A 115343-nucleotide genomic window follows, 5' to 3' on the forward strand; every position below is an offset into this window, starting at 1 on the left:
ATTACTTGCTGTTCAAATAATTTTTGAACAGTGTGTTCTGGTCTGTTTGATAATTTAAGATTAGTATTCATTATATCACTCCTTGAATATTATATTTAACAGTACTCATAGCGGTCCCAACAACAAAGCGCGAATTTCATACGCTCAGGAATTATAAAGATTATAGCCTTAGCGTACAAAATCTATGAAATGTTGGTGCTACCCCATAAGGAAAACGTAAACAATCTCATTAGGCATATTAACTTTTAGGGGCAATGCCTTAATAAGTCAATTATATAACAAGTATTAACATTTGAAGATTTAAATTTTAAAAATTTAGTCAATTAAGAAAACAGAATGATTCATTGTATTTGCATCCCTAAAAAAATCCCATCTGTTCATTTTGTACAAAAAACTTTAAATCAACATTGATATTATAATGAATTAGTTAAATTATAAATATAAGTAAATAGCGAAGAATATTGCATTCTTACTGAAAGATATATATATTTATCTAAAAATAATATATGCATTAAATATATACATATAGTTATACGCATCTATTAATAAATCCATCATCATCTTTTCTTTTTAAAGTGTTCCAAATATAAATTAATGTATAATTTATATATAACAAAGAAAAAAGTACCTACTCTTATAGGTACTTTTTTCTATTTTGATTAATTGTGCATCTAGTTACAATTGCGACTTCATTTATATTTGAACAAAGGTTAACTAAAATGAGTGGGTCTATAAAAGATTACTATTTAAATAATATAAAAATAGATTGTTCAAATTAAGAATTCTAAAGATCCTAGATTATGCCTAAACAGATAAGTAGCTAACCATCTCTACACTCGATACCACAGAAAGACTGCCAGTAATGGTGGTCTTTTTAAATTGGTGAGATTGTACTAGGTTGAGCAAAAAAATGGAACCGAAAAAGTTATTTCTAATGAGGATAGCCTTCTTATGATGAAGTTTAATTCAGTGGATCTGCAAGCAAACATAAAAGAAGGAAAAAATTACAATTTTACTTTACGTGGATATAGAGTACCTATACTTTCATGGTTTCCAAATTTAGATGGTGCCGAACCACAAAATTAGCACTATTCTTTAATAAAAAATCCTACTCATTTTTTACTGAGTAGGATTTTTTATTAAAGAGCTATTTCGTATTAATTTGTGCCATCATTTAATATGCTATTTTTAAATGATTTCCAAATTTAATAACTAATTATCTAAATTTCTAAATTCTATACAGCACTATCAATTAAAAAATTATTAAATATATCTTCTATCTAAAACATCGTATTATCATTAGCTGCTTCACTTGGAATCTCTTGAATTACATCCCAGTGTTCGACAATCTTTCCATCCTTGATACGAAATATATCCACTATAGCAACTCCCTTATCTTGAGAATTAGTACGAGAATGTACATGAAGAGCAACCGTATCCCCTTCAGCTACTACACGTTTAATCTCTGCAGAGGAATTAGGATTTTTAACAAAATCCTCCTTAAAGAAATCCATGAAGGCTTTTCGTCCATCAGCAACAAAAGGATTATGTTGCTTATACTCTTCACCTACATATTTAGGGATAATATCGATATTATGTTTGTTAAAAACTTCATTATAGAAATCAACTACCATCTTTTTATTCTTTTCATTTTCTTTTACTTCTTTTGATACAGAAGCAACATTTTCGCTCTTAATTGAGTTCCCTTTGTTATTACCGGTGGAAGCTTGATATACCAAAGTCGAAACTACTCCTAAAATAAATACAGAAATAATTGTTATGATTAAACTTTTCTCTAATTTCATATATACCTACCTCTTCTACTTAAATAAGTTTTCTTCTATAAAAAGTTTGAAGAAGGAGAAACCTTCCCAAAAATGTAATGTCAGGGGTAATGTTAGGAATTTCATTTATCCTCCCCCTATACAAGGCATATTAGAAACGATTAACTCTAACTTAATACCTCATTAACAGTTGCACTGTCCACAATTTGTATAAACTTCTTAACCTTATCGTTCTCATCAAACTTATAAAGATGACAAAAATCTGCTACAAATGACTTCCCTGTAGCTTTATATGTTCCACTATATTTTCCATACACAATAACAGTATTGTTATTAAAAGCATAAATTTCATCTTTTGCACTATAGTTATCCCATTCCGTACCAAGACGTTCATGTACGTTCTTCACTACTTCATCTGGACCAATATAAGTACCCGCATATGGAAACCCAGCAGCTTCTGTCCAAGATACATTTTCACTTAAATACGTTTTGAACGCATCCAATTTCCCTTCGCCAGTTAACACATACGTTTCATGTAATAGCTTTTGATATTTATTCATATCATTAACCCCAAGGCATTTCTTTTGTTACAACTTTTGCACTTAATTCTAATACACCTTTATTTGCATAGCCTGGATATGCTGCATCAAGTCTTGCTACAAAATCTTTTGAAGTTTTACTTTCCTCAGAAGCTTGAATCGCAGTTCTTAGATAATCCATTGTCGCAGTAAGTGCTTGATTATTTAAGGATTTTTCAATTGATCCATGGCTAGGTACAATGATGTCAGCATGTAATGCTTGTAACACTTTCAAGTTTTCAATCCAAGCCTCCATTGCCGCTTTTGAGCTAGTATCAGCTAAGAATACATGGATTTCGTTAAATACATCAATACCACCAATTAATACTTTCAGCTCTTTATTAAATAAGCTAGTTCTGTAATGATCTAAGCCTACTAGTTCAAATGTTAACCCCTGAAAATCAATTGTTTTTTCTTTAAACACTTGAGGTAATACCACGTTATTCGGTGCATTTTCTCCAAGGGCGTCTTTCCAAACTTTTAATTTCCCTAAGACAGAATGAACGATATGTTCAACAGTAGACTCTGTTGCATACGCTATAGCTTCTGGGTAAACGGCTTTAATGCTCTCTAATCCAAAGTAGTAGTCTGGATCCCCATGAATAATAAAGATTTTATCTAGAGATAAGTTGTTTTTTTTCAGATACTCAACAATTTCTTTCGAATCAGATTGAGTAAATTTTGAGTTTATTAAAAATGCATGTCCTGCTTTCTCAACTAATGTTGCCGTGACCATAAAGCTTTTTTCGTCCGAACTAAACACCGTTAATTTCACATCTTTTTGATTTGTATCGATTGTTTTAAACATAGTATGTTATTCTCCTTTTATTAAAGTTATTAACTAATCATCATATTTTTATCTTGTTCCGATAAAGTGAAACTTTAATCAGTGGGGGTTTTGTTCATCCCCCACTGATTATTAGTTGAACCAATCGGACTTTTACGGACAGTTGATCCCCCACCTAACTTCTTTGCTTCCACTGAATTTTGAGGTGGGGGTCTTACTGCCCGTTAAAGCGGGATAAAATCTCCCACTCCCATTTATCTGAAAGTGTAATAGTACTGGCGAATATTCCGGAGATGAATGTCAGGTGGCCTAAGATAACATGTTTGCTACTATATCCTAAATTTTCTTAATATAAATTTTTAAAACGCGCTTCAATTTTACCTGGCGTCATTACGCCACCACCAATAGGAATAATTTGATTATCCTTTTGTAAAAGTAATGAAGGATAGCTATTAACACCAAGCTGTCGAACTTTATTGAAATCATTTTGGACATCTAATATTGTTTCTTGAGCGTTTAAACGTTCTAATACTTGTTCAGGGTCCAAACCATGCTCGATTGCAATTTTGCGATATGTTTCAGGATCACTCAGACTTTGGCCCTCATAATAAAACGCTTTTTGCATAGCCGAAGTGAATTCTAATAAACGGTCTGGCGCTAATGAGCGTAAAGCTGAAAAACCAATTGCAGCATCTTTCGAATTCATTTTAAAAGTCCCTTCCTCCACCAATTTTTGATAGGAAGGACCAAATTCAGCACCTGTAAGTTGATTAATTCTTTTATTTCCCTCTTCTATATATGAGAAGTTTTTCATTGGTAAATTATCTAAAAATAACCCTCCACATAAAACTGTTAATAGCACTTCAGTGTGGTTTTTGTAAAATCCTTTAATACTTTCTGAAAAACCATAGCACCATCCACAATATGCATCCCATACGTAAATAAGGTTATCTTGTTTCGTCTCCATTTAAATCTCCTACCTTTTTTTTATTATCCAGCTCAACTAAATTTTTGGTTTATATAAGTACATCTTTTTATACCTTGTTCTTTTTTAGATACCTTACTATATTTCCCCAAAACTAATATTTCCAAAGAAAGATCCACCAAGGTTTTTAACAAAAGATAACGTTGCACCTTATTGCCCCGTAACAGAAAATACTAAAGCTTGGAATATGCATTGATTTGAATGTGTTAGTAACTTTCTACACCGGGTGGCAACGTATGGACCACCATCCTTAATTAAATATATAAATCATATTTTTAGCAGATATTAGTTGTAACTAAATTGATTACACCTTTATGTAACTATTTTAGTTACAACTAATATAGAAGTCAATTCTTTTTTTCGAAAACATTAAATTTCTACATTAAGTTACAACCAATCCCACTCTTTACAAAAATATATCAACGTTTATTCAATTATATCAATCGTAACTCCGAATATATCAACGTTTCGACACAACATATCGATTTACCGACAAATTTCGAGCGCGCTATCTCCTAAACTAACAACCAATCCCACACCACGTCCACCTACAAAGAAAAAAGCACCAGGTCCCCCCTAGTGCTCTCCCTCTAAAACAAATGACAAGCCACCTCATGCCCCTTCTCAATCTCCACCATCTTCGGTACTTCCTGTGCACATTTTTCAGTGGCGAATTTGCAGCGCGTTCTGAATTTGCAGCCGGATGGTGAGTTTAGTGGGCTTGGTACTTCTCCCTCTAGGATGATCCGTTCTTTGCCTGTGTTTGTTGGATCTGGTTCTGGCATAGATGAAAGTAGTGCTTGTGTGTATGGATGTGCCGGTTTTGTGTATAGGTCTTCACTATCGGCAATTTCTACTATGTTTCCTAAGTACATGACTCCGATTCTGTCTGATATGTGCCTTACCATAGATAGGTCATGTGCGATGAATAAGTATGTGACGCCTGTTTCTTCTTGAATGTCTTGCAGCATGTTTACGACTTGTGCTTGGACTGAGACATCGAGTGCTGAGATTGGTTCGTCACATAAGATAAAGTCTGGTTTTACAGATAGTGCCCGCGCGATGCTAATGCGCTGGCGCTGGCCTCCGCTAAATTCGTGCGGATAGCGATATAAATGTTCTTCTTTTAAACCTACCTTTTTCAGAAGGTCTAAAATGATTTCTTTTTGTTCTTCTTTTTCGTAGGAACCGTGAATGTTCATCGGTTCGCTAATAATTTGGAATACGTTCATTGCCGGGTTTAATGATGCGTATGGATCTTGGAAAATGATTTGCATTCTTTTTCGATATTCTTTTAGTTCACTTTCCTTTAAACTTGCGATATCTTTTCCGTCAAACAAAACGTTACCTGAAGTGACATCATGTAAGCGAATGATACTTCTTCCTGTCGTTGATTTTCCACAGCCAGATTCCCCTACTAACCCGAATGTTTCACCCTTTTTAATAGTGAAGCTTAAGTCATCGACTGCTTTTAATTGCTCTGTTTTTCTGCCGAATAGTCCTTTTTTAATAGGAAAATACTTTTTTAAGTCCCGAACTTCAATTAAGTTTTCTTCATGCATGTGAATCACCTACTGTCTTATCGTTTAACCAGCACATGGAACGTCTTTCGTTTCCGATTTCAAAATATGGCGGACGTTCTTTTTCACAAATGTCCATCGCATGCGGGCAACGCTCTGCGAATGGGCAACCTTGTGGCGGGTTTAATAAGTTTGGCGTTACACCTTGAATAGGAGCGAGTCTTTCTTTTACGCCGTTCGCTATTTTTGGCAAAGAGTTTAATAGCCCTTTCGTATATGGATGATTCGGCGATTGGAAAATATCAAGTACAGGTCCTTCTTCCATAATAAGCCCGCCGTACATAACGATAACGCGCGTACAGTTTTGCGCGACGATTCCTAAGTCATGCGTAATAAGAAGTAACGCCATATTCGTTTCGTTCTTTAAGTTTTTCATTAAATCTAGTATTTGCGCCTGTATCGTTACATCAAGTGCAGTCGTCGGTTCGTCAGCAATAAGAAGGTCCGGATTACAAGACATCGCCATTGCGATCATAACCCGCTGCTTCATACCACCGCTTAGTTCATGCGGATATTGTTTTACCCTTTCTTCTGGTGACGAAAGGCCGACTTGTTTTAACAAGTTGATCGCAATCTGCTCTGCTTCTTTCTTTTTCACTTTTTGATGACGTATAATTACTTCCGTCATTTGTTTCCCAATTTTCACGACTGGATTTAGCGCTGACATTGGGTCTTGAGAGATAAGTGAAATTTGATTTCCTCTAATAGAACGTAATTCTTTTTCAGATTTAGAAAGTATGTTTTCATTATGAAAAAGGATTTCCCCTTCTTTCACTTTTCCTGGTGACGTAACGAGAGACATAACAGACTTCGCCATTACACTCTTTCCGCTTCCAGATTCCCCAACGATACCGACTACTTCTCCTTTATTTAAGCGAAATGTAACGCCGCGAACCGCTTCAACTTCGCCACTTTCTATGAAAAAAGAAGTCTTTAAATTTTTTACTTCTAGTAGTTTTTCAGACACGCTTCTCACTCCTTTCACTTAACACTTTAGTTTTCATGTCCGGCTCCTTTTGGTGCGAAAGCTTTCTTCAATGCTTCACCAATTACGTTAAAACTAAGTACCGTTAAAAGGATAAGGAATCCTGGGAAGAGTGTTAAATACCAAGCTTCACCAATATATCCTTGCGCATTGTTTAGCATGCTGCCCCAAGAAGAATCTGGTTCTCTAATACCTAAACCTAAGAAACTAAGTGATGATTCCATTAAAATCGATGTCGCAATCGTTAATGTCGCGGCGATAATAATGGTTGATAAAATGTTAGGAATGATATGTCTTACAATAATCATAAGTGATTTTTGTCCTGATACTTTTGCGTATAAAACGTACTCACGCTCTTTTACAGATAACGTTTCTGCCCTTACAATACGGGCGGTGTCCATCCATGTTAGTAATCCGATAATAAGAACTAGCGTCGTAATTCCTGGTTTTAAATACGCATTTAATAGTAGCATTAAAAAGAATGATGGAATTGACATCAGTACTTCAACAACTCGCATTAAAAAGTTGTCTAACTTTCCGCCAAAATATCCGCTAATTGTTCCAACTGCAGTACCGATTGTAATAGAAACAACCATCGCAAGAAAACCGACTGCAAGTGAAACTCGTCCGCCATATAACGCTCTCGTTAAGTAATCCCTTCCGTAATCATCCGTTCCGAAAGGATGACTCATACTTGGTTCTTGTAAGCGATCTGGAATCGACATTTTGCTAGGATCGTACGGCGATACGAATGCGAAAATTGATGCGACCGTTAAAATCGCAAGTATAATAACTCCCATTGCAACAAACTTATTTTTCGTAAAGCTATGTTTTATCGTTTGAAATCTCCTATTATTCATTCCAAATCACCCCCTCATTCGAATGCGCGGATCTACTACGCCATATAAAATATCAGCAATTAAGTTACCGAGAATTAACATGAATGATGATAGTAATGTAATTGCCATGATAATCGGATAATCAAATCTAAAAATAGCATTTACCCCAAGTGAACCAAGTCCTGGCCATGAGAATACTGTTTCCGTAATAAATGCTCCGCCTACTAAACTTGGAATCGATAATCCGAAAATTGTAATGATTGGTATTAATACATTTCGAAGTACGTGATTAAATAACACTGTTTTCTTCGAAGCGCCGTATGCATATTGAATTTGTACATATTCTTCTTCTAATTGCTGAATCGTACTTGAACGAATATATCTCATATAAACAGATACGTTTTGGAACGCAAGCACCATGCAAGGTAAAATGCCGTGTTGCACAATATCCCAGACAGAGTCTTTACCAACGGTGCGCATCCCCATACTCGGAAGTAGGTTCAATTTTAAAGAGAATAAGTAGACTAATAGTAGTGCAAACCAGAAAACCGGCATAGAAATACCAACGTATGAAATAAAGTTTACAATGCGGTCAAAGAATGAATTCTTTTTCACACCTGTAAATAGTCCAAGTGGTATTGCAATTACGAATGAGACGAGTAAAGATGATCCCATTAATCCAATTGTTGCAGGTAATCTTTCTGTGATAAGTTCCAAAACAGGACGATGATTTTGAAGTGAGTAACCAAAGTTTCCTGTTAAAATGTTTTTTAACCATAAAAAATACTGCACGTAAATTGGTTGATCTAATCCTAAACTTTTACGAATACGCTCAACATCAATTGGACTCATGTTTGGCGTTACAAAGTTTCGAACCGGATCCCCCGGTGCTAGTTTTATTAATAGAAAAGAAATAATAGAAATAACAAATAAAAGCGGAATTGCATTTAAAAGCCTCTTCGCAATTACTTTATACACAAACTTCCCCCCTCAAGCTAAAGAAGCTGATTTCCACCAGCTTCTTTATTGTTTCTTATTTCACTTCATAAATCTTAGATAGATCTTCAAACATTGTGACAGGAATTGCTTTCGCTTCTTTTAATCCATCAAACTTTTTATCTACTGCAATAACTGCTTTCGGATACGCGATTGGTAGATAAGGTACGTCTTCTCTAGCTGTCTCTTGAATTTTATGGTATAGCTCTGCGCGTTTTGTTTTATCTGTCTCAACTGCAGCTTCTTCCCATAACTTATCGAAATCAGCGTTTTTATATCGTGCATAATTGTATTCAGCATTGCTTAAGAATAAGCTCTTATATGAATCTGGCTCAGGTCCCATTATGTAACCACCAAATGTAATGTCATATTCTTTATTCTCTTTATCTAAGCCTTTTTCACTTGCCGCACTAGCATCTAATGCATTTAGTTCAACTTCTAAGCCAACTTCTTTTAATTTTTGTTGTGTATATAACGCTAAGCTTTCCATAATTTTATTATTCGTTACATACATCACACGTACTTTTTCCTTATCTTTCACGCCAGCTTTTGCTAATAAATCTTTCGCTTCTTTTTTATCATACTTATAGTCTTTAATATCTTTCGCATAATACATAGCGTCTGGCGTTAAGATTGAATTTGCTGGTTCTGCAAATTCACCTGAAACGAATGCTGAGTTAATCATTTCTTTCTTATCTAACGCATGTGCAATTGCTTGGCGCACTTCTTTTTTCTTCATAAGATCAGTATTCATGTTATAAGATAAGTAGAATAATCTACCTTCAGGGAATGTCACCATTGAGAAGTTCCCAGTGCTATCTAGTTTCTTAAAGTCTTGCGGCTCAATCATCTTCATGTTGATTTGACCATTTTGCAGTGAAACATTTGCTGTATTACGGTCTTTTACAACGCGGTATACGATAGAGTCTAATTTAGCTTTCCCACCTACATAATCATCAAATCGATCTAATGCAACGTACTCATCTGATTTATACTCTTTAAATTTAAACGGCCCTGATCCTACAGGCTGTAAGTTTTTCTTACTCTTCGCTAAATCTGCTTCCCCTTCAAATACATGTTTCGGAATTGGGAAGAAATCATTCATCACACCTTCAAAAGATGCACTTACTTGTGGTAAAACGAATTGAGTTGTTAACTCATCTACCTTTTTCACCTCAAGCGGCTTTCCTTTAAAAATAAAGTTTTCACGACTTGAGCTATTTTGCTTCTCATCCAAAATAGATTGGAATGTAAATGCTATATCGTCTGATGTAATTTTCTTACCATCATGCCATTTCAAATTATCTTTTAATTTCAGTGTCCACGTTAATTGATCTTCTGAAGGCGTAAAGCTCTCAGCAAGAACAAACTTTTTCTTACCGTCTTCCATATGATATAGCGGCGCATATAAAGCCTGCTGCACAGTTAATGACACACGATCATTCGCATAAAGCGGATTCATCGTATCTGGATTATCGCTAACACCAATCGTTAACGCCCCTCCGTCTTTCGGAGTCCCTGATTTACTAGTGCCCGCTTGCTTCGAAGAATCTTTTTCCCCAGAACAAGCCGCTAATGCAATAAGTAGTATTAGAACAAATGGTAATGCAAATAACTTCTGTTTCATCTTTCGGCCCCCCTCGAACTGTTTATACCCATAAGAAAACTCGGAATTAATCCCGAGTTTTCTTATAAGTTTTAAATTACCACTACCTGTATGTAAAGTCAAACTTTTTTGTAAATGTGGAAAGTTTGCAATCTACTAATACATTCTTGCCATAAAATATATTTATAAGGATGATAAAATAAAAAGACCACCAAAAGGCAGTCTCAAAACTCAATCTTACTCCCTACTCCTTGCTCCACCGCTCTCTCATACAAATACTTCGCAACGATAATATCCACTACTGCCAAACCAACTGATTTGAAAATAGTAATCTCTTCATCGCTTTCGCGGCCTGCTTTTTCCTCGCTTATAATTTGACCAAGTTCAGCGTGAATGGCGTTCGCTTTGAATAGACCTTCTTTTATCGGAACTTGAAGGTCTCCTGTTTCGTCTAGTGCTGCTTCTTTTGATTCGACTACTACTTTGTTTGCGCTTGTGATGGCGTGTGAGGGTAGTTCTTGCATGCTCGGTCTGAATGAGCCGACGGCGTTTACGTGGACGCCTTTTTGTAGTGTTTCTGAGAAGACTGGTGTGGTTGCGTTCGTAGTTGTGACGATGATGTCTGCTTCACGTATTGCTTCATTTGGATCCCTGTAAACGTAAGCAGGTTTACCAAATTTCTCTTGTATATATTGCGCAAATGCATATGCTTTTTCTTCTGTTCGATTGTATAAAATGACTTTTTCGATATCTCTAACTGCAAATATTGCTTCGGCAATTCCTTTCGCTTGTTCGCCCGTGCCGATAATGCATAAAGTTTTTGCGTTATGACGAGCTAAATATTTTGTCGCTACTCCTGATAAGGCGCCCGTTCGGATCATCGTTAAGTACGATCCTTCTAGAAGTGCGAGCGGTTCTCCCGTTTGAAAGTCTGATAGCATCACAATCCCATTGATTGTTTTCTTTCCTATCTGTTTATTTTGCGGGACTACCGTTACTATTTTTACTCCAAGTGCCTCAAGCCCTTCCGCTACTGAAGGCATAATTAATGCCGTATTTTGCTCATTCGCAAATGGTAATGAGCCTCTTATTGGTGTAATCGTTCTTTCTGCGGAAAATTCTTTTAAAGCAAGCGCCGCGTATTCAATAACTTCATTCATATTTACTAAGTTTCTTTGTTCGTTCGCGCTTATAACTAGCATATCTTTCCACCCCCTTCTTCTATCCCGTATTAACGGGCAGTAAGACTCCCATCTAAAAATTCAGTTGGACAAAGAAGTTACACGGGAGATCAACTGCCCGTAAAAACCCGATTGGTTCAACTAATAATCAGTGGGGAACCCCTCCACTGATTAAAGTTTCACTTTATCCTAACAAAAATCCCCGTTTCAAATCATCTCTCGGATCTACAACGAACTGATGAAACCCTGTAATAAATGCATGCCCCGTTACTTTCGGAACGACAGCTTCATATGTACCTACCGCTGTTACGGATAATACTTCTCCCTGGAATTTCCCATCAGTAATGCATTCATGGACGAAGATTTCTCCTTTTTGTAAGGCATCTTTTTCAAAAAGAGTTGCGATTCTCGCTGAAGTTCCTGTACCGCAAGGAGAACGGTCTACTTGCCCATCAGCAAAAATCGTTACATTTCGTAGCGTAGCACCTTTGTCTTTCGGTTCATCTGAAAAGATAACGCCGTATATTCCTTTCAATCCTTCTTCAAGTGGATGTTTCACTTCTATTTTGCTCTCTATATAATGTTTAATTTTACCGCCCCACGTTTGAATAGCGGGCAAGTCTTTAAAATCAACTTTCAAACCAAATTCTTTACAGTCTACAACAGCGTAAAATGCTCCTCCAAACGCGATATCTACTTGAAATTCATAGTTATCTATTTTAATAGGAACGTCTTTTTTGTATACAAATGAAGGAACATTTTCAAATGATACAGATTCTACTTCACTCCCGTTATATTTTGCATACGCAATAACTTCTCCGGCTGGGCTATCAATAATGAAATTTTGTTTTTCACCCTTTACTTCAAACATGCCTGTTTCAATTCCAACTGTAATGACAGCAATAATGCCATGACCACACATCGTACTCCATCCTTCATTGTGCATAAATAAAACACCAAAATCAGCGTGGGCACTTGCTGGTGGTGTAATGATACAACCGTACATTCCGTGATGTCCTCTCGGTTCATACATCAGAATTTCACGAAGGTAATCCAAATGTTCCATACAGTATGCGCGTCTTTCCAGCTGCGTTTCCCCTTTTATTTCTGGCACTCCGCCCGTAATAATTCGAAGCGGCTCCCCAGCTACGTGTGCATCAATCGTTGTATATATTTTACTAACCTTCATTTCTATCTCTCCCCTATACGTTGATACTATTTCCAACGCAAGTATCATGCCAAATCGTATAGCATTACTTTTTTCAAATCCCCTCAGTAATGTGTATTCTTTTTTCAACAAATTCATATACAACTGTCTACTTTTTTATACACGGCTTGGACGTTACGTTATAAAACACCTCGATAACTTTGCGATTCCTCTCGTACACACATGCAAAATTCCTTTTACCATTATTATTTTCAATGTAAAGTTACTTCTCCCCCCAACATATACTGTTCAAAAGCAAAAGGAAGTGATCTCATGCATTACGGAACAAAAGGCTGGTACGTAGCTGAACTAAAAAAATTAGGTGTGCGCTATCATGAAGGACGAAAACTAGAAAGTTACCGCGGACACATATTACGCAATTTATTAATCGCACAACAAGAAAAATTAAAAGAACAGTAATAGACTCCTATCACAATATCAACTTATCTCCACCTGCAAACTGCCAATCAATCACACATCAAACTACACTAAAAAGGTCACCCAAACGGGTGACCTTCCTTTCTTATTCACAAACAAGAATTTGTCTAGTAAATGATCCTTTTCTTGTAATACAGCGATCTGTAATTTCAAATCCTGCTTCATGGATCATGTCATCCATTGTTTCCATCGTGACAACGACTACCTTTTTAGCAATGCGGCGCGCACTTGAAAGAATGGAGAGCTGGTCTTCTGGTGTGGCATGCGTAAATAAGTCGTATGGCATATCGATAATGGCAACGTCATAGTTCTCAGTAATTTCCTCAATTGGACCTTTTGTTACTGTTCCTTCAAATCCAAAATGTGCGATGTTTTTTCTCGTTCCAAGAACTACAAGTGGATTTATATCTCTACCAACGATATTAATCCCCATAGAAAGTGCTTCTACTACTACTGTTCCAATACCGCAGCACGGGTCAATTGCTCGTACTCCCTCTGGATTTGGTACAGCGATATTTGCAACTGATCTCGCAACACGTGTGCTAAGTGATGTCGAATAGCTATGCGGTTTTTTTATGTGATGATACCAAACTGGTTCGCTTTCTACATAGTGCCCGAAGTACCAGCGTCCTCCAAGAGGAACAATCCCGAATACACGCTCTGGATTACGAACATCCGCTTCTCCTTCGATATGCATGCCAAGGTCTCGTTCAATAAGACGTCTTTCTCCATATTCAATTTTATTCTCCCCAACGAGGTCATTGATTTTAACGAAAATAACTTTAAATGTCGCTCCCGCCAAATCAATTTGTTCCACTTGTTTTAAAATGCTTTCTAAGTCGTCCCCTTCATACATAACCTCAACGCGCTCTTTCATAAACGCACTTCTACTCGGGTCAATTTTTACATCACTTTTTAAAATATTAACGTGCGACTCCATTCCAAAGAACGAGCGCATTTCCAAGTAACATAAAGCACGCTCCTCCTCACGAAATGCATACGTATATATACAGGCAGGTTTTTTACTATGATTATTCAATCTATTATCATCCTCTATCGTTTAAAATTGTTATGATTACAATTACTCAATACTTTTCTTTTGTATATAAAATTAAATGATATCATATGCCGGAAATAAAGAGAAACGTTAATAAATAAAAGAGACTGCCAATGGCAATCTCTTATTATTTATTAACGGAAAGAAGACACGTTGTTACCCATTTCTTCATAGTAATCTAAAATACCTTGATAAATAGCTTCCGCTGCATTTTGTCTTTGCGCTGGTGTAGCTATTTTATCTGCATCACTTTTATTATCTACAAATGCTAATTCTGCTAATACAGCTGGCATTGTATTTTCTCTAATTACGTATAAATCGCCTTTTTTCACACCACGATCTTTTGTTCCCAGTGCATCTACAAGACGCTCTTGAATTTTTTCTGCTAGTAAACGACTTTCTGATACGTTAGGATTTGTTCCTCTTGCTGTCGCTGATTCATAGTAGAACGTTTCTGTACCTTGTCCATTTTTCTCTTCCGTGCCATTACCATGAATGCTTACAAAAATATCCCCATTATTTTTTTGAGCAAATTCTACACGTTTCTTTAAAGAATCAGAAGCACTTGTTCCTGGACGTGTATCATCTGTACGAGTGAATAACACAGTAAATGGTGTCTTTTTCTCAAATATCTTCTGTAATCGCAATGATACATCTAATACAGTTTCACTTTCTTTCTCATAATAACCTGGATTACCTGAATCAACTCCGCCATGACCTGGGTCAATGATAATCGCTTTTCCTTCTAAGAAGTTACCCTGCTTCACTGGATTTAATTGATTTTTATTAACCCATTGGAAACCAGCGCCCATGCGGATACGAATCCAGCTGCCGTTCTCTTCAATAACAGTTACTTGTTGTGCGCTATGTGTTCCCATTACTTTTGAAGAAGAAGAAGCTTCTGCATAAGTAGTGAATCCTTCATTAATAACTTCTGTTTTCTCTACTAAAGGTGTCCATTTATCACCTTTACTTGTTGCAATTTTGATCCATCCATCTCGTTCTTCTTTAATTTCAACCATTTGTGGATTATGCTGATTTGCACTAATCCCAGAACTTAATGATGGTGCGTGATATGTAATGAATTTTCTATCTATGTACATTTTCTTTGTTTCTACTGGACGATCACTATTCTTGCTAAATTTATCTGTTTGCGCAGTAAGCTGAGCTGCTTGTTCACGCGTAATAGAATCATTCGGTTTCCAGCCATTCTCTGTACCTAAAGAAAGTTTTAATTCTACTAAAATATTAACTTCTTCTTTACCCCAATGATTCTCTAAATCAGCGAATTTTGTAGGAACTGGTCCTGTTACTTTGCTCTTCAGATTATATGCTCTTACAAGCATAGCTGCCATTTCAGCACGAGTTACTTTTCCTTCAGGATCAAATACTCCTGGTTCTCGCCCTTTAATAATATTCTCTTTTTCCATGGCTGCAATAAATGAAGCTGCCCAACTATTTTTTGCATCATTATAAGACGGCTTTGCATTTGGATCTACTTTAGCACCAATTGCTGTTGCGATAATCTTTGCTGCCTGGGCACGTGTTAAATTTCCGTATGGCATAAAGTTACCATCTGGCATACCGTTAATTACATTTCTCTCTACTAAATAATAAATTGCGTCTTTCGACCACGCACTATCTGAAACATCAGGAAATTTCTTCGTTTCTGCTAAACTACTAATTGGATGTGCTAGTAAATTTGCTGCTAATAAACCTGCGGCTATTGCTTTGTACTTCATGAAAAATAAATCTCCTCTCAAAACTTCATATTCATACAATTTTTTCAATCAAGCTAACTAAAACATATTAACTATTAATTAATTCCTTTCATAGTGTATAACATTATATATCTATAGTAAATACGTTTTCCCGCCGTATAATAAAAATCGCATATATATAACTTATAATGAATGTATATAAAATAAAACTTTAATCAGCCCACAAATAGCGGGCTAAAAAAGCGATTAGAACATGTCTCCTAATCGCTTCGCCAAATAAAAAGCTGATTAAAAATAATATTTTTAATCAGCTCTCTATTATCTATGAAATTATTCTTCAATTAAATTAGACATTACATATGCATACACTAATGATTCTGTATGCGCAATAGAACTTTCATGTGTACGTTCAAATGCGTGAGAAGAATCAATACCCGCTCCAATTAACGCATGTTTCACGTCAAATCCCGCACGAATCGCAGCTGATGCATCAGATGCGTAGTACGGATAAATATCTACTTTATATTCAATATGATTCGTTTTCGCAAGCTCTACTAAATGTTTACGTAAAGCGTAATGGTACGGGCCGCTAGAGTCTTTTGCACAAATAGATACTGTATATTCATCAGATGTTTGTCCATCACCTAACGCTCCCATATCAACTGCTAAGTATTCAACAGTTTCTTCTGGAATATTAGAATTACCACCGTATCCAATCTCTTCATTATTAGAAATTAAGAAATGCGTCGTATATGGTAATGTTACGTTTTCATCTTGTAATCTTTTAATTAATTTTAATAAAATCGCAACACTTACTTTGTCATCTAAATGACGTGATTTTATGTATCCACTCTCTGTAATTTGAACGCGCGGATCAAATGAAACGAAGTCTCCTACTTCAATTCCTAATTCGCGTACTTCATCAGCTGAAAATACGCGCTCATCAATACGAACTTCAATATTTTTCTCATCGCGTTTTGCTTCACCTGCATCTTTATATACATGTACAGATGTTTGATGCATTAAAATCGTTCCTGTATACGTCTTGCCACTTGATGTTTCAATTTCGCAATATTCTCCTTCTACAGAGTTCCAGCGAAATCCACCAATCATAGAAAGACTCAGGCGACCATCAGGCTTAATTTCTTTCACCATCGCACCTAACGTATCAACGTGTGCCGTTAATAAGCGGTGCTGCGCATCATTCTTCCCTTTTACCGTTAAAATAAGAGCGCCTTTATTGTTACGTTTCGTTTCTACATTCCACTCACTGACATAGTTTTCAATAAAATCAATAATTTTTGCTGTATTTCCAGACGGACTCGGAATAGAGACAAGCTCCTTAATAAGTTCCATCGTTTCTCTCGCATGATGTGCCATTGTCGTTTCCTCCTCATTTTCTCTACTATTCAGTATACAAAATTCACCAGAAAACCTCTACTTATATAGCTTAATTTTCTAAATTGTAGTAAAATTCTTTTTAGTATACAAAAGGAGTCCTGAAATATGAATATATCAAAAAAATATATACACATTGCACTCATTTGGTTTTTAGCATCATTATTTTGTTTACAAGTTTCTTATGCCGTTCATACTACTACTTCTATTACAATCGGCTGGATATTAACAGCTATTTTCTTCATTATTAGCTTCATTGCAACAAAAAAGCATAGCGTTACTCATTAACGCTATGCTTTTCCTATTAAACTATTCTTCCGAGACATCTAATAAATAAATCCCTCTTTCAAATCCACCGCGCTCTACTTCTTTTTTCTTACGAAGGCGTTCCACATCTTCAATTGATGCACCTTCCGCACGTGCTAATGAAATGATTACTTCTAGTGCATCCGCAAGAGAATCTAGCGCATGTTCACGTTCTTTCATAGAAGCAAATTCTCGAATTTCTTCCGTTCCAATTTTCGCTAAAGCTTGTATGTATGCTTGACCTGTTAATTTTTGTGCGGTATACGTTTTTCCAGACATTAAAATCTTCTCTGGAACACGATCTCTTACTAACTTGTTATATGCTGACATCATTCATCCTCCTATATTTAATAACACCCGAGCTCTGCTTTATAGAAAAACCATTTTTTCTTCACGCATGCACTTAACATATCAATTCCTGATTCATGTGCTCTTACATGCGGAAAGAAATAGTGCTCTGAGTTTTCTTCCTTACCATATAGAGTTTGGTACTCATCTGGAATCGCTTCTTTTTTCACATCTTTTTCTTTCGTCACCCCACCAGAAAACGCAACACTTGGATGTCCCTCAAAAAATAACGCAGTCCGAACTGCCAAAGATGGTGTACTATGCAAAGCAGAATATGTAAGCAAAATAATAGTGATAACACCGATCATTCTCTTCATGTATTACTCCTTAAAAAAAAGTGCTAACACAATTATACTAAAATGTGTTAGCACTTTCTCCCCTTTATCCCGAATTAACGAGCTACTCATGAGGAATGGACAAACTTTATTCCCCTTTAAATGCTGGTAAACGTTTCTCTAAAAACGCAGCAATTCCTTCTTTATGATCCGCTGTTTGTCTCATTGCATATTGACCACGCTTTTCTAATTGCAATGTTTGCTCTAAATTAGAGCGATTTACTTCACATAAAATTTGCTTCGTTTGAATCATTGCTTTAATCGGTTTTTGTGACCATTCATTAATTTTTTGCTTCACAGCCGTTTGGAAATCTTCGCTGATTACTTCATCAATTAAGCCGATACCAAGCGCTTCTGTCGCTGATAATTTCTTACCTTCCCAAATAATTTGCTTCGTCATATTTTCACCGACGCGCTTTTGAAGGAAGAAATGACCGCCTCCATCTGGAATTAAAGCGATTCCAATAAAGTTCATTGCAATAACAGATGATATATCCGCCATTACATAATCAGCTGTTAACGCAATACTTAATCCAAGACCTGCAGTTGGTCCATGAATTGCACTAATAACAAGCTTCGGCATCGTATATAATGTCACGACAACTTCAGAAATGGTATTCATAATACCATCGAACTTACTTTCATCATTACTTGAAAGCATCGATTTAATATCCCCACCCGCAGAAAAACCACGGCCGTTCCCGCATAACACAACGATATGCACAGAACTTTCCGCTACTTCTTTCAACTTTTGTAATAACTCTTTTAATGTCGGCTCATCTAACGCATTTAACACCTCTGGACGATTGACCATAACCGTTGCAACGTGGCCTTCATATTTCACAACGACAGATTCTGTTTTACTTGTTATTTCCATTATATATACCCCTCTTTTCTCCATAAAGATTATACTTATATAATTATAGAAAACCACTGAAAAATCCTTCTTTTTTCTTAATTTTCTGTCTAATAATCTCGCAATTTGTACATATATCGTATAAAACATACAATTCCGTTGAAAAATATAGAAATTAAAGTCGGTTTATCCATGCTTTTCATCTATTTACCATTACAATGAAATGGTGTATTCTTAAGTTTGATAAAAAACAAATATTGAAATTCATTCGCCTTACTATGTAAAAAAGGCTTTATACCCATCTTTTGGGTGTTGTAATAAAGGAATGAAGAACTGGAGGAACATATGGTTACTAAGTTGAAACAAACGGATAACTACTTCCCACATTTCCTATTGCTATTCATTGTGTTTCAACCAATTTTAGATTTATTAACATCTTTTTCAATCTATATATTACACATGAACGCAACAGTTGGAGTTGTAGTCCGTTTCGCCTTTATGCTTCTTGCATTAGGATACCTACTTCTTCATCACAAACAACAAGATGCGAAAAAGTACATCCTCTATTTATGTTTACTCGGAATCGCACTCGCAATCGGTCTTGTAAATAATATGATGGTTAAATCTCCAGTTTCATTTGGAGAAGAAGTTAAATTCATCTTAAAGAGCATATATCCAATTGTGCTACTGTTTGGATATATTATCGCCTTTAAAGAGCTAAAAAATAAAGAGTATGTATTTCATAAAATCATTACATATTTCTTATATGCAACTTTAATTTTAAGCATTACAATGATTGTCGCAATGCAAACTGGAACAGATTTCCCAAGCTATCCTCACTCAAAAATCGGTTCAAGAGGTTGGTTCTTCGCTGGAAATGATTTAAGTTCTCTTTTCGCCATTATGTTCCCAATCATTGTCTTATATTCGATACATAAAACAACTTCTTTCTCGAAAATATATTACTGGATTCCAACAATACTTGCGATGTATGCAAGTATTATGGTCGGAACGAAAGTCGGATATGGCGCAATTGTTATTACATTAGGCGTAGCACTTTTCTTCTCATTCATTGAATACATGATAAATCGTAAAAAAGAAGGAAAGGGATTTACACATATTGTAAATACCATTATTGCCGCAGTTATACTAGGAGGTTTAATTGCTCTTACACCGCATACTCCTATCGCAAAAAATATGGGCATTCACATGCAAATATACGAATACAAAAAATCAGTACAAGAAGAGAAAGATCGAAAAGAAGGAAAAGTAATTAAAGAAGATCCAGAAGATGCAAAAAAACATGCAAAAGGTGAACTTACAGATTCTGAAGTGAAAAGTTTAATTTATAGTGATCGCGACAAATTCTTAAAAACATACAAACAATACTATAAAGACGCACCGCTTTCACAAAAACTATTCGGAATGGGTTACGCTGGTAACTACACAGATAAAATTAAATTAATTGAAATGGACTTCCATGACCTATTTTTCGCCTTTGGCATTGTCGGTTTCCTTATTTACTTACTACCACTTCTATACTTTGGTATTAAATTATTCATCAGCATGATCACAAACTTTAAGAAAATCATGAAAGTAAAGTATATGCTATTAGCGAGCACACTCGTTCTATCACTTGGCATTGGTTTTATGTCTGGCCACGTATTAACAGCGCCAGCCGTTAGTATTTTCTTCGTTGTTATACTAGCTTACATCATTGTTGATTTTGAAATTGAATAGAAAGAAGGTGCTACGAAATGTCAGTAGCACCTTCTTTTTTATTTAATTAATGTTTTACGTACTCTAAGCTTTCTTTTGCGATATAGGCTTCAGTTACAGTAGGATTATCTGAAATAACTTTAATCCACGCTTTTCCATTTATTATTTCTTCACCAGTAACTGTGACAACTACATTTGTATTTAAACGATACAGTCGCTCATTTGATATACTAGGATTCTTTTTCACTTCTACGTTATTCATCACACGTGCAAGTTTATACTTGTTGTATTCTTTTTTACCTAAATAAGAATCAAAACGGTTCATATGCCCCGCTACTTTTTTACCCCAGTTCGCATCAGATGCATATTTCGCATTTAAACCAGCAGCTTTATCACCTGTATATGTTGCTGTATAACGCCAATGTCCTGGATTTAAATATCCTTCATTCATGTATAATTTTGCTGCATGTTCAATACAATCTTCTTTTGAATTAAATGCTTCCCCGTTACCATATGGACTATCGTCTGTTGCTTTTAAACCAAATAAATTATTTTTATCTTTTGCAAGAGCGCTTGTTCCATAATAACTTTCATGGATTGCTAATGAATATAAGAATAATGCATTTACATTATACTTGCTTTCTACTTCTTTAAATTTCTTTCCTAAACCAATTAATGGAGAGTCTGGCTTAATCGATTTCACATAACTATCTAGTTGTTCAGCTGTATAATTTGTTTTCGAACGTAATGATAAATAATTGAAATATTGATAGAAAGTTTCATCTCCAAATGTTTTTCCATCTACACTATACATTTGCTGTCCTTGCTTCATGAAAGAAGGTGCCACACCATATCTAAATTCTGTATATCCAGGTGAACTTGTATTATATGTATAATATTCATGGTATAAATATCCATCTGATTTCACATAATAAGACGACTGTTTCATTTCATTTGTAGGAATTAAAGTGATTTCATTCTTCTTCACATAACCTGTCAAACCAGAAAGTTGAACTTTCACACGATCTTCGCCAACTTCTAACACTTTCAATTCTGTTCCATACTGAATATACGTATATACTGTTGACAAATTCTCATTATAAATATTAATGATGTTTTGCCCAGTTATTCTTTTCGCACTTGCAAAACCATCTTTAATCCATAAGAATTCGTTCTCGTATTTTACCGCATTCATACCTTTATTTTGAGCAGCCGTAACTGCCTCTTTATACGTATTATAGCGCTCTACTTCTTGCTCTGTTCCGTTTTCTCTTACATTTGTCACAACATATTTCTTAGTTTCTACAGGATTGCTATTTCCGTTTTTTTCAATCGTCTGAAGCATACGATCCAACATAGCTGAAGCCATCCCTCTTGTAGCTGATAAATGTGGTCTAAATGTATTATCTTCTGGATACCCTTTAATAATTTGAGTAGCCACCATAACTTGTACATGCTCTTTATAGTTAATACTATCTTTATCAGTAAAGGTAAGCGGACTTACAGCTACTTTAATATTTTTATAGTCTAATGCTCGCTTTACCATTATCGACATTTCTTCACGTGTAATCACATCATTTGGTGAGAACGTCTCGTTCGTACGACCATTAATAATTTTCGCTCCATATGCTCTACTTACACCATCATATAAACCGTAAGTCTTCGGCACATCCTCGAAATTCGAATCAGCTTTCGGTAAATTTAAAGACCTTGCTATGAATGTAGCAAACTCTGCTCTTGTTACTAATTTATCAGGCGCATATACATTCTCACCATACCCCATTAAAACTCCTTTAGTAATAAGTGAGCGCATATGCGTCTCAAACATATGTCCTGTAATATCATCATTTGCCGCATAACTTGAAATAGGAGTTAAAAGTAATGATCCCGTTAATGCCACTGCTGTTATACCTTTTGAAAAAGTCTTCAAGGTTATCCTCCTCGTAATCTACGAATTTATTATCACAAATTTGATTATATAATAATCGCAATCATTTTAGCATAATAAATAGGAATTAAAATAAAACGTTTTTATAATTATAATTTTCATTAAATTCAAAACAAAAGACACTTTACTTTTTTAATAAAGTGTCTTTTTCCATATGATCAATGAGTTTCTTTGTTGCCTGTTTGCCTTGCAACCGAAGCTCATCTATTATTAATTGTAACTCTTGCTCCACAGTTCCTTGTTGCATTAATTGCTTTTTCGCAATTTCATATAAATACTCCGCACTCCATTCGCCATCCACACTTCCTATAACTGGCTGATTCACTTGACTTAAAAACGAATCAATTTTCGGATCGTACGAAATCCCGACCATTGGAGTTTTGGCTACAGCAGAAAAAACAAGTGCATGAAGACGCATACCAATTAGTAATGAACATTGTGATAAAATGAATATTTTCTCGTCGATATCCATTTTATATGGAAGCATATACGTCTCTTCTCCCATTAAGTCTACTACTTCACGCGAAGCTTTTTGATCAAATGGCTCATGCATTGGAACAAATAGAATTTGGTATCCTTCTTGCTTTAATTTTTTTAATGCCGTAGCTAATTTTTTTACATAATCTTCTTTTGAATTCCAATAACGTACACTAACCGCGATTACTTTTCCATGTATCGAATGCTTTTGCAACCAATCCGATTGTTTTGTCCGTTTCCATGTTAAAACAGGGTCTGGAACAATTTCAATATCGTTTTTTATGCCAAGTTCTTTTAAATATAAAAACGAATCTTCATCTCGAACTGATACATAGGAAGCTTTTGACAAGTTCCATTTTACTAATAGACGATTATATCCTTTTGTAATTGGACCTATTCCTTGTGAATAAATATAATACGGCTTTTTTAATAATCGAGCGAGTCCCATAATACCCGTATAATATAGAATACTCTTCGTACTTGTCTGATCTTGAAGAAGGCTCCCGCCACCGCTAATAACTCCATCACTGTTTTTGATTGCATGATAAACAGCTTTTATATTCCAGCGATCTACCGATTCTACACCATACCTTTCCTTTGTATATTTAGAATCATTTGATAGTACTACTAGTTCTATATCCGGGTTCTCTTTACTTAACGATTCAATAATTGATTGTAGAATCGCCTCGTCTCCAACATTATAAAAACCATAATATCCTGATAAGACTAAACGCACCCTAAATCTCCTCCAAAACTAGGTAACCGTTTATTTCATCTAACATAAACTGGTACCCATTCCTTACCTAAACACTTAATACCCTACATAGTTTCCTCTTTATCAGCTCATATGAATTTTAATAAAAAATTAAATTTCTATATTTATCTTTTCAAAAATGGTATTTTTTTTATTGATATCCATTTTAATTTCAAAGCACATACACCATACAAAATGGTTGTAATACTTAATGCTATACCACTGAATAATAACGTCATAATTCTTGAAGATGTAACATCTATCACATTACATAGTTCATACAATCCTAGTCCGAAAATACATGCTATTGCTAGCACACCGAAAAAGTTTTTGAAATGAATAGAATAGGCAATATAGCTTCGAATATACAAATGATTTACAATACAAATCAATACGTAAGTAATTAATGTACTATACGCCGCTCCATCTATGCCAAACTTCTGCACTAACATAATGTTTAACACGACTTTCACACAACTCGCGCCAATAACAATCCATGCAGCTTGTGCAGAACGATTAATCCCCTGTAAAACACCTATTGATAATACCATAACCGCAGTAAAATACGAACTGCCAATCATAACTGTTAACATACTACTGCCTTTTACGTCTGTGAACAATCCGACATTTAACGGTACTGTTAATGCCATCAACCATACTGTTAATGGTGCTGTCAAAACATGCGCTAGTCGATTTGTATTTTGAATTGTTATTTTCGCCAAATTTATATCTCTTTTGGCCAATGCGGAAGTTAAGAGTGGTATTAACGGAAATACAATTGCACTTGCAAAAATAACAATTATTTGCGTGAATGCAAAACCGCGACTGTATATTCCAAATTGTTCTTGAATTTCTGTTGATGATCCTTGTAATACATGCGGTATTGTAAGCGAGTCTACTAAATTTAAAAGCGGCATTGATAAAGCTCCGATAGCGATTGGGATCGATACCCGCAATATCTTTTTGCCGTTTTCTCTTAAATCTCGGAGCGAATAGGAATTGCTTTTATTGTAGTATGGACTTCTATTATATTTTATACGCAAATATATAAGCGAACTAATGACTCCAAGAAAAGAGCCAACCATCGCACCACTAGTAATAACAGTATTACTCTTATCCCACGATACTAGTATGTAAGCAATTATTAACATAAAAAACACACGGACAAATTGCTCAATGACTTGTGATACTCCTGTTGGTTTCATATCACCGAAACCTTGGAAATACCCTCTATACACCGCCATGTATGGCGCAATGAGTAATGCTAATGAAGTAATAAGCAACGGCATTCTAGTTTCTTGTCCACCGAGCATATTTGCAATTTCAATAGAAAATAATACAATGACTAAACAGCCGAAAACGCCAAATGCTATCCCTATAATTGACGCTGATTTAAATAATTTCGCAATTTCCTTTTGCTTATTTTTTTCGTTCAACTCTGCAATTAGTTTCGAAATTGCAAGTGGAACTCCGGCTACCGATAATGTAAGAGCAATCATATATACAGGAAAAACAAGGCGGAAAATACCTAGCACTTCATCTCCTGCAATATTTTGTAATGGAATTTGAAAAAAACTACCAAGCAATTTCGACAAAAAAGTTGTAATGGTTAAAATTGCTGCTCCTTTTACAAATGTTTTATTCATATTTTTTCTCTTTTCTTTTATACATATACTCTCAAACATATTGTTTTAAACGATAGGGATTCACTTTATCCCATTGGTTATCATAACAAATTTATTATAGGTTGAATACTTGGTTTTTTTTTCAAAATAGAAAACAGAACCAATTCAAACCTATCTCTTCACAATCTTTTTCTAATTCCTTCCATTATATATGTACACATTATAACCGTTTCTGTTACGCAAAAAGAGCTCTTCCTCTCTATCACTGCGATACATATTACTAAAAACATTATAAGAATATCCCACAACTCTACATTATAATTTATGTAAAGTTGTGAGATATTCTAATTGCCATCTAAACACTTAAGATTTTCAATTGCTCTTTCTGTTCATCGCTTGCCATTACTACAATTGTTTTTTCAATACTTGGATGTACTTGCTCAAGCTTTACACTTGCCCCTACTTTATTTGATTGCTCAACAAAATTTAATAATGCCATAGCTCCTGATACATCCATATAACGCACATCTTTCATACGTAATACAACTGGTGACTTCACATCTTGTAAAGTAGAGAAAATACGATCTACTGATAGGAAAGAGAGCGGTCCTTGAATTGTATACGTTTCTTCTCTTTCTTTTACGATAGAAGTTTTACGTTCTTTACATTTCACCATATATATGATGAACGAAAGAATAATACCGAATGCAACGGCAATCATTAAATCGAACTTCACCGTTACAATCATCGTTACGAGCATAACAACGACATCACCTTTAGGAGCGACATGCATCTTTTTCATGCTTTCCCAATCGAACATTCCAATACCAGTTAAAATTAAAATACCTGATAATACAGCAAGTGGAATATATTGTACGACCGAACCAAGACCCATAATAAAAATAAATAAGATAACACTATGCATACATGCCGAAAGTGCCGTTTTACCACCACTTCTTATATTCACGATAGATCTTACAGTCGCACCTGCACCTGCTAATCCGCCAAACAATCCGCTCATCATATTACCGATACCTTGTCCAACAAGCTCTTTATTACTTTTATGACGCGTACCTGTCACATTATCCATTACGACCGATGTTAACAACGAGTCAATCGATCCTAATAAAGCAATACTAAGCGCTGGTAAAATAAGTGCTGCTATTCCTGTTCCACTTAAAGATGGAATATGAAGCGTAGGCATCGCTTCTGGAATGGTTCCAATCTTTTCAATTACTTTATTTAGTGAAAGATTTCCGATAATCGGTAACTTTACTGCAAGTCCTTCGAGTAGAGAAGAAAATAAAGGAAGCAAAGCTGTCACACCGACTAGTGCTACTAAACTAGACGGAATCACCTTAATCCATTTGCCAGAAACAATCATTACAATAATCGTTAACACAACAAGTAGAAAACTATTTTGTACATGCTTTATTTCACCTAAAATAATGATTAATGCAATACCATTCATAAATCCTGAAACGACAGGATACGGAATATATCGAACGTAAGAACCGAGCTTACATACACCGAATAAAATTTGAAATAATCCTGCCATCATAAAGGCAATAAAACTTGCCTCTAACCCGTGCGTCGCAATAACTCCAGTTGCGATAACGGTAATTGGTCCAGTTGGCCCCGTTACTTGCCCAGGTGTCCCGCCAAATAACGCTGCGAATAAACCTGCAAAAATCGCACCATATAATCCAACAAGCGCTCCCTCAGACGTTCCTGTCGCGGCAATACCAAATGCAATCGCAAGTGGTAACGCAACAATCGCAACAGTAAATCCTGCTAAACATTCCTTTGCTATTTTTTGAAACATAAAAAAACCACCTTTGTATAAAGTCCATGTTCCATTGTACACCTAAAAAGATACATTCGTTAGCTCACTTTTTACATTCTCGTGACGTAAACGGATTTAATGAAAAGTTTCCCCCTTATCTTTGGAAACAATTGCAACTATGCTATAATGAACAAATTAAATCTTTTACTATATACTTGGAGGCACTATGCTAACTTTTGAAGAAAAATTATCGATTATTGAATCTTTCCCAGAACTAGAAAGAAAGAACGTATCATTAAAACGTGTAAACTTCCACTTTGAAGAAAGTCGTTTAGATAAAAAGAACGTTGTATTTCATTTACACCCAAATGGAAATGGATTTGTGTATGCAAGCGGTATTAAAGGTTACAAAACGGATGATAAAGGTATGGTTAACATCCGCGAGTTTTCAGCAGAAGAGTTACGTTCAGTAATTGAGAAATCAATTGACCTTCTATCACAAGAAGAAGTAGTAGCACCTGTAGAACCTGCGAAAGAAGAAGAATGGCAGAACGAAGATGGTCATATTCTTACTCTTATTTCAGAGGATGACATGTGGAACGTGTACGCTGGTGTAAACTTAGACGGTACATTCAACTCTTATCCAGAAGCTGCGGAATACCTTGATGAAGAAGGTTTTTCACGCAAATAAAAATAGAAAGTGGGTATCCCCCACTTTCTATTTTTTTGTCCCTTTCAATGACTCCCTCAGCACAAACTTCTGCAACTTCCCGCTCGCATTACGCGGAAGTTCATCTACAAATAAATAATGACGCGGACGCTTATAATCTGCTAATTCGTCACTTTCTTTGCAATACGTTTCTAAATCAGCTTCTGTTATTGTTTCATCTTTCTTCACAATAACTGCCACCACACGCTCTCCCCATAATTCATCTGGCTCACCAAGTACCGCCACATCTAATATACCGTGATGACTATGAAGGAAATCTTCAATTTCACGAGGGTAAATATTTACACCACCGCTAATTACCATATCATCAACGCGATCTGCAACGAATAAATAACCATCTTTATCAAAGTATCCTAAATCACCAGAATGATACCATCCTTTATACATCGATTTTTTATTTGCCTCTTCGCGATTATGATAGCCAGCCATCATAGTTGGGCCACGTAAAATAATTTCTCCCACCTCATAAGGAGGTAATACATCATCTGGTTCTGCCGGTGCCTCCTCGTTCGGTTTCACAATACGAACTTCGTGGCTAAAGCATGGCGTGCCTGCTGAACCAGCTTTCGTAATTTGATCCTCCTCTACGAGAAACGCAACAACTGGTCCCATTTCTGTCATTCCGTATATTTGAACAAGGTCAATATAAAGACGTTCTTTACATTCCTTCACTAACGCCGGCGCCATTGCCGCTCCGCCATATATACCAATTTTCATTGAAGTTAAATCATACTGAGTTAAATCTTTTTGCAACAACATATTCCACATCGTCGGTGCTGCAAAGAACGTCGTAATCTTTTCTTCTTGAATCGTATGTAATACTGTTTCTGTATCAAAATGATGCAAAATAACATTCTTCCCGCCAACTTGAATGCGTGGTATGATTCCGGCATTTAATTCACCACAGTGATATAAAGGCGCAACAACAAGCCCCACACTATCTCTATTATATTTTAGGAAATACGTACAAATCATACTATGCTCAGCCATTTCACGATGACGATGTAACACACCTTTCGGATGACCTGTCGTACCGCTCGTATAAAGCATAGAACAAAAGTCCATTTCATCAATTTCGATATTTACTTTCTCAGGAGATGCTGCATTCACTTTTTCATGGTAGGAACTTGCATAGGAAGGTTTATCGTTTTCTATAGACCAAAAAGATGTATTTGGAAAATCTCGTTCAATGATAGCAACAGTTGACTCAACTGCTTTTTCAAAGACAATGACTTTCGAGGATGCGTCCTGAAGAATATAAGATACTTCTTTCGCCTTTAAGCGAAAGTTAATCGGATTAAAAATTGCACCAATTTTCGCACAAGCTAAGTAAACGTTTACAAATTCATGACAGTTATATAAGTAAACAGATACTGTATCTCCCTTTCTTACTCCGTCTTCTAATAAAGCGTGTGCCGTTTTATTTATTTGTTCATCCCACTGTTTATATGTCCAGCGAATATTTTTTTCAGGTTCCACTAACGCCTCTTTATTCGGATACTTACCAACAGATAAATCAAAAATTCTCCCTATCGTCATGTACATGCCAACAATTTCCCCCTTTTCTCTTTCATAAATCTATCATTTCGTCCATAAGTAGACATTGTCCTTCAATGTTTTGACTAATTTTTCTGATTATTATCGACATAGTTTTACAACACGTGCAAACCTTTGATACATGAAATTATATTGGCGATTTTTCAAATATATCGACCGCAATTCAATTTATAGCAGCGATTTTTCGAATATATCGCCTTACTGACAAAAGCTGACAATATAAAAAAGAGAGTGTTCCGATTTGGAACACTCTCCCTCTTATACAAATAGCTCTTCTAAAATTTTCAGTTTATCTTCTGTATATTTTACAAAGCCATCGTTATATGATTTTGGATCTTTCGGATTTGCGAAGTGCGTAATTGCCCCCGTCTTCGGATGAACAAATTTACTTGATGCACCGCAACCAAGTCCGATAATTGATTGTACTTCTTCCATAATGACAATGTTGTAAATACTCTCTTGCGTCGGCATTGCATAACCAACGTTCTCTAAGTTACCTAAAATATTCTTTTGACGATATAGGTAATATGGTACGTAATTATGCTTTTGCGTCCACTCTTCTGCTTCGTGCATCATCGCTGTAATCTCTTCGCGACCTGCTACTTTATATTTACGTTTGTTTTGCGTCATTTCAGAAGCACGTTTAAATGATAACGTATGAACTGTTAATGATTCTGGCATTAACTTTTCTGTTTCATCTAACGTATGCTTGAAGATATCTAACCCTTCACCAGGAAGACCAATAATTAAGTCCATATTAATATTGTTCATTCCCATTTCACGAGCTAAATGGTATTTCTCAATTGTTTCTTCTACAGTATGGTGACGTCCAATTGCTTTTAGTGTCTCTTGATGGTATGACTGCGGATTAATACTAATACGGTCAATGTTCCATTTATTTAACACTTCTAGCTTTGCTGGCGTGATCGTATCTGGACGACCTGCCTCAACTGTAACTTCACGTACATTTTTCACGTCTGGGAACGCTTCGTACATTTCTTCATACAGCATATCCATCTCTTCTGCTGTAATACTTGTAGGTGTACCGCCGCCATAATAAATCGTCGTAACTTTCACACCTTTTTCTTTTAAAAACTTACCAATTTCACGAACTTCATAATGTAAACCACCTAAGAACGAATCAACAGACCCTTGGCGTCCATTAATCGCATAAGCCGGGAATGTACAGTATGCACATTTCGTTGGGCAGAACGGAATACCGATATAAATACTTACTTCTTCTTTCAAACGGTATAAATCCGGAACAACTGCTAATTGGCAATCAACAATGCGCTGAAGAAGTTCAATCTTCTCTTCATGAATTAAATAACTTTCACGAAGTTCTTGATGCGCTTCTTCCTTTGACATACCATTTTGAAGCATTTTATGAAGAAGTTTCGTCGGACGTACTCCCGTTAAAATACCCCAGCTTTGTTCAAGTCCAGTTAACTGCTGAAGAACAGAAAGATATACATAAGAAACAACGTGCTTCACTTGCTTCATACGCTCTTTTTCATCTGTGAAAGCAGATAAATCTTTCGAGAATGTTTCTTCATACACATTTCCTGTGCTAACATCCGTTAATCGAGCGGATGCTTTCACATTATCCTCAATGTGTATATCAACGATCAGATTCGCTTCCTCTTGTTCAAATCCAATCGTACTATCTTCAAAAAATAAGCCGCCAATATTTTGTAGCGGACGTAAAAAACGATCATCTTGTAACGTTTTAATTGAAATTAACACATTATCACCTTTTCATTTGCAAACTCTCTTTAGTTTACTTGAAGGGCGTTTACAGGTCAATACAGAAGGTTTTACCTGTTTCTCTTACATTTTTTCAAATAATTCTTTTTATGAATATCGCTCATGTATATAGACATCATGATTTTCTCTTGTTAAAATTTATTAGTACAAAAAATCGTTACATAGCGAAAATACAATATATAAAGGAGGAATGTTAACACTAGATTCCATAATCTAATGTGTTAAAAAAAATATGAAAAAGAAATTTTATAGTGTATTAACTCTCTCTCTTGCATTACAAACTGTTCTTGCACCTACTTATTCATTTGCAGAGAGTGCTGAAAAATCCGCCGAAGTATATACGGAGGATCAAGTTTTTAAAAGTATTAAAGAGCATGTTAATGAGCATAGTACTCATGAAGAAGATATCGAGGTTACTGGTCAATTCCTACTATACACTTCAAAAAAACATTCATTATATACCGCGAATGATTTAAAAAACAAATCGAATATCGAGATTACAGAACAAGTCGTAACGGCGACAAAGAAAAAAGGAAATGCTTACTACATAACGACGTCAACTGGCGCTGGATGGATAGATAACAATGATAATAGCTTAGAAGTTCAAGAGATTCATAAACTATCTAACCAAAAATTAATCGTAAAAGAAGAAGCTTCCATACATGCACTTCCGTTCCAATCGTTTAACGAAGAAGGGAAACTACAGCCACAAGTCATTACTCCTACTGAACAAGCTGGAAATTGGTTTAAAGTCCAAATAAATGAAACAGCAAAATGGATTTATGCACCTTCTGCTACATTTGAAGGTACAAAAGCTTCATTACTAAAAAACGTTCGTTCTGCTAAAAATAGTTTATTAAGAGCTCCAGATGCTCTACAAACAAACAATATTTATGGAGTTACATTTAAAGAAATGATTGTCCCTAAAGGAAATGACGATATTCGCCCTGGCTACCCGATGGTACCTAAATATATTACGATTCACGAAACGGCTAATACAGCGAAAGGTGCTAATGCTCTAAATCATGCAAAATTCTTAGATAATCAAGCACGCGGAACAGCTGATCGCGCCGCATCTTGGCATTTCACAGTAGATGATAAAGAAATTTATCAACATCTTCCAGTAAATGAAGTTGGATGGCATGCTGGAAATAAAACTGGAAACTATGAATCTATCGGAATTGAAATTGCCGTTAATCAAGATGGAAACTATGAAAAAGCGGTAGAAAATGCCCGTAAATTGGCAGCTTATTTAATGAACGACTTAAATATTTCTCTAGATAAGGTCCAAAAACATCAATTTTGGTCAGGGAAAAACTGCCCTGCGTTTATGATTCAACGCGGACAATGGAATGCTTTCTTAAAAGGAACTGAAACATACTATAAGGAAAACCAAAAAGATCCAGTAACTGATGACATTACAGGTGGATGGTATGAACAAGACATTCGTCAATTAGCAGCTAGAGGCATTATGCAAGGAGAAGGGAACGGCAAGTACTTCCCAGAACGTCTTGTAACGCGTGCTGAATTCGCTACACTAATTACTCGTGCTTTACAATTACCAAGTGGAAATGCTAAGTTCACAGACTTAGAACAAGTACACCCATCTTTAAGAGACGGTATTAATCGTGCAGCAAGCGCAGGCATAATCCGCGGACGTGGTGATAATACATTTGATCCAAATACCACAATTACACGTGAAGAAGCTGTTATTATGATTGATCGTTCTCTAAAACACGCTGGTATTTTTGCAAAACAAGTTGAACTACCATTTGTAGACCAAAACTTAATTTACGCTAAACAAGAAGTACAAAGAGTGTATGGATTTGGAATTGTAAAAGGTAATGAATTTAATCAATTCGTACCAAAAGGACCATCACAACGCGCTCACGCAGCTGCATTTATAAACAGAATGCTTAGCGTAATTGAAGCTTAAAATATTTATCTGTATTAATTTAAAAGGCATCAGAGATTGTATAATCTCTGATGCCTTTTATACATCTTTTAACTATTTTTAGCCATGAATCTTAAACGTATTCCTAGTAACAGAAGCATAAAACCGATGAATGGAACGTAATTCGTATTGTGTCCTGTAGCTGGAAGTTGTTGATTATTAGAAGAACCTTGTCCTTTTTCTGGTAAATTAGGTTTTTCTACTCCCTCACCTGGTTTTTCTGTTCCTTCACCTGGTTTTTCCGGACCTTTTTCTGTATCTTTTTTATTTGTAATTTGAAGCTTTACAACTTCAATTTTTTCATTAGAAATCGTAAATTTCATTTCCTTATCGGATAAAGTATATCCTTCTGGCGCTTGGATTTCTTTTAAAGTGTAATCTCCTGGTTCTAACTTCTTAGAAGTCGCTTTACCGCTCTTGTTTGTTGTTAATGTGTCGATTTTTGTTCCGTCTTTCCAAATTTCAAACACTGCGCCTGCTAAAGTTTTATTTGTATTATTGGCATCTACCTTTGTAATTTCTAATTGACCTGTAATTTCTTCTTTCACTTTTTCATTCATAACTTCTTGTTTTACTACTTCGTTCGCTATAACATTTACTTCTACTGTTACTTCTAACGCCTTATAACCTTCTGGCGCTTTTGTTTCCTCTAACGTGTACTTTCCTGGCACTAAGTTTTCGAATTTCACAACACCTTCTTTATTCGTTGTTTTCGCTTCTTCAACTACTTGACCAGCTTCGTTCTTTAATTTAAATTCTGCACCCGCTAGAACTTTTCCACTCTCTGCATCCTTTTTGATTACTTGTAAGCTTCCTAGTTCTTTTGCGTTTTCTACTTGTACTTCTACTACTTTGTTTGCTTCCACAACGACTTCAATTTCTTCTTTTAACAACTTATATCCTAGTGGTGCTTTCGTTTCTTTTAATGTGTACTTTCCTGGTTCTAATTTCTGTGAAACTACTTTACCAGTTTTATCTGTTCGTAACGTATCTACTTTTTTACCATCTTTATACACTTCGAATTCTGCGTCTGATAATACTTTCGTTTTATCTTCCGCATCTACTTTTACAATTTCGAATTGACCAAGACTCTTACTGTTCGTTACTTTTACATCAACAACTTTTTCACCGTCAACTGTTACATGAATTATTTGTTTTGTTAACTCATAACCTTCTGGTGCTTTTGTTTCTTCTAACGTATATTCACCTGGCACAAGTCCGTCTACTTTAACCGTTCCAGACTTATCTGTTGTAATTCCTTCTTTTACAACATTTCCTTTCGCATCGTTCACTGTAAATTCTGCGCCTGCTAAGCGTTTCGTTTGATCTTTATCATCCATTTTAATAATTTGTAGAGAACCTAAGATTTTTTCGTTTTCTGCCTCTACTTTTACTACTTCTTTCTCGTTTTGAATTGTTACTTTCCATTCTTTATTTGAAAGCTTGTAGCCCGCTGGTGCTTTCGTTTCTTTCACTGTGTATTCACCTAGCGGTAATTTCGGTGACATCACTTTTCCACTCTCATCTGTTTTTAGTTCTGCTACCTTTTTACCATCTTTATACACTTCGAATTCTGCACCTGATAACAATTTCGTTTTATCATTCGCATCTACTTTCACGATTTCAAATTGACCTGTTACTTTTTCATTCGTAACTTCTTGTTTTACTACTTCGTTCGCTACAACGTTTACTTCTACTGTTACTTCTAACGCCTTATAACCTTCTGGCGCTTTTGTTTCCTCTAACGTGTACTTTCCTGGCACTAAGTTTTCGAATTTCACAACACCTTCTTTATTCGTTGTTTTCGCTTCTCCAACTACTTGACCAGCTTCGTTCTTTAATTTAAATTCTGCACCTGCTAGAACTGTTCCACTCTCTGCATCCTTTTTGATTACTTGTAAGCTTCCTAGTTCTTTCGCATTTTCTATTTGTACCTCTACTAACTTGTTTGCTTCCACAACGACTTCAATTTCTTCTTTTAACAATTTATATCCTTCTGGTGCTTTCGTTTCTTTTAATGTATATTTTCCTGGTTCTAATTTCTGCGAAACTACTTTACCAGTTTTATCTGTTCGTAACGTATCTACTTTTTTACCATCTTTATACACTTCGAATTCTGCATCTGATAATACTTTCGTTTTATCTTCTGCATCTACTTTCACGATTTCAAATTGACCCGTTACTTTTTCGGAGATCTTTTTATTCACCACATCTACAGTCACTACTTTATTAGCCTCTACATCAACAGAAACTGAACTAGATGATAATTCATATCCTTTCGGTGCTTCTACTTCTTTTAATGTATAGCTTCCAACTGGAAGTTGTTTCGATAAGGCTTCACCTTTATCATCTGTAACAATTGTTTCCACAACTTTCCCATCTTTATCGATAACATCAAATTTTGCACCTGGTAGAAGTTGACCAGATTCACTATCTTTTTTCAATAATTTAAATTGGCCATTCTCTACTTTTCTCGTATTCTTCATAACAAGTTCAATTACGTTTGTATTATCAATTGTTACTTTGACTGGTGTATCAACTTTTATATATCCTTCTGGTGCATTTATTTCTTTTACAAAATAGTCACCAAGTGGTAAATCTTTAACTTCCGCAATACCCTTTTCGTTTGTTGTAACAGTAGCCACAACGTTATTATCTTTGTCTATAACATCAAATTTTGCGTCTTTTAAAACAATGTTTTCATCGTTTTCATCAACTTTTTTAATTTGTAAATGTCCTTTTTCAGTTGCTGGCTTATTCCACTTTGGCCAGTTAAATTTAAAGTTATGAACCTCAAAACCATCTCTTTGGTGTAATCCTCCAACATAGGCTTGTCCATTAATAGAACCACCTTTTGTTTCTACAACTGCATTAGGTGCAAACACACTACCTACTACACCATAACCTTTAGTTGTTATCTTTGTAGCATTAGGAAATACCCAAATTACCTTACTAGCTAATTCAGTAAAAGATGAATTAGGATCGTATGCTTGAGATGTATTAATTAAATCCGTCGCCATCCCAGTATTTCTTGTATCATACAAAATTGCACCGCCACCAAAACTCACTTCTTCTGCATCTGAATAAATAACAATAAAGTCTTTATTCTCTACATTCGGAAGAAAAACGTCTTTTACATCAAATGTTTTCTTTCCAGTTTGGCCTGAAGAGACATAAATATTAGGGTTATTTACATCTTCACCGATGCCAAAGCTCATATTAGGTTTTGGCTTATCAGTCTGTAGTTTACTTGCATCCCCGATTACACCATCAACGTCTTTTCTAAATTCTTTAAACTTAGCATCAATCTCCGCTTGCTCTTTATAAGAGATACGGTCATATGATGTTTTCATTGCGCCATCTGGGTCACCGTCTTTTGTCATCGCCACTGTTCCATCTTGAATAATTACTTGTCCTGCTCCCGCTTTCGTAAATTGACCGCCTAGTAATAATGATGGATATCCTTCATCTACCCAAGTTGCTCCAGCTAAGTTATTTGCTCCAGTTGCAGCCGCTACGACTGTATAACTTGATGCATTCATATTTTTCTGAACAGCCATCGCACCTTCAATATCCGCACTCGTTGCACTATGATCTCCAAAAATGATAGCGTTGTAATAAGATACATCACCTAAACCTTTTAATTCTGTTGTAGCTGCCTCTGCTTTAAATGGTAAGTGGATTAAAAAATTCATACATATTAGTAATACAACTATTAAACTACTACTTAACTTTTTAATTTTTTGATTAAATGATTTCCTCAAGAAATTCATTCCCCCTTTTAAACTTCCTAAAACCACAAAAAGAAGTACATATCATATGTACCAAACCTTACTCACATTAACTTAAAATAATCCATTTAAATAAAACAAAGAAACACTACAACTACTTAATAAGATTGCTACAATTCATTTTTGAAATAATACGTGAACTAAACTGTCATGCGGAAATACTTTTACGTATGGGAGCCCAATAAAATTAATCTGAAGAATATTTCATGTGGTGTAACTATTTTGGCAACATCATTCACTTTACATTAGTTTTCTAAAGGATTCAAGTGAATTGTATAGATTTCATACACAATTCATATTTTAAAACGCTTTCACTGTTTTTAATAAGATAAACAAAAAAACGTAGCCAAAAAGCTACGTTTTTCTGTCATCGTTTCGGTGTATTTTTATGATTCTTCAAAAACGGAAGCGGGAATTGCTTACGGAAATGCTCTTTAATCATATACTCTACGCCGTTTTCACTATTTGAACGTGTGATCCAATCTGCTGCTTGCTTTAACTCTACAGGCGCGTTCCCCATCGCTACCCCAAGTCCCACGTTTTCAATAACTTCTAAATCTTCCATACTATCTCCAATCGCAACCATTTCATTTAGCGAAATATTTAAATGCTCTCCAAGCAATTGTAATCCACGTAACTTCGATACATTTTGCGGCAAGATTTCTATTCGTTTTGAATCACATTCAACATACTCTACATCTTGGAACGCTTTTCTTAATGTATTTAGTCCGCGTTCTTTTTCACCTTTACTTTGGAAAATAACATCAATTTTTGGCGCCGCTACCGGATGGTCACGAAGCGCGTCACCTAACGAATCTACAAATTGAACTGGATAAAATAACGGATCTGCACTTGATAATACAGTGCGCGCAATTAAGTTTGGTGTATTTCTCTCACGATTTCCTATCGAAAACCGTTCATGAGAAATACGTACGTTACAATCAAAGTGCTCTAACACTTGCACAATGTTAAAAGTCTTCTCTTCAGATAATCTTCTTTGAACGTACGGCTTATCTAACGTTGCTGAAACGAAAGCACCACCATGTGTCACTAATATAGAATCTAATTTTAACGCCTTTGCTACTTTATGAGCGGATTGAAAATTACGGCTCGTAAATAACGTAACGTATACATCTTTTCTTTTCACAAATTCAATTGTTTCTCTTAATCCTTTTGCAATTTTTCCATTGTTGTATAGTAGTGTCCCATCTATATTAAGAGCTAGTAAGCGATAAATCATGTCGCACTCCCCCTCTTCGCTGTTGTACTCTATCCATAATTTATGAAATAAATGTAACAAATAGAACGAGTTAGAATTACTACTGAAAATTTGGTTTACTATATACATATACACTTAGCAAAGGAGATAGTACAATGCAGGCACCTCCTTCTTTTTATGAAGGCGATACGTTAGAAGTCGCAAAAAAATTACTCGGGCAAAAACTTGTTCATATTGTAGACGGAATAAAGCGAAGCGGAATCATTGTAGAAGTAGAAGCATATAAAGGCCCAGATGATAAGGCCGCACATAGTTACGGCGGTAGACGGACAGATCGCACAGAAGTTATGTTTGGCGCACCAGGGCATGCTTACGTATATTTGATTTACGGTATGTATCATTGTTTTAACGTTATTACAGCACCAGTGGGCACCCCGCAAGGTGTTCTCATTCGAGCCCTTGAGCCGGTAGATGGAATAGAAGAAATAAAACTAGCGCGCTACAATAAGACCGAAATTACAAAAGCGCAGTACAAAAATTTAACGAACGGTCCTGGCAAACTATGCCGTGCCCTCGGAATTACTTTAGAAGAACGCGGTGTATCGTTACAAAGTGATACGTTACATATTGAATTAGTTCCAAAAGAAGAACACATATCATCACAATATAAAATAACAGCAGGACCTCGTATTAATATCGACTATGCAGAAGAAGCTGTACATTATCCCTGGCGTTTTTATTATGAGGGACATCCGTTTGTTTCAAAGAAATAAGCGATATCAACGGTTCGACAAGAAATATCGATTTATCGACAAATAATAACATTACGAATAAAAGAAGACTGTTCCAAAATGGAACAGTCTTTCCCTCTTACTCTGCACCTTCCGCAGTTGCAATATTATCCTCTAAGTTTTCTCTTGATAATTCAGCCGCCATAAAATCAGCTGTTTCTGGAAGTGCTAAATGCATATGAGCTTTTTGACAAATTTGGATCGTACAGTTTTCTATAACATAGTCGAAAACATGTCCACCTCCGCTTCTTTCATCATCAATATAATGTAAGTGGAATCCAGCTACACCAATACCTTGCGCATAATCTGGTGTCCAAAATCCAGCAAGCGTACCTTCTGTATTTTCAAATGAAAAGATTGGTTGTGATTTCGTCACTTCAACGAGCGGTGTATACGGTTTTTCTTGTCTTGGAACAGTTCTCGTCCTTACTTCACGGAACGTACCGTCCATTCGAATACCGTAAAATAAGTTTTTACTTGGCATTAATTCATGTAATAATGCTTCAACTTCTTCACGATTCATCGGATGCTCTACCGTATAACTCATTTCTTTTTCAAAAAACGTTACAGTCGCAAATGGCGTTGTTTCTTCTGGCTCTACTTTTTCCGCTGAACCGTCTGAACGTAAATGATAAAATTCATTATCAAATGCAATCATTTCACCATCTAATTGATCAAATGTGCCGATGCCGAAATCACCATGTTTTTTCAAATCTTCAAAGCTAATCACACCATCATATATACCATCTAATAGCGCAAGCATTGTAGATGTTTGATATACTTCATTACTCATTTTCGTTTTTTTTGCATCAATATCAATTAATTGCGCAACAGTCATCTCAAATCTGCCTCCATTAGTTTAATTGGTTTGGTAATAATTTTTCGCTTAATTTAATGTTGTCACGATAGTCAATTGGAATATCAATAATGACAGGACCATCTGCTGCTAATGCTTCTTTTAATACCCCTTCTAATTCATCAGGCGTGTTAACACGAAGACCTAACGCTCCGAAACTTTCCGCATATTTCACAAGATCAACATCACCAAACTCTGTAGCTGATGTTCTACCGTATTTCATCATTTGTTGGAATGCAACCATATCATATGTGCCGTCTCTCCAAACAAGATGGACGATTGGAGAATTTAAACGTACCGCCGTTTCTAACTCCATCGCTGAGAATAAGAAACCACCGTCACCTGATACGGAAACTACTTTTTTACCTGGTTCTACTAAAGTAGCTGCGATTGCCCAAGGAAGTGCAACACCTAACGTTTGCATGCCGTTACTAAATAATAATCTACGTGGTTCATAAGAACGGAAACATCTCGCCATCCAAATAGAATGGGAACCGATGTCACATGTAACAGTTGTATCGTCACTAATTAAAGAACGAAGTGTACGAATCACTTGAAGTGGATGCGTAACACCCTCCGAAGCACGGTTCGGAACTTCTGCTTGTTCTGATAATTTCGCGCGTAATCGTTCTAATACCGCTTCTGATTTCGTACTTAATACAAGTTTCGGTAATTTCTCCGCGATGCTATTTACCGTTAAGGCAATATCACCAATTAATTCACGCTCTGGTTGGTAATCATGGTCGATATCTGCTTGATGGTCGTCAAGATGAATAATCGTTCTGTCGCCAAGTTTATTCCAGAATTTTGGATCATACTCGATTGGATCATAACCGATAGAAATAACAAGGTCTGCTTCTTCTAGTAAAATATCACCTGGTTGGTTACGGAATAATCCAACGCGGCCGAAGAAATGATCTTCTAACTCACGTGAAATCGCACCAGCTGCTTGATATGTTTCAACAACAGGAAGTTCTGTATCCGCAATTAATTTACGAACAGCTTTCGTCACTTCATTTGTGCTCGCTCTCATACCAAGTAGAATAACTGGTAATTTCGCTGATTTTATTTTTTCTACTACATATGTAATATCATGTGTGGGAGCGATTCCAAGCTGTGGCTTAGAAAGCGCACCGATAGACTCTACAGTTGTTTCCGCAGTCATAACGTCTTGCGGAAGACTTACTAAAGTAGCTCCCGGATTTGTGGAAGTCGCACTTCGAAATGCATTACTAAGTGCTTCTGGCACATTATCAGGATGCTCTACTTCTACGCTATATTTTGTGATTGGTTCGAATAGTGCAGCATTATCCATAGATTGATGCGTACGTTTTAATCGATCCGTACGCGGTACTGCACCAGCTAAAGCAACAACGGGATCACTCTCCGCATTCGCAGTAACAAGACCTGTCGCTAAATTTGATGTCCCTGGTCCTGAAGTTACAAGACATACGCCCGGTTTCCCTGTTAATCTACCAATAGCAGCTGCCATAAATGCTGCATTTTGTTCATGACGACAAACGATTAACTCTGGTCCTCTTTCTTGCAATACATCAAATACAGAGTCAATCTTTGCTCCTGGAATACCGAAAACATGTGTAACACCTTGTTTAATTAAACAATCAACAACAAGATCTGCTCCTTTTGTTTTTGTCTTCACGTCGTTTGCTTTTACACCTGTACTCAAAACTAATCATCCCTTTATTTCATAATGTGTGTAATAAAGATTTTAATTTCACCTAGTTAATTAAGCTGGTGAAGTATCATTTATCATTATATTACAAATGCATTATTTTTCCAACAATATGAATTCGACATTATTTTGAAAAGATTCAAAGAATACGCTTACAACCTTTTGTTTATCTTAAAATAACATTTTTATATCTCTTCTAAAAATGTACAAAAATACTTCCACCTATTCACATTATTAACAAATTTATAGTACCTTGCAAAGAATAATAGTAAGTGATATATTTGTAAATAATGGAATACCCATCATTTGGAATTTTATTCACAATTAGTATATCTCCTTTCAAAAAGTAGATATAGATTGAGTGTGCTGTTTAGAAAAAAGATAGGATTTTCAGCCATAATTCATCATTTTATAAAGGAAAGTGATTGTTATGAACAAAAATGAATTTTTAGAGCAACTTAGTTCTTCCCTACGGAATATGCCTAATTTAGAAAAAGAGGATATTATCTCGGAGTACGAAACTCATTTTATTAGTGGTAAACAAGATGGAATATCTGAAGAGGAAATTTCTAAAAAGCTAGGAAACCCTAAAACTATCGCTAAAGAACTTAATATTTCATATGTAATAAGTAACGCTGACAATAGGCGCAGCCTAAAAAATATTATGACAGCACTGTTTTCTGTTATGAGCTTAAGTATTTTAAACTTTATATGTATCATTATCGCCTTTTTCGTATTACTCTTTCTATTACCGCTTCTTCTAGCACTTATAATTGCTACACCATTATTAATTATTTCACCTATCTTATTAATAGGATTAGGATTCTTTAAAGGGTTTCATCAAATCAGTTATTCCGATGTTTATAATGTATTTATAGCTTTTTGCATCGGCTTACTAATATCCGTCATATCTTATCAATTAATAAAACATATATACTCACTTTTAGTTAAGTATTTAAAATGGAATTTAGCTATTTTACAAAGATACTAATGAATATAAAAGGAGATTAATATGAAAAAGTATATTTTATATCCACTCATGTTACTTACAATGTTATTTCTATCAGCTTGTTCAAACAGTGTACAACCTAAGGAAGAAAACGATGTCCAATCTATTAAAGATGTTGCTATTAAAGTTCCAGAAAATATATTTAGTTCCTCAAAGAAAAATGAAAATATTAGTGAAGACGAAATGAAACAAAATATAAAAAGTTATTTAAATTATAGCGGAGAGTTAGACGAAAATATCGTTCCACTTTCATCCACTACATCCGATGAAAATATCACTGAATCTGACCGAGAAAAATTACAAAAACTAATAGAATTAGCGAAACAAAATGATACAAACTTCCATAATTTTATTAGTAACAATACAATCCCTGATGATTACAAAAAGCCTTCAAAAGAAATATATGAATTTATTTCATCATCTACAGCACTTTCAGTAGAACTAGATCAAGAATTAGACAAACTCGCTCAAGATCGTAACTTATTCAAAACTGATTTCTCTTTTACAAAGCGCTTTGAGAAATCTAATGGTAGGAAGCAAAAAGAAATTGAAAAGTTTTTGAAGGAAAAGAACATTAAAACTTCAATTAACAGCAATAAAAAAAATTAGATGTATTACATACCCCTTTCAAAATAACCAATAAGAAATGGCTATTTTGAAAGGGAGTTTTTGTGGTATAACTATTAAATTCCCTAAACAAAAAAGACGCTCCTAAACTAGGAGCGTCTTCCACTATTACGCTTGTTGTTGCGCGCTATATAATTCTTCAAGTGGCTTCATGATAATTTTGTTAACGTCACCGATTACAACGTTTAGGCGTTGCTCAGTTTCCATTAATTTTGTAATTTTAGCATCTTGTTGAATGCGAGCTACAACTTCTTGTGCTTGTTGGTTGTCTTCTTCAGTGATTTCTTGGCCTTGCATCATTTTTTGTTGTAGGCTAAGTTGCATTGTACGGAACTCATCAAATAAGTTCTTTGAAGCCGCATCGGCTTGAACTGCTGCGTAGCTCTCTTTTAAAGTTTTGAAGTCTTCGTTTTCAGCGATTGCTTTTTGTAATTCATATGCAACATCATGAATGTTCTTTGTCATTTTATTTTTCCTCCTTTAGAAGGCTAGCGCTTTTCATACGCACTGCCTTTTCAGTGCATTTACATACGCACCTCTTCTTACCATATCAAACTATGCAAGAGATGTGAAGAAATTTCACTTTTATTTCTATGTACTCACCTTATTATCTAAGAAACAATAGTAACAATCCTTGTACGAGTCCGATTATTCCACCTAATAATGCTCCTAAATACGTAATCATTTTCAATTCATTTTTCGTAATAGACAGAACTAAGTCTTCTAATCTTTCTGTTGAGAATGTAGACACTTCTTGCTGGACAATTTCCGCAAGATGTAGATTGTTTAGTATACTCTCTACGTTTTCTGTTCCCCACTTCAAGCCTTTCGTTACTGTGCTTGGAACCACTTTTTCAATAATTGTTTCTCGAACTGGCTCACATACTTGCTGAACAGATTGATTTAAAAACTTACTCACTGTTTCCTCTACTTTAACTGCTGACAACACGGAGCTTACAATCATTTCTTTCTCTACAAACGATTCTAATTCTTTTACATCTCTTCCTTTTAACTTTTCCCACTCTTTTTGCAGTACGTCAGTTAAAAGCTGCTTTGTACCATCTTGCCCTAAAAACTTAATAACTTCTGGCTGCACACGATCCACTACACTTACATTTCCTAAAAACATTCCGACTAAGTTAAGTAGCGTTCCGCGAGAAGCAAAGAAATCATCAATCATTTTTGAAAGACGGCCTTTCCCTTCTTCACTTTCAAAAAAGCTAATTCCTCGCTCTAAAATAAACGCCGAGACATTCGGAATCGCATTCTCTACTTTTTCATTTACAGAATGAGGTAAAGCCTGTTCCCATGTATATGTATAATACTCAGCTAAAAATGCCTGTATTTTTTCTGTAATCACATATTCAATTTTTTGAGTCACTTCTTCTTCTACATGCGCTACATTCCATTTTTCTAACATATGTCGCAGTGATTGTTCATTCTTAATTACTTTATCCACTTCCACTTGCGCCCAGTGGATTAAACCTTTTTGAAACTCTTCATTTGTTAGCTTTTTTCCGATTCCTTCCGGTGTTAACAAATGTTCTACGACCATTTTCCCTAATTGAACAGCAAGTTCATCACGACGTTTCGGAATTAATCCTGGTGTAAATGGAACTTGAAACTTTCCGATATAAATAGGGCGATGAGGACGAAATAACATTTTTATCGCTAAATGATTCGTGTATCCCCCAATAATTGCTCCGAGTCCTGTCGTCGTTAACATATTTAACCATATATTCATTACAATCAACCTTTCACTTCTCCAAAACTATAGCATATCATCATACGGACAAAAGTATAATGGTATAAAAACGTATTTGCAATATATAGCTTCGCCTATTATGCAAATAGTAGTAAAGGAGTGATTTCGTTGGTTCTCGGTCTTTTAGCTTCTAAACTTCATTATGAGCAAACATATTACACCGAAATCGCTAAACGCGCTCGGCTTTATCATAATGTCGTTGCCCAGTTTACGCCATTTTGTATTGATCCTAAAACAGACCTTGTTTCTGGTCTTATTTACGATACAGATACAGGAAAATGGAAAGAGCAAACATTCCCTATTCCTTCTTATATATATGATCGTTATTCTTTTCACGAGGAAACAGACTTTGAAAAAGCAAAATCAATTATTCACTCTTTGCACAATCGTCCTTCCACTACCTTTTTAAATAACACACTTATTAATTTAAGTGAACTACATGATTTATTTCTCACTAATAAGAAACTGTCTCCTTATATACCAAAATTTGAAATAGCAACGATACAAAACATTTTCAAACTGTTGTTAAAAACTAAAGATATTATTATACGCCCCACTAATATACATTCTAAGGATAACTTATATCGAATTGCTTACAAAAATAAAACGTTTCATATCGATACAGTAAATGAAAAATACCATACTTCTATTACAATCAAACGGACAGACGAATTTATATCTTGGTGTAAATCTAACATACGTTCATCCCGTTACATAGCGCACACTATGCTACAACCACCAAATCAATTAACATATCCACTCCACATTCGAACCATTTTGCAAAAAAACAAAGAACAAACTTGGAATGTTATCGGTCAATTTATACAAAAAAGTTCATTTCCTAATCAGCTTTTACCCTCAGCAACGGACGATGATTCATTACATTCATTTTCAAAAATTAAATACGTACTATCTAGTACGGGTGTGCAACTATTGCAAGATGCTTTACACGACATTGTAAATGAAGTATTCCAAACACTAGATCAGTCTTATTCTTCGTTATTTGAACTAGAACTTTCCACCATTATGGATCAAAAAGGCGCAATTTGGCTTATGTATGTCAACACGATTCCCCCTTACGAACAATACATTCGTCATAGTGATTCATTAGCTGAAAAGATATTTCACGGACCACTTAAATTCAGTCGCTTTACACCATAATGAAAGGAGGTAAACCTATTTTGAAAGAACATATATATACATTAAACATTTCAGATGAACATCCAAATAGTATTACTTTACCTTACGTTTTTTCTATTACGCCACCTATTACATCCCTCTCCTTCGGTATACGTCACATTGCAAGTGAAGAGGTGAAAATTCATTATTCCTTTACTCGCGAAATTATTATCGGAGAACATATTGCTGAAAAACTTTTACTACCTCAATCAACCACTATTCATGCATTCACACAAAACCAAACAATTATTTTCGGACCATTAATCGGCATTTTCACAACTGGCTTTAACGATGATTCTTCTATCCCTTTAGGAAATCGTTCAATTGCCCTCAGTGAGTTGTTAACACCACCATTCTCATTACGACCGTTCGTATTCGTCTTTGGCGTTCAACATATAAACTGGGAAGAAGAAACGATTGAAGGATATTTCTTTCAAGAGAAACAATGGATAAAGAAAAAGGTTCCTTTACCAAATGTCATTTACGATCGATTACCAAATCGACAAGCAGAAAATTACAAACCAATCGTCAGAGCAAAAAGAAAGTTAGAACAAGACTACTCCATTCCATGGTTTAATCCAGGTTTTTTCAATAAATGGGAAGTTCATCAACTTCTTATGAAAGACGAATCAATTAGACCCTTATTACCAAACACAGAAGCATTTCAGCATTTTGAACAAGTAGAACGGTTTCTTGGCACGTATAAATCAGTGTACATGAAACCAATACACGGGAGCTTTGGTAGAAATATTCATCAAATATTTTATTCTCAAACAGAGAATTGCTACTACTGTCGTTATCGCGAAAATGAAGAAAATAAACTGAGAAAGTATCAATCATTAGAAACTCTTCTAAACCACGTATTAAAGGGACATGATTTAAAAAAGTTTATCGTACAGCAAGGTATTTCGTTACTTCGCTTCGATGGGCAACCTGTTGATTTCCGCATTCATACAAATAAAAATCATTTCGGTAATTGGATAGTTAGTGCAATCGTCGCCAAAATCGCCGGCAAAGGCAGTTTAACAACGCACGTAAATAGCGGCGGTGATACAAAATTGCTACAAGAGCTTTTTCCAGATTCAACGAAACAAGTTCAAATTGAAAACAAATTAAAACATACTGCCTTACAAATAAGTTACGCGCTCGATGAACAAGTAACCGGAAATATTGGAGAAATCGGTTTTGATATCGGTTTAGACACAAAGGAAAATCCGTGGCTCTTTGAAGCCAACTCTAAACCTGGGCGAACTGTATTCCAAGATGAAAAATTAAAAGAGCAAAGTGAAATGACGCGCCAGTTATTTTACGAATATGCCGTCTACTTAACTGAACATTCTTTACGTGATACAAAAGAAAAAATGTCTCAAATAAAATCAGGGGCTTCATCAAATACCGAACATATCCCTTCCCCTATGATTCACTCACAAATACAAAAACAAAAACTTCCACCTAGATAATAAGGTGGAAGTTTTCTATTTACACAAGTTTTACTACAACCTCTGTTTCCACGTTACATACTCCGCAATAAAAAATATGATTGCAATATTCATTTGAATTATTATGCGTTAAACCATCTACTGCATTTAATAATTCTTGATCCATATAGGCACTATAATCGTCTATGTAATCTACAGACTTCCCATAATCTTGGAGTATACTTTGGCAATTTTGACAAGAATATGTTTGTGATTCTAATGCGTTGCAAAGCGGGCAAATCCCCATCATGATTCCTCCATACGTTATCGTTTAAAGCCTCTCTTTTTTAGATTGAAGAGAGCACCTACCCATGCATAGGAGCGGTCACTCCATCCCTACTTAAAAATAGAACTATGAAGTTGCTACCGATTTCATTTCAATAAATCATAAATAAGAAGCTAATGATTAGCCTACAAGTAGCAGGCTACAATGAGAAAATTATATTTAATATCCTCCTTAGTTTGGCCTGTTTTCTTAAAAATACAACGATTACTCTTATTTCATAATTTACGAAATCAATAAGTTTTTTTTACAAAATTTACAAATTATTATTTTGTATATCTTTCTAGGTAACATCCATACTATGAGTACAAACTTAATTACCGATGGATTAGCGCCAACCGGGGCGATAATCTGGTTCAACTCCAGCTAGTCCAACCAAAAAAACTTTTATAACTCTAAGGAGGATATATTCCTATGGCAAACCAAAATTCTTCAAATCAATTAGTAGTACCAGGTGCAACAGCTGCAATCGATCAAATGAAGTACGAAATCGCTCAAGAATTTGGTGTACAATTAGGAGCAGATTCTACGGCTCGTGCTAACGGTTCAGTTGGTGGAGAAATTACAAAACGTCTAGTTGCAATGGCTGAGCAAAGCCTTGGCGGATTCCACAAATAAATATATATGGCAAAAAGGTCTCAAGGCATATGCCTTGAGACCTTCCTTAATTTATTGCAACATTTGTAAAAACTTCTTCGTACGTTCTTCTTTTGGATTTGTAAATACATCTTCTGGTGTACCTTGTTCAACAACGACACCGCCATCCATGAAAATAACACGGTTCGCAATTTGATGTGCAAAACGCATTTCGTGCGTTACAATGACCATCGTCATACCTTCTTTAGCAAGTTCTTTCATTACTTTCAGAACTTCTTGAACAAGTTCAGGATCAAGTGCTGACGTCGGCTCATCAAATAGTAACACTTCCGGCTCCATCGCAAGCGCGCGCGCAATTCCAACACGCTGTTGTTGTCCGCCTGATAATTGAAATGGATATAAATCCACTTTATCTGCTAAACCAACTTTTTCAAGGAAGTAGTTTGCTTTTTTCTTCGCTTCTTCTTTCCCTACTTTTTTCACTGTAATGAGTCCTTCCATTACGTTTTGAAGTGCTGTCAAATGAGGGAATAAGTTATGGTGCTGGAATACCATACCTGTTTGCGTACGAAGATTTACAATATCTTTCTTCGATACTTTTTGAGCAAAATTAAGCTCTTTATTGCCGATGCGAATGCTACCGGCGTTTGGTGTTTCTAGTACGTTAAGACAACGTAAGAATGTCGTTTTACCAGATCCAGACGGTCCAATAATAACAACAACCTCGCCTTTCTCAACTGTTAAATCTATATGCTTTAGTACGGTATTATCTCCGAAACTTTTTTGTAAGTGCTGAATTGAAATCATAAAAACAAAAACTCCTTTTGTAAAAGGATTATTTTAATGTGTAGCGTTCTGAACGCTTCTCTAACATCTGTTGTACGATTGATAATAAGAAACAAATAACCCAATAAATAAGACCTGCTTCAAAATAAACAATTAAAAACTCGTAGTTCATCGCCGCAATCTCCTGCGCTTTTCGGAACATTTCTGTTACTAAAATTAATGATGCTAATGAAGTATCCTTCACTAAGCTAATAAATGTATTCGAAAGCGGTGGAATTGATACGCGCGTTGCTTGTGGTAAAATAACACGTTTTAATGCTTGTGGATATGTCATCCCAATTGTGTAAGCTGCTTCCCACTGCCCTTTCGGAATGGAAAGGATAGAAGCACGAATAATTTCAGATGCATATGCACCGACATTTAATGAAAATCCAACAACTGCTGCTGTATATGGCTCAACTTCAATATTAAGAGTTGGAAGACCATAGAAAATAATAAATAACTGTACAAGAAGTGGCGTTCCGCGAATGATAGATACATAGATACGAGCAATCCATTGTAAAATACGACTACCAGAAATACGTGCGAGCGCTGTTAACGTTGCCAGTATAATCCCGATAATAAATGTAATAAGCGTTAATGGAATTGTCGTAAAAACAGCTTCCTTCAGCATAGGCATGAAGGAAGACTGCATAATATCTATCCAAGTAGACAATCGATCTGAAACCAATGCACTACTTAGATACATTTTCACCGAACCATTTTTTCGTTATTTTGTCATACGTACCGTCTTTTTTCATATCTTCTAACGCTTTATCTACTTCTTGTACAAGCTTAGTGCTACCTTTACGGAATAAGAATCCACTTTCTGAAGCTTCTTTTTCAGTATCTACAATTTTAATTTTCGCATCTTTTTTCGTTTCTAAGTAGTTTAGTACTGATAACTTATCATTGATTGTGAAGTCAACGCGTCCTGAAGCTAATAATTCTGCTGCTTGGCTAAATCCTTCTACACCAATAATTTCCGCACCATTTTTCTTAGCGATATCTGCATAGTTACTCGTTAAAGATTGTGCTCCTTTTAGTCCTTTTACATCAGCAAATGTAGCAGGCTTATCTTTATCTTTTGCAATAACTAATGCCGCTGAAGATGAAACGTATGGCTTAGAGAAATCGTATTTCTTTTGACGATCTTCACGAATACCAACTTCGTTTGCAACCATATCGAAACGTTTTGCATCTAGGCCAGCCAGTAAGCTATCCCATTGTGTTTCTTTAAATACAGGTTTTACACCTAAACGTTTTGCAACTTCTTCTGCTAATTCAACATCAAATCCAGTTAATTTATTGCTTGAATCGTGGAACGTAAATGGTGGGTATGTACCTTCTGTACCAATTACAAGTTCACCGCTTTGTTTAATCTTTTGTAACGCGTCTTGACTAGCTGTATCTTTTTTCTCTTCTTTACCGCAGCCGGCTACAATCCCGATCGCTAATGTAGTTACTGCAAGCACTGAAAATAATTTCTTCATGATTGTAATCCTCCAAGTATTCTGATAGGAATTTAAAAACTATATTGATTGTATGCAATCTTGAACAATTTTTCAATGAAAATGTTCTTATTTAGTTTATCCTTTTTCTTCATAATCAAACAAAAGGGAAAAATAACGCCACATACAAAAAATAAGTAACATTTTTTAATATAGCATTTATAAAGAAAAAGGTAAAACAATACTTCTTATTTAACTGTCGTAATTCGCTAAAGAGTCGACATGTTCATCAATAAAAAAGAACTTGTGAAAATCACAAGTTCTCCTCCATACCTATTAAGCACTCTGATTGCCTTCCATTTGCGTTTTATACATATCATAATAACGCCCACGCTTTTTCATGAGTTCATCATGAGACCCTTTTTCCAAAATCGTCCCTCTATCGAGCACAATAATTTGATCTGCGCTTTTAATTGTTGAAAGGCGGTGAGCGATAATAAACGTCGTTCTTCCTTTTTTCACAACTTCTAGTGCTTGTTGAATCATCGCCTCTGTTTCTGTATCAATACTAGACGTTGCTTCATCTAGTATTAAGATAGCTGGATCAAAAGCAAGCGCCCTAGCAAACGAAATAAGCTGACGTTCTCCAGTGGAAAGCGTACTTCCCTTTTCTGTAATTTCTTCATTTATATTGTTTGCAAATCTTTCAGCACCAACATCACGTAGCGCCTTTACAATGCGCTCTTTTGAAATTTTTTCGTTTTCTAAGCTTACGTTGGAAGCGACCGTCCCGCTAAAAAGAAACGGGTCTTGCAGTACGATTCCCATATGCTCACGAGTTGCTTGTTTCGGCATTTCTCTTACATCATGACCATCAATCGTAAGCTTTCCTTTTTCAAACTCATAAAATTGAAAGAGTACATTCATGATAGAACTTTTTCCTGATCCAGTATGACCGACAAGTGCCACTGTCTCGCCTTGTTTCGCTTCAAAAGAAATATTTTTTAACACTTCATCTTTTCCATTATAAGAAAATGATACATTATCAAATTTTACATTTCCTTTTAAACGAGGCATACGTTCTTCTTCTACCGCTTCTCCTTTTTCCTCTAACAATTCAAAGACACGTTCTGATGCAACGCGCGCTTGCTCTAAGTTTGCAAGCTGGTTCACCATATTCGTAATTGGCGAGAATAATCGTGTTAAATAATCGACGAACGCATACAGTACCCCAAGTGAAATAATACCTGTAGCACTTAATGACGCACCGCCGAAATACCAAATCACTCCTGTGAAAGCGATATTTCTTAATACAGCTACTAAGTTATGCGAAGTTGCTGCATTTAAATTTAAAATTTTATTTTGATACTTAAAATAATCGCCGTTTAATTCTTCAAATTCTTTTTTCGTTTCACGCTCTTGACGGAACGCTTGAATAATTGGCATCCCTTGAATGGATTCATTCACTGTTCCGTTAATATCGGATAAACGTGAACGCATTTTATGATTATATACAGACGCATATTTTCTATAAAGAATCGCCCAAACAATTAAAATTGGGATAATTAATAAACATAATGAAGCGAGCTTCACATCTAATAAAAATAGCGCAGCGAATATCCCAATAATATAAATGATACTAGAAACGAATGTTGCAAGTACAGTTACATATAAATCACGAATGGCCTCTGTATCATTCGTCACACGCGAAACAATTTTCCCCGCCGGTAAATGATCGAAATAACGAATCGGCAACGTTTGAATATGAGAAAACACATCTTCCCTCATAATTTGAATAATTTTGTTCGCTGCCTTCTGCAAGAAGAACTGCTTTCCGTATGCAAATAATGATACGACTACTAATAAAGCGAAATAGCCACCACCAAGTAATAATAGACGGTTTATTTCTGGTTTATAAAATGCAAACACTTCTTCTTTCGTTAATGCCTTCGCTTTATACACTTGCACCGCCTTACCATTTTGAACGGTAATCATATCACCTTTTACAGTACGTGACCCTTCAATATTCACTTTATTCGGTACAAAATAATATTGAAAACCGACTTGCATCACACGTACTTCTTTACCTTTTGTCTCGCCTTGTTCAAAGCGATCACTTCGCTTATAAAAAGCGCCATTATATGAAACAGCTTCTTCACTCTTTTCTGTTTCATACCAAGGTTTCTCTATCCCGACGATATGATCATCAATCATCGTTTTAGCGACGAAAGGACCAGCAAGCTCTGCAATGACGAAAATAAATAACATTAGCATCGCTGCAAAAATCGTCCCCTTCACTTTCATCGCATATTGAAACAATCGTTTTGAAACGCTCATATTTTCACCCCACTATCCGCACTTTCACTTTCACCTTGTTGTCTTTCAAACTGCTCAGCATACCAGCCTCCGCTCTGGATAAGCTGAGCATGTGTACCTTCTTCCATTACTTGCCCCTCATCCATAACGAGAATCCAATCCGCATGTTGCACTGCAGATAAACGGTGCGTCGTAATAATCGTCGTCTTTCCGCTTCTTTCTGTTCTTATATTTTCAATGATCGCTGCTTCCGTACGAGCATCTACAGCTGATAAAGAATCGTCCAAAATTAAAATTTCTGGATTTTGAATAACAGCTCGCGCAATCGAGATCCTTTGTTTTTGCCCTCCTGATAAAGAAACACCTTTCTCTCCAACGAGCGTTTCTAATCCTTCTGGTAAAAACTCTAAGTCTTTTTTAAACGCAGCAATTTCAATTGCTTTCTCAAGTTCTTCTTCCGTCGCTTCCCTATTTCCGAATAAAATATTTTCTCTCGCTGTTTTTGAGAACAAAATATGTTCCTGAGGTACATACCCAATCCATCCGAGTACATTTTCATTTGTTATTTTATCTAATGTCACATCAGAGACCGCAATATCTCCATCTCCAAGCGGATATTGACGAAGAAGCTGACGTACAAGCGTCGTTTTCCCGCTTCCTGTTTTTCCGACAACCCCTAGCGTTTCTCCTTGCTTTAATGTGAAAGAAACCTTCTTTAAATTTTCTTCAGTTGATGAAGGGTATGAGAAAGACACATCATCAAACTGAATATAATCCGGATCTTGCACAAGCTTTGGATGTTTTGGATTCTTTACATCTGGCTCATACGCTAACGTTTCATTCACACGGTCAAGCGAAGCATTTCCTCTTTGCATAACATTGATTAATTCACCAATTGCAAACATCGGCCAAATCATCATCCCTAAATACACGTTAAAAGAAACGAGTTCACCAAGCGTCACCTTTGACTGGAACACAAGGTATGCACCGTACACTAAGCCGATTAAATAACTAAGACCGACAAGCATTTTCACAGTTGGTTGGAATAATGCATCAATTCTTGCTACCTTCATATTTTTTTCGTAGACGTCATCTCCTAAATGATGAAATCTTTCCTCGTCTGCATTCTCTTGTACGTATGCACGAATAACACGCACACCAGCAATCGATTCAAGTACTTTATCATTCATATCTCCGAACGCATCTTGCGCGACTGTAAATCTCTCATGCAATTTCTTTCCATATATGTTCATCGCATACGCCATAATCGGAAGCGGTATAAGCGCCGCAAATGTAAGCTCCCAACTAATTGTAAATCCCATCATAAAGACAATCGTAAGCATATATAAACTCGAATCCACGAGCGTTAATATACCGAAACCAGCTGTCATAGCAATTGCTTTTAAATCATTTGTCGCTCTCGCCATTAAATCACCCGTACGATTTTTATGATAAAACGTCGGTGTCATTTTAAGTAAGTGCCCCATAAATTTAGAGCGCATCGTTTTCTCCAGTACGAATGCTCCCCCAAACAGCTGGTGTTGCCAAACGAAAGTAAGACCATATCCAATTACCGTAACCCCTATTAAAATGAGAATAAATTGCATAATCTCCGCATTCGTTAACGTTCCTGTTTTTATATTATCTATCGTAACCCCTAACACTTTCGGGGGAATGACTTCAACTATATTTACAATTAAAAGAGCTCCAATAGCGATACTATATCTCTTCCAATGCTCTTTAAAAAACCATTTTAGCTTTAGTAATACTGATAACAATGTAACCTCTCCCTTCTCGTTCTCGTTTAACTCTCACTTCTTTATCCACTATCCAGACCCATCACATTTACATTTCGTAACCCATACAATCTCATCACATTTTTCCACCTTCCAAAATTTTCATCGTAACCATACAAGGAAAAATAAACAAAAAAAAGCATACCGCCGCTTGACGATATGCACAAAAATGCATAAAAAGCGTACGTTACGATATACGCAACGTACGCTTCTTATAAGACAGAGAATGCCTTATATATCCGCACGGGTTGCGTAATGATATGAATGTTTTCTGCCATTTAACAGAGCTAAGCCCATTACATTTACGATTACAATCATTACGCACACCCCTTTCATTTATTTTCCATTTATAATCTTACAACTTTATTGAGTATTCTGTCAATTATTTTTTTTACAAACTGAATAAAAATATACGCTACATCATTTTGAAATAAGAGAATATTCCGTAAGAAAGGGCATACAAAATAAAAAAAGAATAAGAAATCGTTTTCACAAACATTTCATTTGAAAAATGTTATCAAACCCCCTACAATCACCTTATACTCACTCTTACAAGTTGCTATTTTAGGAGGACTAATCATGACAACTAGCAATACGTACAAATTTTATTTAAACGGAGAATGGAGAGAAAGCTCTTCAGGAGAAACAATCGAAATTCCATCTCCATATTTACACGAAGTAATTGGACAAGTACAAGCAATTACTCGCGGAGAAGTAGATGAAGCAATTGCATCTGCAAAAGAAGCTCAAAAATCATGGGCTGAAGCTTCCCTACAAGATCGCGCAAAATACTTATATAAATGGGCTGATGAGCTCGTAAATATGCAGGATGAAATTGCCGATATCATTATGAAAGAAGTCGGTAAAGGCTATAAAGATGCGAAGAAAGAAGTTGTTCGTACAGCTGACTTCATTCGTTACACGATCGAAGAAGCTTTACATATGCACGGAGAAAGCATGATGGGCGATAGCTTCCCGGGCGGAACGAAATCGAAACTTGCGATTATCCAACGTGCACCACTTGGTGTTGTATTAGCAATCGCACCATTTAACTACCCAGTAAACTTATCTGCTGCAAAACTTGCACCAGCATTAATTATGGGTAACGCTGTTATTTTCAAACCAGCAACTCAAGGTGCAATTAGTGGTATTAAAATGGTGGAAGCACTTCACAAAGCTGGCCTTCCAAAAGGTCTTGTAAACGTAGCTACAGGACGCGGTTCTGTAATTGGTGACTACTTAGTAGAACACGAAGGTATCAATATGGTATCGTTCACAGGTGGTACAAACACAGGTAAACATTTAGCGAAAAAAGCTTCAATGATTCCACTTGTATTAGAACTTGGTGGTAAAGATCCTGGTATCGTTCGTGAAGATGCTGACTTACAAGATGCTGCAAACCATATCGTAAGCGGTGCATTCTCTTACTCTGGTCAACGTTGTACAGCTATTAAACGTGTACTTGTACACGAAAACGTAGCGGACGAGCTTGTTAGCTTATTAAAAGCGCAAGTAGCTGAACTATCAGTTGGATCTCCAGAACAAGACAGCACAATCGTTCCATTAATTGACGACAAGTCTGCTGACTTCGTTCAAGGTTTAGTTGACGACGCTGTAGAAAAAGGTGCTACAATCGTTATCGGTAACAAACGTGAGCGTAACTTAATTTACCCAACATTAATCGATCACGTAACAGAAGAGATGAAAGTTGCTTGGGAAGAGCCATTCGGCCCAATCCTTCCAATCATCCGTGTTTCTTCAGATGAACAAGCAATTGAAATTGCTAACAAATCAGAGTTCGGTCTGCAAGCAAGTGTCTTCACTAAAGACATTAACAAAGCATTTGCAATTGCTAACAAAATCGAAACTGGTTCTGTACAAATTAACGGACGCACAGAGCGCGGCCCTGACCACTTCCCATTCATTGGTGTAAAAGGTTCAGGTATGGGCGCACAAGGTATTCGTAAGAGCCTTGAGTCTATGACACGTGAAAAAGTAACAGTATTAAACTTAGTTTAATTTTATATGTAGAAGCTGATCTAGTTTAGATCGGCTTCTTTTTATATCAAATAATTATTCATTCCTAATCACAAACTCTTCTCTATAATCTGATTATTACTATATCCATTGACGTATAAAAATTCATTTGTTACTCTTAAAGACGTTAATTTAATATTTAAATCCTCATTCGTATCTCGGTGAGGTAGAGGTTGCAATCATTAAGAGTATCATTTCAGGAGATGTAGTGGCATTGATGAAGGAATGAGAAAGGAATGGTTGCCGAAGTAAGTCGTGTCCACCATGCACGCTTGCTGGGTCTGCATTTAATAAGTGCAGAACTGTCACAAACGTTTCGTTTGTGGAGAGCTATCGAGAGGTATGTCGTGGGTTTCTTATAAGATAGAAAGCATGTAGCGGCAGATTACGTGCTTTTTTTGTTTTGTTTGGGACTTCTCTTCCTGACTCAGGAAGACATACATATCTCCTCGCTTGACTTGGTTATACTAACTTTGGAGGTATTTTCTATGCAACAAAAAAAATGGGGCTTTTGGGTACTAACAGCTTTCGTTGTCGGTAACATGGTTGGCGCTGGTATTTTCATGGTGCCAAGTACGTTGGCACAAACAGCAAGCCCACTCGGTGTCACTTTAGCTTGGTTAACTACAGGGTTTGGTGTTTTAATGCTAGCTCTTGTTTTCGGTAATTTAGCAATTCGTCGTCCTGATTTAACGACAGGGCCACAAAGTCATGCATATGCTTTATTCTCAACACCAAAAAAGAAAAAAATGGCTGGCTTCAGTATGGTATGGGGATATTGGGTTGCAAACTGGGCAAGTAACGTTGCCATCATTACATCATTTGCGGGATATTTATCACTCTTCTTCCCAATTATGAAAGATACGCGACTACTATTTTCAATCGGTTCTTTTAACATAGAAGTCGGAAAACTAATTACATTTACGATTTGTTCCATCTTACTTTGGGGAACTCATATTATATTAACAAATGGTGTAAGCGGAGCTGGAAAGCTAAACTTCTTAGCAACAACAACGAAAGTAACTGGATTCCTTTTATTCATCGTCGTTACGTTATTTGCATTCGAAGCTTCTAAGTTTGGACAATGGTACACGCCGATGATTGATAAATCAGGTGTATCACATGGTCTTCTTTCACAAGTAAATTTAGCTGCTCTTACAACGCTTTGGGCGTTTATCGGAATTGAGTCAGCCGTTCTTTTATCAAACCGTGCTGTTTCTCCAAAAACGGTAAAACGTGCAACAGTTGCGGGATTACTTATTACAGTTGCGATTTACTTAGGAATTACAATTTTAACAATGGGTGTACTTCATGTTGATAAATTACAATCTTCGGAACGTCCATTAGCAGATGCACTAAACGCTGCAATGGGTCATGGCGGCGGGAAACTGATGGCATTACTTGCTCTTACTTCCCTGTTCGGTTCTATCTTAGGCTGGATTTTATTAAGCTCAGAAGTACCTTATCAAGCAGCAAAAGAAGGTTTCTTCCCTTCCTTCTTCACGAAAACAAATAAAAAAGGAAGTCCAATTTACTCATTACGATTAACAAACATTATGTCGCAAGTATTCCTATTCTCAACATTATCAGGAACTATTGCGGAAGCTTATACATTCGTTATTACCGTATCAACACTGGCCTACCTCATTCCATATCTCGTTTCACCAATCTTCCAGTTAAAACTAGTCGCAACTGGTGAAACATATAAAAATGAAATGCGGGCAAGAATTACAGATGGTATAGTCGCAGTGATCGCACTTTGCTACGCACTATGGGTTATTAAAACCGGCGCATCCGATATAAAAACGTTCCTTCTCGGAATTGGTTTATTCGTAATTGGATTTGCTTTCTATCCATTAATGAATCGTGATCAGAAAAAAAATAACGAAAAGAAAAACGGGCAAGTTGCATAACGCAATTTGCTCGTTTTTTCTTTTGTAAAACATATATAATAGAACAAAGAGGTGAAAAACATGTCAATCGAATCGCTATGGAGCAGTCGCTTCCAACAACATATTCAAAATATCATTACATACTTTGCACGTATGATTAACGGTTTACTATATAGCTTTATCTTTATTTCATGCGTTGGTGCATATTATTATGCTCAGTTTCTAAAAGCATCTCCTTCTAAAGGAATATCTTTAATAATTATAACGATTGTACTTACGTTCATTATAACGAGATGCCCTATCCGTACATTTATTCAAAAACCTGATGCTGTCTATTTGCTTGCATTAGAAGAGAAACTAACATCCTATTTCAAAAAATCTCTTCTATATAATTACATCATTCAGCTTTTCCCATTATTATTTACGTTCCTTATTCTCGTACCACTTGCTATGCAATCATTACAATTAACTGTACCTTTTTTATGTACAATCTTTATCGTGTTAATGATTACGAAAGCCTGGAACATGTACATACATTGGATGTGGCGTGATAGTCACGAAAAAAATATATGGCTGATCATTCGTATTACTTGTAACGCCCTAATCATTTACATGCTGTTTTATTCCGCAAATGTTCTCATATTGGGCGGACTACTCTTACTACTTGCTTTCCTACTTCTATATACGAAAAAACAGCCTACAAAACGAATACCGTGGGATTACATAATCGAGCAAGAAGAAAAAATGAACGTTCGTTTTTATCAATTTGCTAGCATTTTCACAGATGTTCCGCAAATGAATAAACAAGTAAATAAAAGAAAATGGCTTACAAATTGGATTGAACCTTTATTACATAAAAAACGAGCAACTTTCTTCTACTTACATACACTAGCATTTTTACGTGGAAATGATTATTTCGGTATATATATTCGCTTAGGATTGATCGGTGCTTTCGCCTTATATTTCATACCAAATATATACGTAAAAGGTGCTATCACTTACATCGTTCTATATATGATCTCTATGCAGCTTCGTTCACTATGGAAATATTTTTCAGGAAATATTATTGCAGCATTATATCCAATCCATACTGAAGAAAGAATGAAACAATTTCTTAGCTTAATCTTTATATTGCTAAGTATTCAACTCATTGTATTTTCGAGTGTTATACTCATTGCTACAGGACAAATTTTACATAGCCTTATCATTATGATTATCGGGTTACTCTGGATCAAATTTATTATTGTACCAAAAACGAAGCAACGCGTTTCTTCGTTTTAACAAAAAGAAATATCTTAAAAGCCAAGGAGAAAATAAATTATCCTTGGCTTTTTTATTTTGCTTCCTCAAACAAGAATCACTGAAACAACCGATATTTTATGATTTTTACATACAAAAACGATAATACATGTTTACATACTAATAAAAAGGGTATCTATTAAATTAACAGAGTAAAGGAGGGGCCTATATTGTGAATAAAAAAACGGAACAATTGAAGCATCACGTTACTGACAATCAATGCAAACATGCTTTAACAACAAATCAAGGGGTAAAAATAGCTGAAGATGAATTTTCTTTAAAGATGGGCTTAAGAGGCCCAACCTTAATGGAGGATTTCCACTTTCGCGAGAAAATGACTCATTTTGATCACGAACGAATTCCCGAAAGGATTGTTCATGCACGCGGGGTTGGCGCTCATGGTTATTTTCAGCTTTATGAATCTTTAGAAACATATACGAAAGCAGATTTTCTTACTAATCCTTCAAAGAAAACACCTGTATTTGTACGGTTCTCAACCGTTCAAGGTTCTAAAGGATCCAACGACACAGTAAGAGATGTACGCGGATTCGCCACAAAATTTTATACAGATGAAGGAAACTATGATTTAGTGGGTAATAATATGCCAGTATTCTTTATCCAAGATGCTATTAAATTTCCTGATTTTGTCCATGCAGTTAAACCAGAACCACATAATGATATTCCTCAAGGAGCTAGCGCTCATGATACCTTTTGGGACTTTGTTGCGCATAATCCTGAGTCCACTCATATGGTCATGTGGCAAATGAGCGACCTAGCTATTCCGCGTAGTTTACGAATGATGGAAGGTTTTGGAGTTCACACATTTCGACTCATTAACGCAGAAGGAAAAGCCCATTTCGTAAAGTTTCACTGGAAACCTACCCTCGGGGTTCATTCATTAGTATGGGATGAAGCTCAAAAGATTGCTGGGAAAAATCCTGATTTTCATCGTCAAGATTTATACGAAGCAATTGAAAAAGGGGATTATCCTGAATGGGAACTTGGATTACAGTTAATTCCAGAAGAAGATGAACATAAATTTGATTTTGATATTTTAGATCCAACGAAATTATGGCCAGAAGAAAAAGTTCCCGTAAAATTAGTTGGTAAAATGACATTGAACAAAAATGTTGATAACTTCTTTGCTGAAACAGAGCAGGTAGCTTTTCACCCTGGTCATGTCGTACCAGGTATTGATTTTTCAAATGACCCTCTTCTGCAAGGAAGATTATTCTCCTATACAGATACACAATTATCTCGTTTAGGGGGCCCTAATTTCCATCAAATCCCTATCAATCAGCCCGTATGTCCTTTTCATAATAATCAACGTGATGGTATGCATCAAATGCAGATTCATCGCGGTCAAACAAGCTATCATCCTAATGGATTAAATAACAATCAACCTGCAACCGTCCAAGCCGAACAAGGAGGATATGAACATTATCAAGAAAAGATTGATGGGCATAAAATTAGAGGTCGCAGTAAAAGCTTTCTTAACTTTTATTCTCAGGCTAAACTTTTCTACAATAGTATGAGCCCTATTGAAAAGCAGCACATAAAAGAAGCTTTTTGCTTTGAAGTTGGGAAGTGTAAATCAGACATGGTGAAGGCAAATGTAATTGCTCTCTTAAACCACGTCGATCGTCAATTAGCACAAGAAGTCGCTAACATTATTGGAGCTCCTTTACCTAAGGAAAATCACGAAGTAAATTCAGATGCAAAATCACCTGCACTAAGTATGTCCAATACTATTTTTAAATCTGATTCCAAAAATGTTGCAATTCTATTAAATGGTGACCCAAGCGTCTCACTTCTGTCCGAATGGATTCAAGCTTTTGTACAACACCGAATTAACTATAGCATCATAGATAATAAAATTTATCAGTTCAATGATTCCATTAAAGTAACTGATACTTATACAACAACAGACTCCTCCCTTTTTGATGCAGTATTAGTGTTTAGTAGTGAGTCTGTCATTCACCCCCCTGTTTTAGAATTTGCAGAAACTACTTTTAAACATTTTAAACCGATAGCTCATGTTCTTAGTAATCCTCATGCTTTGGACCATAGTAAGATTAAACTGGATGGAGCAGGAGTTTACAACTTAACAAACACTTCAATTGAGTCATTTATAGAAGGCATTGCCCAAGGACGATTCTGGAACCGATAATATAATGTAAGGAGCGGATTAGAATGAGTAAAAAAATTGCTATTTTAATAACGGATTATTTCGAGGACACAGAATACACAGAGCCAGTAGAAGCTTTTAAACAGAAGGGATATGAATTAACAACTATTGAAATGGAAAAAGGTAAAACGGTACACGGTAAACAAGAAAAAAGCGAAGTCGTAATTGATAAAAATATTGATGGTGTTTCTCCAGAAAACTTTGATGCACTCTTCATACCCGGTGGATTTTCTCCAGATATACTTCGTGCAGATGAGCGTTTCGTTCGCTTTAGTAAAGCATTTATGGATGCAAAAAAACCTGTTTTCGCTATTTGTCACGGACCTCAGCTACTCATCACTGCACAAACACTTGAAGGACGTGATGTCACTGGATATAAATCTATTGAAGTCGATTTAAAAAACGCCGGCGGAAACTTTCATGACACAGAGGTTGTCGTATGCCAAAACCAGCTAGTCACAAGTAGACAACCAGAAGATATACCGGCGTTTATTAAAGAATCATTGCGTATATTAGGATAACTACTTTGGTTAACTAACCTCCTTTTATTTACATGAAAATAATGAATCAGTGGGGTTTTATTCATCCCCCCACTGATTCATTAGCCCTCACCAACTGGTCGTTTACAGGAAATCCGACCACCACAAATAGCAAGATAAATAAAAAGAGGGGAATCCAAAAGTTCAGTTTTAATAATCTTTTGGATTCCCCTCTTTTCTCGCCCAAAAATTCCTTATCACTTTTCATAGGCAGTTCTCATATAGTGAAAATGACTATATAATTCCTATCCATAAGTTAAATAATGATTTCGCACATATATAAATACAAAAGATGGGAGCCCTATTTATGAATAACAATCCACCTTCAATGCCCCAAGACAACTCCGAAAACAATAGCCGTGATATCACACTGCAAACATTAAGGGTCATCGGACTCGTCGTCCTTATTAGTGGTTATATCCTCGTTGCGCTCTCTGAAGTAGGTGAGCTGAAAGTCTTATTAACAAACCCAAATAGCAATCCTGATTTAGCTGAAGTTGATCCGTTTTAAAAAGAATAACATATCACCCTTCCTAAAAAAACGTAACAACTGATTCATTCGGCTGGGCAAATTTTGCGAAGTTATGGATAGAGTCATCCCCGCATTAAATACGGGGATGACTCTAATTATTGAATGACTTCTTCTAAATGATTCTTCAAGTTCCCTAAATACTTCTCTATATCCGGATTCTTCACCACATCATAACAAGCAAAACTCTTTAACGGACTCATACCGAGAAACTTCTGCACGCGGTGTAAATGACTAAGCGCTGATTCTAAACTTTCTCCTTCAAAGAACTTCGTCTTATCTCCAAATGCTTTTTCAGGTGCATTCCAAGTTGTAGAGAACATATACTCTTTCTCTTTTAATAAACCACCTGTTCCATATTCATCAGCACCTTTAAAGAACAAACCGTATTCATATACTTCATCCATATACGTTTTAAATAAGCCCGGTACACTAAACCAGTAAATCGGCGTTTGATAAATCACAACATCAGCCCATAAAAACTTATCTTGTTCTTCTTTAATATTGTAACCATCTTGAATCGTTGTTGTTTTCACATGATGATTCTCGCCTAATACAGTAACCATATAATCTACTAACGTTTTATTTAATCGTCCTTCCTTTGTACCGTATTTTTCATGTCCATTTATAATAAATATATTTTTCATCGCTTTCCTCTCCCCTATATGATCTACTCTTCAGCTATTAAGCCGAGTTGCTGCTGTAGTGTAAGATTATCTTCTAAATGCCAATCTTCCGTTATCTTTCCGTCTTTCACATGTAAAATATCAATTGCAAAAAAATTAATTTTCTTACCATTATGTGTTCCTGTAAAAGAAAGACGGGCTGTTACTTTATCACCAACAACTAATAAGTCTTCAATCTCGCAATGTATATCAGGCACAACTTTACGAAAATTTTGCGCTGCAAACTTTAATCCTTCAATGCCTTGTGGTCGCCCTTTCGGCAATGTATTATCGAAGAAATCTTTAGTAACAGTCTGCGGAATAAGTTCCTCCTTACCTGTATCCCAAAATGCATAAAAACGCTGCGCCGCATGAACCATTTCTGTCGCTTCTTTTTTACTTAGTGAGGGATCAATTGTCATTGCTTTTGGCTTTGGCATTTCTTTTAATAATTGAACTTCAGTTTTTTGTTCCACACCACATGCTACAAGCACAATACAAATAACAAACAAACTAAGAAATCTAAATAACTTTTTTATCCCCATGGAAATCACCACCTCCTTATATAAATCCTTTTTGTTTCGTATTGCTATTGTATATGCACTAACTTCCTTTATGGAAGTAGTGATATTTTTTTCATATAGTTACCAAAAGTATAGTTTTGTGATACTATAAAGCAAATTCATCCAAAAAAATTTTATGGAGGCTAGTTCCATGAACGATATAAATCCAGTTGAATTAACGAAAGGTTTACCTGGCATACCTTGTCCCATCGCTAAAACGCTTGATGTAATTAGTACAAAATGGACGTTTTTAATCATTCGTGATCTTCTTATCGAAGGAACATTACGCTTTAGTGATTTACAAAAATCAATGGATGGTATTAGTCCAAAAACATTATCGCTTCGACTAAAAGAATTAGAGTCTCAAGGCATTATAACGAGAAAAGTATATCCAGAAGTTCCGCCTCGTGTAGAGTACACATTAACGGATAAAGGAAAGCAATTAGAGGGGATTTTTATTGAATTAAAACGGTTTGGATTAAGCTTATAAAATGAAACTTTAATCAGGATAAAACAAAAACCCCTTACCGTCGTAAGGGGTTTTATTACTTCGCAAAACTTTCAGCCAACTGTTTCTCTCTCCACATAAATGTAATGCCGAGACCAACTATTAAAACAACGCCTGAAAATGCATATGGATAATGAATATTCATATCAAATAATATTCCGCCCATCGCTGGTCCTGCGATATTTCCTAAACTCGTATAAGTCGAGTTCATACCAGCGACGAATCCTTGCTCTTTTCCGGCTGCTTTTGATAAAAATGTCGTTAAAGCTGGACGAAGTAAATCAAATGCTAAGAAAATGAAGCAAGTAACGAGAAGTACAATCCAATAATTAAAGACTACAGTTGAGACGAATGCTAATACTGCACCTACAATTAAACATATTTGAATTAACACTTTCTCACCGAACATGTCTACCAATTTGCCAAACATAAATACTTGCACAACTACCCCAAAGATTGAACTAATTGTAATAATTGCCGCAATATCTTTCGGCGAGAAACCAAATTTATGATCAGAGAATAAGCTAAACACTGTTTCATACGCTGATAATCCGAATGCGAGTACAAATACGATAATAAATGCAATTGCATACATTGGATGTAATGATTTCTTTAAATCCCCAATAAAACTTGATTCTTTCGTATTAGAAGAAATCTCTGCAAGTTCTTCTTTCGTTAACGGTTCTTTTAAAATAAAGATCGAAATCACACATGCTATAAAAGCAATTACTGCTGCAACGAAAAACGGCACACGTATACCGTATTCTGCAATAAATCCGCCGATTCCAGGCCCTATAATGAATCCAGTACTAATAGCCGCAGATAAGTATCCCATCGCCTTTGGACGTTCCTGAATAGATGTAATATCCGCAACGTATGCCGTAACACCAGGCATAATAAAAGCAGCACTAATTCCGCCTAATACCCTTGCTACATAAAGCATCCATACATCTTTTCCTAATCCAAAAAGAAGCTCTGAAACACCAAAAATAAATAATCCAATGATTATCATTTTCTTTCTACCGTAAAGATCAACCCACCGGCCTGTAATAGGTGAAGTAATGAGCTGTGCCATTGCAAACACTGCAACGAGATATCCCATCGTCTTCCCTGTTAAACCCATATCATTCATAAAGGACGGCATAACCGGAATGATTAATCCAATCCCTAAAAAAGCGATAAATATATTACTCAAAAGAATGACCAATACCATCTTTTGTTCTTTTATCGGTTTCTTCACTTTTTAACACCTCTTCCCGTAAGTTCCTCTCAAAAAATAATGCCCAAGAAGCTTTTTCTTTATCTTGCTATTTGTGGGCTAATCATGAGTAGAGATGCCTCCACTCATTAGAATTTCACTCTATCCTTCCACACATACATAAATATTAGGTGAATGACTATCATTCATTTCCCCTCAAAAATAAACCTACCTTTTCAGACAGGTTCATCTCACTATTTCTTTATATGTAGTGCATGTGTTAAAAAATCTAGTACTTCTGCCTTTTGTAGCTCGACCTGCTCATCATCTTTATGATCATATAAATAAACTTGTTCCGCTGCTGATTCAACAAGAGCAATAAATAACTTCGCTGTTCGCTCTGCGTGAACTGAATCACGAATTTCACCGGCTTCTTTCGCCCCACTTAAAAATTCACTTAGCCACATATAAAGAGGCTCATACACAGCTTCCCATTCTTTTATATGTTCCGTAGATGCAAGACCTGCATACATTAAAGCTTGTATTTCACGATATTCCTCTATAAAGTGAAACACCGCATCGATTACTTGTGCCACTTTATTTGAAAAAGGTACATCTTTTTGTACTTTTTCTTTCACTGCAAGTATCATCTTTTCAACCATCACTTCTGCTATTGCAGGCATAACAGATAGCTTAGAAGGAAAATATAAATAGAAAGTTCCTTGCGCAATGCCAGCTAATTTCACGATATCAGAAATCTTCGTTTTTTCGACGCCCTTTTCCTGAAACACTTCAATAGCTGCATAGACAATTTTCTCTTTTTTATTCATCATCTAAACCCTTTCACACGCGTATTGAATGACTGTCACTCATTTTATAAAATAACTAGCTGTACTGTCAATTATCGTGCACTTTTTATAATAAAAATCTCCTAACGACTTGTTAGGAGATACAGTATATCTTTAAGAAAGTGCCTTTAATCCTGTCACTCCACATACAATAAGAAACACACTAATGATACGCGCTTTACTTTTCGACTCACCAAACAAGAACATGTTTAACAAAACTGCACCTGCTGTTCCGATACCAATCCAAACCGCATATGCGACACTTACTTGTAAAAATAAGAAGGAAGTATACAAAAATGCGAAGGATGTAGCAAACCCACCTATATAAATCGCACCATTGGCTAATGTCTTATCTTTACTATACATTTTAAGTCCTATCACACCGACTATTTCACTAATTGCAGCACAAAATACGAAAAACCAACCCATTTTTAAGCAACTCCTTCCACAGTTTCTTCTTTATTGTCAGCTAACTTTAAACCGATAACGCCGGCTACTACCATAAGAATGAAGAATAGTTTGCCTGCGCTGAAACTTCCACCGAAAAGAAATACATCCATTAAGAAAGTACCTACCGTACCAGCTCCAGCGAAAATAGCATATACAGTTCCTGTTGCAAGATGTTCACACGCTTTAGAAAGGAAGTGAAAATCAACAGCGATAACTCCTAAAATAATAATCCAATGCCACCAAGTATTAGCCGTATTAAAACCAAACACCCAAAAAATTTCAAAGATACATGTTAATATGACATATAACCAAGCTCTATTTTTCATACCTCTCACCTCTTATGACTGACTATCAGTCATTTTTGTTTTAAAAAAATATACTCTTTCATCAATACTATATAAAAACAACTATCATCCTCATTTACCATTGTATTTGTTCCATTTCTAAGCTAAATGCATCCTGTCACATAAAAATGACTGAATGTCATTCATATGTATTGTACATGAACATTTTAAAAATTGTCAATGCCGAAAGTTTATTTAAAATTTCTATCATCAGATTTGTATATTTCCTAATAATCTGTCAATAATGCTAGTAACATAATATTTTCTCCACTCCCCCTTGGAGAGATCCCTTGAATGGAGCAGTTAGCTTTTGCTAGCTGCTCTTTTTTATTTATCCGCACACTATGATGAAATACTCATAGATCAAATCCATTTTTCATCACATAACAACATCTATTTATTTTCCAATGAGCCTTTGTATGCACGAATTTTATTCTCGAGCATCTTCTCTGTAACTTCTAAGTTTTCTCTTTGAATCTGAATAGATTTCCTATGATCTTCTAGAAGCTGTAAACGAGCTTCTGTTGTATGCTCCCCTTCTGTATATAGTCTAGCGTATTCTCTTATTTTCGCTATTGGCATTTGCGTTTGTTTTAATTTCATTACAAACTGCAACCACTTTATATGTGACTCTTCGTAAAGTCGATTTCCATTTGTATCACGATTTGCAATTAATATACTTTCCTTTTCATAATAGCGTAGTGTATGTGTGCTCACTCCTAATAATTTTGCTACCTCGCTAATTGTGTACATACTCAAACTCCCTCCATATGCTTACCCTCATATATCTTATGACCGAATCAAATTTATAAAAAACATTTGACTTAGAGTATACTCTAACAAATACAATCTAACCATAAATGAATTTGAATTTAGGGGGATTTTATATGAAATACACGGTTATTACTGGCGCAAGTTCCGGAATTGGTTATGAAGCAGCTTTAGCATTTGCATCTCGCGGAAAAAATTTAGTACTTGTAGCTCGAAGACAAGAAGAATTAAACGGATTAAAATTGAAAATTAACGAAATGCATCCTGAGTTGGATGTTGTCATTCGAAAAACTGATTTATCTGTGACTGAAGATGTTTATAAACTTTATGAAAGCCTACAAGCTTTTCAAATTGAAACGTGGATTAACAACGCAGGTTTTGGTAATTTCGCCTCAATTGCTGAACAAAATTTAAATAAAATAGAGACGATGTTGCATGTCAATATAGAAGCACTAACAATACTCTCTTCTCTTTTCGTTCGAGATTATTCAATGGTTGATGGAACACAGCTTATTAACGTTTCATCGGGCGGCGGATACACGATTGTTGCTGATGCTGTTACGTATTGCGCTACGAAATTCTATGTAAGTGCATTTACAGAAGGGCTGTCTCACGAACTGAAAGAACAAGGCGCAAAACTGCAAGCAAAAGTTTTAGCTCCTGCTGCAACTGAAACAGAATTTGCGAAGCGTTCATTTGATATTGATGAATTCCAATACGATAATGTTGTACCAAAATTCCACACTGCAAAACAAATGGCACAATTTATGCTCGATCTTTATGATAATGATAAAGTTGTAGGGCTTGTCGATGGTTCTACTTATAACTATGAGCTTAAAAATCCCATTTTTAATTTTGCAGTACGAAAAACGAATTCAAGTTCTTAATTCCCCTAAAATATAGATGCCCACTATTACATAAATAATAGTGGGACTTTTCTCTCTCTGAAACTTTCACCCAACATACCGAACCATCGCCACTTCATCACAATAATCAACCTTTGGACAATGTCTACAATCAATCCATACTTTCTCTGGTAACGCCTCTCTATTCACAAAATCAAACCCGCACTTTTGAAAAAATTCCGTTTCATATGTTAAAGAAATGACTCTATTCACTTTTATTTTCGCTGCTTCATTTATTACATGGTTCACTAACATACGCCCTATCCCTTTTCCTGCATATGTATGCGAAACTACTAACGATCGTATTTCTGCAAGATCTTCCCCCAATACATGCAATCCAGCAACTCCAACAATTTTCTCGTCCTCTTTCATAACATATAAACATTGCAAATATTGATAAAGAGACAAAAGAGATCGCGGTAAAACAACTCCCTCTTTTGCATAAACCTCAATAAGACTATAAATTTCTTTCACATCACTCGTCACCGCATTACAGATTTTCATATTACATCCCCTTGCCCTCGATATTAATATTTATAACTTCAAATGAATTTTAATTCATAATTTTATATAATAATACATCTCTCTTTTCTCCTCGTCAATCAATTTATACAAACAAAAAACCAAGCAATCTAATCGATGCTCGGTTCCTCATTTCGTATCGGCAATACTGTCGAATATTTAATTTCACGAAGTGCTAAACTTGTCTGTATCCTTGTAATACCAAGCTTATTCAGCTTTCTAATAAACTGCTCTAGTTCTTTACGATCACGATTTGCAACCTTTAATAAATAATCGTACTCTCCTGTTAAACAGTGACATTCTAACACTTCCGGCATCGATTCTAATTCTTTCTCCAACACTTCCAACTTGTCAAATTGATGAATATTCGTACTCATAAAAATAAAACATAATAAATCAAACCCAAGCTTTTCTTGATTTAAAATCGCGACTTGCTTATCGATGAAACCTTCCCCATCCAATCTTTTTATTCTTGCATGCATCGCAGCCGGTGATAAATTAACGCGACGTGCCAGCTCTGCATTACTTACTTGTGACTCCTTCTGCAATATATCTAAAATTTGTACATCCAAATCATCCAACACTTTAATAACAGACGACTCCATTACAATTCCCCCTTTTTTCTTACCGATGATTATTCGAAAAAACACCTTATACCTTACACAAAACTGAATATCATTCCGTAAATACCATTCATAACTAAAGATTTTATCGAGTTTTCATCACTATACAAAAGAATATATTACAAAATAAAGAAAAATGCTAAAATTATTTACAATTCGTATTGATTACAAAAAAGGGGATTTTAGCATGCCTTATTTTTACGTCTTTTTACTATTACTAACGAGCTTATTATGGGGAGGAAATTTTGTCGTTGGAAAATCACTCGTCGATCATGCATCGCCGATGACACTGACAAATTTAAGATGGATGATTGCGATTGTTTGTTTATTACCGATGGTATGGTTTAAAGAAAAGAAAATCCTTCCACCACGTACCGCAATACTTCCTTTAATATTGATGGGAATTTCAGGGGTCGCTCTTTTTAACATCTTTCAATTTTTAGCATTAGAAAAAACATCCGCTACGAATGTAGGTCTTATCTCTACATTGAATGCAATTTCAATCGCATTATTTTCAGTATTATTTTTAAAAGAAAAAGTAAATACACTTCAAATCCTATCCATGATTCTTTCATTCTTCGGGGTTATCCTCGTCCTATTAAAAGGTGATTTCTCGCTTTTATTTTCACTACATTTTAATAGCGGCGATTTATGGATGATTGCAGCAGTTTGTATTTGGGGAATCTATTCTATTTGTAGTAAATGGGCAACAAAAACAACTACACCACTTATGGCAACGTTGTACTCTGGTATTTTCGGCGTTATTTTATTACTACCGTTTAACATAGGTAGCTTCACTGTTTCAAATATAAATACTTCTTTCATCACATCACTTTTATATACTGGGCTTATTTCGACAGTTCTTTGTATGGTATTTTGGAATATTGGCGTACAAAAATTAGGCGCAACTACATCAGGTATTTTTCTAAACTTCAATCCAATTTTCACAGCCATTTTAGCATTCATATTCCTCGGAGAAGAATTAACGTGGATACAAATTTTAGGGACAATTGTCGTTGTAACAGGATGTTATTTATTTTCTCATTTTAAAACTGTTGCCGTTCAGCCTATTAGACCTTTAATGCGAAAACATTCTTAATGAAAAAACATCGTCATCTGGGTTGGCGATGTTTTTATTTTCTCTTCATTTCTTTTATATACTGCTTTTCCTCTTCTGGCGATAAACGTTCCGTCGCCTTGCCAGTATCTCCACCTTGAAGGCTCCATAAAAAGTTATGCTCCTCAACAGTTTGAGAAAAATCTCCTTTTTCCCATCTATTTATAATAGAAAATAACTTCATTTTATATTGAAAACCTGTACTATTTTCAATATCTCTTTTTACATTAGAAATTTCCTTTTTTGTCATCTCTACAAATCCCCATTTTTCAGAGGATTTTACCTTTTGATGCACCATTTTATGCATAGTAGAAATAATTTCACCTTCACTAATTTGCGGGGCTTCTTCTGCAGCTTTTTTCTCTTTTTCGTTTGCCGCTCGCTCGGTTTGAATATTTGTATTTTCTTTTTCCACATATGCAAGCAATTTCTTTCCGCCAACTATAGAAGAGATGATTACCATAATGGTAATACATATACCTACAATCCATTTAAAAAGCATTAGCTCTTCATCGCTTCCCTAACAATATGACTATCTACATACTGCTTAAACTTCACGATTTTTCCATTCTCAAGCTGCCATACATGAACAAATTCTGCTTCAAATGATTTTCCTGTTTCTTTATAAACTCCAGAATACATACCTTCAGCAACAATTACATCTTTTCCGTTTACTTCATGATATGTATTTACACTTGCTTTATAATCATCCCATTCTGATCCTAAACGGCTAAATACATTTTTCATTATAGCTTCCACGCCTTTATATGTTCCGCCGTACGGGAAACCTTCTGCCTCTGTCCATTCCACTTTTTCAGAGAGGGCTTCTGCTAAATGCTTTGCATTCGAAGAAGCTGATCCTTCATACGTGCTTTGAATAATTTCTAAATTTGATTTAGGCATATTACTTCCTCCCGTTTATTTATTTTTACACAAGACGTAACCAACGTAGTTACGCCTTGTGTAAAAAAATATTTAAATTGTTTCATTCGTAATTCATTAGTTGTAATCATTATAGTTACAATAATTCTTCAAGTCAACAATTTATAAATAAAATTTACTTCGTTTTCATTACTTTCTCTTTTAAGAAACGATCTACATATCCTTCTGCTTTTACTACGAATAAATACGCACCCATTGATAATAATGCAAGATCTAATTCATATCCTGGATTCTTTCCATCTCCTAATAAACCTGCTGCTCCATTTACCTTTACGATAGCTCCAGCTAAAATAAGAGCGAATAACAATCCTACATATCGTACACCTAAACCGATAATTAATAATATACCACCAACTAATTCTACAGTTGCTACGCCGTATGCAAGGCCACCTGGTAAACCGATGCTTGTAAACCATCCTGCTACATTATCGATACCTGATTGAAACTTTGCTAAACCGTGTGCAAAGAACGTAACTCCTAACACGATACGAATAATTAAATTCCCAATATATTGATTCATTTTGAACTCTCCTTTTTGTTTTGTTATGGTGAACTTTTATTTACAAGTCAAAACAATACGGTATTTTATTTCATTCGTCAAATACTTTTTTAAAGAAAACAAAAAACATTATCCGTTTTACGGATAATGTTTTCCTACAAAATAGCGCTAATTCAAGCTTTTATTCTATCGCATAGAAAAAGTTGAAACATTTTTCCAGCGCCAATATAAGGCAGTAAAGACACGTCCTCTTCCACAACCATTCCCACAACATTCACTTTCTCATCTACAGGTAAATCATGTGTAGCAACTTGCATCTCCCCTGCATATCTACCGTACAATTCATTATCAATTGTAATGCTGCCTTTCTTTCTTACAATTGTATGCATCGGCTGTAAAAACACTCTATTTCCTTCCCTTGATTCTACAGATCGAATAACATCACGAGCCGGATCTAGTCTATTTGTATGCACTTGCTCCACCACTTTTAATACTTCTTTATCAGTTATAAATGATTTGTAACGCAATGGAATAATCCCTCTACTTGCACTAGCTACTTCTTGCATACTTTCCAAACTCGCGCTTATATCTCCAATCAACACTTTATCAACACCACAATCTTGAACAAGTTCTACGTACGCTTCAAGCGGGCGCATATTGCGATGTTTTTCTAACGTTGGTAACCCTTCATATAACGGACCACGTTTTTCCGCATCTCCTGGAATAAATGCCATCGTCTTTATTCCGCACTTCTGTAAATATTGATTTTGTTTTTGTAAGAAGGACTTTGCTAGTCCCGTCTCTGGACGTGGGTAAAAATTATGCCACGCTTCTACATTCTCTACTCTTATATGTTCTGCAAGTAACTCTTTCCAAAATGACTTTGTAATCGTACTCGCATTTAAAGCTACTTTCATCTTGTGAGATACGCGGGCGATTTCTTTTGGCGTGATGCCATAGTCCATTCTTAAACCGGTAATGCCCCAGTTCAATAACTCTTCCACATTTTCATATGTTAGCCCTAAATGGTGTAACGATTTTGGAGAAACATCAACCATTAACTCCATTTCATTTTCAAGAGCCTGCTTCCCAAGTATCTGAATTAACTCTTTATACGTACCAGGATCATCCTCTGGTATATGAAGTGATGTAAAAATAGACAAAAATCCATTTTCCTTCGCCACTTTTAGCCACTCTTCTTGTTTCTCTACTCGTTCTTTTGAAAGATAAATGGAAACTCCGATCATATAAATCTCCCTTTCTATTAATAGAAAAAGAGAAAGGAATCCCTTTCTCTATATGTTTTCTGCCATTTCTTCTTTAAATCCGAAGAAGTACGTAAAGATAAATCCGAAAGTATATGCAATTACTAAACCTAAGAAATAGAGTAAATATTTATTGTCAGCAATTAACGGAATTAAAGATAGCCCTGATACGCCAATTCCAAGTGAAGCCGTTTGCATAACTGCTTGGAATGCACCACCGACAGCTGCTCCTAAACAAGCAGTAATAAACGGTTTCCCAAGTGGTAATGTCACCCCGTATAATAACGGCTCACCAATTCCTAAAAAGCCAACTGGCAATCCACCTTTAATTACGTTACGAAGTCGTTTGTTTTTTGTTTTCACATAAATCGCAATTGCTGCGCCCACTTGGCCAGCACCAGCCATTGCGAGCATTGGTAATAAAGGTGTTACGTGTGTTTGATTAATAAATTCCATATGAATTGGTGTTAAACCGTGATGCAATCCGACCATAACGAGAGGTAAAAATGTTCCCGCAAGTACTGCGCCAGCAAATGCTCCGCCAATATTTAAAATAGCATTAATTCCGCTCGTAATACCATCTGATAAGAAACCTGCTAATGGCTGAATGGCTAACATCGTTACGATACTTACAACTAATACAGTAATGAGTGGTGTCACGATAATATCAACTGCATTTGGCACTGCTTTTCGAACTTGTCTTTCCACTACAACCATAAGCCATGCTGCAAAAATAACTGCAAACAATCCGCCCCGTCCGGGCACTAATGCTTCACCAAACAATTTTACGTTTGCCATCGCCGGATTGAAAATTAAAATACCAGCAATTGCCCCAAGAACCGGTGTCCCGCCAAATTCTTTCGCTGTATTCCAGCCGACTAAAATTCCTAAGAATGTAAAGATACCGCCGCCAATGAGTAGTAACATTTGTAACCACGTTGCATTTGGATCAGCACCAGCATTTTTCGCAAAGTTAGCAACCCCGTTTATAATTCCTGACGCAACAAGCCCCGGAATTAATGGGATGAAAATACTTCCTATTTTTCGTAAAAAGTTTTTCACCGGTGTATTATTTTTCTTCTTAATCTCTGATTTCATCTCTTGCCCAATATCTTCAAGGTGATGATCTGCTACCTCACCAATTCGTAGTCCTGTCAAACCTTCCATTTCAGCTGCTACTTTATTTACTGTTCCTGGACCAACGACAACTTGAAGCGTCTCATCTTCTATAACGCCCATAACGCCTTCAACTTTTTTCAAAAGGTCCATATTTACTTTACTTTCATCATGAAGCGTTAAACGTAGTCTCGTCATACAATGAGCAATACTACGAATATTTTTTATTCCCCCAAGTTGCTCCGAAATTTCCTTGGCCATTCTCTCTTCTTTCTTCATAATAGAATCCCCCTTCCTATTACTTTATAGTGCTTTCTTCACAAACCCTTTTGCGTATTTTAGTTTCTCCAGTGCTTCCCCATACTCACACTGCAACAACACCATAACAATGGCAGCTTTTACGTTACGTTCTGCCTTTTCATAATATTCTGCCGCTACTTCATAACTAGCACCTGTTGCTTCCACAATAATTCGTTTTGACCGTTCTACTAACTTTTCATTTGTGGATTGAACATCTACCATTAAGTTTTTATATACTTTTCCTACACCAATCATCGAAGCTGTTGAAATCATATTCAGCACTAATTTTTGTGCTGTACCAGCTTTTAAACGCGTTGATCCTGTTAATATTTCTGCACCTGTCTCTACTTCTACATTTAACTTTGCATATTTACTTATTTCAGCATTTTTATTACAAGAAATACTCGCTGTACTCGCTCCTACGCTCTGTGCGTATTTCAAGCCGCCAATTACGTAAGGAGTTCTGCCACTTGCAGCAATTCCAATCACTGTATCTTTCTCATTTAATCCAATACTTTTTAAATCTTCTTCTGCTAACTCTTCGCGATCTTCGGCACCTTCCACCGCTTTAGTAAACGCTTTCAACCCACCTGCTATAAATCCTTGCACCATTTTATCATCCGTGCCAAATGTCGGCGGACATTCCACTGCATCTAGAATACCTAAACGACCACTCGTACCAGCACCAATGTAAATTAAACGTCCCTCTTCTTCAAAAGATTTAATAACAGTCTGTACAACCTTTTCAATTTGTTCTATCTCTTTTTCAACTGCTAACGCAACAGTTCGATCTTCTTCATTCATACTTTGCAATACTTCTTTTATGCTCATTTCATCCAGATTCATTGTTTTCTCATTACGATGTTCTGTCGATAAATTTTCTAACATATTTCCACCCTCTTTGAAATTATATTTCACACTTTTATTATAACTTCAAGAAACTAAAAATCAATATCCCTTTCTTATTTTATGAAATAAAATTTCACAACATGACATATTTGTGTCAAAGATAATAAAAAAGATGAGTCTCCTCATCTTTTCTTCTACTTTAACTTCCGTAACCGCAACGCTTCTTCTCGCGTCTCCATAAATTGATCCAATACTTTATTGCCAATTCGGTTGAAAGTAATCACATATAAAGCATCAATCATATTCAGTTGCGTCATTCTCGACGCAATACTTGCAATACGATGATCTTGTTCTACATCTGGCATACAAAGACGCATGTCCGCTTCTTTATATAAGGGGGATGATTGATCTAGCTTCGTAATTCCAATAACAGTTGCACCTTGTCTCTTTGCATACTGCGCCATTTCAAGCACATCTTTCGTTCGACCAGATGTTGAAATCGCAACAAATATATCGCCTTCTTTTAAATTTGTCACAAGCGGCAACATCATATGAAAATCAGATAGCATCATCGCTGTAAATCCAAGCCGCGTAAATTTATAAGCCCCGTCCATTGCTGGCGTAGCTGATCCGCCTACTCCGTAAAATATAATTTTATCCGCATTGACAATACGATCTGCGGCTTTCTCAAGTTCCTTCTTATCTATTGCAGTAACACTCGCCTCAATCGCAGCTTTATTCACATAAGTGACTTTATTAAACAAATCGTACGGTCCATCTTCCGTATTCATCACTGAAAAATCATTTATATTATAATCAGCAATCGTTAATTCACGAACGAGTGCTATTTTAAACGCTTTAAAACTGCCGATTCCAATCGATTTACAAAAACGAACAACACTTGCTTCACTTGCACCTGCATTCGTTGACACTTCTTTCGTCGTTAAATTCGGTACAATCTCTGCATTCTCCATTATGTACATGGCAACCTTCTTCTCAGCTGGTGAAAATTGATCCATATTACTTTCAATTTTAAATAGTAATGTTGAAGCTTTCACTATTTAACCTCCACTTCTTACGGTTGCGTTCACTTATTTCCTCTTGCTTCAAGAAGGTAAAAACCATCATCGCCAGGAGGATGAAACACATTTACAATGCGATTCCCTTTTTGATAAACAGTTCTTTCTCCTTCTGTCCACTTCTCTTTCCAACCGTTCATCCAAATCGCAACATCAGGTAAAAAGGCAGTATATTTCAGCTTCTGACCGTACTCACCATCTGCTTCTTCCGAAAAAATAGAAACCGGAAAATCTTTCACTTTTGATTCTTTCCATGCAGTAAATGGTATACATACTGCAATAAGTACGATTACACCGATAACCTTCTCCTTCGTAATCTTCACACTTCCCTCTCCTTGTCATATCACATACATAGATTTTACCATAATTACAAACCCTTCATGCTATATGACCATTGCTTTTTGGAATAAAAAAAGAGCTTACCTACATCAGATAAGCCCTTCCTCTCTATACAAAATATTTCTTCAAAAGTGGCGGTGTAATAATCGTCGTCAATATAACAACAATAACAATCGCTGTGAAATTTTCTTTCGCTAATAAATTCGCCGTAAGTCCATTTGCTGCGATGATAAGTGCTACTTCACCACGTGATACCATCCCCGCGCCAATACTAATAGAAGATTGGAGATTAAAACCTGTCAATCTCGCTCCTAAACCTGATCCAATTAACTTTGTGAAAATCGCAATGAGGGTCATAATAATAATGAACCAAAGCTGGCTTCCAATGCCTTGAAATGTAATTTCCATTCCGATACTTACGAAGAATACTGGAACAAATATTGCATAAGCAATCGGTTCAATTTTATGTTCCACTTCATGCTTATACTCTGTTTGAGAAATAGCAATTCCTGCTGCAAATGCTCCAATAATGCCTGCAATTCCCATCATTTCACTGTAATAAGAAAAAGAGAAGCAAATAATAAGAGCCGCGCTAATTAACGCTTCTGTTACACGAAGCGGGACAAGCATTTTCATAATCCAAGGAACGACTTTCCAAGCAATAAAAACAATACTTACAAAGAAAATAATTTTCTTTGCAATGACAAGTGTTATATTTACATCTTGTGTTCCTAAAAAACTCATTACAAATGCCAATAAAATAACGACAATGACATCATCAAATACGGCAGCACCTAAAATTGTTGTACTTTCTCTCGTATTCATTTTTCCTAAATCACGTAGCGTCTGCACCGTAATACTAACCGATGTTGCGCAAAGTAATAATCCTAAAAAAATGGCATGGGACTGCATTAATCCAAACAGCAATCCTGTTACATAACCACCGATGAAAGGAAAAATAATTCCACCAGCCGCTACTGCAAATGACGATTTCAAATTCCGATTTAACTCTTCTAAATCTGTTTCAAGTCCCGCCATAAACATAAGTAACAAAACACCAATCTCACTCAGTTCATCAATTAGTTCAGAACTATTAATAATACCGAGTACAGCTGGACCGATAATAATACCGACAATTAACTTACCAAGTACAGAAGGCTGACCAAGTCTCACGCTAATGTCACCAGCTAATTTCGTACAAAGTAAAATGACGACAAGTTCAAAATAAAATAACATAGCATCTGCTCCTACTTTAACTTTAATCAGTGGGTCGTTAACCCCCGTTCATTTCTGCAAGTAGTTTCCCCTATTGATCCGAATTTTATTTTTCATATTTTTATTTGACAAAATATTCTGAATTATATTAAGATTAATCCAGCAATTTTAAAAAACTACATACCATAACTGTACCTCCATTTCCTTACATACTCTTTTTTAATGGGCTCATACTATAGTCGCAGTTATGGAAATGAAAAAACGGGGGGAGAGTCCAAAGTGAAGTCATTATTACGAAAAAAAGCGCTTAGTACTGAATCACCAAAGCAGCTAGATAGAACATTAACTGCACTCGATTTAACGTTTTTAGGGATTGGCGCCGTAATTGGGACAGGGATCTTTGTATTAACAGGTATTGTTGCAGCAAAACATTCTGGTCCTGGTATTATGCTATCATTCCTTATTGCTGCATTTACTTGTGCTTGTGTAGCCTTTTGTTATGCTGAATTTGCTTCTTCTATTCCTGTCTCAGGAAGTGTGTATACTTACGCATACATGACAGTCGGAGAAGTCGTCGCCTTCATCGTCGGATGGTGTTTAATGCTCGAATATTTACTTGCCGTTGCAGCAGTAGCTGTCGGTTGGTCTGGTTATTTGCAATCATTACTACAAGGGTTCAATATACACCTACCCGCCATAATCGCCTCGGCCCCCGGCGTAGGAAAAGGTGGTCTCATCGATTTACCAGCTGTCTGCATTTTACTTCTTATTACTGGTCTTTTAAGTTTTGGTATACGTGAAAGTGCACGCATTAATAATATTATGGTTCTTATTAAACTAGCTGTTATCATTGCCTTTATCGTAGCAGGCGCAAAATATGTAAAACCTGAAAACTGGACACCGTTCATTCCATTCGGATACGACGGTATTATTACCGGAGCTGCCACTGTATTCTTCGCCTTTTTAGGTTTTGATGCAATCGCAACCGCTGCAGAAGAAACGAAAAAACCGCAGCGTGACTTACCAATTGGTATTATCGGTTCTCTTCTTATTTGTACTGTTTTATATATGATCGTATCTTTCGTTTTAACAGGTATGGTTCCTTATACGCAATTAGACGTTTCTGATCCAGTTGCATTTGCATTGCATTTCGTTGGTGAGGATGCAATTGCAGGACTACTCGCTGTTGGAGCGATGACTGGAATGACAACCGTTCTCTTAGTCGTTATGTATGGACAAGTTCGAGTTTCGTATGCGATGAGCCGTGACGGTCTACTTCCAAAAGCGTTAGCACGTGTAAATAAAAGAGTAAAAATCCCTTTATTAAATACGTGGATTACTGGCGTTATTGCCGCTTTATTAGCAGGACTTTTAGATTTACATTTGCTAGCAAATTTAGTAAACATCGGTACGTTAACAGCCTTTACATTCGTTTGCTGCGCGGTACTTATTTTACGAAAAACACATCCTGATTTAAAACGTGGATTCCGTACACCTTTCGTACCTGTATTACCAGTTGTCGCGATTCTTTGCTGTTTATATTTGATGGCTAATTTATCTAAAACGACATGGATTAGCTTTATAGCTTGGCTTATAGTCGGTTTATGCTTCTATTTCTTCTACTCTAGAAAGCATAGCCATTTAGCTACCGAAAAAACGAATGATGAACAGAAAAAAGCATAACAAAATAGCTCGCCGTTTTAGCGGCGAGCTATCTTTCTGTACAATTATATTTTTTCGTTAACGATTGTAAAATGAAAAATATGCCGATGCAAGCTGTAAACCACGCCCAATTTCCTATTGGTGTAGAATATTTAAAAACGCCAATACCTACAAGCACTATGAAAATGATTACTTGATATATGAGCTTCCACTTTTGCATATATTCCCTCCTTTACTTCGTTCCCTTCTTTTTATTCTTCCAGGCATTCAAACTATCAAAGAAAAAGTTAATAAATAACGTTCCTAGTCCTGCTAATAAGAAAGTCATTAAAAATAAAACCCAAATACTTTTCTCTTTTAAGAAATAATATCCTACAAGGAGCACAACCGCGATCCATACATATTCAAGAATTCTTTTTAGCTTTTTCTGTTCCAAATTATTCGCTCCTTCTTTCTATGCTACTTTTAGTATAACAAAAAAGAAGCCTATCATGATAAGCTTCTTTTCTTCTCTCTTATTTGTTCATACTTTTTTCAACGAGTGAAATCGCATATTCTAATGTACGATTCATCGTTTCTACCTGTGCATCTTTTACCTTCGCATCTTTTAATACAGCTTCTGCAACTGTAATTTTTTGTTGCAATGATTTCACTGAACCATCTGTTACATTTACAGCTTGCGCTTTCTTCACTACTGCTTTTGCAGATTCAATATTGATCTGTAATTTTTCTTTCGGTGTTTTTGGTTGTTCTTCTGCCACTTTTGATTGTACGAATGTTACATTAGCTGTTTTTAATTCGTTATATGTTTGAATAATTTGTTCCCCAGTACTTCCTACATTTTCAAATGCTTGCTTAGCAGTGTTATAGCTTTTTTCTAGTTCTTGAAATGCTTCCTTTGAATATTGACCTGGCTTACCACCAAACTCATACGTACCATCTAACACTTCCTTTACTTTTCCTAGCTCCTCATATAATGCGTTGACTTGCTCTAACTTCGTACGGTTAGAAAATTCATTGTACGCTGCTAATACTTCTGAAGAACTTAACGCTTTACTATATAATTTTGCAAGCACGATTTGACCGTTTAATGGAATGCCGCCATTTCCATTGCTATCAGGATCCGCTCCAAATGCAAATGGTACGTTCGGGTTATAAACTTTTCCTTGAGCTAACTGACTATTTACTTTTTTACCATCTACGTAAATTGCCACTTCGCTTCCGTTATATGTTCCTGTTAAATGATACGTTTTGTTCGCTTCCAATTGAACGCCAACACGTTTGTAGCTACCGCCAATGTGAGCCCATAATTCAACATATCCACTTCCTGTAGACTCAAAACCAATTCCGCCGCTCTCTGTATTTTGCAAAATACCTTGTCCGCGAATTTCATTCATTGAAAACACAGTTTCTAACGTAAACGTATTTGCTATTTTCTCTTTTTGTGCTGCTGAAAATGGAATATATCCAAATGTATTAGCTTTTCCATTTAACTTCATAACATTCTTTTTCAATGCTTTATCATATTCAATAGTCACATTACCCTTCAATTCACCTTTTGTACCAAATGGTGAATTGTCTTTAAATGTACCATCTGAGAAATTCACATCAAAAATATCAGCCTTTGGTACTTTCACATTCGGATCAATGTTATCTTTTTTCGTAGTAATTTCTGCCGTTAACGGTTGCACACTTTCATTACCAAATGAATCAATCGCGACTACTTCAAACGTATATGTTCTCCCGCCATCTAATCCTGCAAGTGTAAATGTCAGTTCTTTCGGCACTGGGTCACGATAAAACTCTGAAAATGCTAGTAATTTATTTTTTATTTCTCCAGTTTGCTTATCTCTAGCTTGTACGCGATAAGAATGAACAAGAAGGTTGTCCAATGCTTGCATGAATGTTACTGTTGCTGCATTTTCTGTTACATTCGATACTGATAACTTTGCATCTTTTGCAAAAGATGGCTTTTCTTTATCACGATCTTCTACATGTGTAAAAGTTTCTTTCTTTGATGGCAACTGAATTTTCCATGGCTCGCCTGTCCAAGAATTCGTATGGAAATCGCGTCGATTAATCGTTACTTCTTTATCGTCTACTTCTACTAATAAACCTTGGCTTAATGCACGCGATTCTGAAGGAATATTCCCTTGCACTTTGCCACCCTCTACCTCCATATAGCTTACAGAAGAGGTACCAACAGATGTAAAGTCCTTTTGATGAATCGATCTTGGATCATCTAATGGATAATGCGAATGACCTGAAAACGTAATGACTTGTGGATATTCTTTTAATACTGCATTAATTTTTGCACTATCCTTCGTTCCCCATTCTTGGCTACCGTACACTGTATCTTTAATATGTTGATGTAAAAATACAAAAATCGGTTTTTCTGGATCATCTTTTTGCGCCTTTGCCATTTCTTCTTTTAACCAATTAATTTGTTTGTCCGAATAATACCCATGTGTCGTTTCATTTTCTGGAGACATTACGATAAAATGATACCCTTTTACCACTTTATGATAATAAATTGATTCCATTCCTGTTTTTTCTAAGAAACGCTTCTGTGCTCCCTCTACTGATAAACCGTTCCAATAATCATGATTACCTAGAGAATTCATTCGTACCGCATCTTTATTTGCATTGTCATTATACACTTGCATGAAACGATCATATTGCTGCACAGACCCTGAATCAGTAAAATCTCCTACAATTACGAACGCATCTTGCTTTGGTGCAAGCGTATTGAACTGTTCAATCGCTCTTTTCCAGCGAAACATATCATCTGTTCCACTATTTTTAATATGAACATCACTTACAACGGGGAAAACTATTTTCTTCTCACTTGGTGCCTTTTCTTGCTTTTTCTCTTCCGCTTTGACTGATGTACTCCACGGAAATGATACAAATGCTAATACAAAAACCATCAATAATCCAATAAGACCTTTTACTTTTCGTAAAGCAATTCTTTCCACGTGAATCCTCCTCATAATAATTGATTCATTACAAGGGCTATTTTATCTAATACATGTTAATGTCGTTTAAATAAAAAATGAAGTTTATTAGATTTTTGTAAATATACAGTTAATTAGAAATTAAGTCCAACATTCCTCGTACTATTGTATACAACCACCTTTTGTCTAAAAGAGTCTGATCATTCTTTTCCTATGACTATTCACATATAATCTTTTCTATAACACTAATGATAAGTTAAGGTTTAAGCCTATTAGACAATCTTAATTTTTAATATTTCCTTCTTTTTTTAACACATCGGCCATGCTTTTACATTTAATAGTAGTAAAAGACCACTTAAAAGGAGGGGTTGTATTGAAGAATAAAAAAAATATCGGCTGTTTCGCTCCTTTATCTATTATTTGTCCAGCCCCTTGTCCACCGCCCCCTCCTCCAAATCCAAATTGCGAGCGAGTAACAAATGAATTTGCAGGGAATTTCCTTATAACTAATAACACCATTCCTTCTACCAAAGATGCATCACAATCAATGATACTGTGGCAAAGTGATGGGATACTACTTATATCAGGTACTGTTTCGGTTTACAATAGTACTAGCAGCACAGAATCAATTACAATTCAAATCGTTGGAGCCACAACCAATATTTTCACTGTGTTTCCTGGTAATACAATATCGTACACAGGAAAAAACTTACAGTCAGTCAGTATTATCAATATAACAAGTAATCCTTCACTATATTTAGAAGGCAAGTACTGTTGCGAATTTACATGTTGCTTATAGAATACCAATTTCATTACTTTCTCAAAAAAAGCATACCGTTCACGGTATGCTTTTTATGAGATTGGATAACGTACTGTAATACAAAACTCACCTTGATTAACAGTCGTTCCTGTCGTAGTAATTCGGACAGTAGTAAAATATCGGACAGTGAAAGTACCACTACTTTGTGGTTGTACAGTAATTGTATCAACTACTGTTGCCCCTACTAAAAAATCAACTGTAATCGGGTTGGCTCCCACATCGTATTTCACGTAACCTGAACCATATACTTCTTGCGTGATATTATTTGTATATACAATTTGAGTACCAGCACCTGTAATAGACCAGTCTGTACATACTTGGTCTTGCACAAGTGTTTTATTAGAACAACAAGACAAACTGGAACTTCTCATTCCCATTTTGAACCTCTCCTATTCTGCTATGAAAGTGGATAACGTGTTGTAATACAAAATTCTCCCTGATACGTTCCAGCAGGTGTTGCAGGTAACACAACTTGTATACTATCAAAGCGGCGATACGTAAAAGCAATACTCGTTCCTGGGTTTAATGTTTGTGTATCAATTGTACCCCCAGCAGAATCAAGTACCTCTACAGTAATTGGGCCTGGTCCAACATCATATTTAACAAAACCAGTACCAACTACGTTTTGGTTAATATTATTTGTATAGAGAACATTATCAATTGCTGTTGCAACTACAGTAGCAGACCACGGACTACACACTTTATCTTGCACATAATTTTTATCTGGACAACAAGTTAATGCTGACCCTGAGCACTCACAAGACATAGTTGTTTCCCCTCTCTCTTTTATATTCCCTATATGTGTATGTCCCTCAGAGTCTTTTGCCTGTACTATTCATCTATTTTCAAAAAATATTCAAATGACTAGATAGATTCCGTTTTATTTCTTTTCTTCATATATTTATAGACAAAGATACTAGCAACGATAAGAATAACGCCTCCTAATATCGGTAGCATATATTGCCCAACAACGTCCGCTGCTTTTTCCCAATGAGGACCTAATTTCATTCCAAAATAAACATATAAAGTCGTTAATGGGAACATTGCTACAAATGTATATATACTAAATTTCCATATGTTCATTTTCGCCATACCACACGGAACAGAAATAAGCGTTCGAACTCCTGGCACAAAGCGTCCAACAAATGCTACAACCGGTCCATATTTCTCAAAGAAATCATCTGCTTTTTGAATTTGTTCTTCTTTAATGAAGAAGTATTTCCCGTATTTTATTAATAGAGGACGACCGCCGTAATAACCGAGTGCATATAACGTTAAAGGTCCTGTCGTTCCGCCAAGGGTTCCGGCTAGTACAGCAAGCCAAAAATTCATATCTCCCTCGTACACCCAATAACCAACCATGGGCAAAACTACTTCTGCTGGAATAAATTCAAACGTTAATGCTAACACAACTCCAAAATAAGAAAACTGCTTTAAAAACTCGATTATATCTAAAATAATTTGCTCCATATTTTTAACTCCTATCCTACGTTTACGTTATGCTTTTCTTGTAATTGAACTGGCGCCATTTTTACAATTCGGTTCAAAATAAATAACACAATTCCAATATCATCTAAAATACCGATAAACGGTAAGAAGTCTGGAATTAAATCGAGCGGCATCGCAACATAACCAACTAAAAACGCAATAGATAAAATTTTCTTCTTTATTGAAACCTCTTTTGAAGTGAAAAAGTCAAATAGAAATGGAACAAATCGGCGAACATGAAATACAACTCTTAATCTACTAATAAGTTTTTTCATTTTTATATCTCCTCTCTTTGTATACAAAAAGGACCCTACCAAACATGGTAAGGGTCCTAAAAAAGACAATAAGGGGCCTTTACCATTGCTGGTAAAGGTCTCACTAACAACGGAACGTTGCCAATAAAGCCGAGGGTTTCTCCCTGTAATGACGACTTTACTGTAATAAGTTACTCCCCTTTATAGACAATTTTATACACTCACATTAAAATATTTCGAAGGGCTTGTCAATATATTTTATATCTCAGGCTCTCCCGCTTACTCTTCACTAAAAAAGCAAATAAACGTATAGGAAATTTCTTACTATCTCATAATATACATAATCATTTGTAAGGAAAGGAGAGACTTCATTTGCATACCGTATGGAAAGGTGCACTCTCACTTGGATTATTAAATATAGGAATTAAACTATATAGTGCTGTAGAAGAAAACGATATAAAATTTTTAAGTCTCCATAAAGAATGCTTAACACCTATTAAATATAAAAAATTTGCTCCCGATTGCACGGATGAAGAAATCGATGATACAGATATTGTAAAAGCCTATGAATACGCACCTCATAAATACATTATTATAGATGAAAAAGAATTGGCTGAATTACAAAAAGCTCACGAACCACGCTCCATTCGTATTATATCTTTTGTCCAAAATAACGAAATCGATTCTGTTCTTTATGACCGTTCTTATTTTATAGGCCCTACCCCAGGACATGAAAAATCATATTTATTATTAAAAGAGGCTCTTGAACGTACAAATAAACTTGGGCTTATTCATATTTCTATTAGAAAAAAACAACATTTAGCTATTATCCGTAACTTTGAAGATGGGCTTATGTTACAAACTATTCACTATCCTAATGAAATTCGCGATATAACAAATACACCTAACTTACCAAGTAATGAAAATTATCCTATTCAAAAACAAGAACTCACAGCAGCAATTAATTTAATCCACCACCTTACAAATCCTTTTGAACAAGAAATGTATACAGATGAGTATAAAGAAGCACTTACCGAACTAATCGAAAACAAAATTGAACAACAGGAAAAAACCGAAACAATCTCTCCAACTCCAAACATCATCAATATTATGGAGACATTACAGGCAAGTATTGAACAAGCGAAAATAAAAAGAGAAAATAAAACAGAAAAAGAGGCCAAATAAAATTGGCCTCTTTTTTCTTTAAAGCGGATTACATTTTGGTATCTCAAGTCCAGATGATTGCGCTAATTTTAATAAGTAATAACATTCTTCTCTTGCCATATGATCCGCCATTCTAGCAGATAATGTACTTAATATTTCATTCGATAACTCTAGCTCTTCAACTTCATGGAGAAAATGTGAAAATAATTTTAACTCAAGTGAAACATCTTTTGTAAACTTCTTTAATGCAGGAAAATGATGAAGCTCTGTCCGTAAATACCCTGTCATCTCAACTGCCTTTAAGTAAAATTTTTCAAAGTGCTTCGTGAATTCTTCACTTTTCTCTTTTAATCTTTTTTCAACAAGATCTAGTCCACCAGAAATAGATCCTGCATGACCAGCCGCATCTGTTAACCAAACGAGGTGATAATGTAATTCATGAAAAACAGGCGGAACTTCTCCTTTCTTTAAAAATTCTAACACTGTTATATACTCTTCTACTTCGTTTACCATATGATTGATGAAAGTTGGCGTAAAATGAATAGTGATTTTTCCCTCGAGTTGTTTCTGTATAATACTTAATTTAAACATTCTTATTTCCTTTGCGGCTCGTTCTGCCTCTTTTGAAAATGTAATGAGATTCACATTATGTACTTTATTTAAAAGATTCGTAAATGTTTCAAGAAAATAAGCGGCCTTCTTTATATCCTCTTTTTCCTTCGAAGCTAATGCATCAAGTAAAAATTGCGAATGATCAGTAAGCACCTTTAGCCAAAATTGATGCTCAAACAACGCACTTTCTTCATAATTTCTCTCCACTAAATCCCCTCCTTTTATTCGGCCTTCTCTATCACTTGAAGTTTGTATCCATCTGGGTCTTGTACTACAATACTCTTCTCACTTTTGTTTTCCATATATAAAATTTCATAAAACGCTAGCTTCTTTTTTAACTTCTCTATGTTAGAAATCGAAAATGTTAAACCATCGCATGAATTCGTAACACTCTTCTCTCTTCCTCCTAACATGCGATTCATAACAAAACTAATTCTCGTTGAATCGGCATCATACCAAACACCTGTAATATCTAATTGTGGTCTTTCTGAACTAGGTGTTATTCCTAAAATTCCTTCGTAAAAATACAGAGTTTCCTTTAAGTTCTTTACTTCTAACACAATTAAATTTTTTACATTCTCCACATTCATTCCCCCTGCACTTATTACTTTTTTATATGTGTCATAAAGGCCTATTATGTCTGAATACAATACGTAGTAATGAACATTTAAGGAGGTTTATTCGTGAATAAATATATGAGATCATTCGTGCCCTATCATAGTCCTCTCGATCCTTGTCCTCCTATCGGAAAAAAATATTATTCTACTCCTCCTAATTTATTTTTAGGCTTTCAACCGCCAAACTTACCGCAATTCACGCCAAAAGAAGCACTACAAAAAGGGACTTTATGGCCTGTTTTTTATGACTATTATGAAAATCCTTATAAAAAAGGGCGGTGACTACTGACGTGACTCAATCGCTACCAGAAGAATACTATCAGCTTTTACTGGAGCTTCAAGAACTGGACTTTGTACTAGTTGAACTCACTCTTTATTTAGATACACATCCAGATGACACCGCTGCGATTAATCAATTTAATGATTTTTCCTATAAACGGAGAGTATTAAAACAAAAGATGGAAGAAAAATACGGACCACTCCAACAGTTTGGAAACAGCTATTCTAATGCCCCTTGGGAATGGAGCAAAGGTCCTTGGCCATGGCAAATATAAAGGAGAGAAACTATGTGGATTTATGAAAAGAAATTACAATACCCAGTTAAAGTGGGAACTTGCAATCCAGCACTTGCAAAATTATTAATTGAGCAATACGGCGGTGCAGATGGCGAGTTAGCTGCTGCACTACGTTACTTAAATCAACGTTATACAATTCCTGATAAAGTCATTGGCCTTCTTACTGATATTGGCACAGAAGAATTTGCTCACCTTGAAATGATTGCTACGATGGTTTATAAGCTGACGAAAGATGCGACTCCTGAACAGATGAAGGCAGCTGGTCTTGACCCTCATTACGTCGACCATGACAGCGCTCTTCATTACCATAACGCTGCTGGTGTTCCATTTACTGCAACCTATATACAGGCTAAAGGTGATCCAATTGCCGATCTATACGAGGATATTGCAGCTGAAGAAAAAGCACGCGCAACATATCAATGGCTCATTAACTTATCAGATGATCCAGATATAAATGACAGCCTACGCTTTTTACGCGAACGAGAAATTGTCCATTCACAACGTTTCCGAGAAGCAGTTGAAATTTTAAAAGAAGAACGTGATAAAAAAATATTTTTTTAAAACATGTATCCTAGCGGTATGTGTTTTTTTATGTTAAAAGTTAAATCCTTCCTATTAAACATATAAATAGTATATTTATTCGATTTAATGCATTATTTTTTAATATTTTCAAAATTCCCTATTGCTTTCTAATCATCAGACCTTTAAAATAATAACAGTTACTCGACAAATTATTTGAATTTTCGACAAAAAATACTCATTAGGAGGATTTTCTTTATATGCGTACAACTTTAAAACCAGCGCAAATACTTTCGATTAGTTTATTACTATTCGCAGTTTTCTTCGGTGCTGGTAATATGATTTTCCCGCCCCTTCTTGGTCTTTCTTCCGGAGAAAATATGTGGGTTTCCATTACAGGTTTTATTATTACAGACGTCGGTTTATCTTTACTTGCTATCGTTGCTGTTGCCCTTGCTGGTGGTAGTTTTAACACTTTAGCGAGCCGTGTTCATCCAAAATTCGCAGCAGTATTCGCTATCATTATTTATCTTTCAATCGGCCCACTATTTGTTATTCCACGAACTGGATCTGTATCTTATGAAATCGGGATTGCACCACTTTTCCCAGATCAATGGTATTCTATGTTAGTTTTTAGTGCGATTTTCTTCACAGTCGTTTACTTCTTATCATTAAATCCATCCAAGCTAGTAGATCATATCGGTAAAATATTAACGCCAATTTTACTTGTAATTATTGCAATTATGGCAACAAAAGCGATTCTTTCACCAGGGACGTTTGCAGAACCTATCGGTGACTATAAAGACATCCCGTTTTTCAAAGGATTTCTTGAAGGATTTTTAACGTTAGATGCAATTGGGGCTCTCGTACTATCAACAATTGTTGTAAATGCAATTCGTCAAAATGGTATACAAGAGAAGAAATCTATCGCAAAATATACAATCATTTGCGGAAGTATCGCTGCTCTATTCTTAACAATTGTTTACTTCTTACTCGGTTATATTGGAGCTTCAAACGGAAACTTAGGACAATTCGAAAACGGTGGGCAGCTATTAGCTACTGTTATGTATCAATTCTTTGGGACAAGCGGTAATATTTTATTAAGTATCGCCATTATCTTCGCTTGTTTAACAACGGCAATTGGTGTTGTGAGTGCATTTGCAAATTACTTCACAACAGTACTAACAAATGTTTCATACAAAAAGCTTGTACTATACGTTTGTATCTTTAGTTTCGTTATTTCAAACTTAGGATTAAGCTTATTAATTAAAATCACATTACCTGTATTAATTATTTTGTACCCAATTACGATCATTTTAGTTTTCGTATCATTTATCGATAAATATACGAAACGTAAACCTTCTGTCTACATTGGAGCGATGATCGCAGCGTTTATTATTAGCTGTATTCATGCACTTGATAATGTGGAAATGATACCAGATTTTATCGCTAATATCGTACACACCATTCCTTTTTATAACTTAGGAATTGGCTGGATCATTCCAGCAATAATCGGTGGTATAATTGGATACTTTATTCCGCAAACAGAAGCTGCAGGTGAAGTTTCTACAAAATAAAAAAAAAGAAGCAAGCATGAAATCCATGCTTGCTTCTTTTTCTCTTCACATCGTATGTTTAAAAGTAAATAAATCTTCTTTTGACTGCACAACAGATTGTTCCGCTTCTACTACGTCCTTCTTTATCTCTCCTCCTAATCTTACTTTCAACATCGCCTCTTCTATACTTTTTACAATCATATTTCCTGAAAAAATAGTAAGTCCAAAAAATGTAATCGGAACGAGAGGGATCCACGGATTCACTGTTAATGATCTAAAATAGACTCCAATTAAGCCTGACCATTCATGTGTGTATGATTCTATTTCTTCTATCGGTCCTAAAAACTGAACTGTTCCGCCAAAGAATATTTCTAGTAACCCTAAGTGCAGTAAAATAGTAAGAGTTTGCGTAAACTGCTGAAAAAATACAAGTATAAACGTCATATAGAGATGCGGGAAAATATGCTTTATAACAATATGCCTTCTCGATCCACCTAATATGCACGCAGCTTCAATAAATTCTTCGGTTCTCAACTTACGGACTTCCTTCGCAACATACAGTGCAATAACTGGCATCACAAGCATTACAAGTAATAAAACTTGAAACGAAGCCCTTTCAAAAAAGGTTGTTGTTTCCTCTCCACTCCCAAATGCATTTGCAAAGTGAAGAAAAAAGTACGCAATCATAACTGTTGGAATAACTGTAAAACTATCAAAGAAAGCCTCAATTTTTGAAAACCCTCTTTTTACATATGTTCCAAGCACAACACCAAAAAACACACCTATCACCATTCTAAGTGCCGCAATTAAAATAGATATACCAATCGTCCACTTCGCACCTTCAATGACTAAATGTAACAGGTCGTATCCTTTCCGGTCTGTCCCGAGTAAAAATTGTAATGAAGGTGAAAAAGGTGGCACTTGTGGATTTTCATCTGCATCATATTGCAATGTAACTTGCCTAATGTGTCCATCATTCCATAACGTATTTCCGATGCTCAAAAGAACTAATATGAGAAGAAACCCAATACTTATCCAAAATCTTTTATCGCGTTTTATATACATCCACATATTATAATCTCTCCTTCATCGCAGTTGGAATGAAATAATGAAACAGCTTGAATAAAATAAATATCGGGATATATATAAGCAGCATACTAACGATGAAAACCTCAACTCTAATACCCTCATACGATTTCAAAAACATAAAAATACCACCCGTATTAAAAATCCATTCTATAATATATAAATTAGATAACATAAAAAAGATATTCGTTTTCGCAAAGAATAATGTACTAAGCAACACATTTCGTAAAATATGACGATTTAAAATATGAAAACGCCCCAGCCCTTTCGCCTTAGCAAATAGTACATAATCTTTTTCTAGTTCATTTTCAAAACGAATCACTACCATTTTTACAAACATAATCGTAGTCGGGATGCTCAAACACAATATTGGCAACCCTCTAATCGACTCGCCTCCAATTGACGCAATTTGAAAAGGTAAAAAACCTGTTTGTTTAAAAAACCATACAACTAAGATTTGTGATACTAAAATAAGAAGAATATCTGGAATGGATTCTAGGAAGATAAGAAATGATTTAATTCGATGTTGTATACGCGGTGAACTACTCATAATTACATAAACAATGCAAAATGCTACAAATAATGAAATGAAAAAAGCAGCCAAAAAAATAATAATCGTTTCTTTATAATGGACGAACAACTGTGGAAATAAAAATTTACCTCTCACATATTGCAAATTGGAAATATCCATTAAGTTCACAAACACTTCTTTTAAAGTCTGTATGTACTTTGATACATCCATCTTAAATCCATAAAATAATTTCGGCAAAGCCCCTAAAATAATAATCCCCAAAATCGAAATAAGAAATTGAATCGTCACTTCCATTCCATTTAGAAAAACTTTTTTGACCACGTTTTCCCTTCTCTCTATATATAATTTACCCCCTAATTTTATTCTTAATTTTCAGAATTGTAAATATTTTAAAGATAAAAAATCACTAGGCTATGATCCTAGTGATTCTTTATGCGCATGCCTCTCTCTTTTCGCAAACGGCATATACAAAGTGTAACATCCAATAAGCGCAGCTATTTCTAATGAAATAATATAGTAAGGATGCGGCCCTAACATATCGAGTAATGAAGCAGTTTCTGGCTTATGAGCTAAAAACATATAATTACCGCCTGTTTTGTAATTTACAAACGAAACAATCGGAATCAATATGTTTAAAAATATCATCGTACGTTTAATAGATTGTAATGTAGGACGATACCCTTCTACCCAAGTCATAAAGAGCGGTGCCCAAATGAGCAATACATGTGCGATGAAATATTCAATGAAACGAAAATGTGGAAAAGTATACTGCAAGTTCGGCGTTAAAATGGCTTGTGATGCACCAATAATTCCTGTAAAAAATACAATCTCATATATGCGATAACTTTTCGTTACAATCATAATCGACGCTAATAATAAACTAATCGTACATAACTCAAACGGTAATGAAGTAGCTAGCTCAAAAATCCCCGCTTTCCACTCCCACATATAGAGCCCAATTTCACTACCTATAAATAAAAATGCAATCGCATATCGAACCGTTATATTCCACTCACTTTGACGCAATAAATCTTGGTATTGATACAGAAAAAATATCCCCACCAACATAATAAATAATATAAGGACGTGTTGTCTTGAGTATGGAATAAACGATTTTAATGGATGCGCACTAAAATAAGCTTCCATCTTCCTTCCTCCTCTCCTTCATACAATATTATTGTAAGAAAGAAACAACGAGTCAATTCATTTGCTTATACTAGGACAACCTCTACCTTACATTTACATATTCATACCTTACAAAACTGTAAGGTTATTGTAAGCTAAAACGATTTGTCAGATTCTTCACCTCTTCTATACTTAATGTAGATACTAAAACGAACGAAAAGGTGATAAATAGATGAAAAAGAAAAATAAAGTGTTAATTACTAGTGTAGTAGCAATTGGAATTGCAGCTGGATCATACTTTGCATTTGCTGGTGGTGGCGGTTCAGAAGTAGCAATGGCATATAGCGGATATAAAGTAACTGAAAAACAAATCCAAAACGCGCAAAAATTTGGTGGCGAAGTTATTCCAAACGGAATTGAAACTATTTCATTCGATCCAACAAAAGGAACATATGAATTAGCTGTAAAAAAAGGCGATGAAGTGAAAAAAGGTCAGCTTCTGTTTAAATACAATGACCCTACTGCTAAACAAGGTGTAACAGAAGCAGAAATGCAAAAGAAAATCGCACAAAAAGAAGTAACGTTGTTTCAAAAACAAATTGATGCAGCGAAACAAAAATTACAAAAAGATAAAAATGCAGGCCTTCCTTCTGAAGCATTAAAAGCATCAGAAGTTGAAGTTGGGCAATTAGAATCACAACTTGAAATGAAAAAGTTTGAAGTTGAAAAAGCTGATGAAATGATTAAAGCAGCAAAAGAAAAAGTAAACACACTTTCTGTAACAAGTCCTGCTGATGGCGTAATTGATGATATCGTGAAAACTGCTGACGAAAAAACAGGTATGAGCGGAATTACTCTTCGTCACGCTGGTCAATTCAAGGTAAAAGGTCAACTTTCTGAATATGAGCTTGCTAGTATGAAAGTTGGGCAAGAAGTAACTGTTTCCTCAAAAACTGTCGCTGGTAAGACTTGGACAGGAAAAGTAACAGAAATCGGTTCTACACCATTAAAGAGCATGGATGAAAATAAAACTGTTTCTAACTATCAATTCACTGTCACATTAGATAATAGTGACGAACTACAAAACGGCTTCCACGTATACGTAACAAGTAAATCTGGCGAAGCAACTGGTACAATTGTTCCGAAAAGCAGTATCGTGAAAAAAGGTGACAAAAATGTTGTCTTCGTTGTAAAAGACGGTAAAGCGAAAGAACAAGCAGTTACTGTTGAATTCGAGACTGATAGCGAATCAAAAGTTTCTGGAGTGAAAAAAGGAGAGGAAGTTATCTCTAAACCTGAAAAAGACTTAAAAGATGGTATGGAGGTTGTCGCCCAGTGATTAACTTAAAAGGCATCACGAAATCCTTCCAAAATGGTGCAGAATCCGTTCAAATATTACACGGAATTGACGTAACACTGAATCAAGGAGAATTCACTTCTATTATGGGACCTTCTGGTTCTGGTAAATCAACATTAATGAACATTATTGGTTGCTTAGATAAACCGACGACGGGTACGTACGAACTAGCTGGACAAAACATTTCAAACATGTCTGAAACAGAACTTGCACATGTTCGTAATAAAGAAATCGGATTCGTATTCCAAAACTTCATGTTATTACCGAGACTTACAGCACTTCAAAATGTAGAGCTACCTCTTATTTACGCTGGAGTTGATAAAAAAGAAAGACGCGAACGCTCATTAGCCGCTTTAACAAAAGTCGGTTTAGCTGATCGCGCTACTCACTTACCAAACGAATTATCCGGTGGTCAAAAGCAACGTGTCGCCGTTGCCCGCGCAATCGTAAATAACCCAAAATTCATTTTAGCCGATGAACCGACGGGAGCACTTGATACGAAAACAAGTACACAAATTATGGACCTCTTTTACGAATTAAATAAACAAGGCTCAACAATCATTATGATTACCCATGACCGTGAAATCGGGGAAGCTGCAGCACGTCAAATTGTAATTCGTGACGGAAATGTCGTCCAAGATTGGAGAGGTTAATTTTGAATACGAGTGAAAATATACGCATGGCCCTTTCCTCTATCTTTGCTCATAAAATGCGTTCCATCTTAACGATGCTAGGTATTATTATCGGTATTAGTGCCATTATTACTATCATTTCAATGGGTGATGGTACAAACGCAAAGTTTAAAAAAGAATTAGGCCAAGGAAAAGATAACGAAGTAACGATTTACTACAACAATCCTGATTACGGAACAGATAGTGCCAAAATCACACCTGATATGCTAAACCGTCTGCAAACTGTACCAGGCGTTAAAGATGTATATCCAGACGTAAGTATGAAAGTAAAAGCATCTGCTGGTTCAAAAGATGTAAATCTTGATTTAAAAGGTGGAACAGGCGCCTTTATGAAAGATTCGAAAATAAAATTAGTTCACGGTCGTGAATTAAATGACAGTGAACTAAACCAAGCAATCCCTGCTGTTATATTAAATGAAGAAGCTTTCAACAAATTATTTAGTGGTTGGGAATCAAACCAATACACAGATATAAAAGGAAAGCCTTATAAAATAGTCGGTGTATACGAAACGAAAAACGACTTTGGAATGCCTATGCCTGAAGGTTATACATCACTTGAAAATGCACCTGTAATTTCAGGAGTAAATGAGTATGACTCCGTAAGATTAACAATGACCTCTCCGACAGAACGTAAAAGTGTAGAAAAACAAGCCGTTTCTGTCTTAAACGAACTGAAAGCTCCTAAATTTGAGCACAAATTCGAAGCACAAGACTTAGGTGAATTTACGAAACAACTAGACGAATCAATCGGTATGATGAAAATGGTATTCGGTGGTATTGCTGCTATCTCCTTACTTGTTGGTGGTATCGGTGTAATGAACATCATGCTCGTATCTGTAACAGAACGTACACGTGAGATTGGTATTCGTAAAGCTCTTGGTGCAACACGTGGTAAAGTATTAACACAATTCTTAATCGAATCTTGTATTTTAACAGGACTTGGTGGTTTCATCGGATTCATGCTCGGTATTTTCTTCGCTTGGATCGTCTCAATCTTTGCTGGATGGCCACTCGTTGTCTCAAAAGAACTTGGACTTCTTGCAGTAGGTATTTCAATGCTGATCGGTATTGCATTCGGACTACTACCAGCTAACAAAGCTGCAAAACTTGATCCAATTGAATGTTTACGATATGAATAAACAAAAACGTAGGAGTTTACACTCCTGCGTTTTTTATTTACCTATTAAATCGAGTTTCTTCTATTATATATGTTTCACGTTACAACTATCATTCTATTACTCTTCATTATTTATAGGTACTAAGGCTATTATCTAATCCTATTATTGCAAAAATACTATGTAACAGACGAAAATCAAGGCGTAATTTTTTCCATACATCGACTGATTTTGTAACAATTATATCGATATTTTATTAAATTTCACCTCGTTTATATGTTTTCACACCTAAAAACATTATCATTTCATAACTAATTTTTCATTCAAACAGTAAAATACATCATTCTTGTAACACTACAGACATTCAAGAGAAACATTACTGTAATATTATTAATGTTACAGTAATTGAAATGCTACTCATTTTGTGTTTTATATGCCCTGATACGCCAAAAAACAACAAGGAAGCGCTATCAGGATATTTATGGAATTGTTACAGAATATTAATGCTCCGTTACGAAAGCTTTGTAATTATATGTTTTTCGCAAATAAGAAAATAATGGTTGCTATAATGAGGTCAACGAAAACAAATGCAATGGAGGCTATTATGAAAAAATTTATGGGTATAGCAACAGCAGCGGTTTTTGGTCTTGGGATTTTCACAACATCTGCTAAAGCAGAAACAATCGTAACGACTGACGTACTAAACGTACGAGAAAACCCAACTACTGAATCAAAAGTTGTAGGAAAATTATTAGATGGATATAAAGTAAATGTTTTACATACAGAAAATGGTTGGTCAAAAGTTCAATTGAATAGCGGTAAAGAAGCTTTCATAAGTGCTGACTATACAAAAGACACTTACTACGTAACAGCAAACGTATTAAACGTACGTGCTGGTGCAAACACAGATTCAGAGATTCTTGGTAAGTTGAAAAAAGATGATATAATCGAAACAACACACCAAGTACAAAATGATTGGATTCAATTTGAATATAACGGAAAAACAGCTTATGTTCATGTTCCTTACTTAACAGGTAAAGCTCCAATTAAAGTTCAGCCAGTAGTTAAAGTTGAAAAAACAACTACAGTTCAAGATACAGCTAAAGTTCGTGAAGCAGTTAAAGCTCAAGAAGTAGCTGAAACTCAAGCAAAAGCTAAGGCCGCGGAAGCAACTAAAGCTCGCGAAGCAGCTGAAGCTCAAGCAGAAGTTAAGGCTCAAGAAGCGGCTAAAGCTCGTGAAGCAGCTAAGGCTCAAGAAGCAGCTAAAGCTCAGGCAGATGCTGAAGCTCAAGCAGAAGCTAAAGCTCAAGAGGCGGCTAAAGCTCGTGAAGCAGCTAAAGCTCAAGCAGATGCTGAAGCTCAAGCAGCGGCTAAGGCTAAAGAAGCAGCTAAAGCTCGTGAAGCGGCTAAAGCTCAAGAAGCAGCTGAAGCTCGTGAAGCAGCTAAGGCTCAAGAAGCAGCTGAAGCTCGTGAAGCGGCTAAGGCTCAAGAAGCAGCTAAAGCTCGTGAAGCGGCTAAAGCTCAAAAACCAGCTACACAACAACCTGCTGCAAAAGAAACTGAAACAAGTACACCATCATCTTCTCGTGAGTTACGTGTTGTAGCAACAGCTTACACAGCAGATCCACTTGAAAATGGTTATAAAGCAGGCGACCAAGTAAAATCAGCTATGGGTCATAACTTAACAGCTAATCCAAACATGAAACTAATTGCAGTTGATCCAAGTGTCATTCCATTAGGTTCAAAAGTATGGGTTGAAGGTTACGGAGTAGCAATCGCTGGTGATACTGGTGGGGCTATTAAAGGTAATAAAATCGACGTTTTAATGCCAGATAAAGGCACATCAAGTAGCTGGGGACGTAAAACAGTTACAGTTAAAGTATTAAACTAGTTATAAAAAAGAGTCAGTCTCATCGTTGAGGCTGGCTCTTTTTTATGATTCTTACATGCTTTCTTTCTCTTGAAAGTAAGTAATATTATGTCGAAGCCACTCCCTCTCCGACATAAACAAGTTTCCACGTTTTTTGTACACTTTATCAAATATCTTTAAAACTTCTTCATGATTAGCAAACTTATGTAAGAAAGGAAGAGCAATGATAATCTCTGCTTCATCCGTAGGCTCTACTTCATTTTTACGTCTTCTAGCAACAATTTTATTCACACGTTCGCAAATTGCTCTCATTGCCATTTCGTCGCCATACGTATAAATAGCTCGAACAGCTTCATATTTCACCATCACATTTCTATCATGTAAAGCTTCAATATAAACTATTTGTAAGTCCGATCCCCCTATTTTTGCTAAAACCTCAATAACGGTTGAACGAACATAGACACTATTACTATATAAAAGCTTTGTTAACGGCAGAATCGATTGCTTCGTTCCAATCTCAAGCAATGTATAACAAATATGTGTAATCTCATCTTTATTTTCTTCAGTATCCAGCAACTTTAGCAACGCACTTTCCGCTTCTAACGATTTATATAACTTTAAGGAAGCAACTGCCCAATAACGAACACTATCGTTTTTATGATAAATATACGGAATGATTTTATTTGTACTACTTACTTCTGGCAATGTATAAATATTACTAAGCAGTTCACTTAACAAAGTCGGGATTTGTTCACATTCCAAACGATCTATAAGATAATCAGCAATATAGATTTCCTTCGTATTGATGGCGAGTTTCGTCATTAAATAATAAATATCTTTCTTCATAGATACCTTTTTTGCTTTGATTACCTTCTGCTGTAAATAAGGAAAAGTTAATAAGTCATTTAACGCTTTTGCTTCATCATACGCACGATGCCAAATCTCTGTTTCTTCATCAGCCATCCGCCTTAATAAATCATCTATATACTCTTCCATCTCCTTCTCTCCCGTCCAAATGAAATCTATCTCTTTGCATTCTATATACGATAGACTACTATATCAATAGAAAAAAGAGGATGCCACAGCATCCTCTCCTTCTCTTCTCTATTCCACACAAGTAAACTGCGTCCAAGCTCCTACATAATTTAGTAAGAATAACTCCTCTTCCGCAATTGTACCGACGATATTTTTCCGTTCATCTATCGGCATTTCTTTTAAAATGATTTGCAGTTCACCTTTATACTTTCCGAATGAGTTATTACCAATTACAACTTGCCCTCTTTCCTGTAGCACACTTTCGCGCACTGGAAAGTCATAGTCTTTATATTTTTTACGCACTTCTGTAGAACGTATCATATACTCTGTTATGTCGCCGCGTCTTACATGTAATTCTTGCAGCGTAGCTCTCTTCTCTACTTCAGTCGCTTCGTCTACAAAGTGCACTTTTAGCTGTAACATGTAGCGATTTAAATTTCCTAGTTTTTCTAACTCCTCTTCACTTGCATAAGCATTTCCGATAATGACATCATCAATTAGCCCTGTTGCCCATAAATGCTTCGCTTGTACTTCAATTGGTAAATTACGATGCTCTTCTAACGTACATAATCCGTCGTTAATATCCCATGGACCGATGTTTGCGGCATGTGATGTAATAAAGGCTGCACTGCGAATACCATGCTTTTTAAAGCGTTCACTACAGCGAATGAAATAATCGTACGGAAGACCAGTGAATTTTTGCGGATAAAAATTATGGCAACCAATTAAAGCTGATTTATTCGCTTGATGCGAAAGAATATTTTCTAAGTACGCAATATCGTTACTTACATTTAACTCGATTTTTAAACCGTACGGATTATTCGTCATTTTCGCTTCCGTCAATCCGTCAAAGCCTACATCTAATCGAATACCATCTGCACCTAACTCTGCGAAAAATGATAGATCACTATAACTAATACCAAGCTGATCAAACACAGCTGGAGCTACATCTAAAATAACTTCCATATTGTTATCTTTCGCATGATTAATAATCTCTTTAAATTCAGCTATAATTTCTTCTTTCGGACGATTCACAGATAACAAACAAGTAAATATTCTTGAAAAACCGTGTCGTGCCGCTGACGAAATATAAGCCATATCTTTTTCTTTCGTTGAATGTTCTGGATAAAGTGAAATCCCTAATTTACGCTCCATGCTTTTGCATCTCCTTCACACGTTGTATTAATGCCATGGTCGTAAATCTATATTTTGCAGATAAACATGTTGCACATAAAATTGTCGGTACAATAATTACGTACGGTGAGTGTAGACCTAACATTACATATGCACCCATTGAACAACCGATAAATAAAACTGATACTAGTAGTAACACTAATAAGGATTTACTTTGTACCCATTTCGAATAATGGGCAATACACTGTCCGATCACAAATGTAATTAAGATGATAATTGCTCCGAGCATTCTGTTTTCTCCTCTCCTGCTAATTGTTGTTTCTCATACATTTTGAAGAATGGATAGTAAATAACGAATGAGATTACAAAGTTAACAAGTACAAGTACACCAGCCATAATTGTCCAGTCCGTACTAATCACCGCTGCAATTGGTGCTAACATCGTAAATGGCAATTTCGCCATCATGAGTGGAATCATACCTGAAACAACTGCGAAATATGATACTGTCGTTGTCACTAACGGTGTAATAACGAACGGAATAATTAAGATTGGGTTCATTACAATTGGTGCCCCGAAAATAATTGGCTCGTTAATATTGAATAAACCTGGTACGAATGATAATCTACCTAACTCTTTTAGGAACTTAGATTTAGAGAACATAAACATAATTACTAAAGCTAACGTTGAGCCAGATCCGCCAATCCATACGAACCATTGAATGAACTGCTCTGTAAATAAGTTTGGTAACTGATGTGCATTTCCTGTAGCCGTGAACACTTCCATATTTTCAAGAATTGCGGAATCCCACATCGGACGAATGATTGGTCCTAAAATTGCCGGTCCATGTATACCAAATGACCAGAAGAACACGATTAAGAATACTGTTAATAAACCACCGAATAAGTTATTTCCTACTAGTACTGATTTTAATGGTGCGATTAAGTATGTAATTGTTGTATTTACATCGAATTTCAAACCGTAGCGAATGCCCCAGAATAAAAGAATAACTACTAATGTTGGAATTAATGCTGCAAACGAATTTGAAACTGCTGGTGGTACACTGTCTGGTAATTTTATTGAGATATTATGCTTAATCATAAAATGATAAATTTCCACTGCAATTAATGCTGTCACAATTGCGCCGAATAAAGACGTTGCACTTAATGTTCCTACTGAAATATATCGACCTGCATCAATAACACCTGGTACAGCTTTCGTAATTTGAATTGGTTCAACTGATGCTAGTAAAAAGGCGAGTACAGATAGTAGCCCTGCACTTAATTGATTGAGCTGATAAAAGTTCGCGAGCGAAGCCCCTACTCCAAACGCTGCGTATAAGGCCATTAGTCCTACTGTAAATCGGAATGGAATATCTAAAATATGGCGAAACGGTGCAATCCATTCCATATATGCATCAATTGGTAAATTTAAAAAGATAACGAAAAATGACCCGACGATCGTTAACGGTAATGTAGAAATAACCCCATTTCGAATTGCCAATAAATGTCGTTGTCCTGCAATCTTTTGCGTTGTTGGCATAATCTTTTGTTCCATAAAACTCATAAACCCATTCATCAATAGCCCTCCTCTTTCTCTCTACTATAAAAGAATGAAATAAACTTTATAACATTATAATGTTTATATTTAAAAAGATATAATTATGCTAAAACTAATTGTTCTGCTTGCCTAAGCACTTTCAAACCATCACACATGCCATAATCTCGTTGGTCTATAATTGCAACTGGTATGTTGTATGAGTTTGCAAGAAACTCTACAGCTGGAAATAAATATTTCACTTGTGGACCGATTAAAACGACATCGGCTTCTTTTATTTCAAGTTTCACAAGTTCTGAATCAACCGCCTTAATTTTATAATTCTTCTCCTGTTTCTTTGCCTCTTCTTGCATTTTTCTTACGACCATACTCGTTGACATGCCTGCTGCACAACATAATAAAATATACATCTTATACTGTCACTTTCTCTTCTACTCGTTTATGAAGAGTAATAAATTCTTCAGCTAGTTCTTTCACTGTAATTGCATTCATTAAATGGTCTTGTGCGTGCACTAACAGTAAACTGATTTCTGTATGATTTCCTCTTGCCTCTTCTTGAATTAAATCCGTTTGAATACGATGTGCTGCTGAAATTTCCTCACTAGCAAGTTTCATCTTTTCACCCGCATTCTCAAAATCTCCTTGTCTTGCAAAAGCGATTGCTTCAAGCGCTGCACTTCTCGCATTGCCACCATGTAAAATTAATGCAAATGGAGTTTGCATATCAGCCATTTTAAATTCCCCCAAGCTATATGTTTTCTATATTTTTATCTTATTATGAAAACGCATACAATTAAACATAAAAAACTTCCGTTATGTAACGGAAGTTTTTATATACTTTTTCAAAATGATAATAAAATCTCTTGAAAATCTTCAATTACCTCGGTCTGAGTAAGTTTCTCTATCGTAGTTTGACTAGACATAATATCATATAAAAAATCATAAAGCCTTTGCAAATCTTCATTATTATTGCGCTTTACACTAAATAAAATAATTACTTGTACTTTTTTATCTCCCCAATCAACAGCCTTTTCAAGTGTGCAAAACATCAAAAAAGTTTCCTCACTTAATAACTGCATCGGATGCGGGATTGCAACTGAATTCCCAACCGCTGTCGGAGACGTATTTTCTCTTTCCATAACAGAAGCATAAAAGTTTTCTTGTACATAATGTTTCTCAGCAGCTTTCTCACATAAAAACTGAATAACATCCTCTTTCGTAGAAGCACTATGATTTAAAAAAATTAAATCTTCCTTAATATAAGGCTGCACACTATTATTCACATGCGTAAACAACCGCTGACCAATCGATTTAATCTCTTTATCATCAAATATTGAATTCACTTTTATAACTGGAACAGGCAAGCCACTCGGTATATGAATCGTACTAATAATACAATCTATTTTTTCTTTATAAAGATCTTCTACTTTCAATTGATAATAGCCTGTAATACCTACAATCTCTAATTTATCTCGGAACTGTGATAAAATTTTATATTTTAATAGTTGTGCACTTCCTTGACCAGTCGCACAAACTAATAAGCATCTTTTCTTTTGATTTTGCTCCTGCAAACGGCTCATCGCTCCGCCGAAGTGAATTGCAATATAGCCAATTTCACTTTCAGGGATCGATTCACCCGTATATTCACCAATGATATCTCCAACAAGAACCGCAATTTCAAAAGCATACGGATAATTCTTTTTCACTTCTGCCAAAAGAGGATTTCTCGTATTTAACTTATACTTCAAACGATTTAATAACGTTTTTAAATGAATACCAAATCCAAATAATAATTCTTCATCATAATAAAAAATAAGATTCCGTTCTTCCGCTACTTTAAAAAGAATATGTTGCATAAATGCATATATATCTTTTCCTAATAGCTCTTCTACATTTTCATAGCGATCTCTCGTTGTAACAGCAGTACTTAATAAATGCATCGTCACATATAATACTTCTTCTTCTGGAAATGAAAATTTCAACTCTTTCTCTAAATCTCCTAAAATCTGCTTCGCAATTGTATATTCTTTCTTTATTATAAGTTTTGATTGCTCCGTATGCAGTTCTTTCATATAATGTTGACTTTGACAACGCTTTAATGCGATTGCAATATGAATGACTAAATTATCAATTTCTATATCAGATAAATATATTGTTCCACCTTCAATATACTTTAATATAATTGAACGGATGTGTGATATATAAGGTAGCGATAAATATGTCTCCGTCTGCTCAAATTGCTCATGAAACGGAGTATGGTCATAACGCGGTAAACCATATTGTGATAAACAAGAACGAATATTAAATTCCTCTCCAACAATACGTATACCATAATACGGTCTCTTCTCAATTTGTAATTTATAGCGACCACATATATCTGTAACATCTTTCATAATTAAATTAACCGTTGATTTGCTCACATAAATCTCTTCCGCTAATTCTGAAAGCTTCACATATCCCTCTGCCGTTAAAACACGCTGCAGAATGTACGCTATTCTTTCTTCATAAGAAGTTGGGATCTTTTCCGTCTGTTTTTGAAATAGACTCACACAAAAGTCTTCAAATTTCTTCGTTTGTATAATTTCTAATTCGTACCCAGTCCCTCTTTGCGATTCGATTTTCGCTCCGTTTTCTTCCAATATATCATTTAATAATTTTATATCCTTTTGAATCGTCTTCGTTGATACATGTAAACGGCCCGCTAAAAAAGCTCGATTTAACATCGATTTCTCTTCTAAAAACTCCTCTAAAATAGAAATTAATCGCTGCTGCACCTTTGTCATAGCTCTTCCTCTCGCTCTTTATATATAAAGGGGGAAAAGCTGCTGAAATCAGTAGTTTTTCCCCTTTATATTCTCTCTATTTCTTTAATATGAATCCGAATTTATCCCATGCTTGTAAATAATCTAATAAGAAAATTTCTTCTTCTATAATTCGACCAACTACATTTGTTTTTCCTGTATTCACCATATCTTTTAATGCAATTTGTAATTCGCCCTTATACTGGCCATATTGTTCATTATCAATTAATAAATCTCCACGCTTAATTTCACGCGTATTATGAGGTTTAAACTCTTCTTTTTTATATTTCACACGACTTTGTGTAGAACGAATCATATATTCAGATACATCTCCGCGATAAAAATGTGGTTCGTCTAATACGATAATTCTTTCTAATTCTGTCGTTGTATCATATAGTTCTATATCAAATGTTTGTTTCTCTTTATTTAATGCACCTAGTGCTTGTAATTCTTCTTCTGACGCATATGCGTTTGCAATAATAACATCATCAATTAATTCCGTCGCAAATAAATGCTTCGCCTGTGTTGTCATCGGTAATTCACGATGCTGCTCTAATGTACATAACCCTTCTGTTACTGGCCAAGGTCCGTATGTTGCATCAAATGATGAAATAAAAGCAGCCGTTCTCATACCGTAATCTTTAAATTGTTTCGAGCATTTAATGAAATGATCGTATGATAACCCTGAATAACGATGCGGATAAAAATTATGACAACCAATTAAATTTTCACGATTTGGTCTATGACTCATAATGTTATCTACATACTTCGTACCATTACTCATATTAATCTCAATTTTCAAACCATACGGATTATAAGTCATAATTGATTCTTCTAATCCTGAGAAACCAACATCTAAACGAATACCGTACGCACCTAATTCATGGAAGAATGATAAATCATTATACGAAATACCAAATTGTTCAAAAACAGATGGACTAATATCAACTAATACTTGGAACCCTAATGCATTCGCATGAGAGATCGTTTCTTTAAATTCTTCTATAATTTTCTCTTTTTCTCCATCCACAGATAATAAACATGTGAACACACGTGTAAATCCATATTTACTTGCTAATGTTAAATACTCCTTATCTTTCTCTACTGTTGAATGTTCTGGATAAATAGAAATACCTAATCGTCTCATATGTACACGCCTCTTTCTTCATCATATTGTAAACCTTTTCAAATATATGTAGTGAAAAAGTATATCTCCCCTTCTTGTTCACTACTTTTTCGAATCCGCTTTCTTTAAAGAAAAAACAATTTCTATCATTCTTAACACCTACAAGTCTATACATCTATACTTTACATCTTTTTTTCATAGTTGTGTAGCTTTTACACAAATTTGTCAGTTTTTCGCCTTAAAAATTGTTATCCGTTTTCAAGACACCTTCCTTGACTGTTGCATTGGCCAATACATATACTCGAAAGAAAAGAGATAAAGTGAAACTTTAATCAGTGAGGGGGGTGTTCATCCCCCACTGATTATTAGTTGAACCAATCGGGCAGTTGATTTCCCACCTAACTTCTTTGCTCCAGTCCGATTTTGAGGTGGGAGTTTTACTGCCCGTGAATAGCGGGAAAATTTTATATAGGGGATGAATATATGGGAGAAGCAATACTCGTAAAACGAGAACCGTTATGGACAAAAGAGTTTGTTGCTTTAATTTTTGCAAACTTATGTATGTTTTTAGGGTTTCAAATGTTAATTCCAACCTTACCTGTTTATGTGAAAGAAATTGGTGGCACAAGTTCCAATATCGGATTTGTTGTCGGTATGTTTACCGTTGCGGCACTTTTTGTTAGACCGCTAACTGGGAACGCCTTGCAAAAATTTAATAAAAAAATCATTTTAATGATCGGTACTGCTATCTGTTTACTCGCTATGGGCAGTTACCTTTTCGCCTCAACTATCTTTCTCTTGCTTGCTGTTCGTATTTTACACGGAGCTGGTTTCGGTATTACAACGACTACATATGGAACTGTCGTTTCTGATTTAATTCCCTCAGCTCGCCGCGGAGAAGGCATGGGATATTTTGGCCTTTCTGGAACAATTGCAATGGCCCTCGGTCCACTTATAGGACTATGGCTCATGCAAACATATAACTTCACAATTCTTTTTTTATGTGCACTATCGTGCACAATTGTTTCGTTAATATTAACGAAACTACTTCAAATCCAAAAAACGAAACAGCCGCCACAACAATCATCTAGTACTTTTCTCGATGGATTTATTGAGCGTAAAGCTTTACTTCCTTCATTATTAATATTATGTATTACATTAATGTACGGAGGAATCGGAAGTTTTATCACACTATTTGCTACAGAAGTCGGCATAGCTGATATTAGCCTCTTCTTTTTATGTAATGCACTAGCAATTGCTGTAACTCGTCCATTCTCTGGAAGGCTATATGATGCGAAAGGCCATACATTCGTCATCATTCCGGGAGTTATTATAACGTTTACAGGCATTATTTTATTGTCGTATACGACGACAATTCCGAGCTTAATTATTGCTGCAGCATGTTACGGAAGTGGTTTTGGAGCGATCCAACCTGCACTACAAGCATGGATGATTGACCGCGTAGCACCGCATCGACGCGGCGTAGCAACAGCTACATTCTTCTCCGCATTTGACCTTGGAATCGGCGCTGGAGCGATTATATTTGGATTTATTGCTCATTTTACAAACTATGCAACTGTATATCGTTACTCCTCTCTATTACTTATTGCTTTTCTCTTCATTTACATTACAAGCATAAGAAAACAAAAGTATGGCGATAAAAACACGGAAAAAGCTGCTGGATAATCCAGTGGCTTTTTTATCGTGTTAAAAAAATTGTTTTCTCTCGTTTTGCTGTTATAAAACTACATGCATTTTCCTACATATTTTTTTAACTTTCATCAAAAAATATACGATGAACTCGCAGACGCTTTCCTTGATATTCAACTGAACAATACTATTCTAAAAAGTATGATTTCTTTACAAAATTAAGATTTATACAAGATGAAAACCAATAAAATACAGCTGTTTCTTTAAGGTATTGTAAACTTTTCTACCCTTTGTAAATTTAGTGTAAATTTTACTAGCAAACCGTTTACAGTGACTCAAGGTTCAGTTAATAATTACATCGTACATGAAATTTAAGGAGTGGAATGCGTGGAATATAATGTTCAAGATATGATCTTCCAGTTCATTGGTGGATTAGGTATTTTCTTATTCGGGATTAAATACATGGGCGATGGACTGCAACAAGCAGCTGGAGATCGTCTTCGTGATATTCTAGATCGTTTTACAACAAACCCACTCATGGGTGTACTAGCAGGTATGTTAGTTACGGTATTAATCCAATCAAGCTCAGGAACAACCGCTTTAACAGTCGGACTTGTAAGCGCAGGATTTATGACATTAAGACAAGCAATCGGTGTTATTATGGGTGCAAACATCGGTACGACAGTTACTGCATTTATTATCGGAATTAAAATCGGAGAATACGCTCTCCCAATTATGGCAGTTGGAGCTATCTTATTATTCTTCTTTAAAAATAAAAAAGTACATTCTTTAGGTCAAGTTATATTCGGCTTTGGTATGTTATTCTTCGGTTTGGAATTAATGAGCGCAGGTATGAAACCTCTTCGCTCTTTAGAATCATTCCAAGAATTAACGGTTAGTATGAGTGATAACCCAATTTTAGGAGTTGTTGTCGGTACAGTCTTCACTTTAATTGTACAAAGCTCAAGCGCAACAATCGGTATTTTGCAAGAATTATTCGGTCAAGGTGCAATCGATTTACAAGCTGCCCTTCCTGTATTATTCGGTGATAACATCGGTACAACAATTACAGCTGTATTAGCAGCAATCGGTACTTCTATTGCCGCAAGACGTGCAGCATTAGTTCACGTTATCTTTAATATCGTCGGTACAATTATATTTACGATTTTATTAGTACCATTTACAAGCTTAATTCAATATTTCCAAACATCATTAAACTTAAATCCAGAAATGACAATTGCATTTGCACACGGAACATTTAACGTAACAAATGCAGTTATTCAATTCCCATTCATCGCTGTATTAGCATGGATTGTAACAAAACTTATTCGCGGCGAAGACTCTGCTATTGATTTCAAACCGCAACATTTAAACCCAATCTTTATTGAGCAATCTCCAGCTATCGCTTTAACAGAAGCTCAAAAAGAAATTATCCGTATGGCTGAGTTTTCATTACATGGATTAAAAGAAGCAAACCAATTTTTAAATACACAAGACAAAAAACACGCTGACATGGCTACTCAATTAGAAGGAGCTATTAACAATTTAGATAAAAAAATTACCGAGTATTTAGTTCTACTATCTGAAAAGCCGCTTTCACCTACGGATTCTGAAAAACATTCCGTTTTAGCAGGTGTTGTTGGAGATATTGAACGTGTTGGTGATCATGTAGAAAACCTTGTAGAACTTGTAGATTTCCAAATTTCAAATCGTGTTTCACTATCAGACGAAGCATTAGGTGAATTAAACGAAATGCTGGAATTAACGATTTCAACACTGCAAGACTCAGTTGAAGCTTTAACAAACTTCGATACCGAACTAGCTCAAACTGTTATTGCAAAAGAACGCAAAATCGACCAAATGGAACGTGTTCTTCGTAAACGTCACGTATTACGTCTAAACGAGCGTAGCTGTTCAGGTGATGCAAGTATCATCTTCGTCGATATGGTAAGTAACTTAGAACGCATTGGCGATCACGCTGTAAATATCGCTGACGGTGTTTTAGGTGAACAAGGAAAAATCAATTTAAAACAATCATTATAATGAAGAAAAGAGACGCTACATTAAGCGTCTCTTTTTTCACTTTATTTTAACAACTGTTCTTCCTTTTAACTTTCCTTGCAATATAAGTGCAAACTTCTCATCTAATTCTTCTAATGTACATTCTTCTGTATAAGACGCTAACTTTGAATTTTCCCATTCATCCGCTAACAATGTCCACACATCTCTTCTCACATCCACCGGGCATTGCACGGAATCTATCCCTAAAAGGCTTATGCCTCGTAAAATAAACGGATATACCGTTGTATGTAATTCCTGTCCTGCCACATTACCGCATGTCGTTACACAACCACCATACTTTACTGTTTTTAAAGCTGTTTCTAACATATGTCCACCTACAGTATCGATAACTCCGGCGTATATCCCTTTTAACATTGGTCTTCCTGATTCATCATTCAATTCCGCGCGATGAATCACTTTTTTCGCTCCTAGACGTAGTAGCATCTGTTCCTCTTCCATTTTCCCTGTCGCTCCTACTACATTAAACCCTAACTTACTTAAAATACTAACAGCTACACTCCCTACGCCGCCTGTAGCACCAGTTACTAGAACGTCTCCCATACCAGGATTAATTCCTGCTCCAATAAGCTTATATACCGACAAAGCAGCAGTAAAACCTGCTGTCCCATACATCATACTTTCCTTTAATGACATTCCTTCTGGTAAAGGCACGACCCAAGATGATGGGACGCGAATATATTCTCCGAAACCACCAGAGGTATTCATACCTAAGTCATATCCCGTTACAATAACTTGATCTCCTACATTAAAGGAGTTATCTTCACTTCTCATAACTTCTCCTGCGGCATCAATTCCTGGCGTATGAGGATACGTTCTCGTAACACCTTTATTACCAGTAGCTGAAAGGGCATCTTTGTAATTTAATGAAGAATAATGAACTTGTATGAATACGTCTCCCTCAGGTAAACTACTTACTTCTCTCTCAACAACTTTTCTTACAAACTGATGATTTTCCGTTTCGTTCACAACGATTGCTCGGAATGATGTATGATTCATTATGCTCTCTCCTTTATCCGTCAAATTCTTCTTTATTATATAGAAGAAATAAGTAAGCTTACTCATTTCTTCTTGGCTATATTTCAACAAATCTTACTTCCCTATCACTTTCTCATAATATATATTTTCATTTCTACCAAAAGCCCTTATACTTATTCTACATCTAAAAAAGAATATATGGAAAATCTGACTTTTTATAAATAAATTGAATTTTTACGAAATGTAAATGATTTGTAATGTTTTTTTTCGCTAAATTTCATTATAATAAGTGGATATGAGTGTCGTATTTCAATCCAAATGAAGGAGTACAGGAAATGGAGCAAAACCCATCTTTGCAAGAAAATACACGCAGTAAACCGAACAAAAATAAGAAAAAAATAAAAATTATTATAAGCGCTATACTATTCGTTTTATTAATAGGTGGCGGTTATACTTGGTTTTTAGTAAATAAAGCATCTTCTGCTGTTCGAAATGCCGCACACGATTTAGCACGCGGTGATAAATCAGATTTACGAGATAAAGCTGTTAAACCTATTACAAATAACGTCTCTGTTTTAATAATGGGTGTTGATGAAAGCGATGTCCGAGGAAAAGAATATGGTGAAGCTATAAGAACAGACGCGCTTTTACTTGCAACATTTAATAAAGATAGCAAAACTGTTAAACTATTAAGTATCCCACGTGACACATATACTTATATTCCAATAGAAAAGAAAAAAGATAAAATTACACATGCTCATGCATTCGGTTCTGCTAAAAACGGAAAAAATGGTGGACCACAAGCAAGCATTGATGCAGTTGAAAAATTAATGAATGTTCCTGTCGATTATTTTGTGAAATTTAACTTTAAATCATTTATAAAAATCGTCGATGACTTGGGCGGTGTTGAAGTTGATGTACCAGTTGAATTTACTGAGCAAGATAGCAATGATAATGCTGAGGCAATTCACCTAGAAAAAGGTGTTCAAAAGTTAAATGGCGAAGAAGCTCTTGCTCTTGCTAGAACAAGACACATCGATAGTGATGCAATGCGTGGACAACGTCAACAACTCGTTATCGAAGCTATTTTAAAGAAACTAACAAATGCTGGTTCTGTAACAAAAGTTGGCAACATCATTGATGATATTAACGGACAATTCGTTACAAACTTAACATTTGATGATATGCTTTCATTCTATAAGTACGGATCGGATTCGGAAATTGAGAAATTACAAATCCAAGGTGATGATTGCTATATGGCAAAAGGTGACGATACATGTAGCAAATCTGCTGGTGGTGGTCGAACTTACTACTACAATCCAGATAAAAAAGAATTAGCTAATGTTACAAATGAACTTCGTACTCATCTTGGGCTACCTGCATATACAAAGTCTGACTCAGACTCTGATTCGAAAAAGACAAAAGAATCTAAGTCTGAAAATTCAAGTGAACGCGAATCAAGTAACAATGAAGTGAAAAATAAGAACAAAAATAGCAGTGAAGATACAGAAACATCGTCTAACGACAATGAATAGTAAAGAAGCAGTACTCTATGGAGGTAGAGTACTGCTTCTTTTTATTTCGTCAGAATCAAAAATCAGAACTTTCTAACTATCTTTTTTAATATTTTTAAATTATAATAAATAGTAGCAATCTATTCCAATTATCAGGGGGCTCATACATATGAAAGCTGCAGTAAAACATAACATCTCAGATTTTAAAGACTACTTAAAATCCAACGATATATACATGGAAGAAAATATAGATGAAAATGATGGCTCTGTTCATTTTTCAGTAGGATTAGAGACAGAAGCTGGCGCAAAAATTCAACTTATCGCTGCTTTCCAAAACGAACATCCTACGGTGGATATATACTGCTTCAATGTTGCTCACGTGCCTGATGCAACATCAACAAATGATATTTTACATGTCATTAATGAATTAAACACATCTTATCGCTTTGCAAAATTCACATTAAACAAGCAAAATGCAATTGATATTTCAGCATCTCTTGCATTCTCAGAACCAAACTTTAATCCAGCACTTGTCTTTGAACATACGAGAATGCTATATAAATTAGCAAATGACGAATATAAAAACTTAATGAAAGTTATTTGGGCATAAATAAAAGGATGGGCTACAAGCAGCCCATCCTTTTATTTCGATATCATATCAATCCACATTTTAACAGCAGTGCCTACAATCAAAATCGATAACATATATTGCAGTGCTTTTTGATTGGTCCCCTTCCCGACTCGCACTCCAAGCGGCGCAGCAAAGATACTTGCAACCGCAATAATAAGAGCTGGAATTACAACTACTTGACCAGTTATCACTTTTCCAGTCGTAATCCCTACTGAGGAAATAAACGTAATAGCGATAGATGTTGCTATTGTTGTACGTATCGGCAATTTTAAAATAACTAACATAATCGGTACTAATAAGAAAGAACCGCCAGCACCTATAATGCCTGATGCTCCTCCTACAATAAACGCTAACAAGCTTGCTAACCATTTATTATATGTCACTTCACCACTGTTATTTCGTTTCGGTACGAACATCATAATAGCAGCAATTGTTGCTAACGCTGCATAAACAACATTGACCGTATGTTCCTCTAATACGTTAGCACCAAAGCTCCCTATGAAACTTCCTATTAAAATACTAGCTCCCATATACACAACTAACGTTTTATCCATATCATTACTTTTCCGATAAGCCCATGCGCCTGCAAAAGTTGCAAAGAATACTTGTACCGCTGTAATACTACTCACTTCATGTGACGTATAACCAGTAAATCCTAACAATACTGGAATGTATAAGATCATCGGATAATTAATAATCGCACCGCCAATTCCAACCATTCCTGATATAAACGATCCTATAAACCCAATTATAAAAAGTAATAATACTAAACTCACCTTACATCCCCCTCCTTCTAAAAAGAAGGTGATTTAAATGAATAAGTTTACATTCCCATCCGAAGCATCTGCTAAATATGCCCCTACGCCTGCAAACTCTATCCCTTCCATAATCTCTTCCTCTTTTAACCCTAATAAATCTACTGTCATTTGACAAGCTACAAGTTTAATTCCTTGTTCTTTCGCCAAATCAATTAAATCTGGCAAAGGCATTGCGTTATGTTTTTTCATAATGCCTTTAATCATCTTTGGCCCCATGCCAGCAAAATTCATTTTGGATAATCCCATCTTATCGGCACCGCGTGGCATCATTTTTCCAAATACTTTTTCTATAAATGTTTTCTTTACATTCACATGTTCATCTTTCCTTAAAGCATTTAATCCCCAGAAAGTATGAAAAATAGTTACCTCTTGGTCATACGCCGCTGCACCATTTGCAATAATATAAGCAGCCATTGCTTTATCGTAATCTCCGCTAAATA

At 35.7% G+C, this 115343-nt stretch carries 112 protein-coding genes, 1 pseudogene and 1 riboswitch (1 of these 114 running past the window's edge); of the genes and pseudogenes, 35 read left to right on the forward strand and 78 right to left on the reverse strand.

Annotated elements, in window-relative coordinates; all coding sequences use genetic code 11:
- Positions 1 to 1280 precede the first annotated feature (1280 nt).
- The 11 genes from CN409_RS19280 to CN409_RS19330 all read right to left on the reverse strand — a co-directional run bounded on the left by CN409_RS19280 (position 1281) and on the right by CN409_RS19330 (position 12510).
- On the reverse strand, positions 1281 to 1805 hold the full coding sequence (locus CN409_RS19280) for a nuclear transport factor 2 family protein (RefSeq protein ID WP_000764209.1): 525 nt from the start codon (positions 1803 to 1805) through the stop codon (positions 1281 to 1283).
- A 146-nt stretch (positions 1806 to 1951) separates the two neighbouring features.
- Positions 1952 to 2344: a nuclear transport factor 2 family protein gene (locus CN409_RS19285; protein WP_001046370.1), complete on the reverse strand. Its 393-nt coding sequence runs from the start codon at positions 2342 to 2344 to the stop codon at positions 1952 to 1954.
- 4 nt (positions 2345 to 2348) lie between these two features.
- Positions 2349 to 3170, reverse strand: a complete 822-nt coding sequence (locus CN409_RS19290; RefSeq protein WP_000477270.1) for an MBL fold metallo-hydrolase — start codon at positions 3168 to 3170, stop codon at positions 2349 to 2351.
- Positions 3171 to 3495: 325 nt separating this feature from the next.
- Positions 3496 to 4116: a DsbA family protein gene (locus CN409_RS19295; protein WP_086391010.1), complete on the reverse strand. Its 621-nt coding sequence runs from the start codon at positions 4114 to 4116 to the stop codon at positions 3496 to 3498.
- Positions 4117 to 4724: 608 nt separating this feature from the next.
- Entirely contained in the window at positions 4725 to 5696 is a 972-nt protein-coding gene (locus tag CN409_RS19300) for an ABC transporter ATP-binding protein (RefSeq protein ID WP_118961774.1), read from the reverse strand.
- Complete coding sequence (locus tag CN409_RS19305; RefSeq protein ID WP_016121976.1) at positions 5689 to 6681, reverse strand: ABC transporter ATP-binding protein; 993 nt, start codon at positions 6679 to 6681, stop codon at positions 5689 to 5691. The genes CN409_RS19300 and CN409_RS19305 overlap by 8 nt, the downstream gene beginning before the upstream one ends.
- A gap of 26 nt (positions 6682 to 6707) precedes the next feature.
- Positions 6708 to 7559, reverse strand: coding sequence for an ABC transporter permease (locus tag CN409_RS19310; protein ID WP_001065278.1), 852 nt, complete (start codon positions 7557 to 7559; stop codon positions 6708 to 6710).
- A 6-nt stretch (positions 7560 to 7565) separates the two neighbouring features.
- Positions 7566 to 8516, reverse strand: a complete 951-nt coding sequence (locus CN409_RS19315) for an ABC transporter permease (protein ID WP_000278778.1) — start codon at positions 8514 to 8516, stop codon at positions 7566 to 7568.
- A gap of 55 nt (positions 8517 to 8571) precedes the next feature.
- Positions 8572 to 10161: an ABC transporter substrate-binding protein gene (locus tag CN409_RS19320; protein ID WP_000810659.1), complete on the reverse strand. Its 1590-nt coding sequence runs from the start codon at positions 10159 to 10161 to the stop codon at positions 8572 to 8574.
- Between the two features lie 203 nt (positions 10162 to 10364).
- Positions 10365 to 11342: an ornithine cyclodeaminase family protein gene (locus CN409_RS19325; RefSeq protein WP_086391008.1), complete on the reverse strand. Its 978-nt coding sequence runs from the start codon at positions 11340 to 11342 to the stop codon at positions 10365 to 10367.
- 163 nt (positions 11343 to 11505) lie between these two features.
- The gene (locus tag CN409_RS19330; protein WP_000868677.1) at positions 11506 to 12510 is read right to left on the reverse strand and encodes a proline racemase family protein; all 1005 of its coding nucleotides are present in this window, start codon (positions 12508 to 12510) and stop codon (positions 11506 to 11508) included.
- A 208-nt stretch (positions 12511 to 12718) separates the two neighbouring features.
- On the opposite strand from CN409_RS19330, the pseudogene CN409_RS31495 reads away from it, so the two are divergent.
- Positions 12719 to 12948: pseudogene (locus tag CN409_RS31495) on the forward strand (YflJ family protein).
- Between the two features lie 103 nt (positions 12949 to 13051).
- Here the strand turns inward: CN409_RS31495 and CN409_RS19340 are convergent.
- The 3 genes from CN409_RS19340 to CN409_RS19350 all read right to left on the reverse strand — a co-directional run bounded on the left by CN409_RS19340 (position 13052) and on the right by CN409_RS19350 (position 17124).
- The gene (locus CN409_RS19340) at positions 13052 to 14005 is read right to left on the reverse strand and encodes a TRM11 family SAM-dependent methyltransferase (protein ID WP_086391007.1); all 954 of its coding nucleotides are present in this window, start codon (positions 14003 to 14005) and stop codon (positions 13052 to 13054) included.
- A gap of 152 nt (positions 14006 to 14157) precedes the next feature.
- On the reverse strand, positions 14158 to 15765 hold the full coding sequence (locus CN409_RS19345; protein WP_000875337.1) for an N-acetylmuramoyl-L-alanine amidase: 1608 nt from the start codon (positions 15763 to 15765) through the stop codon (positions 14158 to 14160).
- 309 nt (positions 15766 to 16074) lie between these two features.
- On the reverse strand, positions 16075 to 17124 hold the full coding sequence (locus CN409_RS19350) for a M42 family metallopeptidase (protein ID WP_000930043.1): 1050 nt from the start codon (positions 17122 to 17124) through the stop codon (positions 16075 to 16077).
- A gap of 126 nt (positions 17125 to 17250) precedes the next feature.
- On the opposite strand from CN409_RS19350, the gene CN409_RS19355 reads away from it, so the two are divergent.
- Entirely contained in the window at positions 17251 to 17430 is a 180-nt protein-coding gene (locus CN409_RS19355; protein WP_001027087.1) for a hypothetical protein, read from the forward strand.
- Between the two features lie 21 nt (positions 17431 to 17451).
- On the opposite strand, the gene CN409_RS19360 is transcribed toward CN409_RS19355, so the two are convergent.
- The 3 genes from CN409_RS19360 to CN409_RS19370 all read right to left on the reverse strand — a co-directional run bounded on the left by CN409_RS19360 (position 17452) and on the right by CN409_RS19370 (position 19032).
- The gene (locus CN409_RS19360; protein ID WP_001277348.1) at positions 17452 to 17778 is read right to left on the reverse strand and encodes a nucleoside triphosphate pyrophosphohydrolase; all 327 of its coding nucleotides are present in this window, start codon (positions 17776 to 17778) and stop codon (positions 17452 to 17454) included.
- A gap of 17 nt (positions 17779 to 17795) precedes the next feature.
- On the reverse strand, positions 17796 to 18113 hold the full coding sequence (locus CN409_RS19365) for a hypothetical protein (protein ID WP_000827125.1): 318 nt from the start codon (positions 18111 to 18113) through the stop codon (positions 17796 to 17798).
- 106 nt (positions 18114 to 18219) lie between these two features.
- Positions 18220 to 19032: an enoyl-CoA hydratase gene (locus tag CN409_RS19370; RefSeq protein WP_141527718.1), complete on the reverse strand. Its 813-nt coding sequence runs from the start codon at positions 19030 to 19032 to the stop codon at positions 18220 to 18222.
- A 300-nt stretch (positions 19033 to 19332) separates the two neighbouring features.
- Here CN409_RS19370 and CN409_RS19375 point away from each other — a divergent pair, with 300 nt between their 5' ends.
- On the forward strand, positions 19333 to 20727 hold the full coding sequence (locus CN409_RS19375) for an O-antigen ligase family protein (protein WP_000256697.1): 1395 nt from the start codon (positions 19333 to 19335) through the stop codon (positions 20725 to 20727).
- Between the two features lie 46 nt (positions 20728 to 20773).
- On the opposite strand, the gene CN409_RS19380 is transcribed toward CN409_RS19375, so the two are convergent.
- The 4 genes from CN409_RS19380 to CN409_RS19395 all read right to left on the reverse strand — a co-directional run bounded on the left by CN409_RS19380 (position 20774) and on the right by CN409_RS19395 (position 27335).
- Positions 20774 to 22636, reverse strand: a complete 1863-nt coding sequence (locus tag CN409_RS19380; protein ID WP_097980878.1) for an S-layer homology domain-containing protein — start codon at positions 22634 to 22636, stop codon at positions 20774 to 20776.
- A gap of 142 nt (positions 22637 to 22778) precedes the next feature.
- The gene (gene csaB / locus CN409_RS19385; protein ID WP_001241599.1) at positions 22779 to 23867 is read right to left on the reverse strand and encodes a polysaccharide pyruvyl transferase CsaB; all 1089 of its coding nucleotides are present in this window, start codon (positions 23865 to 23867) and stop codon (positions 22779 to 22781) included.
- Positions 23868 to 24010: 143 nt separating this feature from the next.
- A complete protein-coding gene (locus CN409_RS19390; RefSeq protein WP_001044004.1) occupies positions 24011 to 25531 on the reverse strand; it encodes a putative polysaccharide biosynthesis protein in 1521 nt (506 codons plus the stop codon).
- A 334-nt stretch (positions 25532 to 25865) separates the two neighbouring features.
- Complete coding sequence (locus CN409_RS19395) at positions 25866 to 27335, reverse strand: SulP family inorganic anion transporter (protein WP_000486670.1); 1470 nt, start codon at positions 27333 to 27335, stop codon at positions 25866 to 25868.
- Positions 27336 to 27522: 187 nt separating this feature from the next.
- Here CN409_RS19395 and CN409_RS19400 point away from each other — a divergent pair, with 187 nt between their 5' ends.
- On the forward strand, positions 27523 to 27987 hold the full coding sequence (locus CN409_RS19400; RefSeq protein ID WP_000954998.1) for a hypothetical protein: 465 nt from the start codon (positions 27523 to 27525) through the stop codon (positions 27985 to 27987).
- A gap of 27 nt (positions 27988 to 28014) precedes the next feature.
- Here the strand turns inward: CN409_RS19400 and CN409_RS19405 are convergent, their stop codons facing one another.
- Entirely contained in the window at positions 28015 to 29571 is a 1557-nt protein-coding gene (locus CN409_RS19405; RefSeq protein ID WP_000281974.1) for a fatty acid--CoA ligase, read from the reverse strand.
- Positions 29572 to 29841: 270 nt separating this feature from the next.
- On the reverse strand, positions 29842 to 31329 hold the full coding sequence (locus tag CN409_RS19410; protein WP_000908777.1) for a coproporphyrinogen III oxidase: 1488 nt from the start codon (positions 31327 to 31329) through the stop codon (positions 29842 to 29844).
- Between the two features lie 253 nt (positions 31330 to 31582).
- Between CN409_RS19410 and CN409_RS31500 the strand changes: the two genes are divergently transcribed.
- On the forward strand, positions 31583 to 33286 hold the full coding sequence (locus CN409_RS31500) for an S-layer homology domain-containing protein (RefSeq protein WP_000726533.1): 1704 nt from the start codon (positions 31583 to 31585) through the stop codon (positions 33284 to 33286).
- A gap of 68 nt (positions 33287 to 33354) precedes the next feature.
- Here CN409_RS31500 and CN409_RS19420 read toward each other — a convergent pair whose 3' ends face one another.
- Positions 33355 to 37068 (reverse strand): MSCRAMM family protein, encoded by a 3714-nt coding sequence (locus CN409_RS19420; RefSeq protein ID WP_141527714.1) that lies wholly within the window; start codon positions 37066 to 37068, stop codon positions 33355 to 33357.
- Positions 37069 to 37462: 394 nt separating this feature from the next.
- Positions 37463 to 38335, reverse strand: coding sequence for a Cof-type HAD-IIB family hydrolase (locus tag CN409_RS19425; RefSeq protein WP_081144058.1), 873 nt, complete (start codon positions 38333 to 38335; stop codon positions 37463 to 37465).
- A gap of 134 nt (positions 38336 to 38469) precedes the next feature.
- Between CN409_RS19425 and CN409_RS19430 the strand changes: the two genes are divergently transcribed.
- Positions 38470 to 39087: a DNA-3-methyladenine glycosylase gene (locus tag CN409_RS19430; RefSeq protein WP_016109307.1), complete on the forward strand. Its 618-nt coding sequence runs from the start codon at positions 38470 to 38472 to the stop codon at positions 39085 to 39087.
- 97 nt (positions 39088 to 39184) lie between these two features.
- Here CN409_RS19430 and alsD read toward each other — a convergent pair whose 3' ends face one another.
- Positions 39185 to 39943: an alpha-acetolactate decarboxylase gene (gene alsD, locus CN409_RS19435; RefSeq protein WP_000215004.1), complete on the reverse strand. Its 759-nt coding sequence runs from the start codon at positions 39941 to 39943 to the stop codon at positions 39185 to 39187.
- Positions 39944 to 39959: 16 nt separating this feature from the next.
- The gene (gene alsS / locus CN409_RS19440) at positions 39960 to 41648 is read right to left on the reverse strand and encodes an acetolactate synthase AlsS (protein WP_000103523.1); all 1689 of its coding nucleotides are present in this window, start codon (positions 41646 to 41648) and stop codon (positions 39960 to 39962) included.
- 436 nt (positions 41649 to 42084) lie between these two features.
- Here alsS and CN409_RS19445 point away from each other — a divergent pair, with 436 nt between their 5' ends.
- Together CN409_RS19445 and CN409_RS19450 are read left to right on the forward strand one after the other, a co-directional pair.
- Entirely contained in the window at positions 42085 to 42645 is a 561-nt protein-coding gene (locus CN409_RS19445; protein ID WP_016097800.1) for an HAAS signaling domain-containing protein, read from the forward strand.
- A 21-nt stretch (positions 42646 to 42666) separates the two neighbouring features.
- Positions 42667 to 43272, forward strand: coding sequence for an NDxxF motif lipoprotein (locus CN409_RS19450; protein ID WP_079245104.1), 606 nt, complete (start codon positions 42667 to 42669; stop codon positions 43270 to 43272).
- Between the two features lie 126 nt (positions 43273 to 43398).
- Here CN409_RS19450 and CN409_RS19455 read toward each other — a convergent pair whose 3' ends face one another.
- A complete protein-coding gene (locus tag CN409_RS19455; protein WP_000164612.1) occupies positions 43399 to 43755 on the reverse strand; it encodes a YlbF/YmcA family competence regulator in 357 nt (118 codons plus the stop codon).
- A 142-nt stretch (positions 43756 to 43897) separates the two neighbouring features.
- Positions 43898 to 45034 carry a DUF445 domain-containing protein gene (locus tag CN409_RS19460; protein ID WP_012614747.1) on the reverse strand — a complete coding sequence of 379 codons (1137 nt, stop codon included), beginning with the start codon at positions 45032 to 45034 and terminating at the stop codon, positions 43898 to 43900.
- 129 nt (positions 45035 to 45163) lie between these two features.
- Between CN409_RS19460 and CN409_RS19465 the strand changes: the two genes are divergently transcribed.
- Together CN409_RS19465 and CN409_RS19470 are read left to right on the forward strand one after the other, a co-directional pair.
- A complete protein-coding gene (locus tag CN409_RS19465; protein WP_086391002.1) occupies positions 45164 to 46216 on the forward strand; it encodes a YheC/YheD family endospore coat-associated protein in 1053 nt (350 codons plus the stop codon).
- Positions 46217 to 46236: 20 nt separating this feature from the next.
- On the forward strand, positions 46237 to 47694 hold the full coding sequence (locus CN409_RS19470) for a YheC/YheD family endospore coat-associated protein (RefSeq protein WP_097980880.1): 1458 nt from the start codon (positions 46237 to 46239) through the stop codon (positions 47692 to 47694).
- A 19-nt stretch (positions 47695 to 47713) separates the two neighbouring features.
- Here the strand turns inward: CN409_RS19470 and CN409_RS19475 are convergent, their stop codons facing one another.
- Entirely contained in the window at positions 47714 to 47959 is a 246-nt protein-coding gene (locus CN409_RS19475; protein ID WP_000510472.1) for a hypothetical protein, read from the reverse strand.
- Positions 47960 to 48409: 450 nt separating this feature from the next.
- Here CN409_RS19475 and sasP point away from each other — a divergent pair, with 450 nt between their 5' ends.
- Positions 48410 to 48613, forward strand: a complete 204-nt coding sequence (gene sasP / locus CN409_RS19480; protein WP_000013338.1) for a small acid-soluble spore protein, SasP family — start codon at positions 48410 to 48412, stop codon at positions 48611 to 48613.
- Between the two features lie 51 nt (positions 48614 to 48664).
- On the opposite strand, the gene CN409_RS19485 is transcribed toward sasP, so the two are convergent.
- The 5 genes from CN409_RS19485 to CN409_RS19510 form a co-directional block, all read right to left on the reverse strand.
- Positions 48665 to 49399, reverse strand: a complete 735-nt coding sequence (locus tag CN409_RS19485; protein WP_000623613.1) for an amino acid ABC transporter ATP-binding protein — start codon at positions 49397 to 49399, stop codon at positions 48665 to 48667.
- A 28-nt stretch (positions 49400 to 49427) separates the two neighbouring features.
- Entirely contained in the window at positions 49428 to 50126 is a 699-nt protein-coding gene (locus CN409_RS19490) for an amino acid ABC transporter permease (RefSeq protein WP_000281496.1), read from the reverse strand.
- Positions 50113 to 50910, reverse strand: coding sequence for an amino acid ABC transporter substrate-binding protein (locus CN409_RS19495; RefSeq protein WP_000732844.1), 798 nt, complete (start codon positions 50908 to 50910; stop codon positions 50113 to 50115). The genes CN409_RS19490 and CN409_RS19495 overlap by 14 nt, the downstream gene beginning before the upstream one ends.
- Positions 50911 to 51204: 294 nt before the next feature.
- Positions 51205 to 53205 carry an ABC transporter ATP-binding protein gene (locus CN409_RS19505; protein WP_000116622.1) on the reverse strand — a complete coding sequence of 667 codons (2001 nt, stop codon included), beginning with the start codon at positions 53203 to 53205 and terminating at the stop codon, positions 51205 to 51207.
- Entirely contained in the window at positions 53202 to 54962 is a 1761-nt protein-coding gene (locus tag CN409_RS19510; protein ID WP_000953777.1) for an ABC transporter ATP-binding protein, read from the reverse strand. The genes CN409_RS19505 and CN409_RS19510 overlap by 4 nt, the downstream gene beginning before the upstream one ends.
- A 597-nt stretch (positions 54963 to 55559) precedes the next feature.
- Between CN409_RS19510 and gapN the strand changes: the two genes are divergently transcribed.
- The 5 genes from gapN (at position 55560) to CN409_RS19545 (ending at position 62917) form a co-directional block, all read left to right on the forward strand.
- Positions 55560 to 56999, forward strand: a complete 1440-nt coding sequence (gapN, locus tag CN409_RS19525; protein WP_000213634.1) for an NADP-dependent glyceraldehyde-3-phosphate dehydrogenase — start codon at positions 55560 to 55562, stop codon at positions 56997 to 56999.
- Positions 57000 to 57176: 177 nt separating this feature from the next.
- Positions 57177 to 57358: riboswitch (Lysine riboswitch) on the forward strand.
- Between the two features lie 147 nt (positions 57359 to 57505).
- A complete protein-coding gene (locus CN409_RS19530) occupies positions 57506 to 58930 on the forward strand; it encodes an amino acid permease (RefSeq protein ID WP_097980881.1) in 1425 nt (474 codons plus the stop codon).
- A gap of 60 nt (positions 58931 to 58990) precedes the next feature.
- Positions 58991 to 60190: an ABC transporter permease gene (locus tag CN409_RS19535; RefSeq protein ID WP_097980882.1), complete on the forward strand. Its 1200-nt coding sequence runs from the start codon at positions 58991 to 58993 to the stop codon at positions 60188 to 60190.
- A gap of 190 nt (positions 60191 to 60380) precedes the next feature.
- The gene (locus CN409_RS19540) at positions 60381 to 62378 is read left to right on the forward strand and encodes a catalase (protein ID WP_097980883.1); all 1998 of its coding nucleotides are present in this window, start codon (positions 60381 to 60383) and stop codon (positions 62376 to 62378) included.
- Between the two features lie 23 nt (positions 62379 to 62401).
- Complete coding sequence (locus tag CN409_RS19545; RefSeq protein ID WP_000037536.1) at positions 62402 to 62917, forward strand: type 1 glutamine amidotransferase domain-containing protein; 516 nt, start codon at positions 62402 to 62404, stop codon at positions 62915 to 62917.
- Between the two features lie 61 nt (positions 62918 to 62978).
- On the opposite strand, the gene CN409_RS31925 is transcribed toward CN409_RS19545, so the two are convergent.
- A complete protein-coding gene (locus CN409_RS31925) occupies positions 62979 to 63143 on the reverse strand; it encodes a hypothetical protein (protein ID WP_163115714.1) in 165 nt (54 codons plus the stop codon).
- Positions 63144 to 63242: 99 nt separating this feature from the next.
- Between CN409_RS31925 and CN409_RS19550 the strand changes: the two genes are divergently transcribed.
- Positions 63243 to 63446 carry a hypothetical protein gene (locus CN409_RS19550; RefSeq protein WP_086391000.1) on the forward strand — a complete coding sequence of 68 codons (204 nt, stop codon included), beginning with the start codon at positions 63243 to 63245 and terminating at the stop codon, positions 63444 to 63446.
- A 116-nt stretch (positions 63447 to 63562) separates the two neighbouring features.
- On the opposite strand, the gene CN409_RS19555 is transcribed toward CN409_RS19550, so the two are convergent.
- Positions 63563 to 64111 (reverse strand): NAD(P)H-dependent oxidoreductase, encoded by a 549-nt coding sequence (locus CN409_RS19555; RefSeq protein WP_000789180.1) that lies wholly within the window; start codon positions 64109 to 64111, stop codon positions 63563 to 63565.
- Between the two features lie 23 nt (positions 64112 to 64134).
- Positions 64135 to 64674, reverse strand: coding sequence for an ester cyclase (locus CN409_RS19560; RefSeq protein ID WP_086387960.1), 540 nt, complete (start codon positions 64672 to 64674; stop codon positions 64135 to 64137).
- 169 nt (positions 64675 to 64843) lie between these two features.
- Between CN409_RS19560 and CN409_RS19565 the strand changes: the two genes are divergently transcribed.
- Positions 64844 to 65182, forward strand: a complete 339-nt coding sequence (locus tag CN409_RS19565; RefSeq protein ID WP_000997917.1) for a winged helix-turn-helix transcriptional regulator — start codon at positions 64844 to 64846, stop codon at positions 65180 to 65182.
- Positions 65183 to 65237: 55 nt separating this feature from the next.
- On the opposite strand, the gene CN409_RS19570 is transcribed toward CN409_RS19565, so the two are convergent.
- The 5 genes from CN409_RS19570 to CN409_RS19590 form a co-directional block, all read right to left on the reverse strand.
- Positions 65238 to 66440 (reverse strand): MFS transporter, encoded by a 1203-nt coding sequence (locus tag CN409_RS19570; protein WP_000742945.1) that lies wholly within the window; start codon positions 66438 to 66440, stop codon positions 65238 to 65240.
- Positions 66441 to 66652: 212 nt separating this feature from the next.
- On the reverse strand, positions 66653 to 67231 hold the full coding sequence (locus CN409_RS19575) for a TetR/AcrR family transcriptional regulator (protein WP_002162922.1): 579 nt from the start codon (positions 67229 to 67231) through the stop codon (positions 66653 to 66655).
- Between the two features lie 129 nt (positions 67232 to 67360).
- The gene (locus CN409_RS19580) at positions 67361 to 67675 is read right to left on the reverse strand and encodes a DMT family transporter (RefSeq protein WP_000539671.1); all 315 of its coding nucleotides are present in this window, start codon (positions 67673 to 67675) and stop codon (positions 67361 to 67363) included.
- A gap of 2 nt (positions 67676 to 67677) precedes the next feature.
- Complete coding sequence (locus CN409_RS19585) at positions 67678 to 68022, reverse strand: DMT family transporter (protein ID WP_000796019.1); 345 nt, start codon at positions 68020 to 68022, stop codon at positions 67678 to 67680.
- Between the two features lie 411 nt (positions 68023 to 68433).
- A complete protein-coding gene (locus tag CN409_RS19590; protein ID WP_086390999.1) occupies positions 68434 to 68793 on the reverse strand; it encodes a MerR family transcriptional regulator in 360 nt (119 codons plus the stop codon).
- 134 nt (positions 68794 to 68927) lie between these two features.
- Between CN409_RS19590 and CN409_RS19595 the strand changes: the two genes are divergently transcribed.
- The gene (locus CN409_RS19595; protein ID WP_000878080.1) at positions 68928 to 69698 is read left to right on the forward strand and encodes an SDR family NAD(P)-dependent oxidoreductase; all 771 of its coding nucleotides are present in this window, start codon (positions 68928 to 68930) and stop codon (positions 69696 to 69698) included.
- A gap of 66 nt (positions 69699 to 69764) precedes the next feature.
- Here the strand turns inward: CN409_RS19595 and CN409_RS19600 are convergent, their stop codons facing one another.
- Both CN409_RS19600 and CN409_RS19605 read right to left on the reverse strand, forming a co-directional pair.
- The gene (locus CN409_RS19600) at positions 69765 to 70220 is read right to left on the reverse strand and encodes an N-acetyltransferase (RefSeq protein WP_000686659.1); all 456 of its coding nucleotides are present in this window, start codon (positions 70218 to 70220) and stop codon (positions 69765 to 69767) included.
- Between the two features lie 128 nt (positions 70221 to 70348).
- Positions 70349 to 70843 carry an Lrp/AsnC family transcriptional regulator gene (locus CN409_RS19605; protein WP_000446097.1) on the reverse strand — a complete coding sequence of 165 codons (495 nt, stop codon included), beginning with the start codon at positions 70841 to 70843 and terminating at the stop codon, positions 70349 to 70351.
- Between the two features lie 205 nt (positions 70844 to 71048).
- On the opposite strand from CN409_RS19605, the gene CN409_RS19610 reads away from it, so the two are divergent.
- Positions 71049 to 71960, forward strand: a complete 912-nt coding sequence (locus CN409_RS19610) for a DMT family transporter (protein ID WP_097980884.1) — start codon at positions 71049 to 71051, stop codon at positions 71958 to 71960.
- 34 nt (positions 71961 to 71994) lie between these two features.
- On the opposite strand, the gene CN409_RS19615 is transcribed toward CN409_RS19610, so the two are convergent.
- The 9 genes from CN409_RS19615 to CN409_RS19655 all read right to left on the reverse strand — a co-directional run bounded on the left by CN409_RS19615 (position 71995) and on the right by CN409_RS19655 (position 79603).
- Positions 71995 to 72480 (reverse strand): PRK06770 family protein, encoded by a 486-nt coding sequence (locus CN409_RS19615; protein WP_000897995.1) that lies wholly within the window; start codon positions 72478 to 72480, stop codon positions 71995 to 71997.
- Positions 72480 to 72881, reverse strand: a complete 402-nt coding sequence (locus tag CN409_RS19620) for a nuclear transport factor 2 family protein (RefSeq protein ID WP_001126704.1) — start codon at positions 72879 to 72881, stop codon at positions 72480 to 72482. Before CN409_RS19620 ends, CN409_RS19615 begins: the two co-directional genes overlap by 1 nt.
- 154 nt (positions 72882 to 73035) lie before the next feature.
- A complete protein-coding gene (locus tag CN409_RS19625) occupies positions 73036 to 73440 on the reverse strand; it encodes a DoxX family protein (RefSeq protein ID WP_001077751.1) in 405 nt (134 codons plus the stop codon).
- A 152-nt stretch (positions 73441 to 73592) separates the two neighbouring features.
- Complete coding sequence (locus CN409_RS19630) at positions 73593 to 74666, reverse strand: DUF871 domain-containing protein (protein ID WP_097980885.1); 1074 nt, start codon at positions 74664 to 74666, stop codon at positions 73593 to 73595.
- Positions 74667 to 74714: 48 nt separating this feature from the next.
- Positions 74715 to 76079 carry a PTS transporter subunit EIIC gene (locus tag CN409_RS19635; protein WP_097980886.1) on the reverse strand — a complete coding sequence of 455 codons (1365 nt, stop codon included), beginning with the start codon at positions 76077 to 76079 and terminating at the stop codon, positions 74715 to 74717.
- 24 nt (positions 76080 to 76103) lie between these two features.
- A complete protein-coding gene (gene murQ / locus CN409_RS19640) occupies positions 76104 to 76988 on the reverse strand; it encodes an N-acetylmuramic acid 6-phosphate etherase (protein WP_000892345.1) in 885 nt (294 codons plus the stop codon).
- 155 nt (positions 76989 to 77143) lie between these two features.
- Positions 77144 to 78007 carry a MurR/RpiR family transcriptional regulator gene (locus CN409_RS19645; protein ID WP_097980887.1) on the reverse strand — a complete coding sequence of 288 codons (864 nt, stop codon included), beginning with the start codon at positions 78005 to 78007 and terminating at the stop codon, positions 77144 to 77146.
- Between the two features lie 29 nt (positions 78008 to 78036).
- Positions 78037 to 78351, reverse strand: coding sequence for an outer surface protein (locus CN409_RS19650; protein WP_097980888.1), 315 nt, complete (start codon positions 78349 to 78351; stop codon positions 78037 to 78039).
- Between the two features lie 124 nt (positions 78352 to 78475).
- On the reverse strand, positions 78476 to 79603 hold the full coding sequence (locus CN409_RS19655) for a cation:proton antiporter (protein WP_000899807.1): 1128 nt from the start codon (positions 79601 to 79603) through the stop codon (positions 78476 to 78478).
- Positions 79604 to 79804: 201 nt separating this feature from the next.
- On the opposite strand from CN409_RS19655, the gene bcaP reads away from it, so the two are divergent.
- The gene (bcaP, locus tag CN409_RS19660; RefSeq protein ID WP_003276830.1) at positions 79805 to 81265 is read left to right on the forward strand and encodes a branched-chain amino acid transporter BcaP; all 1461 of its coding nucleotides are present in this window, start codon (positions 79805 to 79807) and stop codon (positions 81263 to 81265) included.
- A gap of 28 nt (positions 81266 to 81293) precedes the next feature.
- Here bcaP and CN409_RS31930 read toward each other — a convergent pair whose 3' ends face one another.
- The 4 genes from CN409_RS31930 to CN409_RS32390 all read right to left on the reverse strand — a co-directional run bounded on the left by CN409_RS31930 (position 81294) and on the right by CN409_RS32390 (position 84732).
- The gene (locus tag CN409_RS31930) at positions 81294 to 81464 is read right to left on the reverse strand and encodes a hypothetical protein (RefSeq protein ID WP_001174833.1); all 171 of its coding nucleotides are present in this window, start codon (positions 81462 to 81464) and stop codon (positions 81294 to 81296) included.
- A gap of 12 nt (positions 81465 to 81476) precedes the next feature.
- Complete coding sequence (locus CN409_RS19670; protein WP_000435797.1) at positions 81477 to 81680, reverse strand: hypothetical protein; 204 nt, start codon at positions 81678 to 81680, stop codon at positions 81477 to 81479.
- Positions 81681 to 81759: 79 nt separating this feature from the next.
- A complete protein-coding gene (locus CN409_RS19675; protein ID WP_140161825.1) occupies positions 81760 to 84222 on the reverse strand; it encodes a LamG-like jellyroll fold domain-containing protein in 2463 nt (820 codons plus the stop codon).
- A 261-nt stretch (positions 84223 to 84483) separates the two neighbouring features.
- Positions 84484 to 84732 (reverse strand): hypothetical protein, encoded by a 249-nt coding sequence (locus CN409_RS32390; RefSeq protein WP_003276823.1) that lies wholly within the window; start codon positions 84730 to 84732, stop codon positions 84484 to 84486.
- Between CN409_RS32390 and CN409_RS19680 the strand changes: the two genes are divergently transcribed.
- Positions 84620 to 85000, forward strand: a complete 381-nt coding sequence (locus CN409_RS19680; RefSeq protein ID WP_223308658.1) for an S-Ena type endospore appendage — start codon at positions 84620 to 84622, stop codon at positions 84998 to 85000. The genes CN409_RS32390 and CN409_RS19680 overlap by 113 nt on opposite strands.
- A 53-nt stretch (positions 85001 to 85053) precedes the next feature.
- On the opposite strand, the gene CN409_RS19685 is transcribed toward CN409_RS19680, so the two are convergent.
- The 4 genes from CN409_RS19685 to CN409_RS19700 all read right to left on the reverse strand — a co-directional run bounded on the left by CN409_RS19685 (position 85054) and on the right by CN409_RS19700 (position 86784).
- Positions 85054 to 85398 (reverse strand): DUF3992 domain-containing protein, encoded by a 345-nt coding sequence (locus tag CN409_RS19685; protein WP_000525819.1) that lies wholly within the window; start codon positions 85396 to 85398, stop codon positions 85054 to 85056.
- Between the two features lie 20 nt (positions 85399 to 85418).
- The gene (locus CN409_RS19690) at positions 85419 to 85787 is read right to left on the reverse strand and encodes a DUF3992 domain-containing protein (RefSeq protein WP_001277542.1); all 369 of its coding nucleotides are present in this window, start codon (positions 85785 to 85787) and stop codon (positions 85419 to 85421) included.
- 98 nt (positions 85788 to 85885) lie between these two features.
- Positions 85886 to 86491 carry a DedA family protein gene (locus CN409_RS19695; protein WP_000435017.1) on the reverse strand — a complete coding sequence of 202 codons (606 nt, stop codon included), beginning with the start codon at positions 86489 to 86491 and terminating at the stop codon, positions 85886 to 85888.
- 11 nt (positions 86492 to 86502) lie between these two features.
- Positions 86503 to 86784: a YkvA family protein gene (locus CN409_RS19700; protein ID WP_000733844.1), complete on the reverse strand. Its 282-nt coding sequence runs from the start codon at positions 86782 to 86784 to the stop codon at positions 86503 to 86505.
- Between the two features lie 351 nt (positions 86785 to 87135).
- On the opposite strand from CN409_RS19700, the gene ku reads away from it, so the two are divergent.
- Positions 87136 to 87948 (forward strand): non-homologous end joining protein Ku, encoded by an 813-nt coding sequence (gene ku, locus CN409_RS19705; protein WP_000557750.1) that lies wholly within the window; start codon positions 87136 to 87138, stop codon positions 87946 to 87948.
- An 18-nt stretch (positions 87949 to 87966) separates the two neighbouring features.
- On the opposite strand, the gene CN409_RS19710 is transcribed toward ku, so the two are convergent.
- The gene (locus CN409_RS19710; RefSeq protein WP_086390996.1) at positions 87967 to 88746 is read right to left on the reverse strand and encodes a DUF2935 domain-containing protein; all 780 of its coding nucleotides are present in this window, start codon (positions 88744 to 88746) and stop codon (positions 87967 to 87969) included.
- A 14-nt stretch (positions 88747 to 88760) separates the two neighbouring features.
- Positions 88761 to 89129, reverse strand: a complete 369-nt coding sequence (locus CN409_RS19715; RefSeq protein WP_003257386.1) for a VOC family protein — start codon at positions 89127 to 89129, stop codon at positions 88761 to 88763.
- Between the two features lie 93 nt (positions 89130 to 89222).
- Here CN409_RS19715 and CN409_RS19720 point away from each other — a divergent pair, with 93 nt between their 5' ends.
- The 4 genes from CN409_RS19720 (at position 89223) to brnQ2 (ending at position 91827) form a co-directional block, all read left to right on the forward strand.
- The gene (locus CN409_RS19720) at positions 89223 to 89438 is read left to right on the forward strand and encodes a spore coat associated protein CotJA (RefSeq protein WP_001046257.1); all 216 of its coding nucleotides are present in this window, start codon (positions 89223 to 89225) and stop codon (positions 89436 to 89438) included.
- An 8-nt stretch (positions 89439 to 89446) separates the two neighbouring features.
- Complete coding sequence (locus tag CN409_RS19725; RefSeq protein ID WP_000194492.1) at positions 89447 to 89710, forward strand: spore coat protein CotJB; 264 nt, start codon at positions 89447 to 89449, stop codon at positions 89708 to 89710.
- A 12-nt stretch (positions 89711 to 89722) separates the two neighbouring features.
- Positions 89723 to 90292: a spore coat protein CotJC gene (gene cotJC / locus CN409_RS19730; RefSeq protein WP_000265275.1), complete on the forward strand. Its 570-nt coding sequence runs from the start codon at positions 89723 to 89725 to the stop codon at positions 90290 to 90292.
- A gap of 218 nt (positions 90293 to 90510) precedes the next feature.
- Positions 90511 to 91827 (forward strand): branched-chain amino acid transport system II carrier protein BrnQ2, encoded by a 1317-nt coding sequence (gene brnQ2 / locus CN409_RS19735; protein WP_001260933.1) that lies wholly within the window; start codon positions 90511 to 90513, stop codon positions 91825 to 91827.
- Between the two features lie 45 nt (positions 91828 to 91872).
- Here the strand turns inward: brnQ2 and CN409_RS19740 are convergent, their stop codons facing one another.
- The 3 genes from CN409_RS19740 to CN409_RS19750 all read right to left on the reverse strand — a co-directional run bounded on the left by CN409_RS19740 (position 91873) and on the right by CN409_RS19750 (position 94570).
- Positions 91873 to 92877, reverse strand: coding sequence for an ABC transporter permease (locus CN409_RS19740; RefSeq protein ID WP_000266973.1), 1005 nt, complete (start codon positions 92875 to 92877; stop codon positions 91873 to 91875).
- 1 nt (position 92878) lies between these two features.
- Complete coding sequence (locus tag CN409_RS19745; RefSeq protein ID WP_016097785.1) at positions 92879 to 93745, reverse strand: ABC transporter permease subunit; 867 nt, start codon at positions 93743 to 93745, stop codon at positions 92879 to 92881.
- A 90-nt stretch (positions 93746 to 93835) separates the two neighbouring features.
- Positions 93836 to 94570, reverse strand: a complete 735-nt coding sequence (locus tag CN409_RS19750) for a YwaF family protein (protein WP_000388717.1) — start codon at positions 94568 to 94570, stop codon at positions 93836 to 93838.
- A gap of 211 nt (positions 94571 to 94781) precedes the next feature.
- Between CN409_RS19750 and CN409_RS19755 the strand changes: the two genes are divergently transcribed.
- The 4 genes from CN409_RS19755 (at position 94782) to entC (ending at position 99604) form a co-directional block, all read left to right on the forward strand.
- Positions 94782 to 95888, forward strand: coding sequence for an efflux RND transporter periplasmic adaptor subunit (locus tag CN409_RS19755; protein WP_000728803.1), 1107 nt, complete (start codon positions 94782 to 94784; stop codon positions 95886 to 95888).
- Positions 95885 to 96559, forward strand: a complete 675-nt coding sequence (locus CN409_RS19760) for an ABC transporter ATP-binding protein (RefSeq protein WP_000609101.1) — start codon at positions 95885 to 95887, stop codon at positions 96557 to 96559. The genes CN409_RS19755 and CN409_RS19760 overlap by 4 nt, the downstream gene beginning before the upstream one ends.
- A gap of 26 nt (positions 96560 to 96585) precedes the next feature.
- On the forward strand, positions 96586 to 97737 hold the full coding sequence (locus tag CN409_RS19765; protein WP_003309116.1) for an ABC transporter permease: 1152 nt from the start codon (positions 96586 to 96588) through the stop codon (positions 97735 to 97737).
- A gap of 457 nt (positions 97738 to 98194) precedes the next feature.
- A complete protein-coding gene (gene entC / locus CN409_RS19770) occupies positions 98195 to 99604 on the forward strand; it encodes a cell wall-binding protein EntC (protein ID WP_141527715.1) in 1410 nt (469 codons plus the stop codon).
- A gap of 51 nt (positions 99605 to 99655) precedes the next feature.
- On the opposite strand, the gene CN409_RS19775 is transcribed toward entC, so the two are convergent.
- The 8 genes from CN409_RS19775 to CN409_RS19810 all read right to left on the reverse strand — a co-directional run bounded on the left by CN409_RS19775 (position 99656) and on the right by CN409_RS19810 (position 107254).
- Entirely contained in the window at positions 99656 to 100579 is a 924-nt protein-coding gene (locus CN409_RS19775) for a HEAT repeat domain-containing protein (protein WP_097980889.1), read from the reverse strand.
- 108 nt (positions 100580 to 100687) lie between these two features.
- Entirely contained in the window at positions 100688 to 101773 is a 1086-nt protein-coding gene (locus CN409_RS19780) for a DUF871 domain-containing protein (RefSeq protein ID WP_000440072.1), read from the reverse strand.
- Complete coding sequence (locus tag CN409_RS19785) at positions 101763 to 102041, reverse strand: hypothetical protein (RefSeq protein WP_086390994.1); 279 nt, start codon at positions 102039 to 102041, stop codon at positions 101763 to 101765. Before CN409_RS19785 ends, CN409_RS19780 begins: the two co-directional genes overlap by 11 nt.
- Positions 102017 to 103327 carry a PTS sugar transporter subunit IIC gene (locus CN409_RS19790; RefSeq protein ID WP_001013060.1) on the reverse strand — a complete coding sequence of 437 codons (1311 nt, stop codon included), beginning with the start codon at positions 103325 to 103327 and terminating at the stop codon, positions 102017 to 102019. Before CN409_RS19790 ends, CN409_RS19785 begins: the two co-directional genes overlap by 25 nt.
- Before the next feature lie 83 nt (positions 103328 to 103410).
- Positions 103411 to 103716 (reverse strand): PTS sugar transporter subunit IIB, encoded by a 306-nt coding sequence (locus CN409_RS19795; RefSeq protein WP_000275633.1) that lies wholly within the window; start codon positions 103714 to 103716, stop codon positions 103411 to 103413.
- A 1-nt stretch (position 103717) separates the two neighbouring features.
- Positions 103718 to 104038 carry a PTS lactose/cellobiose transporter subunit IIA gene (locus CN409_RS19800; protein WP_000774625.1) on the reverse strand — a complete coding sequence of 107 codons (321 nt, stop codon included), beginning with the start codon at positions 104036 to 104038 and terminating at the stop codon, positions 103718 to 103720.
- Positions 104039 to 104148: 110 nt separating this feature from the next.
- The gene (locus CN409_RS19805) at positions 104149 to 106089 is read right to left on the reverse strand and encodes a BglG family transcription antiterminator (RefSeq protein ID WP_097980890.1); all 1941 of its coding nucleotides are present in this window, start codon (positions 106087 to 106089) and stop codon (positions 104149 to 104151) included.
- A gap of 76 nt (positions 106090 to 106165) precedes the next feature.
- Positions 106166 to 107254, reverse strand: a complete 1089-nt coding sequence (locus CN409_RS19810) for a DUF871 domain-containing protein (RefSeq protein ID WP_086390992.1) — start codon at positions 107252 to 107254, stop codon at positions 106166 to 106168.
- A 462-nt stretch (positions 107255 to 107716) separates the two neighbouring features.
- Between CN409_RS19810 and CN409_RS19815 the strand changes: the two genes are divergently transcribed.
- Both CN409_RS19815 and CN409_RS19820 read left to right on the forward strand, forming a co-directional pair.
- Positions 107717 to 108919 carry an MFS transporter gene (locus CN409_RS19815; RefSeq protein ID WP_000503241.1) on the forward strand — a complete coding sequence of 401 codons (1203 nt, stop codon included), beginning with the start codon at positions 107717 to 107719 and terminating at the stop codon, positions 108917 to 108919.
- Between the two features lie 351 nt (positions 108920 to 109270).
- Positions 109271 to 110926, forward strand: coding sequence for a Na/Pi cotransporter family protein (locus CN409_RS19820; RefSeq protein WP_000456251.1), 1656 nt, complete (start codon positions 109271 to 109273; stop codon positions 110924 to 110926).
- 36 nt (positions 110927 to 110962) lie between these two features.
- Here CN409_RS19820 and CN409_RS19825 read toward each other — a convergent pair whose 3' ends face one another.
- Positions 110963 to 112048 (reverse strand): YhdH/YhfP family quinone oxidoreductase, encoded by a 1086-nt coding sequence (locus CN409_RS19825; RefSeq protein WP_140161827.1) that lies wholly within the window; start codon positions 112046 to 112048, stop codon positions 110963 to 110965.
- A gap of 227 nt (positions 112049 to 112275) precedes the next feature.
- Here CN409_RS19825 and CN409_RS19830 point away from each other — a divergent pair, with 227 nt between their 5' ends.
- On the forward strand, positions 112276 to 113475 hold the full coding sequence (locus tag CN409_RS19830; RefSeq protein ID WP_000437427.1) for an LCP family protein: 1200 nt from the start codon (positions 112276 to 112278) through the stop codon (positions 113473 to 113475).
- A gap of 148 nt (positions 113476 to 113623) precedes the next feature.
- Complete coding sequence (locus tag CN409_RS19835; protein ID WP_000642361.1) at positions 113624 to 114064, forward strand: hypothetical protein; 441 nt, start codon at positions 113624 to 113626, stop codon at positions 114062 to 114064.
- A 32-nt stretch (positions 114065 to 114096) separates the two neighbouring features.
- Here the strand turns inward: CN409_RS19835 and CN409_RS19840 are convergent, their stop codons facing one another.
- Together CN409_RS19840 and CN409_RS19845 are read right to left on the reverse strand one after the other, a co-directional pair.
- Positions 114097 to 114861 (reverse strand): sulfite exporter TauE/SafE family protein, encoded by a 765-nt coding sequence (locus CN409_RS19840; protein ID WP_000060625.1) that lies wholly within the window; start codon positions 114859 to 114861, stop codon positions 114097 to 114099.
- A 33-nt stretch (positions 114862 to 114894) separates the two neighbouring features.
- A protein-coding gene (locus CN409_RS19845) for a DsrE/DsrF/DrsH-like family protein (RefSeq protein WP_000437740.1) crosses the window boundary here: on the reverse strand, positions 114895 to 115343 show its 3' portion. 31 nt of this gene lie beyond the right edge of the window; only the last 449 of its 480 coding nucleotides appear in the window; the start codon falls outside the window, past its right edge; its stop codon occupies positions 114895 to 114897.

This window comes from Bacillus sp. AFS012607, assembly GCF_002558005.1.
Lineage (GTDB): Bacteria > Bacillota > Bacilli > Bacillales > Bacillaceae_G > Bacillus_A > Bacillus_A thuringiensis_S.

Excerpts from the sequence above, each read along its gene's own strand:
- CN409_RS19280 (WP_000764209.1), bottom strand. The coding sequence starts at position 1,805 with ATGAAATTAGAGAAAAGTTTAATCATAACAATTATTTCTGTATTTATT.
- CN409_RS19285 (WP_001046370.1), bottom strand. The coding sequence starts at position 2,344 with ATGAATAAATATCAAAAGCTATTACATGAAACGTATGTGTTAACTGGC.
- CN409_RS19290 (WP_000477270.1), bottom strand. The coding sequence starts at position 3,170 with ATGTTTAAAACAATCGATACAAATCAAAAAGATGTGAAATTAACGGTG.
- CN409_RS19295 (WP_086391010.1), bottom strand. The coding sequence starts at position 4,116 with ATGGAGACGAAACAAGATAACCTTATTTACGTATGGGATGCATATTGT.
- CN409_RS19300 (WP_118961774.1), bottom strand. The coding sequence starts at position 5,696 with ATGCATGAAGAAAACTTAATTGAAGTTCGGGACTTAAAAAAGTATTTT.
- CN409_RS19310 (WP_001065278.1), bottom strand. The coding sequence starts at position 7,559 with ATGAATAATAGGAGATTTCAAACGATAAAACATAGCTTTACGAAAAAT.
- CN409_RS19320 (WP_000810659.1), bottom strand. The coding sequence starts at position 10,161 with ATGAAACAGAAGTTATTTGCATTACCATTTGTTCTAATACTACTTATT.
- CN409_RS19325 (WP_086391008.1), bottom strand. The coding sequence starts at position 11,342 with ATGCTAGTTATAAGCGCGAACGAACAAAGAAACTTAGTAAATATGAAT.
- CN409_RS19330 (WP_000868677.1), bottom strand. The coding sequence starts at position 12,510 with ATGAAGGTTAGTAAAATATATACAACGATTGATGCACACGTAGCTGGG.
- CN409_RS19345 (WP_000875337.1), bottom strand. The coding sequence starts at position 15,765 with ATGAAGTACAAAGCAATAGCCGCAGGTTTATTAGCAGCAAATTTACTA.
- CN409_RS19350 (WP_000930043.1), bottom strand. The coding sequence starts at position 17,124 with ATGGCACATCATGCGAGAGAAACGATGGAACTTATTAAGGAGCTTGTC.
- CN409_RS19355 (WP_001027087.1), top strand. The coding sequence starts at position 17,251 with ATGAATATATCAAAAAAATATATACACATTGCACTCATTTGGTTTTTA.
- CN409_RS19360 (WP_001277348.1), bottom strand. The coding sequence starts at position 17,778 with ATGTCAGCATATAACAAGTTAGTAAGAGATCGTGTTCCAGAGAAGATT.
- CN409_RS19365 (WP_000827125.1), bottom strand. The coding sequence starts at position 18,113 with ATGAAGAGAATGATCGGTGTTATCACTATTATTTTGCTTACATATTCT.
- CN409_RS19370 (WP_141527718.1), bottom strand. The coding sequence starts at position 19,032 with ATGGAGAAAAGAGGGGTATATATAATGGAAATAACAAGTAAAACAGAA.
- CN409_RS19375 (WP_000256697.1), top strand. The coding sequence starts at position 19,333 with ATGGTTACTAAGTTGAAACAAACGGATAACTACTTCCCACATTTCCTA.
- CN409_RS19390 (WP_001044004.1), bottom strand. The coding sequence starts at position 25,531 with ATGAATAAAACATTTGTAAAAGGAGCAGCAATTTTAACCATTACAACT.
- CN409_RS19395 (WP_000486670.1), bottom strand. The coding sequence starts at position 27,335 with ATGTTTCAAAAAATAGCAAAGGAATGTTTAGCAGGATTTACTGTTGCG.
- CN409_RS19400 (WP_000954998.1), top strand. The coding sequence starts at position 27,523 with ATGCTAACTTTTGAAGAAAAATTATCGATTATTGAATCTTTCCCAGAA.
- CN409_RS19405 (WP_000281974.1), bottom strand. The coding sequence starts at position 29,571 with ATGTACATGACGATAGGGAGAATTTTTGATTTATCTGTTGGTAAGTAT.
- CN409_RS31500 (WP_000726533.1), top strand. The coding sequence starts at position 31,583 with ATGAAAAAGAAATTTTATAGTGTATTAACTCTCTCTCTTGCATTACAA.
- CN409_RS19425 (WP_081144058.1), bottom strand. The coding sequence starts at position 38,335 with ATGATTTATCGCTTACTAGCTCTTAATATAGATGGGACACTACTATAC.
- CN409_RS19430 (WP_016109307.1), top strand. The coding sequence starts at position 38,470 with ATGCAGGCACCTCCTTCTTTTTATGAAGGCGATACGTTAGAAGTCGCA.
- alsD (WP_000215004.1), bottom strand. The coding sequence starts at position 39,943 with ATGACTGTTGCGCAATTAATTGATATTGATGCAAAAAAAACGAAAATG.
- CN409_RS19445 (WP_016097800.1), top strand. The coding sequence starts at position 42,085 with ATGAACAAAAATGAATTTTTAGAGCAACTTAGTTCTTCCCTACGGAAT.
- CN409_RS19450 (WP_079245104.1), top strand. The coding sequence starts at position 42,667 with ATGAAAAAGTATATTTTATATCCACTCATGTTACTTACAATGTTATTT.
- CN409_RS19455 (WP_000164612.1), bottom strand. The coding sequence starts at position 43,755 with ATGACAAAGAACATTCATGATGTTGCATATGAATTACAAAAAGCAATC.
- CN409_RS19460 (WP_012614747.1), bottom strand. The coding sequence starts at position 45,034 with ATGAATATATGGTTAAATATGTTAACGACGACAGGACTCGGAGCAATT.
- CN409_RS19475 (WP_000510472.1), bottom strand. The coding sequence starts at position 47,959 with ATGGGGATTTGCCCGCTTTGCAACGCATTAGAATCACAAACATATTCT.
- sasP (WP_000013338.1), top strand. The coding sequence starts at position 48,410 with ATGGCAAACCAAAATTCTTCAAATCAATTAGTAGTACCAGGTGCAACA.
- CN409_RS19485 (WP_000623613.1), bottom strand. The coding sequence starts at position 49,399 with ATGATTTCAATTCAGCACTTACAAAAAAGTTTCGGAGATAATACCGTA.
- CN409_RS19490 (WP_000281496.1), bottom strand. The coding sequence starts at position 50,126 with ATGTATCTAAGTAGTGCATTGGTTTCAGATCGATTGTCTACTTGGATA.
- CN409_RS19495 (WP_000732844.1), bottom strand. The coding sequence starts at position 50,910 with ATGAAGAAATTATTTTCAGTGCTTGCAGTAACTACATTAGCGATCGGG.
- CN409_RS19505 (WP_000116622.1), bottom strand. The coding sequence starts at position 53,205 with ATGAGCGTTTCAAAACGATTGTTTCAATATGCGATGAAAGTGAAGGGG.
- gapN (WP_000213634.1), top strand. The coding sequence starts at position 55,560 with ATGACAACTAGCAATACGTACAAATTTTATTTAAACGGAGAATGGAGA.
- CN409_RS19530 (WP_097980881.1), top strand. The coding sequence starts at position 57,506 with ATGCAACAAAAAAAATGGGGCTTTTGGGTACTAACAGCTTTCGTTGTC.
- CN409_RS19535 (WP_097980882.1), top strand. The coding sequence starts at position 58,991 with ATGTCAATCGAATCGCTATGGAGCAGTCGCTTCCAACAACATATTCAA.
- CN409_RS19545 (WP_000037536.1), top strand. The coding sequence starts at position 62,402 with ATGAGTAAAAAAATTGCTATTTTAATAACGGATTATTTCGAGGACACA.
- CN409_RS31925 (WP_163115714.1), bottom strand. The coding sequence starts at position 63,143 with ATGAAAAGTGATAAGGAATTTTTGGGCGAGAAAAGAGGGGAATCCAAA.
- CN409_RS19550 (WP_086391000.1), top strand. The coding sequence starts at position 63,243 with ATGAATAACAATCCACCTTCAATGCCCCAAGACAACTCCGAAAACAAT.
- CN409_RS19555 (WP_000789180.1), bottom strand. The coding sequence starts at position 64,111 with ATGAAAAATATATTTATTATAAATGGACATGAAAAATACGGTACAAAG.
- CN409_RS19560 (WP_086387960.1), bottom strand. The coding sequence starts at position 64,674 with ATGGGGATAAAAAAGTTATTTAGATTTCTTAGTTTGTTTGTTATTTGT.
- CN409_RS19565 (WP_000997917.1), top strand. The coding sequence starts at position 64,844 with ATGAACGATATAAATCCAGTTGAATTAACGAAAGGTTTACCTGGCATA.
- CN409_RS19575 (WP_002162922.1), bottom strand. The coding sequence starts at position 67,231 with ATGATGAATAAAAAAGAGAAAATTGTCTATGCAGCTATTGAAGTGTTT.
- CN409_RS19580 (WP_000539671.1), bottom strand. The coding sequence starts at position 67,675 with ATGGGTTGGTTTTTCGTATTTTGTGCTGCAATTAGTGAAATAGTCGGT.
- CN409_RS19585 (WP_000796019.1), bottom strand. The coding sequence starts at position 68,022 with ATGAAAAATAGAGCTTGGTTATATGTCATATTAACATGTATCTTTGAA.
- CN409_RS19590 (WP_086390999.1), bottom strand. The coding sequence starts at position 68,793 with ATGTACACAATTAGCGAGGTAGCAAAATTATTAGGAGTGAGCACACAT.
- CN409_RS19595 (WP_000878080.1), top strand. The coding sequence starts at position 68,928 with ATGAAATACACGGTTATTACTGGCGCAAGTTCCGGAATTGGTTATGAA.
- CN409_RS19600 (WP_000686659.1), bottom strand. The coding sequence starts at position 70,220 with ATGAAAATCTGTAATGCGGTGACGAGTGATGTGAAAGAAATTTATAGT.
- CN409_RS19605 (WP_000446097.1), bottom strand. The coding sequence starts at position 70,843 with ATGGAGTCGTCTGTTATTAAAGTGTTGGATGATTTGGATGTACAAATT.
- CN409_RS19610 (WP_097980884.1), top strand. The coding sequence starts at position 71,049 with ATGCCTTATTTTTACGTCTTTTTACTATTACTAACGAGCTTATTATGG.
- CN409_RS19615 (WP_000897995.1), bottom strand. The coding sequence starts at position 72,480 with ATGCTTTTTAAATGGATTGTAGGTATATGTATTACCATTATGGTAATC.
- CN409_RS19620 (WP_001126704.1), bottom strand. The coding sequence starts at position 72,881 with ATGCCTAAATCAAATTTAGAAATTATTCAAAGCACGTATGAAGGATCA.
- CN409_RS19625 (WP_001077751.1), bottom strand. The coding sequence starts at position 73,440 with ATGAATCAATATATTGGGAATTTAATTATTCGTATCGTGTTAGGAGTT.
- CN409_RS19630 (WP_097980885.1), bottom strand. The coding sequence starts at position 74,666 with ATGATCGGAGTTTCCATTTATCTTTCAAAAGAACGAGTAGAGAAACAA.
- CN409_RS19635 (WP_097980886.1), bottom strand. The coding sequence starts at position 76,079 with ATGAAGAAAGAAGAGAGAATGGCCAAGGAAATTTCGGAGCAACTTGGG.
- murQ (WP_000892345.1), bottom strand. The coding sequence starts at position 76,988 with ATGTTAGAAAATTTATCGACAGAACATCGTAATGAGAAAACAATGAAT.
- CN409_RS19655 (WP_000899807.1), bottom strand. The coding sequence starts at position 79,603 with ATGTTATTTTATTTTGAACTTGTCGTCATTTTACTTTGTACGAAATTA.
- bcaP (WP_003276830.1), top strand. The coding sequence starts at position 79,805 with ATGGGCTCATACTATAGTCGCAGTTATGGAAATGAAAAAACGGGGGGA.
- CN409_RS31930 (WP_001174833.1), bottom strand. The coding sequence starts at position 81,464 with ATGCAAAAGTGGAAGCTCATATATCAAGTAATCATTTTCATAGTGCTT.
- CN409_RS19685 (WP_000525819.1), bottom strand. The coding sequence starts at position 85,398 with ATGGGAATGAGAAGTTCCAGTTTGTCTTGTTGTTCTAATAAAACACTT.
- CN409_RS19690 (WP_001277542.1), bottom strand. The coding sequence starts at position 85,787 with ATGTCTTGTGAGTGCTCAGGGTCAGCATTAACTTGTTGTCCAGATAAA.
- CN409_RS19695 (WP_000435017.1), bottom strand. The coding sequence starts at position 86,491 with ATGGAGCAAATTATTTTAGATATAATCGAGTTTTTAAAGCAGTTTTCT.
- CN409_RS19700 (WP_000733844.1), bottom strand. The coding sequence starts at position 86,784 with ATGAAAAAACTTATTAGTAGATTAAGAGTTGTATTTCATGTTCGCCGA.
- CN409_RS19715 (WP_003257386.1), bottom strand. The coding sequence starts at position 89,129 with ATGAATGTGGAGAATGTAAAAAATTTAATTGTGTTAGAAGTAAAGAAC.
- cotJC (WP_000265275.1), top strand. The coding sequence starts at position 89,723 with ATGTGGATTTATGAAAAGAAATTACAATACCCAGTTAAAGTGGGAACT.
- brnQ2 (WP_001260933.1), top strand. The coding sequence starts at position 90,511 with ATGCGTACAACTTTAAAACCAGCGCAAATACTTTCGATTAGTTTATTA.
- CN409_RS19740 (WP_000266973.1), bottom strand. The coding sequence starts at position 92,877 with ATGTGGATGTATATAAAACGCGATAAAAGATTTTGGATAAGTATTGGG.
- CN409_RS19750 (WP_000388717.1), bottom strand. The coding sequence starts at position 94,570 with ATGGAAGCTTATTTTAGTGCGCATCCATTAAAATCGTTTATTCCATAC.
- CN409_RS19755 (WP_000728803.1), top strand. The coding sequence starts at position 94,782 with ATGAAAAAGAAAAATAAAGTGTTAATTACTAGTGTAGTAGCAATTGGA.
- CN409_RS19765 (WP_003309116.1), top strand. The coding sequence starts at position 96,586 with ATGGCCCTTTCCTCTATCTTTGCTCATAAAATGCGTTCCATCTTAACG.
- entC (WP_141527715.1), top strand. The coding sequence starts at position 98,195 with ATGGAATTGTTACAGAATATTAATGCTCCGTTACGAAAGCTTTGTAAT.
- CN409_RS19775 (WP_097980889.1), bottom strand. The coding sequence starts at position 100,579 with ATGGAAGAGTATATAGATGATTTATTAAGGCGGATGGCTGATGAAGAA.
- CN409_RS19780 (WP_000440072.1), bottom strand. The coding sequence starts at position 101,773 with ATGGAGCGTAAATTAGGGATTTCACTTTATCCAGAACATTCAACGAAA.
- CN409_RS19785 (WP_086390994.1), bottom strand. The coding sequence starts at position 102,041 with ATGCTCGGAGCAATTATCATCTTAATTACATTTGTGATCGGACAGTGT.
- CN409_RS19790 (WP_001013060.1), bottom strand. The coding sequence starts at position 103,327 with ATGAATGGGTTTATGAGTTTTATGGAACAAAAGATTATGCCAACAACG.
- CN409_RS19795 (WP_000275633.1), bottom strand. The coding sequence starts at position 103,716 with ATGTATATTTTATTATGTTGTGCAGCAGGCATGTCAACGAGTATGGTC.
- CN409_RS19800 (WP_000774625.1), bottom strand. The coding sequence starts at position 104,038 with ATGGCTGATATGCAAACTCCATTTGCATTAATTTTACATGGTGGCAAT.
- CN409_RS19805 (WP_097980890.1), bottom strand. The coding sequence starts at position 106,089 with ATGACAAAGGTGCAGCAGCGATTAATTTCTATTTTAGAGGAGTTTTTA.
- CN409_RS19810 (WP_086390992.1), bottom strand. The coding sequence starts at position 107,254 with ATGAGACGATTAGGTATTTCTATTTATCCAGAACATTCAACAGTAGAG.
- CN409_RS19815 (WP_000503241.1), top strand. The coding sequence starts at position 107,717 with ATGGGAGAAGCAATACTCGTAAAACGAGAACCGTTATGGACAAAAGAG.
- CN409_RS19830 (WP_000437427.1), top strand. The coding sequence starts at position 112,276 with ATGGAGCAAAACCCATCTTTGCAAGAAAATACACGCAGTAAACCGAAC.
- CN409_RS19835 (WP_000642361.1), top strand. The coding sequence starts at position 113,624 with ATGAAAGCTGCAGTAAAACATAACATCTCAGATTTTAAAGACTACTTA.